Raw genomic sequence first — 115,343 nt, forward strand, 5'->3', positions numbered from 1 at the left:
TACACGTGTCCCGCACTACTCAGGGTACTGCTATATTATCTTCGATTACCTATACGAGACTATCACTCTCTTCGGTTCGTCTTTCCAAACGATTCTAGTTCTCTAAGACTCTAATGTCGCAGCCCTACAACCCCAATATTGCCGTAACAACATTGGTTTGGGCTAATCCGCGTTCGCTCGCCACTACTAACGGAATCACTTTTGTTTTCTCTTCCTATGGTTACTTAGATGTTTCAGTTCACCACGTTTGCTCACCCGAAGGTGTGACATGTCTTCAACATGCCGGGTTGCCCCATTCGGAAATCTACGGATCATAAAATATGTGCTTCTCCCCGTAGCTTATCGCAGCTTATCGCGTCCTTCTTCGCCTCTGAAAGCCTAGGCATCCTCCATACGCCCTTATTTAGCTTATTGTACTTTTTGCTGTAGTATAAATACTACAACGAGCTCTTTATAATTCTTGTTCTTATAAAAATATTTTGTTAGATTTAATCTAACTCTCTATCTTGATTCTTTACGATATCATTTTACCAATATGTCAATGAACTTGTGGACCTTAGTCCTTGTGGAGAATATCGGAGTCGAACCGATGACCTCTTGCGTGCAAGGCAAGCGCTCTAGCCAGCTGAGCTAATCCCCCTTTTCTTTTCAGTAGTCGGTATCAGTTAACAGTTATCAGTTAATTGATGACCTATACGTCAACTTGGGATACCCAACTTCTAAAATTTCCTTTCAACTATTTATCTTAAAATTGTAGTCTCGGGCAGACTCGAACTGCCGACCTCTACATTATCAGTGTAGCGCTCTAACCAGCTGAGCTACGAGACTTTTTTTAGCCTCTAGACTTTAGCTCTTAATTATTAGATATAACACTAACAACTATCGACTAAATACTATTGACTTCTTAAGATCTTAGTCTATTTTTTTAAAATTAACAGCAAAGAGTAAAATAAAACCTCTTATGTAACTCACCATCTTTCTCTAGAAAGGAGGTGTTCCAGCCGCACCTTCCGGTACGGCTACCTTGTTACGACTTAGCCCTAGTTACCAGTTTTACCCTAGGCAGCTCCTTGCGGTAACCGACTTCAGGCACCCCCAGCTTCCATGGCTTGACGGGCGGTGTGTACAAGGCCCGGGAACGTATTCACCGGATCATGGCTGATATCCGATTACTAGCGATTCCAGCTTCACGGAGTCGAGTTGCAGACTCCGATCCGAACTGTGATATGGTTTGTAGATTCGCTCCAACTCGCGTTGTGGCTGCTCATTGTCCATACCATTGTAGCACGTGTGTAGCCCAGGACGTAAGGGCCGTGATGATTTGACGTCATCCCCACCTTCCTCACGGTTTGCACCGGCAGTCTCGCTAGAGTCCTCAGCTTTACCTGCTAGCAACTAACGATAGGGGTTGCGCTCGTTATAGGACTTAACCTGACACCTCACGGCACGAGCTGACGACAACCATGCAGCACCTTGTAAAGTGTCCGAAGAAAAACCGATCTCTCAGCCTGTCACTCTACATTTAAGCCCTGGTAAGGTTCCTCGCGTATCATCGAATTAAACCACATGCTCCACCGCTTGTGCGGGCCCCCGTCAATTCCTTTGAGTTTCAATCTTGCGATCGTACTCCCCAGGTGGGACACTTATCACTTTCGCTTAGTCACTGAATATAAACCCAACAACTAGTGTCCATCGTTTACGGCGTGGACTACCAGGGTATCTAATCCTGTTCGCTCCCCACGCTTTCGTCCATGAGCGTCAGTATATACGTAGTAGACTGCCTTCGCAATCGGTATTCTAAGTAATATCTATGCATTTCACCGCTACACTACTTATTCTATCTACTTCCGTATAACTCAAGTCAACCAGTATCAAAGGCAGTTCCATAGTTAAGCTATGGGATTTCACCTCTGACTTAATTGACCGCCTGCGGACCCTTTAAACCCAATGATTCCGGATAACGCTTGCACCCTCCGTATTACCGCGGCTGCTGGCACGGAGTTAGCCGGTGCTTATTCTTACAGTACCGTCAGTTAGTTACACGTAACTAAGTTTCTTCCTGTATAAAAGCAGTTTACAACCCATAGGGCAGTCTTCCTGCACGCGGCATGGCTGGTTCAGAGTTGCCTCCATTGACCAATATTCCTCACTGCTGCCTCCCGTAGGAGTCTGGTCCGTGTCTCAGTACCAGTGTGGGGGATAATCCTCTCAGACCCCCTACCTATCGTTGCCATGGTAAGCCGTTACCTTACCATCTAGCTAATAGGACGCATAGTCATCTTGTACCGATAAATCTTTAATTAAAAAATGATGCCATTTCTCAACATTATGGAGTATTAATCTTCATTTCTAAAGGCTATCCTCCTGTACAAGGCAGATTCTATACGCGTTACGCACCCGTTCGCCGGTCGTCAGCAAAAAAGCAAGCTTTTCCCTGTTACCCCTCGACTTGCATGTGTTAAGCCTGCCGCTAGCGTTCATCCTGAGCCAGGATCAAACTCTTCATTGTATAATCTTTAATATTATAAATGTTAAGTTCCAAAAGAATTTTTAACTTCGTAGAAGTTATGGTTATTCTACTCTTTGTTTTACGCTGTCAATTTCAATATTTTCAATGAACTTGGTGAATCTCTAACGATAAGCGTTAACTCATCTTTTCAACTCAACCTTTTGTAGAAATACTAGACTCGAACTAGTGACCTTACCGTCTTCCAAAATTTCTGTGATCGTGTCGCTTTCTCAAAGCGGATGCAAAACTACAAACTCTTTTTAATCTGACAAAACTTTTTTTAAAGTTTTTTCGTTTGTTTCGCTACACTATTTTAATGAACTGTTTCCCTAAAAATCGGACTGCAAAGATACTCACTTTATTTCTTATTAAACAAGAAAAATTTAAACTATTTTTTAACCTTTTCTTTAAATATCTTAAACCCTATTTTAATGAACTCTTACTAACTTCTTAGCTTACCGCTTCTCCGTTTGCGGGTGCAAATATAGATACCTTTTTCTTTACAACAATGACTTTTTTTACCTTTTTTCTAAACCTTTTTTTAACTCTTTGTCTTATACTACTTTATACCTAAAAGTTTTTTCTAACCAATCAAAACAATACCTACCCTTTTACTCTAAATACACCTTTTAACTACTTCCCTTAACACTGAAGGGACTTTTACATACTATATATATGATAGCAAATCGCGTTAGGGATTAAAGCGAATAGGCTATTTAATTGTTTGTTTCGTTGAATGTACAGCATTTAAAGCGACATCCTTTTGCTTTTATTGAATTGCAATAACAATCCAAAAGCAAAAGATACAGCGGAAAGCCCGACTCTTCACAATGTTACATCATAGCGATAACTAAATTGTAAAGCGAAACGCACAACTAATAAAACCATATTATAAGAATTACACTTATTATACCTGTTCAATTAGCTAATCAATTATTTAATTATACATAAAAACCTTTAACACTATTTTACTATACATGTTATTACTTACTGTAATCTACTACTAATAATGAATAATGTAGTACAACAATTTTCTTTAAAATTGTATTCTTAAATTTTGATCCACTAGTTCTTTATCTAATAGTTTAATATCTGAGGTATAATAACTGTTAAACCCTAAATTATAATACAGATAAGCTCCTTTTTTTATTTTTCTGAGCTTGAACTTATTTCAGAATAGTAGATCTTAATAAAAAAAGCCTTCCAAAATTGGAAGGCTTTTTTATAATTTGTCTTTATATATTAAGATGGTTCTTCTCCATCTAGTAATGGTACATTTTGTGGCACAAAATCTTTTCCATGCACATATTCACCATTTTCATCTGTTTTACTGTAATCGTAAGCCCATCTGTGAACCTCAGGAATTGCTCCTGGCCAGTTTCCGTGAATGTGCTCAACTGGAGTAGTCCACTCAAGTGTATTTGCATTCCATGGGTTTTGCGATGCTTTTTGACCTCTATACATAGAGATAAAGAAGTTTGCAATAAAGATTAACTGAGCTGCTCCTCCAATGATTGCCATGATAGTCATGAACACGTTAATATCTGCTAAGTCATCAAACATTGGGAAGTTTGTGTTTGTATAGTAACGACGTGGTAAACCAGCTAATCCGATAAAGTGCATTGGGAAGAATACTCCGTAAGCACTAATAATTGTTAACCAGAAATGCCAGTATCCTAATGTTTTGTTCATCATTCTACCATACATTTTAGGGAACCAGTGGTAAACACCAGCAAACATTCCTAATAAAGCAGATACTCCCATTACTAAGTGGAAGTGAGCCACTACGAAATATGTGTCGTGTACATTAATATCTAAAGCTGAATCTCCTAATACTAATCCTGTTAAACCTCCTGTTACGAACGTAGAAACTAATCCGATTGAGAACATCATTGCTGGGTTTAACTGTAAGTTACCTTTCCATAAAGTAGTTACGTAGTTAAACGCTTTTACCGCCGAAGGAATTGCAATTAATACTGTTGTAAAAGTAAATACAGAACCTAAGAATGGGTTCATTCCTGATACGAACATGTGGTGACCCCATACAATCGTAGATAAGAATGCAATTGCCATAATAGATCCAACCATTGCACGATATCCGAAAATTGGCTTACGAGCATTTGTTGAAATTACTTCTGAACTAATTCCTAATGCAGGTAATAAAATAATATATACTTCTGGGTGACCTAAGAACCAAAATAAGTGTTCAAATAATACTGGTGACCCTCCTTGGTAATGTAATACTTCACCAGAAATAAAGATATCTGATAAGTAGAAAGAAGTACCAAAGCTTCTATCGAAGATTAATAATAATGCTGCCGATAATAATACTGGGAATGAAATTACACCAATAATTGCTGTGATGAAGAATGCCCACATAGTTAATGGCAATCTTGTCATTTTCATTCCTTTTGTACGTAAGTTTAATACAGTAACAATATAGTTTAACGACCCGATTAATGATGAAGCAATAAATATTGCCATAGACACTAACCATAATGTCATACCTGTACCTGAACCTGGAATTGCTTGTGGCAATGCAGATAATGGAGGATAAATTGTCCATCCTGCAGATGCTGGTCCTGCTTCTACAAATAATGAGATAATCATTATTACTGATGATAAGAAGAATAACCAGTATGATACCATGTTTAAGAATCCAGAAGCCATATCACGAGCTCCAATTTGTAACGGAATTAATAGGTTAGAGAATGTACCACTTAAACCTGCTGTTAATACAAAGAATACCATGATTGTACCGTGAATTGTAACTAACGCTAAGTACATATCTGGATTCATAATTCCATCTGTTTGATGGTTTCCTAAGAATGCTTCAACAATTGAAAACGATGTATCTGGCCATGCAATTTGTAAACGAAATAACATAGACATGAAACCTCCTATGATACCCATAAATATACCTGTAACAAGGAACTGTTTCGAGATCATTTTATGATCTTGACTAAAAATGTATTTAGTTACAAATGTTTCTTTGTGATGATGATCTGACATAATCTATATCTTTATATACTTTTTAAAAATATCTTATTTAATTGCTTGAGCTAATGTTTTTTGTTCTGATAACCACTTGTTGTATTCTTCTTCTTCAACAACAGTAATTTTCATTTGCATATTGTAGTGAGATGCTCCACAAATTTTGTTACATAATAATAAGTAATCAAACTCATATGGATCTTCCCCTTTAGCTCTTCTAATTTTGTTAATTCCTTCTGTTTTTGCAATTACCTCAGAATTTTGACGCATTTCTGCAGTGGTGTATTTTGGCGTAAATGCGAATTGAGTAACCATACCTGGAACACAGTTCATTTGAGCTCTAAAGTGAGGCATGTAAGCAGAGTGCAATACATCTTGTGAACGGAATTTGAATAATACTTTCTTTCCTTTTGGTAAGTATAATTCTGTTACTTGCTTATCATCTTGTGCACTTGGGTCAGACATATCAACCCCCATAGTGTTAATTCCTTTGATAAAGTTTACATTACCTAAACCTAATTGGTTGTCTTCACCTGCGTAACGTGCATCCCAACGGAATTGTTGAGAGTATACTTCAATTACGATAGGGTTTTCATCGTCACCAACATACATAATGTTATTCCAAGCCCATAAACCATATCCAATTAATAATACAATTGTTACTGCTGGAATTGTCGTCCAAATTAACTCTAATTTATGGCTATCTGCATAAAATAATGCTTTGTTGTTTTTATTTCCTCTATACTTATAAGTAAAGAAGAAAATTAAAAACTGCATTCCGAATTGAACGATTCCAATTAACCAAAAAGTAATGTTGAAAAGGTTATCATCATGCTCTCCTTCAAAAGAAGCAGCTTCTGGTAACATGATTACGTTCATGGCAATTAAGCAGTAAATCATCATTGCATAAAGGAATGCTAAGAAACCTAAAGCGTATTTACCTTGTTTTTCGTTGTCTTTATCTGTAGCAATTACAGAACGGAAATTCATTATACGAGTAATTTGCCAAAAACTTACTCCAATTGCAACTGCTATGAAAATATAAAATAAAGCGAGCATATTATCTAAACTATTTGTTTATTAATTCTTTTTATTAATGATGATTACTATCTTCTCCTCTGTGTTCGATATTATAGTAATGATATGTTTCACTCTCGTGTAAATACGGGTTACCTTTTGGTACTGGATTTGCTTTTGCAAATGCACTGAAAGTAGCGAAGATAAATAATCCTGTAAAGAATAATAATCCACTAATCTCACCTATTCCGAATCCCCATTGAGCACCAACTGTTCCTGGCATAACCATTACGAATAAATCGATATAATGACCAGCTAAAATTACTACACCTCCTAAGATTACAAACCAAGGCATGCTCTTAAAGTCACTGTTTATTAACAATAATACAGGGAAAATAAAGTTCATTCCAACCATTGCTAAAAATGGCACTTTATATTCGTTAAAACGTAATAAGAAATAAGTAGTTTCTTCTGGCATGTCTGCATACCATATTAACATGAACTGAGCGAACCATAAGTATGTCCAGAATACAGAGAAACCAAACATAAATTTAGCTAAATCATGAATATGACTATCATTTACTAATGGTAATACTCCTTTTGAACGTAAGTAAATAGTTACCATTGCAATTACTGTTAATGCAGATACTAAGAAAGTAGCTAATACATACCATCCAAATAATGTTGAGAACCAGTGTGGATCTATTGTCATAATCCAGTCCCAAGACATCATACTTTCAGTAATCATAAAGAAGAATAAGAAAATTACAGAAATATTATAGTTCTTCTTATGTAATTTTAAATCTCCATTGTCTTGTTTAATAGAGTTTCTTCTAATAATAAAAGTATAAGCATTCCATACTACTAGATAGAAAATACTTCTCATTAACCATCCTGGAGTATTTAGATACCATTTCTTACCATCTATGATTGAATCGTAGTTTGGACTTGTAGGGTCTACAACTCCTTCTCCCATCCAAGGGAATAAATGATTCATATGCATTACTGTAAGAATCAAGAATACTAACATAGCAAGACTTACATAATGTAGGTTTGTTGTGATAGCTTCCATAACTCTAAATAACACAACAGACCATCCAGACTGTGCCACTCTTTGAGAAGCATAAAATGCTAATACCAATAATGTGATTCCTAAAGAGAATAATAAAGCAACATATAAAGCAGACCAAGGTCTATTTTGCATTTGGTGTAAAGCATGTTCTGCATGAGCATCTCCGTGATCTTCACCATGAGCAGCTACTTCAGCATGTGCTTCAGTTGTTGTTTCATGCGCTTCTTCAGTTGCAGTTTCATCATGAGTATTATCAGCTAGATGTACAGCCGAACTATCTTGCGCTTGTGTATTTTCAGTAGCTTCTTCTGAGTGTTCTTGTTCACTATTGTGTGCTACTTCTTCAGTATGTGTAGCAGTACTATCTGCAACATGCTCTTCAGTTGTTGTATCTTCTTCGTGATTTTCAACTTTAGCTTCTTCTTTATGCTCTACATCAGCATGATCTGCTTTCGCTTCATGACCTCCATGATGTGCATCTTGTTTTGCTAAAATTTCTTTTGCTTCTTCTAATGTTTTAGGCGCTGAAAAGAAACTATAACCTGTTCCTAAAAGTCCTACAGCCATTAAAACAATAGCTAGCATTTTTAATTTTCCTGAAAACTGGTACATATCTTAACTATCTATTATAGACTTATTTTAATTCGCTTCTTAATTTTTCTACGTATTGTACAACTTGCCAACGCTCATTGTATCTTAACTGTGATGCATGAGATCCCATTAAGTTTTTACCATACATAATTACATGATAAATATTTCCTGGAGTTAACTCTCTGTCTGCGTAATTTGGGATACCGTTGAATTTATCTCTTTGAGATAATGCTCCGTTACCATCACCTTTTGTTCCGTGACAAGAAGCACAGTAAATTACGTATAATTCTTTACCTTTTTCTAAGTTAGCCTCAGTTGTTGGTAATGGATTTTTTAATTCAGCTTTTGCTTTTTCATATCCTTCATTAGTATCTGGAATATCATAAGCTACAACTCCGTTTCTACTTACAGTACCTGCTACTGGTAATTTATTTACCATTTTATCATTAATACCTTCTGCTCCATTTGCATCGTAAGGTACAGATACATACATGTCAGGCATGTATTGTACTTGTGGTTTGCGTTTATCGTTACAAGAACTTAAGCTTGTTGCTACTACAGCTAAAGCGATAATTATTTTTAAACTCTTCATATCTCTTTATTAGTGCGTTTCTACTACGTTAATTTCTACAGCTCCTGTTGTTTCTAACAATGACACTAATTCTTCTTCACTTCCTTCAACAGGAATCTCCATTAAAAAGTGATCATCTGTAGTCCTTGGATCAGGGTTTTCAGCTTCTTTAAATGGCCAAATCTTACTTCTCATATAAAAAGTAATTACCATTAAGTGTGCTGCAAAAAACACTGTTAATTCGAATAAAATCGGAACGAAAGCTGGCATATTTGCAGCCCATGAAAAGTTGGGCTTTCCTCCAATATCTTGAGGCCAATCAGCAATCATAGTATACCATGTTAACCAAACTGCTACTGATAAACCTGTAATACCATATAAAAAAGCAGTAATTGCTAAACGTGTTGGTGCTAAGCCCATTGCTTTGTCTAGCCCGTGAACTGGGAAAGGACAAAATACTTCTTCAATATGATGATTTTCTGCTTTTACTTTCTTAACTGCATCCATTAAGATATCATCATCATTATATAATGCGTGAATTACTTTATTAGTGCTCATTGTTCTCTTCTCTTGATTTTTTAAAATTCTCACCTGATGATTTCAAAATAGTCTTAATCTCTGCTGTAGGGATTACTGGGAAAGTTCTTGCATATAATAAGAATAATACAAAGAAGAATCCGATAGTTCCTATAAAGATACCTACATCTACAAACGTTGGTTCAAAACGCCACCATGTAGATGGTAACTGCCCTTTACTTAATACAATTGCAATGATATCAAAACGCTCAAACCACATACCGATATTAATTACTATCGAGATAATAAAAGACCAGATAAAACTTCTTCTAATTTTTTTGATCCATAATAATTGTGGAGTGAAGATATTACAAATTAATAATGACCAGAATGCCCATCCATAAGCACCTGCTTCAGCTCCAAATGATAAGTATGTGTAGTTTTCATAAGGAGAACCTGTATACCATGCAATGAAAAATTCTGTTGCATAAGCTACTGCTACGATACCTCCTGTTAAGATGATTACGATGTTCATATACTCAACATGTAAACGTGTAATATACGCCTCCATGTTCGTAACCTTACGCATGATACCTAATAACGTTTGTACCATTGCGAATCCTGAGAAAATTGCCCCTGCAACGAAATAAGGAGGGAAAATTGTTGAGTGCCATCCTGGGTTGATAGAAGTTGCGAAGTCCATCGATACAATTGTGTGTACAGAAAGTACTAATGGCGTTGCTAAACCTGCTAACACTAACGACACTTCTTCAAAACGTTGCCAGTCTTTTGCTCTACCTGACCATCCGAAAGATAATAATGCATAAATTTTCTTTTGGAAAGGTTTTACAGCTCTATCACGAATCGTTGCAAAATCTGGTAATAAACCAGTCCACCAGAAAACTAATGATACTGATAAATATGTAGAAATTGCGAATACATCCCATAATAACGGAGAGTTAAAGTTAACCCATAATGATCCAAATTGGTTAGGAATTGGTAACACCCAGTATCCGTTCCATGGACGTCCCATGTGAATAATTGGGAATAATCCTGCTTGGAATACCGCAAAAATTGTCATCGCTTCAGCTGAACGGTTAATTGCCATTCTCCATTTTTGACGGAATAATAATAATACGGCAGAAATAAGTGTACCGGCGTGACCAATACCTACCCACCATACAAAGTTGGTAATATCCCATGCCCAACCGATGTTTTTACTTAATCCCCAAACACCAATACCTGTTCCTACGGTGTAGAAGATACATCCAAATCCCCATAACATTGCTGCTAAAGAGATATAGAATGCTATATACCAATTTTTGTTTGCTTTTCCTTCAATAGGTCTAGCAATATCTTCAGTAATATCGTGGTAACTCTTGTTACCAAGTATTAAAGGTTCTCTATAAGATGATTCGTAATGAGACGACATAAATCTATATACTTATTAATTTTACTATTAAGCTTCGTTTGTATTTCTTACTTTCACTTGATACACTACGTTTGGTTTTGTACCAATATAATCTAACACGTGGAAAGCTCTTTTATCTTCTTTTAACGCTGTAACTGTATCTTCAGAGTTGTTTATATCTCCAAACACCATAGCTCCAGTAGAACAAGCAGATGAACATGCTGTTTCAAACTCATCTTTGTTAACAGCTCTACCTTCTTTCTTAGCTTTTAAGATAGTAGCTTGCGTCATTTGGATACACATAGAACATTTCTCCATAACTCCACGAGAACGAACTACTACGTCTGGGTTTAATACCATTTTTCCGTATTCGTTGTTCATGTTAAAGTCAAACTCGTTGTTTTCAGAGTAGTTAAACCAGTTGAAACGACGAACTCTATATGGACAGTTGTTTGCACAGTAACGAGTACCTACACAACGGTTATATGCCATTTGGTTTTGACCTTGACGACCGTGTGATGTTGCTGCTACAGGACATACTGTTTCACATGGTGCGTGGTTACAGTGCTGACACATCATAGGTTGGAAAGCAACCTGTGGGTTTTCAGCTGGATTTTCTAAAGCATCAAATAAATCTCCTTTGCTTAACTCTAATACTTTTTCAGTATAACGTCTTTCAATTTCTTGGTTAGCTATGTTTGGATTTTGAGCTTTAAACTCCTCCAATGTCATTTTAGCTTCATATTGCTTGTCTTCTACAGTAGAAGAATAGTAACGATCAATACGCAACCAAGCCATATCTCTACCAACTCTCATTTCATCTTTACCAACAACTGGAACATTGTTTTCTGCGTGACATGCTATAACACATGCTCCACAACCTGTACAAGACGTTAAATCGATAGATAAGTTAAAGTGGTGTCCTAAACTTCTGTCATGCTCATCCCATAAGTCAATTTTACTTCCTTCAACTTCTTGATGATCATAAGAAACCATAAATGGTTTATTCCAAGTATGCTTAGGATCTAATTTTTTATCGTTTACTTCTTTTAATGAAGCTTCTCTTAAGATATCGTGACGACCAGCTAAAGTACTTTGCACTTGCATACAAGCAAACTTGTGCCATCCTGAAGCTTTTTCAATAGAAACATTGTATTGAACATTGTTTCCGTTTTGGTAGAAAGGATATGCATTAATACCTACTTGCATTTCAGACTTTAATCCTTGAGTTCTACCGTAACCTAAAGCTAAACCAACTGATCCTTTTGCTTGACCTGGTTGTATAATTACTGGAATCTTGTTAATTGTAACTCCATTAACTGTTACATTAGCATAGTTACCATCAATAGCACCGTTATCTTTTACTGGATTTTCAAAACCTAATTCTTTAGCATCTGCCATAGAAACGGTTAAATAGTTATCCCAAGAAGCACGTGTAATTGGATCTGGTAATTCTTGTAACCATGGGTTATTTGCTTGTTTACCGTCTCCTAAAGCTGTTGATGAATATAAGTTTAATTCGAATCCTGAAGCGTTGTTAGCTTTTCTTACTAATTGTACTGCCGCTGTATTTACATCTGCTGTAGCTTCAAAAGCTATTTCTTCTTCAGTAATATTTTCTGCTTTAAAGAATCCATCATGTAATGCTTGATTCCATGAAGCTCCTCCTAATACATTAGTACTCCAGAACTCTTTTAAGGTATCATAGTAGTTTACTGTACTTCCTGACCATTTTAATAATACATCTTGTACTTGACGTGTATTAAATAATGGTTGTATAGTTGGCTGCATTAAACTATAAACACCTTGTTTAGCCATAACATCTCCCCAACTCTCTAAGTTGTGAGGTGCTGGCAATGTATATTGTGTAGCATTAGCTGTAGCATCATCTTGAGTAGATAAAGCAACAGATAGTTTTAAGTTTTTAATTCCTTCTGCTAAATCAGCTGCATTTGACAATGAGTATAAAGGATTTACATTATAAGTAATTAATCCTTTTACTTTACCTCCTTTAACATCTGCTACTAATTGAGTCACTTGAGTATCGTTTCCTTGGCGTTTTAGATTCACTGCCTTAGTATCGATTACTTCACTATTTAATGCTTTATTAATTGCTAAGGCAATTAATTGAGCATTTTTATCATTTAAACCTGTAACAACAACTCCTTTTGAACCTGCTTTTTTAAGGTCTTTAGCTAATTGCTTTACCTCTGCATCAAAAGCTGTTGTTTTTGAAGGAAGACTACTTCCTGTTACTTGGTTGTATAAGTTTATTAAAGCGAAAACTTGTTCAGATGGCTTAGCAACAATTCTTTTATCTGCATTAGCTCCTGCTAGAGACATGTTACTCTCTATTTGAACATGGTAAGACATTTTACCAGTTTCAACTCTACGACCTTCTGCATAAGATTTTTCGTATCCACCTTGCCAATCTCCTAAGAAATCTGCTCCAATAGACGCAATTACTTCTGCCTTGCTAAAATCGTAATCTGGTAATGCTCTTTTACCATACATAGCTTCAAAAGCATCTGCAGCTGCACTTTCAGAAATTGCATCATACACTACATGCTTAACATTTGGATAAGCTGTAATAAAATCTGCAATTACTTTTTCAGTAGAAGGACTCGCTAAAGTTCCTGTTAATAACACTACTGATTCATTAGCATCTTTTAATTCGTTTAATTTTGCTATAATTTCTTTATCTGCATCTGCCCAAGAAATTTGAGTTTCTCCTTTTCTAGGTTCTTTTAAACGTAATTTCTCATCGTATAATGATAAAACTGATGCTTGAGTACGTGCGCTAGTAACTCCTCCTGCCTCTTTATTTGGCATGATTTGAATTGGACGTCCTTCTCGTGTTTTTACTAATACGTTTGCGAAATCAAAACCATCTGCAATTGTAGTTGCGTACCAATCAGCAACACCTACTACGATATCATTAGGTTGCACTACATAAGGAATTGATTTTCTTACTGGACCTTCACAAGCTGCTAAAGAAGCTGCTGCTGTGGTAAATCCAACATATTTCAAGAAATCTCTACGTGAAGTTGATGATGTTTCTAAGGTTTCTTTGTCGCCTAAAAATTCATCTGTAGGAATATCTTGTACAAACTCATTATTACGTAGCGTTTCAACAATAGAACTACCTTTTAGTTCTTCAACACTTTGCCAGTATTTTTTGTTTGAAGCCATTTATATATGTGTTTTTCTACTTTCTAAATTGATTAATAGTGGCACTTACCACACTCTTTTCCTCCTAATTGCGCAATAGTTACTTGCTCAACACCGTACTTTTTAGCTAAATCTTCATGAATTTTAGCATAGTACTCATTACCTTTTAAGTCAACCTTAGTCGCCTTATGACAATCTATACACCAACCCATTGTTAATGGCGAGTATTGATATACTTCCTCCATTTCTTCTACAGGTCCGTGACATTTTTGACAAGCTACACCTCCAACTGTTACGTGTTGTGAGTGGTTAAAATATGCAAAATCTGGTAAGTTATGAACTCTAACCCATTTAACTGGCTTAGTATTTCCTGTGTACTCTAACTTATTTGCATCCCAACCTGCTGCTTCATAAATCTTAGCGATTTCTTTATCTAAATCTGCTTTTACTAATGTATGGTCGTCCATTACCACTTTAGTATCATCAGCAACTTCTGAAATATTCTTATGACAGTTCATACAAACATTCACTGAAGGAATTCCAGATGTTTTACTGTGCTTAGCAGACGAGTGACAATATTGACAATCGATCTTATTATCTCCTGCGTGAATCTTGTGTGAAAAAGCAATTGGTTGAATTGGCTGATACCCTTCATCAACACCTACTTTAAACAATGTACCAAACAAGAAATAAGCAGCTACTAAAGCTCCGAAAATCACAGTTAACACTTTTAAGAAAGTATTCTGTTTAATTCCTTGCCACAACTCAGCAGTTTGCCCCATTAAACCTGGAGTTTTTGGAGCTCCTTTTAATTCACTAATAGTTTTTAATAAACTACCAATAATTAAAAACGCTACAACAATTGCCGCAGCTAATATGTAAATCAACCACTTAGGCGCTTGATCTCCCTGAGGCTGACCAGCGACTTCAGCTCCTGCAACAGCAGCCTTTTTAACCTCACCTACAGTCGTATAATAAAGAATATCATCGATGTTTTGATCTGTTAACTGCGGAAAAGCAGTCATGTTAGAACCGTTATACTCTTCAAAAATAGCAATCGCATCTTTATCTCCAGATGCTCTAAGCTCAGCATTATTCTTAATCCATGCCTTTAACCATTCGTTAGTTCTTTTTTCTTCTATTCCAGCTAACGCAGGACCTACAAGTTTTTTATCTAACTTGTGACAAGAAGCACAAAGAGATTTAAATAATTTCTTTCCTTCTTTTTGACGCGCTTCGTCAATATCTTGTGAAAACGCGGAAGAACTTACTAAGAAAACTAAAAAGAAAGCTAAACTCCTTACTAGAGTTTTGGTTAATCTACTGTGATGATTCACACTTTTCATACTATAAAATATAAGTTTTGTATCTATTTTGGTACAATTTTTTCTGCTACACTATTAAAAAATAGTACACAGAAAGTTGCACAAAAGTACTACTTCTGTCTAAATTGTGAAATGTTAAGAGAATCCTAATCTATAATTTATAATAATTCTAAATAAACAACGTTAACAATGTATTAACTGACAAGTCATTACTTTTGTAAAAAGATTCAACAAAATGAAAAAATACAGCATCTTAATCACCTTTTTATTCATTATTGCAGGTAGCGTTTTTAATGTAAAAGCTCAAGATAAACTTACTGAAAACAAAGACATTATTTCGTTAATAGAAAAAAAACGAGCTTACAATAAACATAACGGGAGTGGATATAGAATCCAATTATATAACGGACTTGAAAGACGTGCAAGAAGCTTACGTAATAGATTTAAAATTGAATATCCTGATGTTTATACTAAACTAACTTACAAAGCTCCAGAATGGAAAATACAAGTAGGAAATTACAAAACACGTTTACATGCGGACAGAGCTTTAAATGAGATTCGTGAAAAGTTCTCTGGTGCAATTGTGGTTCCTATGTAATTAAACATATTTTACAGCATAAAAAAAAGAGTAATCGTTTGTTCGATTACTCTTTTTTATTTATTAAACCTACTAGTAATTAATAAGCTCTTTTATCACTTCCTTCATAGAAATTGATAAATGCTTGGTTTACTACTCTATGACCTCCATCTGTAGGGTAATCTCCAGTAAAATACCAATCTCCTAAATTATCTGGACACGCTTTATGTAATCCACTTACTGGCTGGAAGATAACCTCTACTTCTGCCTTAATTTCAGCTGTTTTTAGCATTTGCGCAATCTTTGCAGAAACTTCCTCATCTGTAAACGGTGCATAAATTTCTTTTACATAGTTTACTACATCTTTATCCTCACTACCTTCTTGCTGCTTACACTTTTGATACACTTCATCAACAATATGATACTGATTTGTTTCTTTCAACAATTCTAAAGCAGCTTTAAACGCAATAAAATCGTTAATCTTAGCCATATCAATACCATAACAATCAGGGTAACGGATTTGAGGCGCTGAAGAAACTACTACTATTTTCTTAGGATTTAATCTATCCAAAATCTTAATAATACTCTTCTTCAAAGTAGTACCTCTTACAATACTGTCATCTATGATAACTAAATTATCTGTTGGCTTAACTACTCCGTAAGTAACATCGTAAACGTGAGCAACTAAATCATCACGACTACTATCATCAGTAATAAATGTACGTAATTTCGCATCTTTAATAGCTATTTTTTCAAAACGCGGTCTTTTAGAAAGAATTTCAATTACTCTTTCTTTTGAAAGCTTTCCTTCACCTGCTAAAATTGCATCTGTCTTTTGTTGATTTAATACATCTTCAGCAGCTTCCATCATTCCGAAAAACGATGTTTCCGCAGTATTAGGGATATAAGAAAACACTGAGTTTTCTATATCACTATCAATAGATTTTAAAACTTCAGGAAACACATACTTCCCTAGGTTTTTACGCTCTTCATAAATTGACGCATCACTTCCTCTTGAGAAATAAATACGTTCAAAAGAACATGCCTTTTTTGGTTTCTCTTCTAAAACAGGAGACATTGTTGTTTGACCATTCTTTTTAATAATCAACGCATGACCTCTATCTATTTCCTTAATTGTATCAATCGGCACGTTAAATACCGTTTGAATTACTGGTCGCTCTGAAGCTACCACTACTACTTCGTCGTCTTCATAAAAGAATGCTGGACGAATTGCAGATGGATCACGCAATACAAAAGCATCTCCATGACCTAATAGTCCTGCCATTGCATAACCACCATCCCAGTTCTTAGCTGAACGCTGTAAAATACGTTGGATATCTAAGTTTTCCTCTATATAAGGTGAAGCATCTTTTTTATTAAACCCTTCTTCTTTAGCCTTTAAGTACAAATCAGAAACTTCTGATTCTAAAAAATGTCCAATTTTTTCCATCACAGTCACTGTATCAGTAAACTCTTTTGGATGCTGTCCTAAATCAATTAAATCATTTAATAATTGTTTAGAATTTGTCATATTAAAGTTTCCTGCAACAATCAAACTCTGATGTTTCCAGTTACTCTGACGCAAGAAAGGATGCACACTCTCTATAGAGTTTTTACCAAATGTACCATAACGAACGTGTCCTAAAAATAAGTTCCCGATGTACGGTACGTTTTCTTCTTGCCACTTTACATCATCAACCTTATCTGGATTCTCTTCAAAAACCCCATTAATTCTATGATTAATTTTACCAAAGATGTCTTGAATTGGCTGTGATTGATTGGAACGGATTCTACTTATATATCTAGTTCCAGGCTCTACATTAAATTTAATACTTGCTAATCCAGCACCGTCTTGTCCTCGGTTGTGCTGTTTTTCCATTAGCAGGTACATTTTATTCACACCATAAAACGCGGTACCATATTTTTCTTTATAGTACTGTAATGGCTTTTTTAAACGAACCATTGCAATTCCGCATTCGTGTTTAATAGCGTCACTCATTTAATTTCAAGTATTTAGTTGTGTTGTAGTTTTGTGTGTTGTATAAAAAAATCCGCACCAAAAAGCGCGGATTTATAGTTTATGATAGTGCTATATCAAATTGTGTTAATTCTTTAAACGCTTTTAAACGTGCTTGTACCTCCTCACCAGTTAACGCCTCCATACGTTGTGTTCCGAATTTCTCAACACAGAACGAAGCTAAGTTAGATCCGTAGATAATTGCACTCTTCATGTTTTCAAATGAAATATCTTCTGTTCTAGCTAAATATCCGCAAAAACCTCCTGCGAAAGTATCTCCAGCTCCAGTTGGATCAAACACCTCTGCTAATGGTAATGCTGGTGCAAAGAACATGTTTCCTTCATTAAATAACAAAGCTCCGTGTTCTCCTTTTTTAATTACTACGTATTTTGGTCCCATTTCATGAATTTTCTTTGCTGCATTTACCAAAGAATACTCTCCACTTAACTGACGTGCTTCTTCGTCGTTAATTGTAATAACATCTACACGTTTTAAAACTTCATGTAAATCGTTTAATGCTATATCCATCCAAAAGTTCATAGTATCTAATACTACTAACTTAGGTCTTTCATTCATTTGATCTAAAACCGATGCTTGGGTTAACGGATGTAAATTACCTAACATTACAATAGGTGCATCTTTAAACGATTCTGGAACTACTGGTTGAAAATGCTCTAATACATTTAGTTCTGTCACTAAAGTATCACGAGAATTCATATCGTTATGGTACTTTCCACTCCAAAAGAATGTTTTTCCCTCTTTTACGATCTCCACTCCATCTGTATTAATTCCTTTTTCGTTCATCATATCTAGATATGATTGCGGAAAATCTCCTCCTACTACAGAAACCACTCCTGTTTGCACTCCAAATTGTGAAGCTGCTAATCCAACAAACGTTCCTGATCCTCCTAAAATTTTATCAGTTTTTCCAAATGGTGTTTCAATAGCGTCAAATGCTACGGTTCCTACTGCTAATAATTTACTCATAACTCTACTTAATATTCCTTCTACTGAAGAAATGTATTTGTTTCATTAAGTCTCTATAAATTACTAAGACTTAAAATTTTACTAATTCTACTCATTAAGGCTTAAACTCTCATGTCAACTGCCTTTTTTGTCGTAATTTTGCGTCTTTAATTAAAAACGGTCTTTTTGACTTTGCAAAAATAGTTTTAAAAAATGACTATCAAAGAAATACAAGAAGAAATTATTGACGAGTTTTCAATGTTTGAAGACTGGATGGAGCGTTATGAGTACATTATTGAGCTAGGTAAATCGCTGCCGTTAATAGATGAAGCTTACAAGTTAGATGAAAACTTAATTAAAGGATGCCAATCGAAGGTATGGTTGCATTCTAAATTAAAAGGTGACACTATTGAGTTTACTGCTGATAGTGATGCCATATTAACAAAAGGAATTGTGGCTTTATTATTGAGGGTGTTTTCTGACCAAACACCTAAGGCTATTTTAGATGCCGATACTGATTTTATTGATGAGATTGGCTTAAAAGAACATTTAAGTCCAACTCGTGCCAATGGATTAGTATCAATGGTAAAACAAATAAAGATGTATGCGATTGCTCAACAAAGTAAATTAGCGAATTAAAAGAAGTTTAGAATTATGACTGAAGATAAATTAGAAGAATTAGGAGATAAAATCGTTCGTGTATTAAAAACAATTTTCGATCCAGAAATACCTGTTGATATATATGAGCTAGGATTGATTTACGATGTTTTTATATCAGAAGAGAATGATGCCAAAATATTAATGACATTAACTTCTCCTAACTGTCCTGTTGCTGAAACACTACCTGTTGAAGTAGAAGAAAAAGTAAAAACTTTAAAGGAGATTAACAACTGTGAAGTTGAAATTACTTTTGACCCTACTTGGACACAAGACATGATGAGTGAAGAAGCAAAATTAGAATTAGGAATGCTTTAAATTTTTAGCTCGTATTAAACTTATGGCAGAAGAAATTATAAATAGAGTTGCTAATAGCAAGCTTACTACAATAGATCTTGAAGATTTTTATCCTCAAGGTAAACGTGTAATGTTTGATATTAAAGATTGGTTATTTGAAGAATTAATTCTTCGTGAAAAAGACTTTAGAGAGTCTGTAAAAAATCATGATTGGACTCAATACCAGGATAGTTATGTTTCCTTGACTTGTTCTACTGATGCTATTATTCCTTCATGGGCTTATCTTTTACTAACTACTGAGCTTACTCCTTTTGCTAAAAAGGTTGTTGTTGGTGATTTAATAGTGCTAGAAACTGTAATATATCAAGAGATAATTCAACAGCTTAACATCTCTGATTACAAAGACAAACCTGTAATAATTAAAGGGTGTGCTAACAAGCCAATACCACCATCAGCATATACATTATTAATTGAAAAAATTAAACCTGTTGCTAAAACCATCATGTTTGGTGAAGCTTGTTCAACCGTTCCACTTTATAAGAGAAAAAATAATTAGACTCATATAATTCCTCAACTTAATTACCAATGAAAAAGCTGTTCTTAATCTTATTTTCTTGTTACTCTTTTTCTATAGTTTCTCAAGAAACTAAAAAAGATAGTATATCTACCCTAGGTTTAGCAAACTCACCATTAGACACCGACTTTGCTTCTTTTATATTTAACTACCGAGTATTTGCAGAACCTTTAGTTAAGAAAAATCCTCCAAAAAAATGGACTGTTGTAGGTAAGTACACTTTTCTTTTCAATCAATCATCTTTTTCCAATTGGGCAGCAGGTGGAAATAATACTGTTGCTGGAAATATGACACTTGGGTACGATTTTAACTACAAAAGAAAAAAATGGAACTGGGATAATAAAATTATTTCTGCTTATGGTTTAAGTTATGTAGATGGTCAAGGAGTAAGAAAAACCGAAGACCAGTTTGAATACAACTCTTTACTAGGGTTAAGAACTTCAAAACTCTGGTTTTTCTCATTTTTTAGTAACTTTAAAACCCAATACACTAGAGGTTATGATTATAAACAAGAACCTAAAGTAGCTGTTTCAGATTTCTTTTCCCCTGCATATTGGAGCTTTGGTCCTGGTATGCTATGGAAGCGAAACGATGACGCAAGAATAAACATTGCTCCTGCAACGGCTCGTTATACTTTTGTTTCTGATGAATTTTCAGGAAAATACGGTGTAGATGAAGGTAAAAATATAAACTTCAGTTTAGGTTTCAACCTTTCTGCATACTTCAAAAGTAAAATAATGGAAGATGTAACTATGGAGAGTATTGTAGCGGTATATTCAGATTATTTAAACAAACCACAAAATATTGATATTGACTATCAGCTAAACATCTTTGTTAAAATTAACAAAAACCTGTCTACAAATCTTGCTTTACATGCTATTATAGATGATGATGCTTCAAGTAAAATACAATTTAAGGAAGTATTTGGTCTTGGTTTGAATTATATTTTTCATAAGACGTGACTTTTGGCGTAAAGCTGTTGTCTAAACCTTCGGTTAAGCGTAAATTCGCGCCCTCTAAAATTAATTTAAAACTATTAAAATGAAAAAATTATTAGCTATTGCTGTTTTATTTGGAACATTAACAGTTAATGCTCAAGAAGAAAAAAAAGAAGAACCTAAAGAAGGATGGAAAAGAAGTGGTAATATCTCTTTTCTATTCAATCAATCTGCTTTTAATAATTGGTTAGCTGGTGGTACAAATAACATTTCTGGTACTATTGGGTTAAACTATGATTTTAATTACACTAAAGGTGATTGGGCTTGGGATAATAAACTAATTGTTTCTTATGGTTTAACAAAATTAAAAGGAGAGGAAGTACAAAAAACCGATGACCGTTTAGAGTTAAACTCTTTATTAGGAAAAAAAGCTAGCGGATATTGGTATTACTCTACTTTTTTCAACTTTAAGACTCAAATGTCTTCTACCTATGTTTCTGGTGAGCAGACATCCCATTTCTTTTCTCCAGCATATTTTCAGTTTGGACCTGGTATGCTTTGGAAAAAACATGATAATTTAAAAGTAAACATCGCTCCTGCAACTTCTAAATTAATTTATGTACACAAACACCTAACTGATTTAGGTCCTGCTTTTGGAGTAGATCAAAACGAAACTACCCGTTATGAACTAGGTGCTGCAGTTAACGCTTATTATAAATTAGATGTGATGAAAAACGTTTCTGTAGAAAATATTTTAAACCTATATAGTAACTACCTTGAAGATTTTCAAAATGTAGACATCGACTATACTATTAACGTAGTAATGAAGGTAAATAAATATTTATCTGCGAATCTTTCAATGCAAGCAATTTATGACGACAATGCCTTTGAAGGATTTCAAACTAGAGAAGTATTTGGTCTAGGAATAAATTACGGTTTCTAGAAGAATAAAACATAATAGTAAAACCTCAAGAACATATTCTTGAGGTTTTCTTTTTTACGTATTTTAGCCTAAAAATTTTAACGAATGACATTATTAATTGTTTACGCCACCTTATCTATATTTTTCTCTTTTTTATGCTCTATACTAGAAGCTGTATTATTGAGTGTTACCCCTACTTTTGTAAATGTTAAAAAGAAAGAAGAGAAAGCTTATGCGAGCGATCTTGAAGCTTTGAAAAAAGATGTGGACAAACCTCTTATTGCTATCTTAACTGTAAATACTATTGCTCATACTGTAGGAGCTATCTTAGTTGGTGCGCAAGCAAAGAAAATATTTAGTGATGATGGAAACGGTGTTTTTATCGTTTCTGCTATAATGACCATTTTAATTTTGGTTGCATCTGAAATTATCCCTAAAACTATTGGAGCAACTTACTGGAAATCTCTAGCTGGCTTTACAACCAAGGCTTTAAATATATTAATTTTCTTTTGTAAATACACTGGTATTATATGGACACTACAACTATTTACAAAGCTATTTGGTAAAGGAGCCCATGGAGAAAGTGTTTTAAGTAGAGAGGACTTTTCTGCTATGACCGATATTGCTGAGCAAGAAGGTGTTTTTCATGAAAGTGAAGGTAAAGTAATTAGAAACATGCTAAACTTTAAAGAAGTTCAAGCTAAACATATTATGACGCCTCGTACGGTACTTACTACTGCTGATGAAAACCAAAGTATTGAATCTTTTTTTAATGAAAATAGACCTTTACGCTTTTCTAGAATACCTGTATATGCTGGAAATCCAGATAATATAACTGGATATGTTTTAAAGGATCAATTATTACTTTCTTTAGTTGACAACAAAGGAAATGAACCTTTAAAAACAATTAAAAGAGAAATTATAATAGCCAGTAGAGAATTGTCTATCCCTAATTTATTTGAAAAATTAATTGAACAAAGAGAGCATCTAGCTTTAGTTGTAGATGAATACGGAGCTGTTAGTGGTTTAGTAACTCAAGAAGACGTTATAGAAACGCTTTTAGGCTATGAAATAATGGATGAGAGCGACAACGTAGCTAATCTACAAAGCTTAGCTAGAAAAAGCTGGGAACAGCGTGCTAAGCGATTAGGAATTATAAACGATTCTGAAAACGAATAATAACCTTAAGTTTATAAAACAAAAAAGAGGCGTGAATTAATTCACGCCTCTTTTTTGTTTTATAGTTTAAACTATTTCTAGTCATTAATTGTCCAAGAAACATAGTACATAGAACCAATTAATCCTGATCCTGGTGCTACCATATACTCATTACCTGTTAAGTTAGTTCCTCCTAATTTAAATCTTGATTTAATAGCAGGTACTCTATAGTTTATCTGTGCATCTAATACAGTTCTTGCATCTACTGTATCATCTAAGAAGCTTGATTGCCAATAGAACTCATCTTGCCATCTTAAGTTCACATTAAATCCAAAATTTTTAAACAAGTTTGGATTTCCAAACATTACTTTTACTTGATGTTCTGGAGTATTAAATCCTGCTTTAAAAGTAGGGTCATCACTTTGATCAAAAACTAATTTTGAATATGTATAGTTAGCTCCTAAGTTAAATGCCTTGAATACTTTTGTATTTAAACCTATACCTACACCATATGAGTCTACATTCGCTGATGTATTTGTATTAAGAACAAACGATGTATAGTCTCCGTTATCTATTGCCGCATCAGCTTGTGCATCTGGTGTCCCATCTGCTTCTAAACCTCCATAATTAGCTACAATAACATCTTTGAATGCTACAAAGTCATTATACTGGTTATAATAACCATTGATATCCAATTCTAATATATTTCTACTATTTAAGTCGATAATACTTCTATATCCAACTTCGTATGAAGTAACCTTTTCTGGTTTAATTGGATTCACGTCAAGTTTAACTCTGTTATCTGTTCCAACTAAAGCATTTCCAAAAGCTTGCCTACCTGTAATTTCGCTAGTAGAACCATCTTGATTAACTACTATAGTAGAGAAACGATCTAAGTTTTCTTGAGAAGTACCTAAAATATACTTACTTGGCCCTGAACGTAACCCGAAGTATTGCTCTAAAGTACTAGGGTTTCTAAATCCTGTTTGATAAGAAGCTCTTAAAATATGGTTTTTTGACTCCCCTAAAGAATAGTTTAATGCTACCCTTGGCGAGAAGTTTCCTTCAAAGTTTTTAGATTTATCATAACGTACAGATCCTGTAAACTTTAATCTATCTTCTAAAAACTTCTTTTGAATTTGAGAATAAACTCCTACCATATCAAACTCAATACTACCATTTTCATCAGTAAATAAAGTTCCGTTTGAGTTAATATCAAATTTGCGGTAAGAACCTCCTACTTGAATCTCACCCCAACGAATTATATCTTTAAAGTTATAATTAGCATCAAAATGATAAAAAGAAGTTTCATCTTTAATCCCTGCTCCTCCTTTATTTATTGGAGTATTGATTACCTCTTCTAAAGCTGTTTTAAATTCAGATGATCCTGGAACGTATCTATTTCTATTAGCAAACCTTCTTGCATCAGTATCGTTAAAAGGAGTAAATCCAGGAACTGTTAATGCTCCACTATATATACCAGCATATTCTTGATACCAATTTTGGGTTGGATTATACTTTTCATTTAATGCAATAGCTGCAAATCGTAAATCGTGACTCTTTCCAGAATCATTACCAGTATAATAACCTCTTAAGAAGAAATTTTTTCCTATAAGTTCTAGTTTATACTGCTCAATAAAGTATCCTTTTTGAGAGAATCTATTTGTTCCTTGGTATGTGTTATCTCCACGAGAAAAACGAGAATTTAATACAATTTCTAATGCGTCATTTGCCCATGGTCTGATATGTATAGACCCATCAAATTTTAAGTTATATCCATTATAGTTAGTCAAGTCTGTTTCATTATACCCTGTTCTACTAACATCTAAAGAAGGTAATGCTGGGTTTAAATCATTTAGGTTAAAACTAAAATCATCTCCATATACATTTACACCATCATAATCTGTGTTAGTAACTCTATCTCCATCAGTAGCAGTTCCTCCAATACCTGTCGTATTTCTTGTATCATCAGCATGCCATTCTTCAGCAGAGAAATAAGTAAAATTAGCTTTAGCAGCTACATAATCATTAAACTTATATGCCATACGAATTCCTGCATCATAAAAAGGATTGTTACCTGCCGCTTTTTGAGACATACTACCTGTTTTTATGTAGGTACTAATACCCGCATCATCAAAAGGATTTCTACTTCTCATTAACAAAATACCGTTAAAGGCATTTGCCCCATATAAGGCAGAAGAAGCTCCTGGTAGAATTTCAACATTTTTTACATCTAAATCTGAAAGTCCCATAATATTTCCTGCTGAGAAATTCAGTGCAGGGATTGATGTTTCTACTCCATCAACCAATTGTACAAATCGAGTGTTGTCGAAAGTAGAAAAACCACGAGAGTTTACAGATTTAAATCCATAATTTGCTTCACGCGATTCAATTCCTTTTAAATTCACTAATCCGTCATAAAATGAAACAGAAGTATTTCTTTTAACATCAACAATCCCCATTCTTTCAATAGTTACAGGAGATTCGATAACTCGTTCAGGTGATCTAGATGCTGAAATTACAACTTCATCTAACGCTACACTTTCTTTTAAAATTACGTTTACTTCTTGATCTTGTGAAGTAATATTTATTATTTCTGTCTTATATCCAAAAGCAGAAACTTGTATAGTTATAGGGTAGGTTGACTTAACTTGTAACGTGAATTTTCCTTCAAAATCAGAAGTTGCTCTTGCTTCTCCTGACAGAATTACTGCATTTGGAAAAGGCTCCAAGTATTCGTCGTAAATTTTTCCATTTACTGTAGTTTGTGCATAAATAGACATACTACACACTACCAAAACTAAGGATAGTAGTTTTTTAAACATAATGTTTATTTTAATTGATTTGTATTAAGTTATTATTGGTTTATTTACTCATCAAGAGCAAACATAATAGGGAATCCGTATTTTACAGAGGTTTCATCTCCTGACTTTTTAGCAGGAATAAACTGTGGTAATTGAGATACTACACGAATAGCTTCGTTGTTTAGTAACTCTCCATTTTTTGGTCCTAAGGTTTTAATATTTTTCACCTGACCGTTTTTATCAATAATAAAACGTACCCAAACTTCTCCTTGAATAGATTCTTTTACCGCTTGACTAGGGTATCTGAAGTGTTTTTGAATATGCTTTACCATTTCAACATTAAAACAGTCTAACCTTTCATTTTTCTTGGTCTTTTCACATGCAGAAAACAAAGGTATTCTATCAACTGTAGTAAATTTTTCAGCTTTACGAACTTCTTCTGCCGATAGTTTACTTGTTATATTTTCAAGGTTGTTTTTAAAAGTTAAAGACTGGTTTAACTCTGTTTGGGGGGTGGTACTTTCTATTGCCGCAGTTCCTGCACCAGATAACTCAGTAGCACTTGAAACAGCTTTCTTTTTTGATATTTCTCTCTTTTTTAAATACCTTCTATTAGCCGATACTTTTACAGAGATTTGTCTTGTACCATTGTTCTTTTTACTTTTTGGAGCGATGGTACATTTTGTTATACTATTTAAGTCAACTAAAGACTCTTCTGGGGTTTCACACACTTCACGTTGTGACACAACATTAGTTGTATAAAAACAAACTAACGTTATTATTAAAATAATTTTTCTCATACCTAAGGGGTTTAACATTTTTTCAATCAACTAATTATCTATTATCATTAATGAAAAATATGACGTGCAAAGGTATTCTTTTTTTTATATAAAATAAATTATTTTAACACTCTAATATTCAGAGTTATTTAAGCTAAAGTTCATAGGAAAGCTATATGCTACACTTGTATTTTTTCCTTGTTGTTTACCTGGTGTAAAGTTAGGGAGTAGTAATACAATTCTTTTTGCCTCATTTTTTAAAATCTCATGTACATTTTGTCCTTCTGTTTTAATATCTGTTACTTTACCTGTTTCATCAATTACAAAACTTACCAACACTTCTCCTTCTATCCCCTTATCTAAGGCTTTTTCAGGATAAACTAGTGTGTTGATTATATGATTTTGCATTTCATAATTAAAACAATCCACCTTATCCTTTAAAGGGTCATTACATGATAAAAACACAGGGATTTCATCTACTACATCAAAAGAAATAGCTTTCTTAGTTATTTTTCTTGTGATTGGAACTATGTTATTTAAACGACATGTAGCTAAATCATTTGTTGTTTTTATCAACTTAATTTTGTTAGCTTCTATACTATTAGCCAAACTAATAACTTTTTCAAAGTAAATACGTTTTCTTAAATGTCTTCTACTAGAAATTGTAGTTACAACAACAGGAGTCTTCTCTATATTCTTTTCTACTTTTTTTTCTACTAAACACTTGTCAACTACGTTTACATCTACTGAATGAAGATTTTCAGATGTACACTTCTCTTGTGCTATGGTAAATTGTAAACCACAACACAGTAACAAGAGGGATATTATATTTTTCATCATGATCTATTCAGATTAACACATGGTAACTCAAAAAGAGCGGACATTTCATCTAGTTTTAAATTTTATACTTAAAACTTTATGAATACTTGGCAAGTTAACTGGTTAAATAAGGTTAAACTATTGAAGTTGGATTTAAGCTTTCTTATTAACTAATTGATCTAATGAAAATCGTCTAGATTTTGTTTGTGAAGTTTTATTATTTTTCATTTCTAGGGGGATAAAATGGTTAAAAATATTAATTTACAATGCTTTATAAAATGTAGAAAAAACTACTTTAGCGATTATAAATATAATAAAAAAGAACTTAAAGTTACAATTCTTTAAGTTCTTTTTAAGTTATTGTTGTGTTTTATTAGTGTAAAAACTAATATTCTTGATACAAGAAATCATTATATGGGAAACGCTGAATGTGTATTTTTTTTACTTCTTCATACACTTTATCTTTAAAGTTTTCTAAGTTATCTTTGTTCAATGCTGAAATAAAAATACTTTCTGCTTCCAAATCATTCATCCACGTTCTTTTCCAATCTTCTAACGTATAATGTTCTTTTGTTTTTTCTGTTACTAAATCATCTTCATCAATAGTTTCGTGAGTATAAGCGTCTATTTTATTAAATACCATAACTGTAGGCTTATCCTTACTATCTATCTCATCTAAAATTTTATTTACAGAAGCTATATGATCTTCAAAGTTTGGGTGTGAAATATCTACGACATGTAATAATAAGTCTGCTTCACGAACTTCATCTAAAGTAGACTTAAAAGATTCTACCAGTTGTGTTGGTAATTTTCTAATGAACCCAACGGTATCTGTCATTAAAAAAGGAATATTTTTTATTACTACTTTTCTAACTGTAGTATCAAGCGTTGCAAATAGTTTATTTTCTGCAAACACCTCACTTTTACTAATAACGTTCATTAAGGTAGATTTACCAACATTAGTATACCCTACCAAAGCAACACGCACCATTTTTCCACGATTTTTTCGTTGTATGGACATTTGCTTGTCAATAGTTACCAACTTCTTTTTTAGTAACGATATTTTATCACGAATAATACGACGGTCAGTTTCTATTTCTGTTTCCCCAGGACCACGCATACCAATACCTCCTTTTTGCTTATCAAGGTGTGTCCACATTCTGGTTAATCGAGGTAATAAATATTGGTATTGTGCTAATTCAACTTGAGCTTTTGCTGAGCTTGTTTGTGCTCTACTTGCAAAAATATCGAGTATTAAGTTAGTCCTATCTAAAATTTTACAATCTAAAAAGCGTTCAACATTCCTAAGTTGCGCTGGCGATAGCTCATCATCAAAAATGGCTGTTCCTATATCATTGGAATCTATATATGCTTTTACATCTTCTAATTTACCTGTTCCAATAAAAGTTTTGGGGTGTGGTTTGTCTAATTTTTGAACAAACCTCTTAACAGCAAGTCCTCCTGCTGTATGTGTTAAAAATTCTAGTTCATCAAGATATTCTTCCGATTTCTTTTCATCTTGATGTTGGGTTATAATACCTATTAAAACCGCTTTTTCTGATATGGCTTCTCTTGTTTCTATCATACATTGCAAAAGTACAAATTTATCAACGCATGTATTTAACTTTCTTTTGGTATTAAAATCACTATATCAGCTTTTTTACCGTATTTTTTAACATAGGTAAAACTTCTTTTTCAAACCATGGGTTTTTGGTTAACCAAAATCGATTTCTTGGTGAGGGATGGGGTAATACAAAATACTTAGGCAAGTACTCTCCAAAAGCATTCACTGTTTCGGTAAGTGTTCGTTTTGCTTTCTCTTTTAAATAATAGTTTTGAGCATACATTCCTATTAAAATAATCAGCTTAACTTCTGATATTTCTTTTAATAAAGATTGATGCCATTGTGGAGCACACTCTTTTCTTGGAGGTAAGTCTCCTGTTTTTCCTTTTCCTGGATAACAGAACCCCATAGGAATTATTCCAAAGTTGTTTGTATCATAAAACTCCTCATCAGTAACATCCAACCATTTCCTAAGCTGTTTTCCACTAGCATCATTCCAAGGAATCCCAGATTCATGTACTTTGATTCCAGGTGCTTGACCTATAATAATGATTTTTGACTTTTTACTAGCAAGAACTACAGGGTTGGGGTCTATATACTTCTCACAAATCTTACAGTCTTTTATTTCTTTTAAAAGATTCTCCACACTGTAAATTTAATATTTATGTATAAAAAAACACTCGATTACATTATAAAACGAGTGTTTTTCGGTTCTAACTATTTAAACCTTAATTGTTAATTGCATAACTAGCACCATTACCTAAATCTGATAAGAATGCCATAATAGTTTTCATTAATTTTTTCCCTTTTTTGGTTAGTAGTTGTCTTTTCATTTTTTTAGATATTTTATTAATTTCCCTGAGGTAAAATTAACATACAACTATCTGAACTCTAATAGGGTTTATACCCTTTTCAATCTACTAAATCACTCTTTTTGAATCAGTGAAAAAGGATAATTAACATGAAAGTTAGTAAAGTAGGTTTTATAAAATTTTTACAAAATCATCAAAAGCAACATAATATGGTTTGTCTTTAAAGACAGGTAAATCTACACTTTCCGCATTTGCTATTCCTATGCCTGCGTACCAAACCTTAGCATTTTGTTTTTCTGCGTGCTTTTTAAATGTTTCCATCCACAATACATCATACTCTTGTGGTGATTGGATATTGTTCGTAGTTTTTACTAATACAAAAATTGTAGACTCTCCTTTTTTATATAATACGAACTGTGGGTGTCTTTTTAACTCACTATTTACTGCAATAAACTCATACCCCATTTCTTGTAGCTTTTTCCCTACAATATTCATTCCTAAATTATGAAGTTCTTGTTCTGTAAGTGCTTGCATTATTTTCTTTTCTTATTGCGTTTGTTATAGTTTTTGTCTCCTCTTGTTTTAGGTTTTTTATACTTCTTAGCAATTTCTCTTCGATATGAACCTCCCTGATTCGTTTTTTTGTTCTTTTCTTTCTTCTCGTGAAAAGCTGGACCAGGAATATATTCTTGGGAAGTTCTGTTCTTATTAATTTCTCGTTCTTCTTTCGGGCGCTCTTCTTCAGTTAATTCTTTTGAGATTTCTACCTGTTCTGGAATTTCTAACTTCGGAATCGTGTAATCCATCAACTCTTCTATTCGTTGTTTTGCTTCTTGTTCTTTTTCTGTAGCAAATAAAATAGTTTTCCCTTCATGCTCTGCACGTCCTGTACGACCTATTCTGTGCATGTAGTTTTCTGGAAAATGTGGTGTATTAAAATTGATTACATGTGTAATTTCTTCTAAATCTAATCCACGAGCAATTACATCGGTAGCGATTAAAATTCGCTTTTCTCCTTTATTGAATTGTTCTATGGAACGTAAACGATAGTTCTGCGTTTTGTTTGAGTGAATAACACAAGCTTGCGAAGGATATTCTTCAGCAACACAATCAAATAACCTATCTGCATTTCGCTTATTAGGCGCAAACACTAACACTTTACTAAACTCAGATTTATCAAATAATAAATAGTTTAATAAATTGACTTTTGTGTAAAAATTAGGAACATCATAACTCGTTTGCTGAATATTGTCTAGTGGTGTTCCACTAACTGCAATCGCTATTTTATGTGGAGCAATAAAAAAATCATCAATTAAAGCTTCCACATCCTCCGTCATGGTTGCTGAAAACATGATATTTTGACGTCTTTGAGGTAATAAATCAAAAATGTTTAACAACTGAAAGCGAAAGCCTAAATCGAGCATTACATCTACTTCATCAATTACTAATTTCTGAATAGACTTTAATTTCAATACGTTACTTAACGCTAAATCGTACAACCGTCCTGGAGTAGCAACAATAATATCTGCACCTTGAATTACTGCTTCTTTATGGCGATTTAAGTTGACTCCTCCATACACCCCAATAGTACGTAAGGTCATGTATTTTGCTAACTTTTCAATCTCTTCTACCACCTGCACTACTAATTCTCGTGTAGGCACCAATATCATCACTCTTGGATGTTGTTGTTTTGAAAACTTTAAATCACGTAATATTGGTAGTAAATACCCAAAGGTTTTACCTGTACCTGTTTGTGCTATTCCCACTACATCTTTTCCTGAACGAATTACAGGAAACGCTTGTTCTTGAATAGGTGTTGGATTTACAAAACCTAATTCTTCAATCGAATTTCTTAATGGGTTTGATAAGTCTAAATCTTGAAAAGTAGTCATTAACAATAATTTGCTGCAAAGGTACAACCAATATTTTTGTTTAATTAATTACAGTTATTATTTTTAGAAACATCTAACCTTTAAAAAGAGGCTCTTACTAATAAAGTAGCACCTATTCTTTTATGATCTTAAACACCTTTATTCCTTTTTGAGTGTAAGAACGAACAAAATAAATACCTGATGATAAATTCGCCAAATCAACCTCCTTACCTGAACTTTGCATTATTTTTTGACTAGCTAAATTGAATAATTCAACTTTTTCTACTTCAATGGAAAAATATATTTTCCCTGTTGTCGGATTAGGATATAAAATAAGCTCATTACTCTCATCATCACCTCCCGTGCTCAGAGATTTATCAACCGTTATAACAAATTCATGGAAACTATAATTATTATAATTGTCAAAAACTTCAATAGTAATGGTATGGTCTCCTGCTGTCAATATTTGTTCTGGTGAAGGATATTGTTCCACACTTAATATACTGGCACAATTATCTGTAACTGTAATTTGATTTCTAAAATCTTCCAATATATATCCATTATTCTCTGTATTGTTAACTCCAACAACCATATCATTTGGTAAAGTAGTTACATCAAACACAGGATATGAAGTATCTACCACTCTTATCGTTGTAGTACATGTAGCCACCAAATCGTTGTTATCAATAACAGTTAATGTGACAATAATCGGGTTTCCTACATCTGAACAGTTAAAAGAATTTCTATCAATACTCAAAGACTTGATTCCTGATAAATCGGTTGATCCATTATCTATATCCTTGGCTTCAATCACATAACTTCCTGTTTCATCTAAAGAAAAGATGGCTTCTGAAATACAGTTTGCCTTAGGTACAGTTGTATCTACTACATTTACTGTTCTAGTTACTTGTTCCGCTGAACTCCCTGAATCACCAGTAGCATTATAATAAATTGTGTAGGTTCCTACAGCATCTACAAATTCAGAAGCATTGATAATAATATCCGATCCATCATCTGTAGTGGCTCCCAATTCCGAATAGCCTGCTCCCAACTCTATCGTTTGTGGGTTGTCTCCTATTAAACTAATAACTGGTGCAGTTATATCTACCACATTCACCGTTCGGGTTACTTGTGCTGTATTCCCTGAAACATCCGTAGCATCATAATAAATTGTGTAGGTTCCTACAGCATCTAGAAATTCAGAAGCATTGATAATAATATCCGACCCATCATCTGTCGTAGCTCCTAATTCTGAATAGCCTGATCCTAATTCTATCGTTTGTGGATTGGCTCCATTTAGTGTAATTACTGGTGCTGTGGTATCTACCACATTTATTGTTCGGGTGACTTGGTCTGCTGAATTTCCAGAAGCGTCCATAGCATCATAATAAATCGTATAGGTTCCTACTGTATCTACAAATTCGGAAGTATTGATAACAACATCAGATCCATCATCTGTGATTGCCCCCAATTCTGAATAACCTGCTCCTAACTCTATTGTTTGTGGGTTCGCTCCACTTAATGTAATTACTGGTGCTGTGGTATCTACCACATTCACTGTTCGGGTTACTTGGTCTGCTGAATTACCTGAAGCATCCGTAGCATTGTAATAAACGGTGTAAGTTCCAACTGCATCTCTAAACTCAGAAGTATTGATAACAACATCCGATCCGTCATCTGTAGTCGCTCCCAATTCAGAATAACCTGATCCTAACTCTATTATTTGTGGATTCCCTCCATTAAGTGCAATCACTGGCGCTGTGGTATCTACTACTTGAACGATTCGAGTGACTTGGTCTGCTTTATTTCCATAAGCATCCGTAGCATCATAAAAAATTGGATAGGCCCCTACGGCATCTCTAAAATTAGAAGAATTGATAATAACATCCGATCCATCATCTGTGGTTGCCCCCAATTCTAAATAGCCTGTTCCTAATTCTATTATTTGTATGAATGTTCCGTTTAGTGTAATTACTGGCGCAGTGGTATCTACTACTTGAACGATTCGAGTGACTTGGTCTGCTTTATTTCCATAAGCATCCGTAGCATCGTAATAAATTGTATAGGTCCCTATTGCATTTCTAAACTCAGAAGTATTGATAACAACATCGGATCCGTCATTTGTGGTTGCTCCCAATTCTGAATAACCTGCTCCTAATTCTATTTTTTGTGGGTTTGCTCCTACCAATGTAATAACCGGTGCAGTATCTACTACATTTACTGTTCGGGTTACTTGTGCTGCTGTATTTCCTGAAGCATCCGTAGCATCATAATAAATAGTATAGGTTCCTATTTCATCTCTAAATTCAGAAGTATTGGTAACAATATCAGATCCGTCATCTGTAGTCGCTCCTAATTCTGAATAACCCGCTCCCAACTCTATCGTTTGTGGATTTGCTCCGTTCAGTGTAATAACAGGTGCTGTTGTATCTATCACATTCACTGTTCGGGTTACTTGGTCTGCTGCATTCCAAGAAGCATCCATAGCATCGTAATAAATGGTATAGGTTCCTACTGCATCTCTAAAGTTAGAAGTGTTGATAATAACATCCGATCCATCATCTGTCGTAGCTCCTAATTCTGAATAGCCTGCTCCTAATTCTATTGTTTGTGGATTCGCTCCTTTTAGTGTAATAACTGGAGCTTTACAGTCATCTCCAAAATTAGTATGTGCATCAATACTGGACCAACTTATAGCACTATAAAAAGGGTTATCAACTTCAATACAGCGTAGCAAGGGATTTGATGTTGATTGAAAAGCCGTAATTTTTTTATTGTTGTTATTTTTAATATTAAAATATTCCAACAAACTATTACCAAAAACCCTTAATTGAAGAAGGTTAGGAAGCCCGCTAACATCTAACTCTTTTAACTTACTATAACTAATCTCTAAAACAAGTAAACTCTCCGTTAACTGTGATGGCAATAATTCTGTAAGTGGATTGCTACCAATAGATAATCTCGTTAATTTTGTGTTGAGTGATACATCTATTTTTGAAATATTATTTAACTCACAGTAAATTTCACCTAACTCTAGATTTCTAGAAACATCAAGTTCAGTTAAGTTATTACCTATTAAAAACAATCTACCTAAGTTAGTAAAGCCTTTTATACCTGTTAAGTCAGATATATCTTTTCCATTCAAATTTAATTTATAAACAGTATTGATATTTTCCTTTAATACATAATTATCTAACACATCATCATAACCTAAATCTATCAATGCCTGCTCAAAGTTATCATCTGGAACATAAACAGAATCAAAACGGCAATAATCGCTAAATGAGGTATGTATATCTATAGTTGTCCAATTGGCAGTACTATAGTTAGGATTATCCACTTGAATACAATACAACTCTGGAGTATTTATGGTCTCGAAAGTTAGGATTTTAGTTTCATCAATGTCTTTTAAGGTTAGTTCTCCTAAATAAGGGTTATCTCTTAACCTTATATGTTTTAAATTAGTCATACCCGATAAATCTATTGCTGCCAGATAATTATCATTAAGGTTTAAGCTGAAAATACTCGTTGGCAAACTTGATGGTAATAATTCAGTTAATCCATTTCCTTCTGCTGCAAAATATATTAGCTTGGTATTGGCACTAATATCAAGTTTTGTAATATTGTTACTACCACATAATAAATCTGTTAGTTCTGTATTACTTGAAACATCTAGCTCTGATAGATTATTTACTCTACAATCTAAATCCTTTAAAGCTGTGAATCGCTCAATTCCAGTAAGGTCACTAATATTCTTATTGTAAAGATTTAAAATAGTTACAGAATCGATATTTGCTGTTAAAACATAATTATCTAATACATCATCATACCCTAAATCAATTAGTGCCTGTTCAAAATTATCATCTGGAACATAAGCATAGTCATTAAAACAATTTTGACTAAAATTAGTATGGGCATCTTTATTTGTCCAATTGGTTTCGCTATACGATACATCATCCACATCTATACAATACAACAAAGGTGTGTTAGTAGCTTGGAAAACTCTTAGCCCACTATTATTCCCGTTTTTTATTGAAAATTTTTCAAGGAACGGATTATCCTTCATTATAGTCAAAACTAAGTTTGGATAGCTACTCAAATCAATTTCTGTAAGGTTGTTTTCAGCAACATTAAATTCAGAAAGATTTACTGCTGAACTTGGCATTATCAGTTTTTCTAATTTATTACCCTCGAGAGCTAAACGAACTAGTTTTGTGTTTGTTGATAAATCTATAGAAGATAAAGTATTATACCCCGCGAATAAGTTCTCTAATTTTGTATTACTATAAAGATCTAACTCCGACAAGTTATTTCCTCTAATTCTTAAAAATGTTAATGCTGTAAAACTTTCTATACCAGTTAAGTCTGAGATACCTTTCTCTTCTATTTCTAATGATGTTACTGCACTTATGTTTGACTTTAAAACATAATCGTCCAACACATTATCGTAGCCTAAATCAATTAATGCTTGTTCAAAATTATCATCTGGAACGTATACATATTCCTCACAAAAAGTATTGAACATTGTATGTGCATCTTTATTGGTCCAATAAGTATCACTGAAACTAGGATCGTCTACCATAACACAATCCAGTAAAGGGTTAGTTCGAATATCGAAATTACCTGCATTGGTTATACTAGTATTATTACCGTTCCTTACATTTAAATACTCTAAATTTGGACAATTAGTTAACCATAAGGCTCCCAAATTTATCAAATTACTTAAATCTAATGACGACATTTTGTTACCTGCCAAATTAATATACTTTAAAGAGATTGGTAAAACGTTAGGAATAACCCTTGTTAGATTGTTGTTTTCGGCTATTAAACTTACCAGTTTATTATTATTCGTTAAATCTAGTCTTGAAATTAAGTTAGCTCCACAATGTAGTATAGTTAACTCTACATTGTTGGAGATGTCTAATTCGGTAAGTTTATTATTTCTAACATTAAGTAACTCTAAAGCTGTAAAGTCTTCTATACCTGTTAAATCTTGAATGTTTTTGTTTTTAACATCTAAACTTGTCACTGATGAAATATCTGAGGTTAGTACAATACCGTTAACAACACCATCAGAATCGATATTCAAATCAATTAAAGCTTGTTCAAAAGCTGAATCTGGTATGGAAGTAGTTTGAGCTGATACTACTAATGAAAAAAATAAAGCAATTAGTGAGAGTATTTTTTTTGCCATATTACGAGTTAGGTTAGAATGATTTTATCGAAAGCAAAAAAATAAAAATAATGCTAATCCCTAAAGAAAATCAAGGTAGCAAAAGGGTATCAAATACTTAAAATCAACAGTATAAAGAAAAACCTCTACTCTTTAGGCTTATAGTTTTCTATATAATTTATGATATCCTCATCAGAGTTAATCTGTAATTTTTTTCTGATTCGATATCGTGTAGATTTTACTGATGCTAAACTTATACTTTGCAAATCTTTAATTTCATTGGTAGATAAACCCAACTTCATTAAGTATAGTAACTTCTTTTCTTTTTCATTAAGAAATAAAAAATGTGTATTCAATTTTATTTTAAAACTAGGACTTACCTTATCAAGATATTCTGTTAAACTTAATGAGGTATTATAGTCTATATTTTTAGATTTTAAAGATGCTAAAAGAGATTTAATTGCTTTGGTTTTATTTTCTCCTGACTCAATACTTAAAATACTCTTTAATTCTTTTATAAAAAGGTCTTGATATTCTTGTTTAATTTGACTGTTTAAGTGCTCATTTTTAAGCTCAGCTTCTTTAAGTTGTAAAACTTGTTCCGCTGTTTTTCTTTGCAGCTGCTCATTTTCTAACTTTCTTGTTGAAAGTGCTAACTGGTTTTTTGCATTTTTTCTGATTAATAGAAATATTATTATTGCAGATGTAACAGACAATATTAATAATACTAAATACCATTGCTTTTTTACCTTTTCACTTTGAAGTTTTAATTCTGTTTGTAGTTTTTCTTTTTCAAATTTATAATTCAACTCTAAGGCTATAAGTCGTTTTGCCTTTTTTATATTATTTAACGAATCATTGTAAGCTTTGTACAATGTATAATCCTCCAGAGCGCGTTCAAAATTACCTGTGGTTTTATAAACAGAGCTACGACTGTAATACTGTTTGCGTAAAAGTTCTTTATGCTTTATTTTTTTAGAAATAGTAATAGCACTATCCAAACTTACAATTGCTTTATTATAATTTTTCATCCCATTATGGGAAGCTGCTAGGTTTAAATAAGCAGTACTTAACTCATTTAATAAACCTAATTCTCTAAAAGTTTTTATGTTTTCCTGAAAGACCTTAATTGCTTTGTCATATTGTTTAGAAGAATAATATAACAGTGCTAAATTTCCATTTACTTTTGCTATGTCTTGTTTAGATGTATATATTTCTTTGGCTTTACTATACCTAGCAAATGCTGAATCATATTGTTTTTCATAAAAATGAGTAACCCCAAGCATATTGTAAGATTTGGCCACATTATTAGGATTATCAACTATCCGCTCTTTTATTCTGATAGCTTCTTTAAAATATGCTTTAGCTTTACTATATTCTTTTTGTCTTCTATAGAACATTCCTAGGTTATGCACAGTCAATCCAAGCATAGTAGAATCTTTAATACTTTTACTAATCTTAAGAGCTTCTAAATACTTAGATAATGCTTTTTCTGGAAAACTTTGTTTAGCCTCGATAATAGCTAAATAATTAATTGCCTCTGCTTTTTTTCCTTCAAAATATAAGGTTCTATACTTGTTTCTTTCTAACGTTTCTACAACTTCATTAGCCAATATTTTAGCTGTATCTATATCTCGATTAAGTATATACTTGGTCAACTCTATTTTATAATGAATACGAGCAGAATCTGAAACTGACGTTTTAATTTGAGACATTAGTTCTTTAAAAACATTATCTCTTGATTGTGCTATGATTGAAGATGAAGTTGTTAATAGTACGATTACTATGTTATATACATAGCTAGAAAATTTCGGCATAATAATGTAGTAGTTGTTTTCGCAAAAATACATTTTGATCTTGATAATTACTCAAAAAGCATATTTTATACTCAAATCTACTCAAACAAAACATACATCAAATACTCAAAAACAACAACTTAACCCTATATTTTGTATATTTAAGGGAGTAAACCCTTTTTGATTATGGATATACCTAAACGATTAGAACAAGCACTAATAAAACTTTATAATGCTTTTCATAATAATGAATTGAATCCTGAATGTTGTTCAGCATGTGCGGTTGGAAATATATTAGACAATCGAGATAGTTGGAAACATCTAACAAATGGTCATGGTTCATTACAACTAAGCTATGTAGGTAGGGTTCATCAAAATTTGGGCAGAAAATTTAATGGTTACACCCCACTTGAATTACTACAGATTGAAAAGGTGTTTTTAGAAGCATGCGGTTTTACTGTTCCTTTGTGTCATTATAACCCAAAACCTCAAAACCCGACCGATAAAGAAAGATTATTTAATGGTTTATGCGCTGTAGTTTCACATTTATGTGAACTAGAAAGCATAGCTAACGTTATGGATTATGCTAGAGTTTTTGAATATGAGAGAGATAATCCTGTTTATAGGTTCGATGTAATTTATGAATAACATTATTTTGCTAAAAACGTTGTTTCGTATTCATGACATCTAAACCTTCTCTTTTTAAGTATAAAAAAACCGATACAAATTTGTATCGGTTTTATAATATATATGAAGTACTATGTTTCTATCCTCCAAAGTCATCAAAACGAATGTTTTCGTCATCTAGACCAAAATCTTCACCCATTTTTTGTACTGCTTTGTTCATTAATGGTGGTCCACAGAAATATAATTCTAAATCCTCAGGACTTTCATGTTTAGATAAATATTGGTCTATTACAACTTGGTGAATAAACCCAACAAAACCATCTCCGCTTTCATCATTAATATCTTTTTTAACCTTCCAGTTATCTTCTTCTAATGGCTCAGATAATGCCAAGTAGAATTTAAAGTTTGGAAAGTCTTTTTCTAACGCTCTAAAGTAGTGAATGTAGAATAACTCTGCTTTAGAACGACCTCCGTACCAGTATGTTACTTTTCTACCAGTCTTTAAAGTTCTAAATAAATGATAAATATGTGAACGCATTGGTGCCATACCAGCTCCACCACCTACATATAACATTTCAGCTTCAGAATCATTGATGAAAAATTCACCATAAGGTCCAGAAATAGTTACTTTATCTCCTGGCTTTTGATTAAAAATATACGAAGATGCCACCCCTGGATTTACATCCATCCATCCACCTTTAGCGCGGTCGAAAGGAGGTGTTGCTACACGAACATTTAACATGATTTCTCTTCCTTCTGCTGGATAAGAAGCCATAGAGTATGCTCTCTCTACAGTTTCTTCATTCTTCATTACTAATGGCCTTAGGTTAAATTTATCCCAATCAGCTTCAAATTTATCAGGTTCACCTGGATGATCTTGTGGATGTGCAGAAATATCCATATCAGCATATTTTACTTCACATGGTGGTATTTCAATTTGAATATACCCACCTGCTTTATAATCCATTTCTTCTGGAATCTCAACTACAAACTCCTTAATAAATGTTGCTACGTTATAGTTTCTTACAACAGTTGCTTCCCATTTCTTAATTCCGAAAATTTCTTCTGGAATAGAGATATCCATATCTTGCTTTACTTTTACCTGACATGCTAAACGGATACCGTTTTGTAATTCTTTACGTGTAAAGTGTGGTGTTTCTGTAGGTAAAGCTTCTCCTCCACCTGAATTTACATGACACTCACATTGTACACAAGAACCACCACCACCACAAGCTGATGGTAAGAAGATTTTTTCATTACCTAAAGTAGATAATAAAGTTCCTCCTGATGCTACTTCTATTGTTTTTTCACCATTGATTGTAATTTTTACAGGTCCAGATGGTGCTAATTTTTGTTTTACAAATAATAATAAGGCTACTAAAACTAAGATTACCGTTAAAAACGCTAATACTGTAATAGCAACTGTTCCTCCTGTGCTTACTTCTAAAAATACCATTATTCTGTAATTTCTTTAGTGTTATTAGCTAATTCTTCTGCCTTCTCTTCAGTCTTCTCTACTACCTTTTCTTCTACTTCTTTCTTTTCAACCTTAACTTCAGCAGTTTCTTCCTTTTTACCTGCATCATCACCTCCTGTTAACATTCCACCGAAACTCATAAATCCGATAGCCATTAAACCTGTAATAATGAATGTAATTCCTAACCCTCTTAATGCTGGTGGTACAGAAGAATATCTGATTTTTTCACGAATAGCAGCAATTGCTAAAATTGCTAAAAACCATCCAATACCTGAACCAATACCATAAGTAAATGATAAACCTAATGTTGGAATTTCACGAGATTGCATAAATAAAGATCCTCCTAAAATTGCACAGTTTACCGCAATTAATGGTAAGAAAATACCTAGAGAGTTATATAATGCTGGTGCAAATTTTTCAACAATAATTTCTACTAATTGTACCATGGTTGCAATCGTTGCAATAAACATGATAAATGATAAGAAACTTAAGTCATAATCTACATACTCTTCTCCTAACCATTTTAAAGCTCCAGGCTGTAATAAGTATTGATCTAACAACCAGTTTACTGGTACTGTTACTGCTAATACAAAAATTACTGCAGCTCCTAAACCTACGGCTGTTGATACTTTTTTAGATACAGCAAGGTATGAACACATTCCTAAGAAGGTAGCAAATACCATGTTATCTATAAATATCGATTTGAAAAATAATTCTATATGTTCCATTTTCTATATTTTTAATGAACACTAACCTAGGCTAGTCTTCTACTAATGCTTTATTTCTTGTACGTTGTACCCAAATAATAATACCTACAACAATTAATGCCATTGGTGACAATAACATAAATCCGTTGTTTTCATATCCTAAAGCATACAATCCTGTTTTCTCGATAGGATCCCCTAATACTTTAAATCCTAATAAAGTACCTGAACCGAATAACTCTCTAAAGAATCCTACAATAATTAAGATTACTGCATACCCTAAAGCATTTCCTATTCCATCTAAAAACGATCTCCATGGTCCGTTACCTAAAGCAAATGCTTCAAAACGTCCCATAATAATACAGTTGGTAATAATTAACCCAATAAATACCGATAAGGTTTTACTTAAATCGTACGCAAATGCTTTTAATACTTGGTCTACAATAATTACTAATGTAGCTACTACGATTAACTGTACAATAATTCTAATTTTTGATGGAATAATATTTCTCATTAACGAGATCACTACATTCCCTACTCCTAATACAAATAATACTGATATAGACATTACAATAGAAGCTTTTAACTCTGCTGTAATTGCTAATGCAGAACAAATACCTAATACCTGAATTGTAATTGGGTTATTATCTGCTAATGGATCAGTAATTAATGCTGCGTCTTTTTTTGATAAAAGTCCCATAATTATTTTAATGTTTTAAAGTAAGGTACGTATAATGCTAATTCTGATTTAAGCATTGCAGCTACCCCGTCACCAGTAATAGTTGCTCCTGCAATTGCATCTACCTCGTTATCATTTTTATCTTCATTCTTTGGATCGTTGTTAGACTTAGAAACTGCAATTCCTTTAAAAGAACCGTTGTTCATTAAATCTTCTCCAATAAAATCGTCCATAAAGTAACGTTGCTTAATGTTAGCTCCTAAACCTGGTGTTTCTCCTTTATGATCGAAGAATACTCCTTGAACTACCATATTTTTATCCATTGCAACATAACCCCAAATAGCATCCCAAAGACCTTTACCTCTAATTGGAGCGATATAGAAAGTTTTTCCTTCCTTTTCACCTACAAATAATGGTAATTTTCTTGTTTTACCTTCTTTAGCTGCTGTTTGTTGTTTTTTTACATCAATTAAATAAGCTTTAGCATCTTCAGAAACGTTATCTCCTTCAATTACTAATTGCTTTTTAATGTATTTAGCAAACTCTTCTGCTACTTTATCTTTTGAAACAAACTCTACACTTGTTTCATCATTTTCGTTAACTCCCATTGCATACAAAATGTTTTGCTGCTTCTCGATACGTTTATTAGCATCGATTGTTGGGCGAAGTGATGACGCTGTAAAAGCTAACAACGCACCTACTACTAACACCATTCCTATGGCGAAAAGTACCGTATATAAATTACTATCTGTCTTCTTACTCATAATTAGGCAGTTTTAGCTTTTAAACGTTTTAATCTTCTCTTAACATTACCTTGAACTACGTAATGATCAATTGTTGGAGCAAATACATTCATTAATAAAATTGCTAACATTACTCCTTCTGGGTATGCTGGATTGAATACACGAATCATAATTGAAACAAATCCAATTAAGAACCCATAAATCCATTTTCCTTTGTTAGTTTGCGATGCTGTTACTGGGTCAGTTGCCATATATACTGCACCAAATGCAAAACCTCCAATTAATAAATGCTTCCAAAAATCTAAGCTCATTAATCCGTAAAACTTGCTTGTTTCACCAATCCATCCCATATCAACTACTTGATTGAAGATGAATCCCATTACTAAAGCCCCAATAACTGCAGATAACATAATTCTCCAGCTTCCAATCTTTGTAAAGATTAAGAATAAAGCCCCTAATAAAATTAATAATGTTGATGTTTCTCCTACCGAACCTGGAATAAACCCAAAGAACATATCAGAAACTGAATAGTTTAATGGTTGTGACTGTGCTAAACTTCCTAAGATTGTCTCTCCTGAAATAGCATCAGCTGTTCCAGCAGCTTCTACAGCTCCTTCAACCCATACTTTATCTCCAGACATCCATGTTGGATATGCGAAGAATAAGAATGCACGAATCGTTAAGGCTGGGTTTAAGATATTCATCCCTGTTCCTCCAAATACTTCTTTACCAATTACAACTCCAAATGCTACCGCTACTGCTAACATCCATAATGGTAAATCTACAGGTACAATTAACGGAACTAACATTCCTGTTACCAAGTACCCTTCTTCTATCTCATGTCCTTTGATTATACAGAAAATAAATTCTATTGCTAAACCAACAACATATGATACAATTACTAATGGTAATATTTTAACTAAACCGATTAGTAAGTTATCCATATTCCAGAATTCTCCAGAAAAGAAACCAGTTGCGTTTGAAACGGCTTCTATTTGAAGATTATGCTGATATCCTGCATTAAACATACCGAATATTAAACATGGAATTAATGCCATGATTACTGTATTCATCGTACGTTTAAGATCATCTGCCGACTTAATGTGAGTTCCTCCATGAGTAGTCTCATTCGGCATATATAAGAACGTATGAAAACCATTAAATAGCGGAGCTATTTTAGTTCCTTCATACTTCTTTTTTAAATTATGTAAGTTTTGTTTTAAGCCCATATCTTATCCTAATTCTTCTCTCATTAAATCTAATCCTTCACGAATTATTTTTTGGTGAGGTTGTTTCGACACACAAATAAATTCTGTTAACGCAAAATCTTCTGGTGCAATTTCGTAAGCTCCTAATCCTTCCATTTCGTCAAGATCTTTATACATACAAGCTTTTAATAATTGCATCGGATAGATATCTAACGGGAAGATTTCTTCATAAGAACCTGTTACTACAAATGCTCTATGTTCTCCGTTAGTATTCGTATCTAAATCATATTTTTTCTTTGGATTTAACCAAGAAAAAGTTAATGCTCTAGAAGTAGATATTTTATTAAAAACTGGCTTATTCCACCCAAACAACTCATAGTCATCTCCTTCTGGGATAGCTGTAATTAAGTTATCGTAATATCCTAAGAAATCGTCTTCTTTAACTTCTAAACCACTTAAAACATTTCCACTAATTACACGAGCATTATTAGCGTCTAAATTTCCTTTAACAACATCTGCTATTTGCGCTCCTGCCTTTGCAGTTACGTACTGTGGTTTGTTAAATTTAGATCCTGCTAATGCAATCGTACGAGTAATATTAAACTTTCCAGTTAATAATAACTCTCCTATTACTACTAAGTCTTGAGGTGTAACTACCCACACAACTTCTCCTTTGTTAATAGGATCAATTTGTGCTATTTGTGTACTTACATTTCCTACTGGGTGTGGTCCTGAAACTTTATGTAGCTCAACTCCTTTCACGTCTTTAAACGGTGATAGTGTTGAGTTTTTAGCAACAGAAACATGTACTTTACCAGCTGTTAATTTTGTTAACGCTGTTAAAGCTGCTTGTAATTCTGCTTCTTTGCCTTTTAACGCATAATCATAATCAGCTGCTAAAGGTGCACTTGCGTAGGCTGATACAAAAATTGCTTTTGGTGCCTGATTAGGGTTTGCAACCACGTCGTACGGACGCTGTTTTACAAACGGCCAACAACCTGAAGCAAACAAGTGGTTTTTCACCTCTTCTCCAGACATTGCGTCTACATCTTTTTTACCAAAATCTTTGTATTCCTGCTGTGCATCAGCAGTGATTTTAATTGCTAAAACTTTTCTTCGTGCTCCACGAACGATTTCTGTAACTTTACCACTAACAGGGCTAGGGAATAAAATACGCTCATCACTTTTTGAATAAAAAAGTGCTTCACCTGCTTTTACTTCTGTACCTTCTTTTGCTAAAATTTTAGGAATAACGCCGTGAAAATCATCTGGCTTTACTGCAAACACACTACCTAATTGAAGTTCGGTAGTTACTTGTTCTGCCTCGCCAACTAGCTTGATGTCCAAGCCTTTCTTAATACGGATGTCTTTTGACATAGGAACTGATTAATTTGATTTTCTTAAAAAACACGCAAATTTAAAAATTTTGAATCCCTTTGCAGAACAAAAACATTTTTATCTTTACGAAACCTTATTATTTATATTTATTCTAAATAAAAATCTTGTCTTTGGCTTATATTTTGATACTTTTGTTACATCATGATAAAAAAAGAACTATCCTTAATTGCCTTTTTATTAGTTGTTTCGACCTTTGCTCAAAACATAAAAACTATACAATTACGACCTAAAAATAACCCTAATTTTTATGCTCCAATTACTCGTTTAGGAGATGTTTTAAAGTTGTCTTTTGACGATTTAGATACTGACAGTAAACAGTACCAATATAAAATTGAGCACATGACTCATGATTGGAAACCTAGCTCAATGACAAGTAATCAATATATTGAAGGTTTCGAACAAAATGAGATTATCAATTTTACCAATTCTTTTAACACACTCCAACCCTACACACACTACTCTGTAGAAATCCCAAATCAAAATACAATTATCACCAAAAGTGGTAATTATCTAATTTCTGTTATAGATGAAAACTACGAAGTTGTTTTTACCAGACGCTGTGTGTTTTACGAAGATATTACTACTGTTGGTGTTGCCGCTTTTAGAAGCAGAAATGCAGCAACAACCAACCAACAACAAACCATTCAATTTTCCGTTAATCACCCAGGTTTACAAATCAATACTCCGTCTCAAGAAATTAATGTTGCATTATTTCAAAATCACAATTGGAATACTGCTATAACCAATCTCCAGCCTATATTTATTAAACCTCAGCAATTATTATACAATCACACTATAAAAACTAATTTTTGGGGTGGAAACGAATTTTTAAACTTTGACACAAAATTTATACGAAACTCTAGTTTAAATGTTGCTAGAGTAGAACGTAAAAACCTATATCACAGCTATCTTTACACAGACGAACCACGCACTGATAAAATATACACTTACAACCCCGACATCAATGGACAGTTTGTGGTTAGAACCACAGAACGAGATGTTGTTGATGATAGAGATAATACCGAAGCTGATTATTCTTTAGTTCATTTTTCTTTAGAAGCTTTTGAACCTTACGAAAACAAAGATGTTTATGTTTATGGCGCATTTAACAATTACGAATTATCTGAAGAAAACAAAATGGTTTACGATTCCTCTCAGAGAATTTACAAAGCTACACTTCCTTTTAAGCAAGGCTTTTACAACTATGGTTATATTACTTTAGACAGTAATAAAAATATTAACCTACATGAAATTGACGGTTCTTTTTACCAAACCGAAAATGAGTACACTGTAATTGTTTACTACAAACCTTTTGGCGAAATTTATGACAGAGTAATTGGTGTTGGATATGGCTTTTTTAACCAAAACAGGTAAGGTATGTATAGAAACATTGACTAAAAACTGAAAAAGAACTATCTTTATCATATGTTTCAGCAAGTAACAAAAGGCATTAAGATTTCTGTAAAAACATCTTTTAGAGGCTCTGTTTACAGAGGGCATCGACAGTACTATGCTTTTAGTTATTATATTTCTATAGAAAATAAATCGAAAGACACCGTTAAACTACTAGAACGTTTTTGGGTTATTTTTGACGCTCTTAACAACACTGAATATGTAGAAGGAGAAGGTGTTGTTGGAGAAACACCAACTTTAAAACCTAACGATATTTATAATTACAGATCTAATTGTTTTTTACTTTCTACCACAGGTGCTATGGGAGGCAACTACAAAATGATTAACGTAGAAACACTTGAAGAATTTTTAGTAATTATTCCAACTTTTCAACTAACCACTACTGCTATTTTAAACTAATGATTAAAAAAAATAAAGTTCCAGTTGTAAGAGATGCCAACTGTTTAAACTGCGGACACCCTTTTACTAATAATGAAAAATTCTGCCCTGAATGCGGGCAAAAAAATAGAGGCAAAAAAATTACCCTAAGCGTTTTTCTTCGTGAGCTTTTTGCTGGCTTCTTCTCTTTAGATACTAAGTTTTGGCGAACACTTATCCCCCTATTAATAAATCCAGGTAAAGTTTCAAAAGACTATATCGAAGGTAAAAGAGTAAGATACACCAATCCGTTTCGGTTTTATTTAGCTACTTCTATTATCTTTTTTTTAATTATAAGTTTAACCGATAGTTATAAGAAATTTGAAGAATTAAGAATTGGTAAATCATCAAACAACAGCTCTCAAATTAAATTAAACAACAACAATAACGAACCTATCGAGGTTGACTTAGATTCTATTCAAGATGTGGTTTTCAAACAACTTGAAGAGCAAGATTCTATTGAAGCAAAAAAGACTAACGCCAAACTTGATTCCACATCAGTTTCGTATAATTCTGAACAAAAACCAACCAAGACTGACTTTAATGATTCCTTTGAAATAGTAAAGTTTATGAAATTTCAAAAGGCACATCCTAAAGTCCCTATTGACCCTGCTTTGGATAGCCTGAAGTTGGAGAAAAATTTTAGCAATCGCTTTTGGTATTCACGTGCAAAAGTTTTTAACTCAATATTTTTAGATAAAGATGAGGCAAAGAAATTTTTCCGTCAATTACTATCGTATGCCTCTATTGCGCTATTTATACTGCTACCAATGTTCACCTTGTTTTTAAAGTTTATTTACCTTAGAAGAAGGTATACATACGTAGAGCATCTTGTTTTTGTATTCCATGTACAAACCGTTCTCTTTCTTCTGTTTTCTATTTTTTACATTATAGACTTTTTTAAACATTCTAGCAGCTTCCTGCCTGTTTTCTTACTGCTCTTCATGATTTATTTATTTATAGCCATGAAAAGATTTTACAATCAAGGGTATTTTAAGACATTTATAAAGTATACACTAGCTAATACCATGTTTTTTATACTAGCTATGCTAGGATCTATTGCTATATCGTTTGCTGCCTTTGCTTTGTATTAATTCAATAGTTGTAAAAAGAAGTTTTTTGAAGTGTCTTTTAACTCTACAGCTGCTTTTAACTGATTGTTATTAGTTACCAATAGCTGTATTGTATTTACTTTATCTAGGTATTTGCTTCTAAAAGAATAAATACCTCTGTCTTTTTGTTGATAGTCAGCAATATTAAACAGGAAATAAAACTTATTATTTCCATCAGTTTCTTTGATCAATTTTTGCCCCTTTACGGAAGCAAATTTTAAGCCATCTTCTTTACAAAAACTATAAGTAGTAAACAAAGGCATTAATGTTAATAAATCTTCATTCTCAACCCTCTTTATCACCTCTTTTTCTTTTAGATAACTGCACAAATCTTCTCCTTGTAACTCTAAAGTCACCTCAGGGGTTATTGTATTCTGAATTTCCTTCTTTTCAACCTTATTAAAATCATCATCATACTCATAAGTTACAATAGTATCTGATTTTTCTATAAAAGAAGTAAGGTTTCCTTCTACCACTCCATCCCATTTACCCGTAATAGAATCTAACGACAATGTTGTAAACTCTTTAAACTTTTTCTTTAGAACCTCATCTAATTCATTAGCCACTATTTCGGTATTTAGCTTTCCTGACACACTTATTATCGAACCAGCTACTGATGCTGCTCTAAATGGTTTAAACAAGTCATTTTCCTTACTCAACTCACCTTGAATTCTTAAACTACCTCCATCTACAACGAACTCAAAAAAGCCTCCTTCTAAAGTACTTACAGCCACAGGCACTTCGCTACTCTTTATTTTTTCAAAAATTAAATCGTTTTTAGAAAAATAACTTTTATGATTTAATGCTAATAATAACTCGGGTGATATTTGTGCCTTTTTATGTTTTTTAAATAACAATTGCAATGAGTTATCTTTCACTACGCAACTTAAGATCCCTTTGCTATAAACTGTAGTCTTACTAACATTTTGCACTATAAACTTCTCTTCTTTTAAAGCGTCTATAAAATTTTGCTTTACGGATATTGGACTACTGATAAAAAAGTCTTTAAACTCTCGTGTATTGGTATATAAAAACAAACTATTAGGCACTTCTACCTCATCCAACAACGTTGTTTTCTTTTCCTCTTTTGTAGTTGAAGATTTTTTAAAGTCTAACTGAGAAAATGGGTGTTTTAAAAAACTAAGAAGTATGTTATACTCTATTTCTCGAAGGTTGAGATAAACTACCGTTTCAGCTGAAGTTGGTACTTTTTTTCCATAAATTACGGTTGGATTATATCTAAAAAACCCAACCGTAACTATAATACAGCATACTATTATAAGTATATATGCTATTCTTTTTATCATTTAGCTTACTTCGCTACTGCATTGATAAATTCTAACAATAATTTTAAGGTATTTTCTTCTGTTCCTTGTGTAGAGATTTTCAATTCAGAAGAAATGGTATTTCCTTTCATTCTAGACACTCTAAATACTCCATCGTTTAAATTATCAGTTGAAAAACGCATTGCTTCTTTTTCAGATTTACTCATCCACTCATTAGGAATCTTATTTAAAACAGCATTTACATCAACATAAAACACTGTTGAGTTATCTCTAACTAATTTACTGTGTTTTTTAGTATTAAAATTATTATTTCCTCTAGCAATACTTAACGCATTAGTTTCTGAGGTTGTTAAGTACAATACGTCATTTTTAACTACAGAATATAGGTTAAATGGTATATCAGACTTTTTAGTTTTAAACTTTACTACGTTATTTTCAATTTCAACAGCTTTATGCTTTTCTCCTAATTTGAAAAACTTATTCAATAAATCTTCTTCTTCTGAACCAATCATTAACGTAAAATCAGGAACAAACTCTTCTTTAGTTTTCGTTACTTCTTTACGCTTATAATCTTCATCATACTTGTAAGTAGTATACTCTACTTCTTCTTTAGAAAAATCATTCAACACTAAAAGAGCATCACCTGTAATTAATCTTCCAACAGCTTCTTCATCTATAACTAAAGAAAATAAATCTCCTACAATTTCCATTTCTTCTTGAAACTTAGGCAAAATACCTCCGTACATCTTATTCAATAATTCAGGATATTGCTTTAATGTTTCTTCAGTATCTATAGAAATACTCCAAAATGCTAATGCTTTATCGTGATCAAAGCTATTTACTAGATTACGACTCATTCTTTTATTATAAATCTTTTTAAAAGATTTCTTCATATCTGGGCTAACCGACATATCTAATAAAATTCTTGCATCGCTTTTATCAAAAAATAAATTAGCAGTTACTTCTTCAACACCATAAATATTTTGATTTCCTACATCTGCATACAAAGGATACAAAGAGCTACCAAAAGACTTGAATAAATCTGTCATTAACATACCATAATTACGAACCCAAAGTGTTGCTGATGCATTTTTCTTTTTACTCTTTTGAAACTTTTTATTAGAAGCAATAGAACTAATAACATTCTTATTGAATAAGTCTAGCACATACTTTTTTGTCCAGCCTTTACCTATTCTTTTTCTAAATGAATAAGTAAACTCTTTCTCTTCTCTTAGTTTATCTAAACGCTCTTTGTGAGTTGAGAAATAACCTCTAGAAACATCTCCATTCACTAGTAAAAGATAATCATCATTCCAAATTCTAATATCGCTACGTCCTTCAATAATATTGTAGCCTTCCATTCTTCTTATCTTCTTCTTATTTCGTTTACTTAACATTGACTCAAACAACTCTCTATCTTTCAATTCCACATAAAAGTTATGGTATGAAATACTGTCTGTTTTAGTAAAGAAATAATAAGCGTTTGATTTAATATCTATACCTGCATTAGCTACTGAAGACACTTTATCCCTCTCCTCTATTTCTTTTGAGTCTTCTTTCTTTTCACCTTCTTCTGACTCAACCACAGATTCTACTCTATTAATATTTTTACCTCTGTTTAAATCTTTTAAAATTTCTTTTCCAATAGCACTTTCGTCAATATCTGATACTTTTATCAACTTAAATAAGTTTTCCGCATTTGCAGAAACTAACACATCTACATTGTTAGGTATTTTAGACTCTAATTTCTGAGCCTGAACAGCTGCTATAAATATGTTTAATAACAGTAGTGTAGCAATAATTTTTTTCATCCTAAATTTAATTCTCTAATTGTATTTTATTTTTGATTGTTTGCTTGTTTGCTATAATGTCTTGTGCTTGTAAATGCAGCATAATAGCTTTTTTGCTTTTTGATATTCTTGCTTGATTATTTTCAGTTGATTTTATAGGTGTTTCAAACCTATAAACACTTGTATAAGTTGCAGTTTCAAACACTTTACGATCTTGATTTTTTGTTTTTCTGAACTCTTTTCCTAAATCAAAATGATGACTACGTGTAAATGTTTTACTCTTTTCATTAAAGGTAAAATGTTTATTCTTTTTAATAGCTTCTATATGTTTCTTTGAGCTAAAATTAGCTATTACCTCATTTAAAGCTTCCACATTATCAAAATCACACGAAACTGTAACAATAAACTCATTAAAATCTAACGTGTTTTTCACGTTATGAACTCCTTTTGTTCCTTTAATTTTAGAAACTATTTCTTGTACTTTTTTTCTTATGGTTACTTTTGAAGGTACTTTATAACCATTTATACTATCGAGCAACATTATAGAGGCTAACTTTGTTTTACTTTTACTTAGGTTAATGGTTAACACAGCACTTCCAGAACCATCTTTATTAAAAGTTACCTCTTCAACAAACTCAAAACAACTTGTAAATAAAAAAATAGAAATTACAGAAAATAGTAGTAATACTCTTTTATTCATAAAAACTTTTTTGCAAAGATATTAAATAGCTTTTATTACAAGCGAATGATTTCTGCCTCTATTTTGTTAATATTTGAATGTAAGTCGTAGTAACTCATTGTAAGTTGCTTTTCATTTTTTATAACTGAAGTTACACTAACGGTCTCTACATTATGACGTTTCATTTTTAATGAAATTTCTTTACTACCTCTTGTTTCATCTTGATGAAAATTAACAATGTCCGATTGATGAAACTCTTTGTTATTTGACAACCAATCTGCAAACCACTCTTTTCTTAGCTGCTTCATTTCATCAGTATATAGTGTAGATGACGACCAAATTTTAGGTTCATTACTTAACTCTTGAAAATGTTTTTTATCCCCATCCCAAACCAATTCATACGCTTGTAAACTCTTACTCCAATCAACCAAAACAATTGTAAAAGGTTCAATTCCTTCAAAATCAAAGTGATTTATGATTTCAACAGGATCTTCAACTTTTAATAATTGTTTTACAATAACTCCTCTACTCATTCGGTAAGATTCAGCTCTTTTATGTTTTGTAAAACCTCCATTTAACAAGCAAATCAATCTACTTTTTTCACTTAAACCAATCCACGTACCACCTGCAAGTTCATCTTTAGGATAAGTTAACTTTACCCCATCTTCTAAATACGTTTTTGGTACAATAGTTTTTCGTTTCGGGTCTTCATCTCTATTTGAAGTTAATATAAAATCATTATTCCCTAAAGGTAAATAAGTTACCGTACACATGTTGTTTTCCTTTTATATAATTCCAGCCTTATGTCCATTTAAATATTCCTAAAATAACCGTAACTTTGTCATTTAAGAAAGTTCATTATTGGACTTTTTCAATAACAAAGAAAGAAATTTAATTCAACAAACAACATACAAATGGGAAAAGGATTTTTTCACGTACCAACTGCCATTAACGAACCGGTAAAAGGATATGCTCCTGGATCTCCAGAGCGCGAAGCCGTTTCTAAACAATACAAAGAATATTTTAACGGATCTGTTGATGTACCAATGTACATCGGTAACGAAGAAGTTAGAACAGGGAATACTCGTAATATGACTCCTCCACACGATCACCAACACGTGGTAGGTCAATATCATATTGGAGATAGATCTCATGCTGAAAAAGCTATTGCTAATGCTTTAGAAGCTCGTACTGAGTGGGCACAAATGCCTTGGGAACAAAGAGCTGCTATCTTTTTACGTGCTGCTGAGTTAATTGCTGGTCCATACCGTGCGAAGATTAATGCTGCAACAATGATTGCGCAATCTAAAACTGTTCACCAAGCTGAGATTGATGCTGCTTGTGAGTTAATTGACTTTTTACGTTTTAACGTAGAGTATATGTCTGAAATCTACAACGAGCAACCAAACTCTGACGACGGAATTTGGAACCGTGTTGAGTACCGTCCGTTAGAAGGATTTGTATATGCAATTACTCCATTTAACTTTACTGCAATTGCTGCAAACTTACCTGCATCAGCTGCAATGATGGGGAACGTTGTAGTATGGAAACCATCTGATAGCCAAATTTTCTCTGCTAAAGTAATTGTAGATGTATTTAAAGAAGCTGGTGTACCAGACGGTGTTATCAATGTAATTTATGGTGATCCTGTTGAAATTACTGATGTAGTTTTATCATCACCTGATTTTGCTGGAATCCACTTTACAGGTTCTACTTATGTATTTAAGGAGTTATGGAAAAAGATTGGTGAAAACATTCACACCTACAAAACATACCCAAGAATTGTAGGAGAAACTGGTGGTAAAGATTTTATCATTGCACACCCTTCTGCAAATCCAAAACAAGTAGCTACAGGTATTTCTCGTGGTGCTTTTGAATTCCAAGGTCAAAAATGTTCTGCAGCTTCAAGAGTATATTTACCAAAATCGTTAGCTGAAGAAACGTTGAACTATGTAAAAGAAGATATCGCTTCTTTTAAAATGGGTTCTCCAGAAGACATGAGCAACTTTATTACTGCGGTAATTCACGAAGGTTCTTTTGATAAATTAGCAAAATATATTGACCAAGCTAAAGCTGATGCTGATGCTGAGATTTTTGCTGGTGGTAACTACGATAAGTCAAAAGGATACTTTATTGAGCCAACTGTTATCTTAACTACTAACCCTAAATACACTACTATGGAAACTGAATTATTCGGTCCTGTAGTAACTATTTATGTATACGAAGATGCAGATTGGGCTGATACGTTAAAATTAGTTGACGAAACTTCTGAATACGCTTTAACTGGTGCTGTATTCTCTACAGATCGTTATGCGGTTGCTGAAGCTACTAAAGCTTTAGAAAACTGTGCTGGTAACTTCTATGTAAACGATAAGCCAACAGGAGCTGTTGTAGGACAACAACCATTTGGTGGAGCTAGAGCTTCAGGAACAAACGATAAAGCAGGATCTGCTCAAAACTTATTACGTTGGGTATCTCCTCGTTTAATCAAAGAAACTTTTGTTTCTCCTGTAGATTACCGTTACCCTTTCTTAGGATAAGAAAAGAAATTCCGAACAAGGAATCTTTATATAAATTAAAAGCAACCTCAAATGAGGTTGCTTTTTTTATTATCCTTCAAGAAGAAAAGTTTTTACTCGGCTTTTTTAGCCCACAACTCTCCTTCTCCTTGATATCCATCTTGAAGCCACATTTTATCAAAGGCATGGCTAAGTGTTTTTCCTGTTTCTTTTCCTAAACAATCAAAAGATACATTTCCTTTTCCATGATCTTTCATTATCCATTCTTCTCCTTCTCCTTGCACACCATCTTGCAACCATAATTTACCAAATGCATGACTAAGATACTTTCCTTTCTCAGCTCCTTTACATTCCAAGGCTACACGATTATTTTTCAATTTTTTAAGTTCGAAAACTTCTCCTTTTCCTTGAACTCCATTTTGAAGCCATACTTGATCGTTGGCATGACTAAGGTATTTACCTACTTCTGCTCCAAGAGCTTCTAATGCTATACTTGACATAATATAAAAATTTGGTTAGTTAATTTCCTACTCTATTTATAATAGGTTTTTCGGATTCCACCTTTAAAAATTCATAGTACTACTAAACCTTTTTCATTTTATATCTCTATAATCATTTATTTAGACCTTTTGCTTTAATAGCACTTCTTTTCGACAATGCTAAGTTCAAAAATAAAGAAACTCAATTTTCAAAAAACACCACAAAACACTGATAATCAGTCATGAATACGTTTTAAAACAGTATAAATGAAGTAGTTACTTTCTTTTTTGTTTTCAAACAGAATTCAACTAATTTCGTTTAACACATATTAGTGTTTAGAAACAATGAATTACAAAGAAATACTTGAAACTGTATATCAAAAAATAGCTCCTATTGAGAATGTAGGTGAGTTAGCTACGTATATTCCTGAATTAGCTACGATTGATTCTGAAAAATTTGGCGTACATATTTCAACAGTTGCTAATACTAATTTTGGTTTAGGAAACTTTCAAGAAAAGTTTTCAATTCAAAGTATTGCTAAAGTATTATCACTTTGTTTGGCGTATAAGCATCTTGGTGAATCTATATGGGACAGATTAGGTGTAGAACCTTCTGGTAATAGTTTTAACTCATTGATACAACTGGAAACGGATAATGGTATTCCTAGGAACCCGTTTATCAATGCAGGTGCTATTGTTATTGCCGATATTTTAATTAGCAGTTTGGTAAACCCGAAGGAAGATTTATTGAATTTCATTAAAAGTCTTTCTATCAATAAAGACATTGACTACTCAGCAAAAATTGCAGCTTCTGAAAAATCGGTAGGCTACAGAAACGTTGCCTTATGTAATTTTATTAAGTCTTACGGAAACATTTACAACGACCCTGAAGTAGTGCTAGATTTCTATTTCGATTTATGCTCGTTGGAACTGACTTGCGAACAACTTTCTGAATTATTTTTCTTCTTAGCCAATAACGGAAAAACAAGACAAAGTGAGCAAATATTAACCAAAAGTCAATCAAAAAGGATTAATGCGTTGATGCAAACCTGTGGGTTTTATGACGAGTCTGGTGAGTTTGCTTTTAAAGTTGGACTCGCAGGAAAAAGTGGTGTTGGTGGCGGAATTATTGCCATACATCCTAACCAGTATGCCATTGCAGTATGGAGCCCTAAATTGAACAAAAAAGGAAATTCCTACAGAGGAATGCGTTTTTTAGAAGAATTTACTACCCTTTCTGAACAATCTATTTTTTAGGTTTGATTTTTTATCTGTTTTAAGTTAAAATAACTGGCTTTGAACTTGGGTTATCTATAAGGGTTATTTTAGTAAAAATATGCAATAATGAAATTTTCAAAAGAGATTACTCTATATTTAAAAAAAGTAATAATGTATGATTGGGAAACGTTTAACAATCTAGATTACCTTGAGCAAGTAAGAGAATATAAAGAGCTTATTGAACATTTTAGAACAATTATCAAAAAAAACAAAGATTTAGACACAAGCAACATTAATAATATTATTGATTCTTACCAAAAGGTCTTTTCATCTCTTAAAATTGAAGGAAAAAGCATACATTTTTTCCCTCCAAAATCTCTCAACAACGGAGGTATATTTATCATTTCAAAACTTAAACACATCATTGAAGAAGTTAATTATGAGCGGAATAAAAAATCTTCAAGTTTGCAATGTGAATGTCAATTAGCTCTTAAATTCAATAAAACTCCTAACATAAAAAATTTAGATAAAATTGGTTGGGTTAACGACCCTTATCATTATTCCGAAGTTTTTAAATGTAAAAATTGTGGTATCAATTGGGTAACTTACATTAATGATGATAGCCTAGGGTATGTTACTTGGGAAAAGCTCATGTCTAAAGATATCAAATCAATAAAATACTTATAAAAACCATTGATAAGAAGCCTACAAAATTTAAAAGATTATAGGCTTTTTACTTCTATTAACTCAACTCAATTTTCATATTCAAGTACAACCATTTTGTAGGAACGTCTAATGATTGTCCGTTTACTAACTTATCATAATCAATACCCCAATCCAATAAATTTACTTGACCTTGTAATACCAGTTCGCTAGACATGCTTTCGTATGAATTTCTAATTCCTGTTGCGAAAAACTTCACTTCTCTTTCAACTCCTTTAATAGACATTACACCGTTAATTTGATACCAATCTACTCCCATCACGTACACATTGGTCGTTTTAAACCTTATTTTCTCATTATTATCGCTAATAAATACTCCTTTGGTTTTAACTCTTTTGGTTAAATCAGCCACATCACCTCTACATGCTTTAAATGAGTTTGGATCAACCTCAAAAGAAATACGCATGTTTTCTAACGGGTTTCCAGCATCCATTCGTACAGGAATAGCTACTTTTAAATCGTCTACAATTCCTCCAAATGGCGTACTACAATGTCCGTGTGTTACAAACATATTGATGGTCTTATTTTCTTTGGTTTCTGTTGCTACCGTTTTTTCTTTTGTTGTAGTTGTTGAAGTACTTTTAGCAAATCCGCTTACCAAAACTATAGTTAGCAATGCCCCAACTAACAAAATTCTATTTTTAATGGTTTTCATAATATTCGTATTTAAAGTTTTCATCAAAACTATCGCAAGCTTCCGTTAAAAGTGTAAATCAATTGTCAAAAAAGTGTAAAAAAGCTTTAACCAGTGTACTTTTATTTAAATTTACCTCCAAAAACTACTAAAGCCTATTTTTCTAACACTTTAAAATGTCTCAAAAAACTCAACTTAAAGAAGTCGCCAAACTATTTTTTAAACTAGGTTGTATTGCTTTTGGTGGACCTGCTGCGCATATTGCCATGATGGAAGATGAAGTTGTTAAAAAAAGAAAATGGATGACTCAGCAACATTTTCTAGATTTAATGGGAGCTACTAATTTAATACCAGGACCAAACTCTACTGAAATGACCATGCATTGCGGACATGAAAGAGCTGGTTGGAAAGGGTTAATTGTAGCTGGCTTTTGTTTTATTTTTCCTGCCGTAGTAATTACATCAATAGTAGCGTGGTTATACCAAGAATATGGTCAGCTTCCTAAAGTTGAGCCTTTTATTTACGGAATAAAACCCGCAGTAATAACCATTATTGTTATGGCAGCTTATCGACTAGGTAAAAAAGCTGTAAAAAATACATCCTTAGCTATTTTAGGGTTAATCACTTTAGTTGCTTGCCTTTTAGGCGTTAACGAAATAGCAGCTTTATTTGGCTGTGGCATACTAGGTGCGCTACTCTATTTTTTCAACCAAAACCGTAATAATTTAACCAGCATACTTCCATTTTTTTTATTTCAGGCAAGTGAAACGCTTCAAGCCAACAATCTAAAAATTTTATTTACCTTTTTAAAAGTTGGAGCAATTTTATATGGAAGCGGTTATGTATTATTTGCTTTTTTAGATGCAGAATTGGTCGCTAACGGATGGCTTTCAAGACAAGTACTAATAGATGCAGTTGCTGTAGGACAAATAACTCCAGGCCCTGTTTTATCTACCGCTACTTTTATTGGTTGGCAAATGAATGGAATAACTGGCGCACTTGCAGCAACTGTAGGGATATTTTTACCATCCTTCTTTTTTGTTTTAGTTTTAAATCCGTTGATTCCTAAAATGAGGAAATCGAAGCTTATTGGTGCTATTCTAGATGCTGTAAATGTAGCTGCCGTGGCTCTGATAATTGCTGTATGTATTGAAATGGCAAAAGATACCATAACTGATTGGCGTACTATTGTTATTGCTATTATAAGCCTAGTAGCTGTTTTTTATTTAAAAAAATTAAACAGTGCTTTTATCGTTTTAGGAGGCGCTATGTTAGGATATATTTTAACTTATTGGTAAACCTTATAATATCATTCCTTTTAGCCTACCTTTGCAAAAAAATATTTGATGCAGTTTTCAGACCTACAACTTAGCAAGTCTATCTTAAAAGCACTTACCGAAGAAAGACACCACAAACCAACTTTAGTACAACAAGAAGTAATTCCGTTAGTACTTAATAAAAAAGATGTGATTGTAGCTGCTCAAACAGGTACAGGTAAAACAGCTGCTTTTGCGTTGCCTATTATTCAAGAGCTTTCTGAAGAAGCTGATGTTGAAAAAAGAGCTAAAAAGATAAAAGCATTAGTAGTAAGCCCTACTCGTGAATTAGCGATTCAAATTCAAGAAAACTTTAAAAGCTACAGCAAATACACTAATTTAAGAACTACGGTTATTTATGGTGGTGTTGCCACACAGCCACAAAAAGATGTTTTAGAAAAAGGTGTCGATATTTTAATTGCTACCCCTGGTCGTTTTATCGACTTACATAAACAAGGTAGTATTGATGTTCGTCAACTAAAAACATTGGTGTTAGATGAAGCTGATTTAATGCTAGACATGGGCTTTATTGAAGATGTTCAAAAAATTGAAGAATTGTGTCCGCGTAAAAAGCAAACCTTACTGTTTTCTGCAACGATGCCTGATAAGGTAAACGATTTAGCAAAATCAATGCTACGCAATCCTGAAAAAGTAGATATTTCACCTGCGGAAACTACTTCTAAAAACATTGGTCAGTTACTATACTACACCCCTAAAAAACACAAAGTCGATTTGTGTTTGCACTTATTACGCAACACCATAAAAGGTCGTATTATTATATTTCGTCGTACCAAATTTGGAGTTGATAAGTTAGAGAAAACACTTCAAAAAAACGGATACAAAGCAACCAGCGTACATGGTGATAAGTCGCAAAACTTACGAAACCAAGCTATAGAAGATTTCAAAAATAACAAAGCCAATATTTTAATTGCTACGGATGTTGCTGCTCGTGGAATTGACGTTAGCAAAGTAGATGCTGTAATTAATGTTGACTTACCTAACATTCCAGAAACGTACGTACACAGAATTGGTAGAACAGGTAGAGCTGGTAAATCTGGAATTGCCTTTTCTTTATGTAGTGCCGATGAAACTTCTTACATCAAAGCTATTCAAGAATTTATGGATAGAACTATAAAAATTGTAGAAGACCATCCATTCCCTTTAGCAAAACCAAAGAAGAAAAAACAACCCAACACTGTTAGTAAACACAAAAAAGGAAGAAAATCAGAAGCTTCTAAAAAGAAGAAAAAACGCTGGTATTAAACTTTTTATAAAAAATAACACTAAAAATAATTGGTATTTTATTTATTAATCGTAATATTGCAATATAATAATGAATCAATGGGATTAACCAAATCAGAAATATTTACTGAAGAGCAAAATCAATTAGCTACGATTGCAAAAGTGTTAGGGCACCCAGCTCGTATTGCTATTATACAACACTTATTCAAATTGAATTCTTGTGTTTGTGGTGATTTGGTAAATGAAATCGGTTTGGCGCAACCTACTATTTCGCAGCATTTAAAAGAATTAAAAAAAGTTGGTATCATTAAAGGAACTATTGAAGGAACTAGCGTTTGCTATTGCATCAATCCATCAACATGGAAAGAAATTAAAACCTTACTTTCTTCTTTTTTAAACCTTGATATGAATAACCAGAGTTGTTGCTAAAAAAATTTGAATCTATTAATCGTAATATTACAATAAATATTAAAGACCATGAAACTATCAGAAATCAAACAACATTTAAGCACATTAAAAACTATTGCTTTTGAATTACCTGACGGTAGCTTAGTTCCAAATCATTTTCACGTAACAGAAGTAGGGAAAATCACCAAAAATTTTATCGATTGTGGTGGTGTAGTTAGAAATGAAGAAGTTGTAAACTTCCAATTATGGAATGCTAATGATTATGATCATCGTTTACACCCGGAAAAATTAATCCATATTATTGAATTATCAGAAAAAGTATTAAACATTCCTGATTTAGAAATTGAAGTGGAATATCAAGGAAGTACTATTGGTAAATACGGATTGGATTTTGACGGAACCAACTTTTTATTAACTACAAAACAAACAGATTGTTTAGCGAAAGATAACTGCGGAATTCCACAAGAAAAACCAAGAGTAAAATTATCTGATTTACAAAAACAAACTGCATGTGAACCTAACTCAGGATGTTGTTAATATGAAAGCAAGAACCTCAACTCTGTTTTCTGAACTACAGAAAACTATTTCTAGTTTACCAACTGTTTCGGAAGAACGAAAAGAAGTTTTACAACCGCTTGTAAATTACATTCAGGAAAAACTGGAGAATAAGGAGATGATAAGCCTAAATTTTATTTGCACACACAACTCCAGAAGAAGTCATTTATCGCAAGTATGGGCACAAACCATGGCGTATCACTATCAAATACCAAATGTAAACACTTATTCTGGTGGTACAGAAGCTACCGCTATGAATTCAACAGTGGTAAAAACATTAGTTGATAACGGATTTAAAATTCAACAATTATCTGATGAAACAAATCATATTTACGCGGTAAAGTATGCTGATAATATACCTCCTATTATAGGTTTTTCTAAAAAGTATGACGATGACTTTAATCCAACCTCAGCTTTTGGTGCCATAATGACTTGTTCACAAGCTGATGAAGGATGTCCTTTTATTGCTGGTGCAGATAAAAGAGTACCTGTTACTTATGAAGACCCTAAACTATATGACGGAACATCTTTAGAAAAAGAAAAATACTTAGAGCGCAGTTTAGAAATTGCTGCTGAAATGCACTATGTTTTTTCTACTGTAAAAGCTTAACCTTTATATTTCATAGGTAAATGCACCACTTTTTTAGTTTCGAAGAAATCTTCTTCAAAAAAGTCTGGTAAATCATAAATGGTGGCTTTAGGGAAGTTCGCAAGTTCTTCCGTAAGGTCACCACCTTTTAAATATAAAATCCCATTTTTAAGTGCATGATTTTGCTTCTTGTGTACTTTATTTTTCACCCAACGATGAAATGTTTCCATTTGTGCCACAGCTCTACTTACAATAAAATCATACGTATCATCCACTTCTTCAACACGCCCGTGAGTCGTTTTTACATTCTGTAAACCTAAGCCTTCAGCAACTTCATTTACTACTTTAATTTTTTTTCCGATAGAATCAACCAAGTGAAATTGAGTTTCAGGAAATAAAATAGCTAACGGAATTCCTGGAAAACCACCACCAGTACCTACATCCATTACTTTGGCTCCAGCTTTAAACTCCATAACTTTTGCAATTCCTAGCGAATGTAAAACATGACGTAAATACAACTCATCAATATCTTTACGAGAAACGACATTAATTTTTAAATTCCAGTCTTGGTATAATTCTTGCAACTTAGAGAATTGTTCTAACTGCGTTTCTGATAAATTGTCAAAGTATTTTTTAATAAGTTCCATGAAGTGATTTTTTCCGTTGCAAAAATAAAAAACTAATTGGTATTGTTAATTTTTATGTAAAAGATATTAATCTAGTTAAAAAGTTAACCTTTAGCAATAACCATGAACCAAAAACGTTTATTTTTGCGACACAAACAAACAACAAATGAAGACAGTAAACTTCTCAAGAATAGATAAAGCTAAGTTTTTTAGAACTCTAAATAAAAGAGTTAACACTTACTTTAAAGAAAACAATATTAAACGCACAGGTAACTGGAAACTATATTCAAAAGCTATTATTATGCTAGCTATGTTTATTGTTCCTTTTATACTAATTTTAACTGTTGATATGTCTCAATGGATAAAATTAGCACTTACTATTGTAATGGGTATTGGAATGGCTGGAGTAGGAATGAATGTGATGCACGATGCTAACCACGAATCTTTTTCTAGTAAAAAATGGGTAAATAAACTTTTTGGAAGTAGTATTTACATTTTAGCAGGTAACGTGTATAACTGGAAAGTGCAGCACAATGTATTACACCATACGTACACAAACATTCAAGACCATGATGAAGATATGGAAGCTGGTAGAATTATCCGTTTTTCAAAACACACACAATGGTTATGGATTCATAAGTTCCAAAAATATTACTCAATCTTTTTATACGGATTGTTAACTATTAACTGGGCTATTACTACCGACTTTAAACAAATGCACAGTTATTTAAAGCGTAAGTTATCGTACGGTGAATTTCCAAACCCAGCTAAAGAGTGGACCAAATTAGTAGTTTCTAAAGTTATTTATTATGTACTTTGGATTGTATTACCAATCGCAGTTATGAATGTTGCTTGGTGGAAGGTATTAATCGGGTTTTTCGTAATGCATTATACTGCAGGAATTATTTTAAGTGTAGTTTTCCAATTAGCACACATTGTTCCTAAAACAGAAACTCCTTTACCAGATGAAGATGGTAATATGAAAAACACTTGGGCTATTCACCAATTATATACTACAGCAAATTTTGCTCCTAGAAATTGGTTTATCAACTTTTACACAGGTGGATTGAATCACCAAGTAGAACACCATATTTTTCCTAATATTTCTCATATTCACTATAATAAGTTAGCTCAAATTGTAAAAGAGACTGCTAAGGAATTTAACCTTCCTTATAATGAATACAAAACTACACGTAAAGCAGTTATTGAGCATTTTAAACACTTAGCTGAATTAGGGAAAAAACCGCAATTAGCATAAATCAACATACAACATAACAACACAATGTCAAACGCATTATCAAACAGAATTCAAAGTTTACCAGTATCGCAAACTTTAGCAATGGCTGCTAAAGCGAGAGAGTTAAAAGCTGAAGGTAGAGACATCATTAGTTTAAGTTTAGGAGAACCAGACTTTAATACTCCTGATTTTATTAAAGATGCTGCTATTGAAGCTATCAACCAAGATTACAACTCATACACTCCAGTTGACGGGTACGTAGAGTTGAAAGAAGCTATTTGCGAAAAGTTTAAACGTGATAATAACTTAACATATGCTCCTAATCAAGTGGTAGTTTCTACAGGAGCAAAACAATCTATTGCTAACGTAGCTCAGGTATTATTAAATCCTGGTGATGAAGTATTATTACCAGCTCCATATTGGGTAAGTTATTCTGCAATTGCAACTTTGTGTGAGGCTAAATTTACCGAAATTCCTTCTTCTATTGAAAATGATTTCAAAATCACTCCAGAACAATTAGAAGCTGCTATTTCACCAAAAACAAAAATGATTTTCTTTAACTCGCCAAACAACCCAAGTGGAACAATTTATAGCGAGGAAGAATATAGAGCTTTAGCTAAAGTATTAGAAAAGCATCCAGATATTTATATCTTATCTGACGAAATATATGAGCACATTAACTACGGAACGAAGCCATTTAGTTTTGCTGCAATTGAAAGCATGTACGACCGTACTATTACTGTTAACGGTTTAGCAAAAGCTTTTGCCATGACAGGATGGAGAATTGGTTACATTGGTGCTCCTGAGTGGATTGCTAAGGCTTGTACTAAAATGCAAGGGCAAATTACTTCAGGAACTAACTGTATTGCACAACGTGCTGCTATTACGGCCGTAAAAGCATCTCCAGAGAAAGTACAATACATGGTAGATGAGTTTAAAAACCGTAGAGATTTAGTTTTACAGTTATTAGGAGAAATTGACGGATTTAAATTAAACGTACCTGAAGGTGCTTTTTATGTATTCCCTGACATTTCTGATTTCTTCGGAAAAACAATCCAAGGAAAAGAAATAAAGAATGCTAATGATTTCTCTATGCTATTATTAGAGAAAGCAAATGTAGCTACAGTAACTGGTGAAGCTTTTGGTGCACCAAACTGTGTTCGTTTATCATATGCTGCTTCTGAGTTACAATTACGTGAAGCTATCAAAAGAATTAAAGAAGTTTTAAGTTAATTAACTTAAACAATTAAGCATAAAAAAATCCGTAAGATGTTTCTTACGGATTTTTTATGTTCTAGAATGGAACTTTTAATTTCCTTACTTTTTTCTTTTTAAGTTTCTTTAAGTACAATGTTTTCTTATTATAATCAATAAAGGCTTTTCCTGCTTCTAAAATATCTGCTCCTATAATTCCGTCTACCTCATCAGCATCGTGTTGTTTTAAAGCTGTATTTACATGCGTTAAGTCAAACAGAACCAAATCACATGAATCATTTTTCCACTTCCCTATTTTTAGTGAATTATTTTCTGACTTTTGCGTCTCCATATCTGTTGCTCCTGCACCCGCCGCCTTTACCTCACTTTCTTCAGAAATAAGCTTGAAACGCTCTATTAACTCTAGCCCAACACAAGAATTAGAAGCGCCTGTATCTAAAATAAACCTTCCCATAACACCATTTATCTCCGCATCTAACTCTAAATGATTCGTCACCATTTTTTTAAGTTTTATTTTGATGTATTTCTTTTTTCGTAATACTTTTTTCAAACTTGCCATTTCTTGTACTTTTGTCATCACAAAGATACAATAATACAATGTTACCTTGAATCTTAGCGAAAGGTCTTTCTTTAAAAAAATTATGATAACAGATACCCATACACACCTATATTCTAACCAATTTGATGAAGACAGAAACGAAATGATGCAACGTGCCAAAGAAGCTGGTATTTCTCGTTTCTTTATTCCTGCGATTGATAGTTCTTATACTGAACGTATGTTCGATTTAGAAAAAAACTACCCGAACGATGTGTTTTTAATGATGGGGTTACACCCTACTTCGGTAAAAGAGAACTACCAAGAAGAATTAGCACATGTAAGAGAATGGCTAGACAAACGTGATTTTTATGCGATTGGTGAAATTGGTATCGACTTATATTGGGATAAAACTTTTTTACCACAACAACAAGAAGCTTTTCGTACTCAAATTCAATGGGCAAAAGAAAAAAAATTACCTATTGTTATTCACTGTCGTGATGCTTTTGATGAAATTTTTGAGGTATTAGAAACTGAAAAAGGAGATGATTTATTCGGAATTTTCCACTGCTTTACAGGAACCTTAGAACAAGCTGAAAAGGCAATTTCATACAATATGAAATTAGGAATTGGAGGTGTTGCCACTTTTAAAAACGGAAAAATTGATAAGTTTCTAAATCAAATAGATATCAAACATATCGTCTTGGAAACAGATTCTCCATACCTAGCTCCAACTCCATACCGAGGTAAGCGTAATGAAAGTAGCTACATAACTAATGTTGTGGATAAGTTAGTAGATATTTATGGATTGACTTTTCAAGAAATTTCGGAAATTACAACACAGAACTCTAAAGACGTTTTTGGTGTTTAACTTACAAACCACATATTATAAAACTCCTATCGGGATTGCCAAAATTAATGGCGATGAAAACGGAATCCAATCGATTTCGGTATTGGATGAAGATACTTCGGCTACAATTAGCATTCCGAAAGAGACTCCGTCTTGTTTACAAAATTGTGTCGCTCAACTGGATGAGTATTTTGCTGGAAAAAGAACAGTGTTTGATTTACAATTGAATCCACAAGGAACAACCTTTCAACAATCGGTTTGGAATAAGCTATTAAACATTCCTTTTGGAAGAACCAGAACTTATTTAGAACAAACCAAACAATTAGGTGATGTAAAAGCAATTCGTGCGGTAGCTTCAGCGAATGGTAAAAATCCTATTTGGATAGTTATTCCTTGCCACAGAGTTGTAGGTTCTGATGGTTCTTTAACAGGATATGCAGGTGGTGTTTGGCGTAAAAAGTGGTTATTAGAACACGAAAGTGGGGCAAAACAACAAACATTATTCTAATTTTTAGAAAATCAAACCATGAAGTAATGCTTAATTTAAATTACGTTTTTCAATAAAAAACTTCTTCAATAAATAACCACATTCTTCTTCTAAAACCCCTGATATTACCTTTGTTTTTGGATGTAATTTTGTTTTCAACACACTAAAACCAAGTTTTGGTTCACTTGCTCCATACACTATTTTACCTATTTGTGTCCAGTAACTCGCTCCCGCACACATTTGGCAAGGTTCTAGTGTAACATACAAGGTGCAGTCTTTTAAATATTTTCCACCTAAAAAATCTGCTGCTGCAGTAAAAGCTTGCATTTCGGCATGCGCTGTAACGTCGTTTAACAACTCAGTTAAATTATGCGCTCTAGCAATAATTTGATTATTAAAAACGATTACTGCACCTACTGGAACTTCTCCTTTATCAAAAGCAAGCTCAGCCTCTTGTAAGGCTTTTTTCATAAAGTAAGTATCATCAAACGGATTCATATACGTGGATTCATGTAAGTTCTTAAACAAATGTAGCCAAAATTTGTTTGTGCTAACTCTCAGTAAAATACTTATTTTTACCAAAATTTACGATTTGATTTCAATCAACACTTCTGAAAATAAAAAAGTCTATTTTGCTTCCGATCAACATTTAGGAGCTCCAACTTCTGAGGCTAGTTTTCCTCGTGAACAAAAGTTTGTTGCATGGTTAAACGAAGTTAAAAAAGATGCTGAAGCAATTTTTATTCTAGGTGATTTATTTGATTTTTGGTTTGAGTATAAGACTGTGGTTCCTAAAGGCTTTGTTCGCGTTTTAGGTAAACTCGCAGAAATAAAAGACAGTGGTATTCCTATTTACTTTTTTGTTGGGAATCACGATTTATGGATGCATGATTATTTTGAAAAAGAATTAAACATTCCTGTGTATCATTCTCCTCAAGAATTTAAAATCAACGATAAATTGTTTTTAATTGGTCATGGAGATGGACTAGGACCAGGAGACAAAGGGTATAAACGCATGAAAAAAGTATTTACGTTTCCTTTATTTCAATGGATGTTTCGTTGGTTACATCCAGATTTAGGTGTTCGATTAGGTCAATATATGTCCGTAAAAAACAAACTGATTTCTGGTGATGAAGACGCTAAATTTTTAGGCGAAAATAATGAGTGGTTAGTACAGTATTGTAAGCGTAAATTAGAAACCAAACACTACAATTATTTTGTTTTTGGACATAGACACCTTCCATTAGAAATTCAACTTAAAGAAAATAGTGTTTACCTTAACACTGGTGATTGGATACAGTATTACACCTATGCTGTTTTTGAAAATAATAAATTAGTTTTAAAAGAATATAATTCATAAAAAAAGCACCTCAAAAAGGTGCTTTTTTTATGGCTTACTCCAATGTTAATCTAATACAAAACGTAATCTAGCAAATAAATGTCTACCATTAGTTCCGAACTGTACAGAACGTCTTGAGTAGATAAAACGTCCACTAGATCTAAAAGCAGGATCGTTCTCATCTGGATAAACATCAAATAAATTATTTGCTCCTAATGTTAAACTTAGGCTCTTATTAAACTTGTATCCAAAAGAAAGGTCCGTAACAATTTTCCCTCCAAAGGTAGTATCTATAGAAGAATCGTTACTGTTAGTTGCTTCTTCAACTTCTCCAAAATAGCTATTTCTTAAAAAGACACTCCATTTATCGTTAACCGTTAAATTGTGTGATAAATTTCCTTTTGTTGTAGGAACCGCAGACTCTAAATAAATTCTACTTGTTGGGTCAAAATAAGTATCAGATAATCCTGCGTTTTCTATAGCAGTTGGAATATTCACACCTTCTACATTCGTTTTTGAAAATGTAAATGCTAAGGTATTAGTTAGCCTCATCCTATCAGAAAGGTCTGCTTTGTGATCTACAACAATATCTACTCCTTTTGTTTGAGTATCTACAGCATTTGCAAAAAATGCTGCTTGTGTAGCATTTGCTTGTTGGAACAATCTTTCCAGCTCAGCATCTCCATTATCATCAAAACTCCCTGTTAATATTACTCTATCATCAATATCTATTATATATCCATCAACCGTAAATTTTAAATTTGCACTTGGCACTTTTGCTGTAAATCCTGCAGAAAATCCAAAAGAAGTTTCTTCTTTTAGTTTACCTATTCCTAAAATCCTTGCAACTCTCGAAGTGTTTGAAAACACCCCAACTTCATTTGGTATACCATCTACAAACAACGTACTGGTTGAACTATAAGATATTTGATGCAATGATGGTGCCCTAAACCCTGTTTGTAAACTAGCTCTTAAATTAAAGTTTTTAGAAGCTTTTACCCTAGATGCTACTTTTACATTTAAAGTACCTCCAAAATCTGAGAAATTCTCATAACGTACAGCTCCACTTAATAAAAAAGATTCTGTAATATCTGCTTCAACATCTACATAACCTGCTATAGAGTTTCTGAATGAATTTACTTCATTTTCTGGTTTAAACCCAGGAAACACTTGAATACCTCCCGGTCTTGAGTTACCAAAAAAATCTTCAGGAACCATTGAACTAGGATCTGTTGGATCGTGTACATTACCCAATGTATTATATTGTGCATACGATGCTTCCTCCCCTGCTACAATACCATAATTTTCTAAACGGTATTCAGCACCAAAAGCAATATTTAAACCAGACATTACATCTTCGTAAAACTTACTAAGATCAATATTTGTTGTGTTTTCGCTTGAATAAAACCCTCCTGAATTCGCTTCAAAAGGCGTTGAATTACCTAAAGATGCATTGCTTGAATTGCTTATCAAGTAGTTAAATTCATTTCTACCGAATGTATTTGAAAAATCTACATTCCAATCACCTAACTTTCCTTTTATTCCAACCGCGTATGATTTGTCTTGAATATTAGAGTTTATCTCTGGTAAGAATCCGTTCATATATGCTGGTGTGTATGCTCTAGATTGATTTGGCAATCTATAGAAACCCGCTGCATTACCATTCTTATAACTTAAACCAGCATTCCCATAAATAAAGGTTTCATTTCCTAACGGAATTTCCATGTTTGCAAAAAATTGTGCTCCTCTTACCCTAGATTGCCCTACTCTCATGTTAAAATCACTCCTTTTCAAGCCACGGGCTAACAACTCTGCTTCAGTAACATCAGCTCCTAAAATTGTTCGCAATTCTTCTTTTGTTTCGGTACCATTCAATGTAATACCTGCATCGCCTGCATAATTAAAAATATCATCTAAATCATCATCTAATAGATTTGAAATATTATACCCATCTACTGCTGCAACTCTTTCAATAGAGTTATATGCATTAAATATTGAGCCTTCCCATTCTTGCATTCTATTAGTCCATCCTCTAAAATCAAAATTTCCAGTAAAATTTATAAATCCACCATCTTTACCAATTGGTAATCCATAATTTAGCCCTAAATTTAATTTTTCTCCATCTATATCTCTCTCTGGACTACTTTCACTTGTAAAATTAGCACCTGTTGTTAAATTAACTTCTAACTTATTCGTAGATTTCTTTAAGACGATATTTATTATTCCTGCAATAGCATCAGAACCATATTGAGCCGCTGCGCCATCTCTAAGAATTTCAATTCTTTCAATAGCAATTGATGGAATTGTTGTCATATCTGTACCCACTGAACCTCTACCAAAAGTACCATTTACGTTTACTAAAGCAGTTTTATGACGTCTTTTCCCATTAATTAACACTAATACTTGATCTGGACCTAATCCTCTTAATGCTGCAGGCGCAATATGATCCGTACCATCAGAAATTGATTGAGGATTAGAATTAAAAGACGGTGCTGCATAATTTAGAATTTCGGTCACTGTAACTTGTGGTGCCGACTCTGTTAGCTTGGAAACATCTAACACATCAATAGCTACAGGAGAATCTATCGCGACCCTCCCTTTATTACGAGAACCTACAATTACCACCTCTTCTAAGGCTTCACTCGATTCTTCAATTACAATTGTAAGATAAGAACTGTCAGTAATTTTTACTTCTTTCGTTCTAAATCCTACTGAAGAAACTATGACTGTAACAGGTAACTGACTTACTTTTAAAAAATATTCTCCATTATCATCAGTAGTTATACCATTAGTAGTTCCTTTCTCTATTACATTTACAAAAGGCAAAGGTGCCCCATTAGTATCTGTTATTTTCCCTTTTATCGTCTGACCAATCATTGATGTAAACGACATCAATAAAGCACAAACAAATAATTTAATTTTTTGCTTCATAACTGTATTTATTTTTTATAATTTATACTAAAAAAGTTAATTTACTATAAACATACTAATATTTAAACCTCACAACAAAAATATTCGTAATTAAATAACTCCCAGTATATTAACACTAAAACTAGTATTCATTAAAACCAACAAAACAACCTATCTACTTCAATAGAAATTTAAACTTCTTAAAAGTATCCTATCCTACATGACCCTTTATCTCCTTTTCTTTTAAAAACATTTTTTACCTGCAACCATCTTAAGCATATTCTTTCAATCTGTTTATCACGGAAGCTTTATTATAATTACATATGAACTTATACATAATTTTTGGTGATTAAATTGGAGTTTTTACTTACTGATTTTTATTTAAAGTCTTATCCGAATCAAGAAATAAGCAATAAAAAAAGCACCTCAAAAAGGTGCTTTTTTTCATTATCAAATAATTAACTTAGAACTTAAAAGTTAATCCTGCTTTAAAAGTCATACCATTGAATCCAAATTGATTTACTTCCCAGGGATATTTAAAACGTCCTCCTAAATCAGTCACTACATCTCCCTTAGTATCAATTTCATCTGGATACACGTCAAATAAATTATTTACCTGAGCATTAAACGAAATCATATCAGAAAACTCATAACCCAATGACAAATCAGTTACTACTTTCCCACTAAATGTTTGATCTTTATTAGGGTCTGTAGCATGTTGCCAAGTTACTTCTCCAAAATATGTATTGTTTAAGTATGCGGTTAATTTTTTATACTTATAATCTGCACCAAACAAAAGTTTAGTATTAGGTCTTGCGCTAATAATTCTAGATTGTTCTTTTCTATTAAATATGGCATTCTTATAATTTGCCAATTTAGTAGGAGTTTTTACTTCTCCTTCTAACTTTGTTCTGTTGATATTTAACGCTAAATTCAACCCAAGTTTTCCCGCTGCAAAATCTATATTTTTGTGACGCATTGTATAGTCAAACCCTTCTGTTTTTGTATCTGCTGCATTAATAAAGAACTTAATACTTGTAACACTATTATCATCTAAAATTTGTTGAACAGTAGCATTTGGGTTTCCATTATCATCGGTCCCTCCAATTTCTCCTGAAAACACAACTCTATCTTCTACTTTAACATTGTAATAGTCTAATGAAATAGTAAAATCATTAGAAGCCTTAACAGTTAATCCTGCTGAAATATTTTTTGATGTTTCTGCAAACAATGAAGCTACCCCTAAATCTTTAATCACTGGACTCACATTATTGAATGTTCCTTGATTAGAAATTGTACCACCAGAAACTAACGTTTGTACATTACTTAAATATACTTGATGTAATGAAGGCGCTCTGAACCCAGTACTGTATGAAGCTCTTAATACACCTGCTTCTCCAATCTTATATCTAGAACTCACTTTCCATGAAAAATTATCTCCAAAATCAGAGTAATTCTCATAACGTAATGCTCCACCTATTAAAAAATCTTCTGAAACATCCCAATCTAGTGTACCATAACCACCTACATTTGTTCTTGTTTCGTCTAGAGCATTACTTGGTTGTAAACCAGGGAAAGATTGTGCTCCCCCATCAATATATGAAGCTTCTTCTCCTGCAGTTACTTCAAAACGCTCTTGTCTTGCTTCAACACCTAGTCCAATACTTACATCACCAAAAGAGCGGCTTACATCGAAATTTCCAACAATATTACTGAACGCATATGCTCCTGCATCAAAAGAAGTAGGGCTATTTGCTCCTAAACTTACATTAATTGTATTTCCTATCGTATAATCTACAGAATTACGCCCAAAACTTGCACTTAAATCTGCATCAAAGCCTCCTAATTTAAAATTACTCCCTGCTGTAAATAAAATATCTTGAATATCGGTTTCAAAAGTTGGTTGAAAACCATCATATGTCTCTCCGTCTGGAGTTAACAATCCAAAATCATCAGTAATCCAATATGGTGGTCTGTATAATGCAAAACTCTTACCTTGTCGCATGTTAAACCCACCAAAAGCGTATAGCTTGGTATTATCATTTAAAGGATACTCAGCATTTACAAATAAATCACCTTTCTTCATTTCTGGCTGCCCTATAATCATTCCTAAGTCTGGATTATCTCTTGTCCATTGATTATCTACACCAAATAAATCATCTTTTCCTGGCTCTCCTGCTCTATCTGTTTTTTCTTGATAGCTCAACCCTAACGTAGCATTGACAAACCCTCCTTCACCAAAAGTAAATGTATGATTAACATCACCATCAATATTAAAACCATCTCCTTCTTTAGTAACTCCTGAGTTTATATTTACCTGAGTAAAGTCAATATTCTTCTTCAGTATTATATTAACAACACCAGCTACTGCATCTGAACCATATTGAGCAGAAGCCCCATCACGTAAAATCTCCACTCTTTCAATAGCAGCAGTTGGAATACTTTTCATATCCACACCTACCTCACCTTTTCCTGGTGTATCATTTACATATACCAAAGCACTTTGATTTTTACGCTTTCCATTTACTAAAACCAATGTTCTACTAGGCCCCAAACCTCTTAAATCCGCAGGATCAAAATGGGCTGTTGCATCTGATATAGTTTGATTACTTGAATTATAAGAAGGAACTGTGTACGTCAACATTTGATCAATATTAGTTTGACCTGTTGCTTGTAGCTCCCTAACACTTACATTATCAATAGGAACAGCAGAATCTAAAATTGTCCTTGGTTTAGAACGGTTACCTGTCAATACAACCTCATCTAAAACATTATCCTCTCTTAAAACAACTGTGACATACGAGGTCTTGTATACTGTTTTTTCTAAAGTAGAGAACCCTACCGAAGAAAACACCAAAGTAACTGGTATCTTTTTCACATTAAGTGTAAACTCCCCATTATCATCTGTACTCACACCATTAACGGTTTCTTTCTCCAATACATTTACAAAAGGAAGCGGCGCTCCTTTCTCATCTATTACTTTACCTTTTATTGTCTGGCCAATCACTGATACAAAAGACATCAACAAAATGAAGACAATTACTTTGCTTTTTTTATCCATAAGTAATTAAGTTTAGTTAAAATTAAAACGTTAAAATATGTTAATTTACAACAAGAATAATAAATTTAAATATAAAAAATAAACAAATTGACAAAAAAACAATTTTTTAACTTTTAAAATCACAAACACATACAATGTTTTTAGCTTTAACCATACTTTAACAGCTGTTATTTTCTTATTATTGTAGCTTTGTTTCATAAAAATTCTAATTTATTTCAATTACTATGGATATAGATGTAAGAGCCATCAATGAAAAGATAGAAAGAGAAAGTGCTTTTGTAGACTTATTAACTACAGAAATGAATAAAGTAATTGTAGGTCAAAAACACATGATTGAGCGATTACTAATTGGACTTTTAGGAAATGGACATATCTTATTAGAAGGTGTACCTGGACTGGCAAAAACCTTAGCCATTAATACACTTTCAAAAGCTGTTGACGGAAGCTTTAGTCGTATTCAGTTTACTCCAGATTTATTACCTGCTGATGTTGTAGGTACTATGATATACAATGTAAAGGAAAATGATTTTTCTATTAAAAAAGGACCAATTTTTGCCAACTTTGTATTAGCTGATGAGATTAACCGTGCTCCTGCTAAAGTACAATCTGCATTATTAGAGGCCATGCAAGAACGTCAAATTACCATTGGTGACGAAACTTTTAAGCTAGATGAACCTTTCTTGGTAATGGCAACTCAAAACCCAGTTGAACAAGAAGGAACGTATCCTCTTCCTGAAGCACAGGTAGACCGTTTTATGTTAAAAACGGTGATTGACTATCCAAAGTTACAAGACGAGCAACTAATTATGCGTCAAAACTTAAACGGAAGTTTTCAAAAAATAAACCCTGTAATTTCCATCGAACAAATTATTAAAGCTCGCAACGTAGTTAACGAGGTTTATATGGATGAAAAAATTGAAAAGTATATTTTAGATATTGTTTTCGCTACTCGTTATCCTGAAAAATACAATTTAGAAAAATTACAGCCACTTATTAGTTTTGGGTCTTCTCCTCGTGGTAGTATTGCCTTAGCAAAAGCAGCAAAATGTTATGCTTTTATTAAACGAAGAGGCTATGTAATTCCTGAAGATGTTAGAGCAATCGTAAACGATGTATTACGTCACAGAATTGGTATTACGTATGAAGCAGAAGCTGAAAACATTACATCTATAGATATTATTAATTCTATTATTAACGAAGTACAAGTACCTTAATCAATTATCAATGAGCAATTATCAGCCTAAAACACTTTACTGATTATTGATAACTGTTAACTGACAATTGAAAACATGGATACAAAAGAGTTACTAAAAAAAGTTCGAAAAATAGAAATAAAGACACGTAGGTTGTCTAATCATATTTTTGGAGGAGAATACCACTCAACCTTTAAAGGCAGGGGTATGACTTTTTCTGAAGTACGTCAATATCAATACGGAGACGATATTAGAGCAATTGACTGGAACGTCACTGCTCGCTATAACGAACCCTATGTAAAAGTTTTTGAAGAAGAGCGTGAGCTTACCATGATGTTGGTTGTCGATATTTCTGGCTCTGAATTTTTTGGTACTTCTGAACAATTTAAAAAAGATACCATAACAGAAATTGCCGCAACACTAGCCTTTTCTGCTATTCAAAACAATGATAAAGTTGGTTTAATTCTGTTTTCTGATCAAGTTGAACTATACATCCCTCCTAAAAAAGGAAAAAGTCACGTATTACGAATAATTAGAGAGCTTATTGAATTTCAACCAAAAAGTAGACAAACCAATATTAGCGAAGCTCTCAAATTTTTATCCAACATTATGAAAAAGAAAGCTATTGTTTTTATGCTTTCTGATTTTATGGATGAAGGTTATGAACATACCTTAAAAATTGTTGGTAATAAACACGATGTTACTGGTATTCGTGTATATGATAAACATGATGAGGAAATTCCTAACTTAGGAATGGTTCCTATGTTAGATGCTGAAACTGGCAAAACTCAATTAGTTAATACCAGCTCTAAATCTGTTAGAACACATTACAAAGCTAATGCTTTACGCTTAACTAATTATTTTGAATCTGCTTTTACTAAGAGTGGTGCTGGTACAATTAATACAAGAGTTGACGAAAGTTATGTACGAAAACTGTTAGGTTATTTTAAACGAAAAGGATAAGAACAAACAATGAAACACAAACTACTTTACATATGCTTGTTTTTAACTTCTTTTACCTTTGCACAACAACCTCTGGTAAAAGCAGAAACTGATACTACAAACATCAGAATTGGTGAACAGTTTCAATATAAAATATCTGTTGATGAAACTGAAAATGTTATCATTCCTAAATTAGAAAATCTAAAAGGGTTAGAGGTTATAGATACTCTCAAAATCGATACTATTGAAAACAAACTCATCCGAAAATATATTTTAACAGGGTTTGATAGCGGTGCCTTTTACATTCCTCAACAACAAATATTTATTAGAAACCAGGCTTATTTAACCGATAGCTTATTAGTTAATGTAGCTACGGTTCCTATCGACACTACTAAAGTTAAAAAATTCCCGATTAAAGGAATTAAAGGAGAACCGTATCAATTTGACGATTTCAAACAATATATTTGGTGGGTCGTAATAGCCATTGTTACTATAGCACTGCTACTCTATTTCTTTGTTTTTAAGAAGAAAAAAGAACAAGAAGAAATTATCGTTGTTCCTTTATTGGCTCCTTATGAAGAAGCTATACAAAAACTAGAAGAACTAGATAAAAAACTATTATGGCAAAATAATCAGGTTAAAAAATATTATAGTGAATTAACAGATATTGTTAGAGGTTATATTGAAAGAGAGCTACATGTTCCTGCCTTAGAAAGTACGACAGATGAATTAATTGATGTTTTAAGAGATTTTAACGATACCAAATCAATAGAAACCTCTAGGGAAATTATTGACAAATTAAAGGGACTGTTACAAGAGTCTGACTTAGTAAAATTCGCAAAGTCTAAGCCATTATCTCACGAAATAGAGGAAGACCGAAAAGATGCTAAGCTTATTATAGATAATTTAAAACCTAAAAAACAAGAAGAAGATAATGAAGTGGAATAATTTCGAGTTTCATAGTCCCGAGTTTTTATGGTTGCTAATATTAATTCCTTTATTAGCTTTTTGGAGTTTTTATACCCAAAAAAAAGATAGTGCTCACCTAAGAATGCCAAATATCAAAGGTTTTAAAGTACAAGGTTCTATTTTACCCAAACTAAAGCCTTTACTACAACTCTTAAGACTACTGGCATTAACCTGCTTAATAGTTGCTTTAGCACGTCCTAGAAATGTAGCCGTTAGTAAAAAAACGAAAACAAATAGAGGTATTGATATCGTAATGGCTGTTGATGTTTCTGCCAGTATGTTGGCAAAAGACCTTAAACCAAACCGATTAGAAGCCTTAAAAAGAGTTGCAACAGATTTTATAAATCGACGTCCAAATGATCGTATTGGTATTGTAGTATATGCAGGTGAAAGCTTCACGCAAACTCCGATTACTAGTGATAAATCTATTGTAAAAAGAACCATTTCAGAAATTAAATGGGGACAATTAGAAGGCGGTACAGCTATTGGAATGGGCTTAGGTTCTGCTGTTAACAGATTAAAAGATAGTAAAGCCAAAAGTAAAGTTATTATTTTATTGACAGATGGTGTAAATAACGCTGGTTTTGTTGATCCTAAAACAGCTACTGAGTTGGCAAAAGGAAATGGAATTAAGGTTTACACTATTGGAATAGGAACTAACGGAATGGCTCCTTTTCCATGGGCTAAAGACCCAAGAACTGGTAAAATTTCTTTTAAAAATCAACCTGTTGAAATTGATGAAAACTTACTAAAGCATATTGCCAATGAAACTAGTGGGAAATATTTTAGAGCAACAAATAATACTAAGTTAAAAGAAATTTACGACGAAATTGATAAGCTAGAAAAAACTAAAATAGAAGAATTTAAATATTATAATTATTCAGAAAAATATCGCTTTTTAGTATTCCTAGCAGGAATCTTTTTACTCTTAGAGTTCACTTTAAAAAACACGTTATTTAAAAGTTTTATTTAAGCAAGATGTACAAACTAGAAGAACCAATATATTTTTATCTTTTTGCAATTATTCCTGTAATAATTGTGGTTTTCCTATTAGTTTTATGGTGGAAAAAACGAACTCAAAAAAAGTTTGCTAATCCGTTGCTTTTATCTAAAATAGCACCAAACACATCAACCTTTAAATCAGTGCTAAAACTTGTTTTCTTTTTGGTAGGGTTATCATTTTTAATTTTATCATTAGTTAACCCTAAAATGGGAACAAAACTAAAAACTGTAAAAAGAGAAGGTGTTGATGTGGTGTTTGCTTTAGACGTTTCTAAAAGTATGTTAGCGGAAGACATTGCCCCTAATAGGTTAGAAAAAGCAAAACAAATTATATCTAAAACTATCGATAAATTAGGAAGTGACAGAGTTGGTATTATTATCTATGCAGGTAATGCTTACCCCCTACTTCCTATTACCACCGACCACGCTGCTGCAAAAATGTTTTTGCAAAACGCAAATCCAGACATGGTTTCGAGTCAGGGTACAGCTATTAATGAAGCTTTAAACCTAGCGAACACTTATTATGACAACGACGAACAAACAAATCGTTTTTTAATAATTATTTCAGATGGTGAAGATCATCAAGAAGAAACCAAACAAGTTGCTCAAAATATCGCCAATGAAGGTGTTAAAGTATACACTGTAGGTGTAGGAACCGAAAAAGGAGGTCCAATTCCTATCAAATTAAATGGCGCACTTATTGGTTATAAAAAAGATAGAATGGGAGAAACAGTAATTACTCAAAGAAAACCTGATGTTTTACAAGGAATTGCTGATGCTTCTGACGGACAATATTTTGATGGTAATAAAACTGAAAATCCAGTAGAAGCCATTGAGAAGATTATTGGAAATGCACAAAAAAATGAATTTGAAACAAAACAGTTTTCTGATTACAAAGATCAATTTCAATGGTTTATAGGCATTGGACTGTTGTTTTTAATTTTAGATATGTTTTTATTTGATAAGAAAACCAAATGGTTGAAGAAAGTAGATTTATTTAACGAAGAATCTTAAAGTGTAGCATGAAAAGTTTACAAAATTTAATGTTCATTATAGTTCTTGCAGTTTCTGCAATAGCAAATGCACAACAAGACACACTTAAACTACAACGTGAAGCACGTGCTTTGTTACGAGAAGGAAACAAACTATACAATAAGCAAAAGTTTAGCGATGCTGCTATTGCTTACCGAAAAGCTTTAGGTAAAAACAGTAAGTACGAAAAAGCAAGCTATAATTTTGGTAATACTTTATACCAAGAAAAGAAGTACAAAGAAGCAGTAGAACAATTTAAAGTAACTACTGAGACCTCAAAAGACAAAATAGCTCAGGCTGAAGCTTATCATAACATAGGTAATGCTATGATGGAGCAAAAGCAATATGAACAAGCTGTCGAAGCTTTTAAAAATTCTCTACGTAGAAATCCAAACGATGATGAAACACGTTATAATTTAGCCGTTGCTCAAAAAGAGGCTAAAAAACAACAACAAAATCAGAAGGATAATAAGGATAAAGATAAAGACAAGAAGAACGACAAGAATAAAGATCAACAAAAACAAAACGACAAAGACAAAAAGAACGACAAAAATAAAGATCAGAAAGGCGACGATAAGGACAAAAAAGATGATAAACAAGATCAGAAAAATGACGATCAAAAAAATCAACAAAAACCTAATCAAGACCAAAAAGACAAACAAAACCAAAAACCTAAACCTCAACAGGGTAAAATGACTCCTGAACAAATGAAACAATTGTTAGAGAGTTTAAACAATGAGGAAAACAAGACGCAGAAAAAAATGAATGCGAAAAAATCAAAAGGAAGAAAGGTAAAACAAGAAAAAGACTGGTAATTTTACAGTTTTTAAAATCTTATTTATTTTTAGACATTTTTGAAAATTAACATGAACTTGAAAGTATACATATCGTTATTAGTTAGTTTTATAACATTTACCATTAATGCACAAGACGCTGCGTTAACGGCTACAGTTAGTAAAAATAAATTAGGTGTAAACCAACGATTACGTATTGAATTTTCAATCAACAAACAAGGAGCAGATAACTTTAAAGCACCTAATTTTACTAATTTTAAAATAGTTGGTGGCCCTAGTCAATCTGTAAGTCAATCTTGGATTAATGGTAAGGTTTCTTTCAATCAATCATACACCTACATACTACAACCCAAAAGAAAAGGAGAATTTAATATTCCTTCAGCCAGTATTGAAATTGATGGAGAAACAATAAAATCTAACCCTATAAAAGTTATTGTTCTAGATGCAGTGGAGGTTCCAAAAAACCCAAATGACCCTAATTACATTGCAGAACAGAATATTCATTTAGTTGCTGAAATTTCCAAATCTAAACCTTATGTTGGCGAAGGAATCTACGTAGAATATCGTTTATATTTTAGCGACAACGTTGGTATTTACGATAATGCCATAACTGAAGCTCCACAATACAATGGTTTCTGGAACCAAGAAATTAAACGTAACGGAATGCCTGTTAAAACAGGTACCTATAACGGTGAAACTTATCGTTATGCTGTTTTACATAAAGCTTTATTAATTCCAACAACATCCGGTAAATTAACAATAGATCCTATGAAAATGGATATTGTTGTGGCAGTCCCTACTGGAAGAGCTGATTTTTTCGGAAACGTAATTACGCGTCAAGTTCGTAAAGAATTTTCTTCTGCCAAGAAAATAGTTAACGCTCAAGCCTTACCTCTCAAAAACAAACCAGAAGATTTTACTGGTGCAGTTGGTGAATTTTCATTTGATGTTTCTTTAAGCAAAAACACCCTAAAAGCAAATGAATCATCGCAAATTAAGGTTTCTGTAAATGGAAAAGGAAATTTAAAACTTTTTGAACTTCCAAAAGTTGAAACTCCTAAAGAACTAGAAGTTTATCAACCTGAAAGAAAAGAAAATGTTCGTATTACTGGAACTGGATTGTCTGGTTCAGTTACTGATAACTATACTGTTGTTCCTCAATTTAAAGGAAAATATAGAATTCCTAAAACTAGCTTTTCTTACTTCAACCCGAAAGAAAAAGTATACCAAACCATCACTACAGATGATTTATATGTTGATGTTTTAGAAGGAAAGGAAGTTCCGACAAATTCCGATGCTAATACAGTTGTTAAACAAGATGTAAAAGTTACAGGTAGTGATTTTAGATACATTCAGACAACTACCAATTTACAACCTATAAAAACTGACGATTTCTTTAAATCTACCTTATTTTATATTCTTTTATTACTACCAATTTTAACTATTCCTGTTGGAATTTTTATTCAAAAAAAGAAGGAAGAACGTGATAGTGATGTATTAGGTAATAAGTTGCGAAAAGCAGATAAACTTGCCAAAAAATACTTATCAGAAGCACAAAAACAATTAGGCAATAAAGAAGCTTTTTATGAAGCTTTAGAAAGAGCTTTACATAATTACCTGAAAGCTAAACTAGGTGTAGAAACTTCTGATATAAGTCGTGAAAAAATTACTGATTTACTAGCTAATAAAAATGTTAGTAAAGAAACTATTAACAGCTTTATTGAAGTATTTAACAATTGTGATTTTGCTAGATACACTCCAATTACTAATGTACAAATGAAAGAGGAGTATGAAAAAGCAAAACAAGTAATAACGCAATTAGACAGACAGTTATAATGGGAAAGTTAGTTATATATTTATTCTTATTTGTGTCAACAATTACGTTAGCACAAAACGCTAATAATTTATTTTTAAGTGCTAATTCTCTATATAAAGAAGGAAAGTACGAAGAAGCTATTAAGCTATATGAGCAAATAGAAGATGAAAATCTAGCATCATCTGAAGTTTATTACAACTTGGCAAACTGTTACTATAAGCTTAATAAAATAGCTCCTACTATTTATAATTACGAAAAAGCATTACAGTTAGACCCTTTAAATGAAGATGCAAAAAACAACTTAGTTATAGCAAAACGTTTAACTCTTGATAGAATTGAAGCTTTACCAAAATCAGTATTTCAAAAATTCAATGAAAACTATTTGCAAAAGTTTACTTATAATACCTGGGCTGTAATTACTATTGTGCTTTCTTTTATTGCTTCTATTTTATTTCTACTGTTTTATTTTGCCTACACCCCAAGTAAAAAAAGGACTTACTTTACAACTAGCATTATATCATTTTTACTCTTAATAACCTCTTTAGTTATTACATACACACAATACAATCAGACTAAAAACAACATTGAAGCCATTATTTACACTGAAGAAGTTCCTGTTAATAATGAACCTACTGATAACTCTAATGAAATTTTTACATTACACGAAGGTACTAAGGTTAATGTGTTAGATTCTGTAGATAATTGGAAAAAAATAAAACTAGCTGATGGAAAAATTGGATGGGTAAAAACTAAAATTTTAAAAGAACTATAACATTTTAGCTATAAAAAATTAATTACATTTGCCACTAAATAAATAAAAAAATTATCTTGAAATCTAAAATCGCCATCTTTTTTATCGTTTTGTTTGCGGGCATTATTGTTACGCCTTCGGTGATTACGTTGGTTGACAAAGATCAAGATATTACTATTTTCTTAAATCTAAGTGAAGAAGAAGAAAACACTAAACATGTTAAGGTAGCTGAACTAAAAGCTCATCCTAACGAAGATTACACTTCTTTTTTATATAAGAAAATCCAAAAAAAGAAAAACGTTCGTTTTCAATCTAAAAACTACGTTTCACAATACCCTAAAATTCTTACCCCTCCTCCAGAGTTTCTTACTGCATAATAATCTAAGTAAGTTACCTCTTACGAGGTCTTAACCAGAAAATCTGAGAAAATATTTCAATGTATAGCAAGAGTACTATTGCTTTATTGAAGCATTTTTAAGTTTCTCTTAGTAATAAAAATCAATCATTTTAAATTAAAAATACGCTCTAAATTTTATTTAGAGTATTAATAAACGCATATATTATGTTTAAAACTATTAAAAGCGACTTACCCGCAAGTATTGTCGTATTCTTTGTTGCCTTACCTTTATGTTTAGGTATTGCTTTAGCTAGTGGAGCTCCTCTTTTTTCAGGTGTAATTGCAGGAATTGTAGGAGGTATTGTTGTTGGAGCCATTAGTGGTTCTAAAATTGGAGTTAGTGGGCCTGCAGCTGGTTTAGCTGCTATTGTATTAACTGCTATTAGTGCTTTAGGAGGTTATGAAAACTTTTTAGTAGCTGTTGTATTAGGAGGTATTATTCAAATACTTTTTGGTGTTCTTAAAGCTGGAGTTATTGGTTATTACTTTCCATCATCAGTAATTAAAGGAATGCTTACTGGTATTGGTATTATTATTATTTTAAAGCAAATCCCTCATTTCTTCGGGTATGATGCAGAGCCAGAAGGAGCTGATAGCTTTATAGAGCCTTCAGGAGAAAACACTTTTTCAGCTCTTTTAAGTATTACTGATAATATTACCATGGGGTCAATGGTTATCGGTTTTATTGGATTAGCTATTTTAATTCTTTGGGATAAAGTTTTAAGTAAAAAAGGTAGAATATTCCAATTAATTCAAGGACCTTTAGTAGCTGTAGTAATGGGAATTATCTTTTTTACCTTAACGCAAGGAAATGAAACATTAGCAATACAAGCATCTCATTTAGTAAGTGTGCCTATTCCAGAAAGTTTTGATTCTTTCTTAGGTCAATTTACCTTCCCAAATTTTAGCGCTATTACAAACTATGAAGTTTGGGTAACTGCATTTACAATTGCATTAGTAGCTAGTTTAGAAACCTTGCTTTGTGTTGAAGCAACAGATAAATTAGATCCAGACAAGAATGTAACTCCAACAAACAGAGAATTATTAGCTCAAGGAACAGGAAATATCTTATCTGGTTTAATTGGAGGTTTACCTATTACTCAAGTAATTGTAAGAAGTTCTGCTAACATTCAATCAGGAGGTAAATCTAAAATGTCTGCAATTATTCACGGGATACTTTTATTACTGTCTGTTATTTTAATTCCTACCTTATTAAACAAAATACCATTGTCTGTATTAGCAGCAATATTATTAGTTGTTGGTTATAAACTAGCTAAACCTAGTTTATTTAAACAAATGTTTGCCTTAGGGTGGAAACAATTTGTACCTTTTATTGTAACTGTATTAGGTATTGTTTTTACCGATTTACTTACAGGAATTTCATTAGGGTTAGCTGTTGGAGTTTTTGTTATCTTAATAAAGAGTTATCAAAACTCTCACTTCTTGCATATTGAAGATAAAAGTAACGGAATACACAAAATAAAAATGACACTTGCTGAAGAAGTAACATTCTTTAACAAAGGAGCTATTTTAAAAGAATTAGATAGCTTACCTGAAGATACTCATTTAGAATTAGATGTTAGAAAAACTAGATATTTAGATAATGATATTGTTGAAATTTTAGAAGATTTTGCGTTCAAAGCAAAAGAAAGAAACATCAATATTAAACTTATTTCAGAACGCGGTATTGTAGAAAACCCTGAAAGCTTTATTAAGTTCTTTAAACTTAGACCAAAAGCAGCGTAAACTTTTAAACGACTTACTAAGAATGATTTCAGTCAAGTACTCTTAGTATTCATAAAAACGATATAAATAATTTTATAAAAAATATATAATGAAAGCACATACTAAAGAAACACAAGCTACAATGACTCCTGAAAAGTCATTACAATACTTAAAAGAAGGAAACTTAAGATTTCAAAATAACTTAAAAGCTAATCGTAACTTATTAGAGCAAGTTAACGATACTAGAGAGGGACAATTTCCTTTTGCTACTATTTTAAGTTGTATTGACTCTAGAGTTTCTGCCGAATTAGTTTTCGACCAAGGTTTGGGAGATATTTTTAGTGCAAGAATTGCTGGTAACTTTGTAAATGAAGACATTTTAGGAAGTATGGAGTTTGCTTGTAAATTAGCAGGCACAAAATTAATCGTTGTATTAGGACACACAAGTTGTGGAGCAGTTAAAGGAGCTTGTGACAATGCTCAGTTAGGTAACTTAACTAATATGTTAGGTAAGATTAAGCCTGCTGTAGAAGCTGTAACTGAACCTAAAGATGAAAGCTTAAGAAACTCTTCTAATTTAGAGTTTGTAAATAAAGTTGCAGAGAAAAATGTACAATTAACTATTGATAGAATTTTAAACGAAAGTGAAGTACTAGCTGATATGCATAAAAATGGTGAAATTATGATTGTTGGAGCTATGTATGATATCAAAGACGGCTCTGTTACCTTTTATGAATAAAAAACATACATTATAATTTATTATAAAGAGAACCTAAACTTAGTTTTAGGTTCTCTTTTTTATTAACTTCGGTAATTATATTGCTTAACTAAAAAAGCAAGCATAAAGGACTCTTCCAACAAACAATTTTTATACTAATGAATCTATCTAAAATTTTTGAAAACAATAAAGAGTGGGTAAAAAATAAGCTATCTACCAACAAAGATTACTTTAAAAAATTAAATGAAGGACAAAGCCCTGATTTGTTATACATAGGTTGTTCTGATAGTAGAGTTTCCGCAGAAGATTTGATGGGTTCAAGCCCTGGTGAAGTTTTTGTACATAGAAACATTGCTAATATGGTACCTGCAATTGACTTAAATTCCGCTTCAGTAATTGAATATGCTGTTGAACATTTAAAAGTAAACCATATTGTTGTTTGTGGTCACTATTCTTGTGGTGGAGTTAAAGCCGCAATGCAATCTGCTGATTTAGGCTTATTAAATCCATGGCTACGTTACATTAGAGATGTATACCGATTACACAAAGATGAGTTGAATAAAATAGAAGATGAAGATGCTCGTTACGATCGTTTGGTAGATTTAAACGTACAAGAACAATGTGTTAACCTGATTAAAACTGCCGCAGTTCAAAAAGCTTACAGAGATAGAGGTTTAAAAGTACACGGTTGGGTTTTTGATATCAAAACAGGAAACCTCATCGATTTGAATATCGATTTTGAACACATCTTAGAAGATATTATGGAAATTTATCATTTAGACTAAAAATAAAAATCGGATAAAATATTATCCGATTTTTTATATTGTTATTTCTAGCTCTTGACTATTATCATTCTCTTCTCCTTCCTCATATTTTATGATTGACGGAAAAATTGTTGGAGCAATCTTTTTTACAGGTTTAAATAAAATAGATTCTTCTAAACTTTCCTCTTTTACAAAAGGGATTGTATCATTCATTTTTCCGAAGAAAATAAAAATTACACTTAAAATTAATCCAATTTTTAAAGCTCCGAAAACACCTCCTAAAATTTTGTTCAAAATTCCTAAAGCTGCAAAATCAGCTATTTTTGTTAAAATTTTTCCTAATAGTGCTATGGCTACAATTATTACCACAAAAGTTCCAGCAAAAGCCGCCAAAGAAATATACTTTTCATCCCAAGTAACACTGTCTTTTAACCAATCTCCAATAAAGTATGAAAAATGGATAGCCCCATAAACTCCAGCAACCAAAGCAACTAGTGAAGCAACCTCTACAAACAACCCTTTCATTAAACCTCTTACAAAGCCAAAAAGTAGTAATGCTGCAATAATAATATCAAAAGTATTCATAAATATAAAAGCCTTCTACTATAAAATCTATGCTCAAATATACATAACTCATTTGTATCTTTGCTTTTTCAAAAAACACAAATGACAAAAGAAATTAATTTAAAAGAAAAATGGGATTTTGTAATAACTCAGTTATCACAACAATTTGCTGATGGTGACGATCTTAATATCGATGGAGTTATCTACCTAATTGGCGTTCAAGAATTAGGACAGGGGCATCGTAAGTTTAAAAAAGATGAAAAGGTAAACCTTATGCATATTGCTATTTGTAAGTTATTGGAACCTTACGGATACTATGAATTCGATTTTTTTGATAATGATGGATGGCCTCATTATAAAACCCTAACTGAATTACCTAACTTAAAACCAGGTGAACAATCAGTTTTAATGAAAGAAGCAATCATTAATTATTTTGAACTAATTAACTTTTTTAATTAAGTAACACTTAGTTTTCGAATCATTTTTGATAGTAACTTAGGAAAAAATCGCTTAGTATATACGCCTATCTTTTCCTTTACCCCTGCTATATAAACTTCTTCTTTTTTGTTTTTTATAGCTTTTAACATCATTCTAGCAAACCTATCTGGATCTATACCATTTGCTGTCGCCATGTCCATCGTATTTTGTGGAGTGCCGTTTCCTGTTAATGCATTTTTCGACACATTTGTAGTTACAAACCCTGGACAAACTAAAGTAACAGCAATATTATCTTTATAATGTTCTGCTCTCAAACTATCAAAAAAACCATGTAAAGCATGTTTGGTAGCTGCATATGTAGAACGTAATGGAGTTCCTATTTTCCCTACAATACTTGTAGTTACAACAAAATGCCCTGATTTTTCTTCAATAAAATAAGGTAATAAAGCTTTTGTCAGTGCCACAGTTCCTAAATAATTAACATCCATCAAACGCTTATCAACTTTTATTGAAGTATCTTTCACTAATGATCGTTGACTTATTCCTCCGTTGTTCACTAAAACATCCACTCTTCCAAAAAATGAAATTGCTTCGGCTACCTTCTCCTCAAGGTTTTCATAATCTTCTAAATCTAAGGGTAAAATCATTACTTTTTCAGGAAATTTACAAATCTTCTTCACTTCTCTTAAAAAGCTTTCATTTCTTGAAGATATAATTAACTTTGCTCCATAATTAGATAACTCAACGACTAGAGATTTACCGATTCCTGAAGACGCACCAGTTACCCAAAATATTTGTTCTTTAAAGTTCATGTTTTCAAATAATTAAAAAAACGTTTCTAAAATACACAAGAAAAAATAAAAGTGGTACACTTCTTGGATAGAAGTTCGTAAATGACTAGTTTTAAAACCTTATTAATAACCCTTTAAAATATTATGATGAAAAAATTACTGGCTCTATTAATATTCACCACATCACTTGTAAATGCACAGTACACTGTTAAAGGTACTATGACCCCTCCTGACAAAGGAGACTGGGTTATTTTATATAAAATTGAGGGAGCAAAACAAAAGTTTCTTGCTAATACCACAATTAAATTTGATACTGTTGCAATAAGTGGTGAAAAACAAGTTTTAGGAAAATTTAGTTTCGAATTACCTAACACAGCAACACCTGGAGCCTACAGAGCTACATACAGAAACTCTGGTGCTGGGTTTGTTGATTTTTTCTTCAATAAAGAAAATGTTGAATTCGTTTTCAACCCAAAATACCCAGATCAATCTGTTCTTTTTACCAGTTCTAGAGAAAACAAGCTATATAGTGAATACTTACAGGCATACAATGCAGTACAAAAAAAGATAGATTCATTACAAGCTTCTTATATAGAAACAGGGTCTAGAGATGCAAAAAAAGCATATAAGAAAGAGCTTAAAGAACTGGAAGATGTACAGGGAACTTATGAAAATAAGTCTGAAGGAATGTTAGTGAATAGTTTTATAAAAGCGTCTCGCCGATATAACTCATACAATCCTCACGATAACTTACAAGACTATTTATCTGCTACTAGTGAAAACTTTTTTGAGTATATTGACTTTAAAAGTGATGAATTATACAATTCTTCTTTTTTAATTGATAGAATTAATGACTATGTTTTCTACTTAAACTATTCTGAAGATAAAAAAGTTCAACAAAAACTAATCAAAGAATCTATTACTAGGGTTATGAAGAAAATTTCTTCTGACAAATTAGAAAAAGCTGTAATAGATTATTTAATTAGCGCACTTACTGATAAACGTAACGGACCAGTTGTAGATTGGATGTTTGCTGAATATTATGACAAACTTCCAACTAAAGATCAAGACGCTGATTTTAAAAAGGAAAAATTAGATATCTTACTTGCAACAGTAGGTAGAGTAGCACCAGATTTCTCTTGGAAAGAAGGAGACCAAGAATACAAGTTATCTACATTAAATGATGGTAATAAGTATTTATTAGTATTCTGGAGTACTGGTTGTCCGCACTGTGTAAAAGAAATTCCTGAGCTTTATAAATTTATGCAAAACCATAAAGAAGTATCTGTAGTTTCTTTTGGTATTGAAAATGAAGAAAATGAATGGGATGAATTTGTTAAAAACTTACCAGGATGGCACAATGCTATAGGAACACATCCTGAATATAAATTTGATAACGAAACAGTAAAAAAATATAACTTACTTGGTACTCCATCTTATTTCGTATTAGATAAGGACAAGAACATTATTGCCATGCCTGATCATGAGGAAGATGTAGAAAAGTACTTTAATGGTGATAACGAATAGTTAATTACTAGTATAAATAGCATAAAAAAAGCTCAACAAATTTGTTGAGCTTTTTCTTTTTAAAAATATAAAAATGCATCTTCAATATGCTCTATTACAAACTCATTCCGTTGTTTAATAATAGCAATAATATCAAACCGTATTTCAACATCTAAATCATGCTTTATAACGTAATCATCTATAGCAGTAACCAATAGTTTTATTTTCTTTGGGTTCACAAAATCTTGCGGATTTCCAAAATAAACTGTCGATCTCGTTTTAACTTCAACAACAGCTAACACATCTCTATTTTGAGCAATAATATCAACCTCAGCTTTTTGAAATCGGTAATTTTTTTCAACAATAGTATATCCATTTTTAACAAGATAATCTATTGCTAATTGCTCTCCTTTCTTACCAAGTTCATTGTGTTGTGTCATTTAAAAACTTATATTTGAGTAACCTTAAATCTTTTTATCATGAAAAAAAACATGGGAAACACCGATAAAGCTATTAGAACTTTAATTGCTCTAATAATAGCTGCGCTATCTTACTTTGAATTTATTACAGGAATTTTTGGTAATATCTTACTTGTACTAGCAATTATACTTTTAGTTACTAGCTTGATAAATTTTTGTCCACTATACAAGTTGTTAGGAATAAACACATGTAAAACAAAAAATAGTTAATTAAACTCTACCAAACACTGCTTATTCTTACTTATCGATAATTTAACTTCTCTACCCATTATCAATGCTCTATTATCTGGTTCGTGACCTGCAGGAAAATTAAATAGCACAGGAATATCTTTAGGAACAACCTCTAAAATTAATTGTTCTATAGAGCTTCCCCATGGTGTTGTGTTTCTCTTAATTTTAGTCATATCACCAACAACAACAGCCTTTACTTTTGTAAAGTACCCTGCACGCTTTAAGCTTTGCAACATCCTATCTATCGAATATTTATACTCACCTATTTCCTCTATAAACAAAATTTTCCCATCTGTAGACAGTTGACTTTCTGAACCTAGCATAGAAGCCAAAATAGCAATATTACCACCTATTAACTCTCCTGAAACCTCACCTACTCTATTCTTTTGTGAAGCAGGAACTTCATAGCGTAATTTTTCTCCAAATAATGCTTTCTTAAAAGTAGCGATTGTTTCTACAAGATCTTTTGGCTCTTCTTCCATGCTTGTACCCATCATCGCGTGTAAAGTTTCAATTCCTAGGTTATGAATATGATTATGAAACGCTGTAATATCAGAATATCCAATAATCCATTTTGGATGTTTTTTAAACTTAGTAAAATCCAATTTATCTAAAATTCTTACAGAACCATACCCTCCTCGCGCACTCCAAATTGCCTTAATACTAGGATTGTCTAAAGCGTCTTGAAAATCTTGACAACGCTCTTCATCTGTACCTGCAAAATGATCATTCTGATTAAACATATGTTTACCATATACCACCTTCAACCCCCAACTTTCAACTAACTTTTTAGCCTTATCAATTATTTGTTTACGGTTCTTTAAAATTCCCGCAGGAGCTACAATTGCTATAGTATCTCCTTTTTGCAAGTATGGTGGTGTAGTTAGTTCCATAGTTTTGTTTTGCGCATAACCTGATATAATTATCAGTAAAAAAAATAAGGTGAAAACTCTTTTTTCCATAAACAAGTTACTTTTCTTGATCTTAAAAGTTTAAAATCCATCAAATGTACCTAATTTATAACAGTATAAAAAATTGCTTTTTCGTACTTTTGCGCTTTAATTTTAGTAGAAAAACATGAGTACACCAAAAAGATATACAATTACAGCAGCATTACCTTATACAAATGGACCAATTCACATTGGACATTTGGCAGGAGTGTATGTTCCTGGAGATATTTATGCGCGTTATCTGCGTCAAAAAGGAAAAGACGTAGCCTATATTTGTGGTTCTGATGAACACGGAGTCGCGATACCAATGCGTGCTAAAAAAGAAGGTGTTACTCCACAAGATATTATTGATAAGTACAACGGAATAATCAAAAAATCATTTGAAGATTTCGGTATTTCTTTTGATAATTATTCTCGTACTTCAGCTGAAGTTCATCACAAAACTGCCTCAGATTTCTTCACAAAGTTGTACAACGATGGTGAATTTATTGAAGAAGTTACTCAACAATTATATGATGAGGAAGCAAATCAATTTTTAGCAGACCGTTTCGTTATTGGTACATGCCCAAAATGCGGAAACGAAGAAAGCTATGGTGATCAGTGTGAAAAATGTGGTACCAGTCATAATGCCACCGATTTAATCAATCCTAAATCAGCAATTACAGGAAATGTTCCTACCTTAAAAGAAACTAAACACTGGTTTTTACCATTAGATAAACACGAAGCTTTTTTACGTGAATGGATACTAGAAAGTCATAAAAATGATTGGAAACCAAATGTATTAGGACAATGTAAATCTTGGATCGATGACGGCTTACGTCCTCGTGCGGTAACCCGTGATTTAGATTGGGGGATTCCTGTGCCAGTTGAAGGTGCTGACGGAAAAGTATTATATGTTTGGTTTGATGCTCCTATCGGATATATTTCATCAACCAAAGAATGGGCAGAAAGAGAAGGTAAAAACTGGGAAGATTATTGGAAAAAAGACGATACAAAATTAGTACACTTTATCGGTAAAGATAATATTGTGTTCCACTGTATTATTTTCCCTGCTATGTTAAAAGCACATGGTGATTTTATTCTACCAGAAAATGTGCCAGCTAACGAGTTTTTAAACTTAGAAGGGAATAAACTATCAACTTCTAAAAATTGGGCAGTTTGGTTACATGAGTACTTAGAAGAATTTCCTGACCAACAAGATGTGTTACGTTATACCTTAACAGCTAACGCACCTGAAAATAAAGATAACGATTTTACTTGGAAAGATTTTCAAGCTAAAAACAACAACGAGTTAGTTGCTATTTTCGGAAACTTTATTAACCGTGTGGTAGTATTAACAAACAAATACTACAACGGGCAGGTACCACCTGCGGGGGAACTCTCAGAAATTGACAAAGACACTTTAGAGCAATTACAACAATTCCCAGATATTATTGCAAAATCTATAGAACGTTATCGTTTTAGAGAAGCTTCTCAAGAAATGATGAATTTAGCCCGCTTAGGTAACAAATATTTAGCTGATGAAGAACCTTGGAAGGTTATTAAGGTTGATGAAGAGCGTACCAAAACCATTATGAATATTGCCTTACAAATCGCAGCAGGTTTAGCGGTAGTATCAGAACCTTTTTTACCGTTTACCTCAGCTAAATTAAAGTCGATTTTAAATATTGACAACAATCTTTCTTGGAATGATATTGCTGAAAAAGATATCTTATTACCAGCAGATCATCAAATTAATAAAGCTGAATTATTGTTTTCTAAAATTGAAGATGCTGCAATTCAAACACAGTTAGATAAATTAGAAGCTACAAAAAAAGCAAACGAAGCAGCTAATAAAGTAGTAGAGCCTCAAAAAGAAACTATCCAATTTGATGATTTCACCAAAATGGATATTCGAGTAGGAACTATTGTTGCGGCTGAAAAAGTAGCTAAAACAAAAAAGCTACTGAAACTTACCGTAGATGTTGGTATTGACACACGTACCATTGTTTCTGGTATTGCTGAAAGCTTTAAACCGGAAGATATTGTTGGGCAGCAAGTATCTGTGCTATGTAATTTAGCACCAAGAAAATTACGCGGAGTAGAGAGTCAAGGAATGATTTTAATGACTGATACTCCTGATGGTAAATTAGCTTTTGTTCAGCCTTCTGAAAAGGTGAATAATGGGGAGTTTATAGCTTAAACAAAAAACTGTATTTACTATATTTGAAACCTCGCAAAATTTGCGAGGTTTTTTATATTATAAATTAGCATGAAAAAGATTTTTACAACTACCTTTCTATTACTATTAGCCTTTAGCACAATGCTTTTTGGTCAACAAAAACTGGCTGAATTTAATAATTCACTGAAAGATAATAACTCTAACATAAAAGACATTTATACTCTGGTAAATCACCAAAATAATTTCTTTTCAATTTTCTTTGCTGACGCCAAAAATGTATACTCTTATAATTTTGATAATACTTTCTCTATTAAAAGTAAACTATTGTTTGAAAACAAAAAGAGAAAATACAAAGACATTATCGGGTATAATTTTCTAGAAAATGGAGATTATAAACTATATCTTAAAAATAAAGAAAATGATTTTTTAGAAATTTATTTTTCTTTAAATGAAAATGCTTCAATAGCTAAAGAATTTAAACTTCTTAAAGATTATGAAACCTATCTACAATCTGTTAGTATAAATAATAAATTTTACCTTATATCTGGATCAAAAGAAGTTAATGGTTTATACTTCTATACTTTTGATAAAGATAAACCACGAAGAAATAAGGTTAATTTGGATAAGCTAGACTTAGTATCATCTTCTGGTGAAAAAAAAGAGTTAATGCCTATTTTAATGAAATCATTACCTCTACTTAAGTTTGATGAGAACACTCCTAATTCTATAGAAACTTCTTCAAAGAAACAAAAAATGTATGTTCAAGATGAATCAGTTATTTTTACCCTAAATAACAACTCAGATTTTACACAAATTGTCAAAATAGATTTAAAGAGTTTTATTGCCTCTTCTTTTAAATTAAAGACTCCTCAAGAAGATATAAAAAGACGTAAAAAGAAATCCAACTCATATTTACTTAATAATAAAATCTTTTCCCTTACCTTTTCTAAAGAAAAACTCAACATTAATATTATAGATTTAACAAACAGAAAAATTATAAAAAAATTTTCAGTGTCAAAAACAGATACAATCAAATTTAAAAACTCATCTATTGAAACACGTACTGATACCTACAAAAAACACAATGAATTAAAAAAAACGAAGAAGTTCTTTAACACTATGAATTATGCCAATCCTGCTATTAATGCTTTTTTAAATAATAATAAATATTATCTAACCATTGGAGGTTCATTAGGTCCAGCTACCAGAAGTTCTGGAGGAGGTTCTTTTGGCACTACCAGTTTAACTTTGCCAAATGGTTACTCTGTTTCTTATTCTAACAATATTGGCAGTAGTTTTTATTATTACATAAATTCAGATGAATTTAACTTTATAAAATTTTCTAGCATTTTAGGTGAAAATTTTTCTCATTTAAAAAACGAAAAAAACACGAATGCTTTTGAAAAAATTAATAATTATTTAGGTTCAAAAAAATCTAGATCCCCTTTTTCAAATTTCTCCTTGGATCCCTTTAAAGGTCATGAATTCAATCCTTACGATGGAATATTTAAATACAAAGATTTTTATATTTATATAAATTATGATAGAAAAGAAAAATCTTTCAAACTATTAAAATTCATAAATTAAAAAATCAAATCGATTTAACGTCAATTACTATATTTGAAACCTCGCTATTCATACGAGTTTTTATTCTAAAATAATTTTCAATGAAACTTATCTCCTATATAACCTCTCGTACACAAATCTCACAACAATCAATTCAAAATACTATTGAGTTATTAAATGAAGATTGTACAATTCCTTTTATAGCACGTTACCGAAAAGAGAAAACTGGAAATTTAGATGAAGTTGAAATCGGTCAAATTGTACAACTAAAGGAACAGTTTGAAACATTAGAAAAACGAAAATCCGCAATTTTAAAAGCCATTGAAGAACAAGATGCTTTAACTGATGAGTTAAAAGCAAAAATTGAAAAGACAGATGATTTAACTACCCTAGAAGATATTTACCTGCCTTATAAGAAGAAACGAAAAACCAAAGCAGAAACTGCTCGTAAAAACGGTTTAGAACCTTTAGCGAAGATGATTATGAGTCAACGTGTAAACGATTTAGACTACACAGCTTCAAAATATGTAAATAATGAAATTGAATCTGAAGAAAAAGCTTTAGAAGGCGCTCGCCATATTATTGCGGAATGGATTAATGAACGAACTGATATTCGAAATAACATTCGTTATCAATTAGAACGTTTTGCTACCATAGCAACCAAAGTTGTAAAAACTAAAAAAGAAGACGAAACTGCTCAAAAATTTAAAGATTATTTTGATTGGGAAGAAAATCTAAGTCGAATTCCTTCTCACCGATTGTTAGCTATTTTACGTGCAGAAAAAGAAGGTTTTATTCGCATAAAAGTTAGTATTGATGACGAACGAGCGCTTCAAAAAATGGAAGACAGAATTATTCGTTCACATAATGAATGTGCAGAACAAATTGAACTAGCTATTGCCGATGCATACAAACGTTTGCTGTTCCCTGCACTATCAAACGAAGCTTTAACAATTGCTAAAGAAAAAGCAGACGAAAGCGCCATTAAAGTATTTGCTAAAAACTTACAGCAATTACTGTTAGATTCCCCATTGGGTGAAAAACGAATTTTAGCTATCGACCCAGGATTTAGAACTGGTTGTAAAGTGGTTTGTTTAAACGAACAAGGAGACTTATTACATAACGAAACTATTTTTCCGCATGCACCTCAGCACCAATCAAAAGAAGCAATGAACAAGCTTTGTTCTTTGGCAGATGCTTATAAAATAGAAGCTATTGCTATAGGTAACGGAACTGCTTCAAGAGAAACTGAACGATTAGTAAAACGCGTATATTTTAAAAATCCAGTAGAAATATTTGTAGTAAGCGAGGCGGGTGCCTCTATTTATTCAGCTTCTAAAATTGCACGAGATGAGTTTCCTAATTACGATGTAACTGTTCGCGGTGCAGTTTCTATTGGGCGTCGATTAGCAGATCCTTTAGCTGAACTGGTAAAGATAGAAGCAAAATCGATTGGAGTTGGGCAATATCAACATGATGTAGATCAAACACAATTAAAAAAATCATTAGACACTGTAGTAGAACATTGTGTAAACAAAGTAGGAGTTAATATTAATACTGCTAGTACTTCTTTATTAAGCTATGTTTCTGGTATCGGTCCTAAATTGGCTGAAAATATTGTAAGTTACAGAAATGAAAATGGTGCTTTTACCAATAGAACTGCCATTAAAAAAGTCCCTCGTTTAGGAGGAAAAGCCTTTGAGCAATCTGCTGGATTCTTACGAATTAAAAACAGCGATAATCCACTAGATGATTCTGCTGTACATCCAGAGCGCTACGCTTTAGTAAAACAAATAGCCAAAGATGTTGGCAAAAAAGTAGATGACTTGATTGGTAATTCTTCTGTTTTAAAACAAATTAAACTCCAACAATATGTGACTGAATCTTACGGATTGCCAACGCTACAAGACATTATAAAAGAGTTGGAAAAACCTGGCTTAGATCCTCGTGAAAAAGCCAAAGCTTTTAGCTTTAATGAACATATTAAAACGATAGATGATGTACGAATAGGCATGGTACTACCCGGAATTGTAAATAACATTACTAACTTTGGTTGCTTTGTTGATATAGGTATTAAAGAAAGTGGTTTGGTACATATCTCTAACCTTTCTGATTCTTTTGTTAAAGATGTTAACGAACATGTAAGTTTACATCAACACGTTCAAGTTAAGGTTTTAGAGGTAGATATTTCGAGAAAACGTATTCAATTAAGTATGAGTTTTTAACACAAAAAAAACGAGCTAATTAAATTAGCTCGTTTTTTTATAATCTATAATTTCTTAGTTATTAATTATCCAAGATATATAATATAACTGACCTATTTTTCCTGATCCAGGAGCTACATAATATTCTTTTCCAAATAAGTTTGTCCCTCCAACTTTAATTCTAGATTTAATTGACGGAATTCTATAATTTAATTGTGCATCAATTACAGTTCTTTCAGCAACATCTCCTTTTACAAAATTTGATACCCATCTATACTTGTCTTGCCATCTTGCACTTACTCCAAAACCAAAATTATTAAAAAGGTTTTCGTTACCAAACTGTGCTTTAACTGTATGCTTTGGCGTATTAAAGTTAGGCTCAAATAAACCATAATCTTTATCTTCATATTTAAAGTCTATAAAGTTATAGTTAACACCGAAATCAAAATTACTAAATAGTTTTGTATGCATTCCTAAACCAAAACCATATGATTCTACCTGTGATTTAGCATTCGTCATGATGTTAAACTCTCTCCCTAGAGCTCCATACTCTGAAAACATCGTCTGAGCTGCTGTTTCATCAAGAATAACAACACCATCTACAATATACCCATATTTATTTTGAGGTTCTTCTAATTCCGCTTCGGTTGCTTTTCTATTCCCATAAGGGTATATTTTTCCTGCATTCAGTACGAATATATCTTGTGAAAAAACAAAATTGTCATGTCTACTATAAAAAGCATTCACATCTACATCTACATTTGTTTCATTATTTAAACGAAACATGCTTCTGTACCCTAATTCAATTGTTTTTACAACTTCAGGTACCAATTCTTTATAATCTGACTTTAAAAAAGTAGGATCTTCATTAAAAACACTTTTAGTTAATAGTGCATTATTAATAAGTTCCTTTCCTTCCACCGTTCTAGTATCGTAAACATATTGGTTTTGCTGATCATCCCATCTTTTATAGTAACTATCTGGATAAGAAATACGGCTTAGGTTATCTCCAATTGCTCCAACATTAGTTTTTAATTCTGCATCAAAAAACATGTATTGTTCTTGTATACTTGGGTTACGGAAACCAGTTTGGTAAGATGCTCTTAAAACATGATTTTTCTCTTCACCTAACGCATAATTTACAGCTAGTCTAGGAGAGAAATTCCCTTCAAAATTATCAGATTCATCATAACGAATAGACCCTGTTAATTTTAATCTTTCTTCAAAAAATTTCTTTTGAATTTGTGTGTAAACTCCATACTCCTCTATACTAACTTTTTCCTCTTTATCATTAAATAAAGTCCCTTTAGAGTTAGGGTTATACTCACGGTAAGAAGCTCCTACTTGTAAATCAGCCCAGTCGTTTAATAGTCTTTTAAAATTGTAGTTACCATCTAAATGAGTGTAAGAACTTTTTTCATAAACCTTACTTCCTCCATCTGAAATTAGGGTTCCTGTTGTTTTATTAAACTCTTTGTTAAACTCATTAGTACCAGGCATTAATCTATTTCTGTCTGCGTAAGCTCTTGCTTCTTCTACTGACTTTTCTTGATTGTATATTTGGTCATAAATTACATCTGCATAATCATATACAGAAATAACAGCATCATTTAAAGCATTTCCTGTTCTTGCTAAATCATAAGAGTTCCCTGAATCATTCCCTGTGTAGTAACCTCTTACATAAAAATCATTGCCTTTTACTTCTAATTTATGTTGCCCTATGAAATAATTACGTTGAGCTAACCTACTTGTTCCTTGAAAAAGATTATCACGTAATGATAATCTAGACGTTAGTTGAATTTCTAACGATTCATCTTTAAAAGGTCTGAAATATAAAGATCCTGAAAATCTAGCATTTTTAGATTTAAAATTATTTCTAACAAGTTCTGCTTCAGTATAACCTGTTCTTCTTAAATAAGTCCCAAATGGAATAGGCTTGCTTTCAGTACTATAAGAATATAAATCATAATATATTTCATCTCCATAAGTATTTACTCCATTATAGTTAACAGTAGAGTTTAATGTCCCTTCTATTAGTTCATTGGTATCAATTTCTTTATTTCTTAAATCATTTGCATGCCATTCTTCAGCTTCATAGTATGAAAAGTTAACTTTAGCAGCAAAAACATCATTAAACTTGTATCCCATTCTTACCGCAACGTCATAAAAAGGATTATTTCCTCCAGCCTCTTGGCTTGTATAACCACTTTTAAACATAGTCGTTATTCCTGTATGATCAAAAGGGTTTTTAGTATTCATAAGCATAATACCATTATAAGCATTGGCTCCATATAACGCAGAAGATGCTCCTGGTAAAATTTCAACACTTTGGATATCTAACTCAGAAACTCCCGAAAAATTTCCTGTACTATAACTCAATGCTTGAGCTGCTGTATCCATTCCGTCAATCATTTGAACAAAACGTGTGTTAGCAAAATCAGCAAAACCTCTTGTGTTTATTGATTTGAATCCATAACTACCTTCTCTAGAGTTAATTCCTTTTAAATTTGTTAATCCGTCATAAAAAGAATTAGACGTGTTCTTTCTTATATCAGCAAGACCTAATCTTTCTACCGTTACTGGTGATTCAATAATTCTTTCTGGAACCCTTGAGGCAGAAATAATTACTTGATCTAATAAAAGATTTTCTTTTAAAACTACGTTTACCTTTTTTTCAAAAGATATAACCGATACTTCTTCTGTCTTAAAGCCAAAAGCAGAAATGATTAACGTTTGAGGTAATGTATTACTTGATAAAACGATTGTGAAGTTCCCTTCTTCATCCGAAACCGCAAAATTTTCACCACTTGTAATTTTTGCATTGTAAAATGGTTCTAAATATTCATCGTATACAGAACCTGATATTTTTACCTGCGCATAACTTGTTATAGCAGCTAAGGTAAAAACAATCATTACTAATTGTTTTTGTAACATTTTAAATTTAATTGATTTTTATTCTTCTAATGAAAAGTTTATTGGAAAACCGTACTTTACAGGTACGCGCTTTCCCTTATTTTTACCTGGTTCAAAGCGTGGTAGCTTAGATACTACTCTTCTTGCTTCTTCGTTAAGGATTTCTCCTCCATCAGGACCAAGGGTTTTAATATTTGTTACATAACCATCTCTATCGATTATAAATCGAATCCATACCTCTCCTTCAATGTGGTTTCTCACTGCTTCTCCTGGATAACGGAAATGTTTATTAATATGCTTAACCATTTCTAAGTTAAAACAGTCAAGTCTTTCTTTTTTCTTTGAATTTTTACACTTATCAAAAGAGGGTACTTTCTCGACGTAATAAAGCTTTTGTGCTTTTGATAATTCTTCTTTTGATAATTTTTCAGTAATTCTCGTTAAGTTATCTTTATAACCTGTTGCCTCCTTAACTTCATTTACTTTCTCTATTTTCACTTCTTCAGAAGCTGAAACATCACTAACATTCAGAGTATTAACTGAGCTTAGAGCCTGAGCTGCTTTTTTCTTAACAACTCTTTTTTTAAGATACCTTTTACTTGCTGAAATTTTAACTTTAATTTGTCGATCTGCTTTTTTCTTTGAGTTTTTTACAGGTTCAATAGTACATTTTGTTATACTATTAACATCCAACACAGACTCATCAGGAGATTCACATACTTCTTGTTGGGCATAAAAATTAAAAAATGACAACAAAAAGACCAATAAAAAATACTTTCTCATATAAATAATTACATAAATTAAAAAACTGTAGTATAGTATTCTAAGAATTTGGCCGGGGGTAGTTAGCTGGCAAAAGTAATTACTTTTTTTCTTTATACAAAAAAAGAATCTTAAAAAAATAAGATTCTTTTTTAAATTCTTTTTCTTAGCTAAATTCCCACTTATTTGTTTCCTAACATTAGTAATTCGTTACAAACTACTTCTGTTATATAACGTTTATTACCTTCTTTATCATCAAAAGAGCGGGAAGTCAACTTACCTTCTATCATAACTTCTTTTCCTTTTTCTAAGTATTTTTCAACAATTTCTGCTGTTTTATTCCAAGCAACCACATTATGCCATTGTGTATCGGTTACTTTTTCGCCTTGAGCATTTTTATACGTTTCATTAGTTGCAATAGCAAACTTTGCAAGTTTTTTCCCACTTTCTAAAGTGATGATTTCTGGGGTGTTTCCTAAATTACCAATTAACTGTACTCTGTTTTTTAGTGCGTTCATAATATTTATTTTTATTGTTAAACAGTTAAGACTTTGTCATTCAACCGAATTGACACTGCAAAGATGAAACAGCAGGCAAATTAAAACTGGTTAGTAATCATTTGTTTTCGTTTGTAAATGAATGTAATCGTTTAATAATTTTTAATATCTTTGAGTTTAAACACTTACAACATGAAGTTTTATTTAGAAACCGAACGTCTAATTTTAAGAGAATTCCAACAAAGTGATTTGGAAGGTATGTTCGAATTAGATTCTAACCCAGAAGTCCATAAATATTTAGGAAACAATCCTATTACAACACACAAACAAGCTGAAGATAGTATAGCTTTTATACAAGAACAGTATAAAGAAAGAGGTATTGGTAGGTTTGCTTGTATAGAAAAAGCTTCTGGTGATTTTATTGGATGGTCTGGGTTAAAACTTAATCAAGGAGAAAAAGAAACGTTGAACGGCTTTACTAATTTTATTGATATTGGTTATCGTTTAATTCCACGCTTTTGGGGTAAAGGTTATGCTTCAGAATCTGCTTTTGCTTGTTTAGACTTTGGTTTTAAAAAAATGAATTATGACATTATTTACGGCGCTGCTGATGTAGATAATATTGGTTCTAACAAAATTCTACAAAAAATAGGACTACACTTTGTTAATGAATTTGATTATAAGGGAGTAGATGTAAACTGGTACGAACTTAAAAAATCAGATTATGAGCGATAAAAAATGTTTGGAGTGTGGTGATAAAGTTATTGGTAGAGTTGATAAAAAATTCTGTTCTGATTACTGTAGAAATGCATATAATAACAAGGTTAATAAGGGGAGTAAAAATTTAATTAGAAATACGAACAACCGCTTGCGAAAGAACTATAAAATTCTCTCAGAATTAAATATTTCTGGTAAAACTAAAGTAACTCGTCGTAAGTTATTTGATAGAGGTTTTGACTTCAAGTTTATTACATCGCTCTATACCACAAAAGCAGGTAGCACCTATCTTTATGTTTATGACCAAGGATATTTAGAGTTAGATAATGAAATTTACTTATTGGTAAAACAAGATTAATTACTTCCACGTATTTCCTTTTAATTTCATGGCTGCAATAAGCACATCTTTTTGACTGATTTGTCCTGCTAACTTACCATTTTGAACTATAGGAAAACGTCTTCTACGTGATTTTAAAAATTTATTGGCTGCATCTAAAATATTCATATTACCATCAATCGTTTCAACTTCTCTAACCATAGCCTTTCCAACCGTGTTACTCTTACCAATTGTTGAGTTATAATATCTACTCTCTGATATTTGTTTTATACAATCACCTTCGGAAATAATTCCTATCAATTCATTTTTTTCATTAACAACAGGTCCTCCTGATATTTTATGTTTGATAAGTATATCTATCGCATCTTCAATAGGCTGCTCTTCTCTAAATGTAATTAATTTTTTGGTCATATAATCAGATACCAACATTGGTACATTCTCTTCTTGAGGTGTATTCGTCCTCTTTCCTTGAAAACTTTTAATTGCCATAATCTTAAATTTTACTCTTAAATATACTGATTTTTAATCGATTACAATTAACCCCTCTTAAAAAATAAATTACTTACTTTTATAAGTACTAAAATCCAACTATGAAATCATCAAGAAATTACCTTGCAGTTCTCATCATTATTTTAACTGTTTACTGGAGCTTTAACGATATACTTCCAAGTGTAACCTCTTCAAAAAAAGAAATTAGTGCTACAGAATTTTCAATTGATAATGCACTATATCATTTAAAAAATATCTCTCAAAAACCACATCATACTGGATCTGAAGAACACAAAAAAGTACAAGAATATCTGGTTCAAGAGTTAAAAAAACTGAATTTAGAACCTGAAATTCAATATCAAACTGCTATTAATAAAAAATGGAGAGCTGCAACTACTACAGAAAATATTATTGCTAAAATTAAGGGAACTGAAAGCGGCAAAGCTTTATTGCTTTTAACCCACTATGATTCCAATCCTCATTCATCACTAGGAGCAAGTGACGCAGGTTCTGGTGTCGTAACTATTTTAGAAGGCATAAGAGCTTACTTGGCAGCAAATAAGACGCCTAAAAACGATATTATTGTACTTTTTTCAGATGCTGAAGAATTAGGACTTTTAGGCGCACAAGCTTTTGTTGAAAATCATCCTTGGGCAAAAAATGTTGGTTTAGTACTGAACTTTGAAGCTCGCGGTAGTGGTGGTTCTAGTTATATGCTGATAGAGACTAACGGGAAAAACAAAACGTTGTTAACTGAGTTTTTAAATGCAAACCCAAATTATCCAGCTGCCAACTCTTTAATGTATGGTGTATATAAAAAGCTTCCTAACGATACCGATTTAACTGTTTTTAGAGAAAAAGGGAATATTAACGGATTTAATTTTGCCTTTATTGATGATCATTTTGATTATCACACCGAACAAGATTCCTACGAAAGGTTGAATAGAGAAACATTATTGCATCAAGCAGATTATTTTACAACTACATTAAACTATTTTGCAGATGCTGACTTAACTAACTTAAACAGTGATATTGATTACATTTACGTTAATTTTCCTTTTACCAAGTTGCTAACATATCCGTTTTCTTGGGTGCTACCAATGCTAATCATTGCCTTTTTGTTATTTATAGCGCTGGTTGCAATAGGTATATATAAGAAGAAGATGACAGTAATAGGTGTATTAAAAGGTTTTATTCCTTACATACTGTCTTTAGTATTATGTATAGGTATTTCATACGGACTGTGGCAGTTGTTATTGATCATTCATCCACAATATACCGATATGCTGCATGGTTTTACCTATAATGGATATCAATACATTATTGCTTTTGTCCTTTTAAATCTTTGGATTCTTTTTAAAGTATATAATAAACTAAAAGAAGCTAAAGCCATCGATTTACTAGTCGCTCCTATAACTTTTGGGTTGGTTATAAATGTTATAATTTACATGAATTTACCAGGAGCTGGTTTCTTTATTATTCCTGTTTTTGCTTCTTTATTGATTTTAGCAATCTTACTGTTCATGAATATTAACAAAGCATCTAGGGCTGCCTTGTTTGCAATTATATCTATTCCTAGTATATATATGATAGCTCCTATGATTCAGTTATTTCCTGTAGCGCTAGGTTTAAAAACAGTATTTATTTCTGCCATACTTTTAGTGTTTCTTTTCGGGTTAATGCTTCCTGTTTTTTATCAAGAAAAAACTAAAAACGGATGGCAAGCATTAACTGGTTTTCTTGCGTTATTATTCTTTGGATATGCAACGTTTAATAGCGGTTTTTCAATTGAAAAGAAAAAACCTAATAGCTTAGTTTTTATTCAAAATTCTGATACTAACACCTCGTATTGGGCAAGTCATAATAAAACATTAGATGGGTATACGAAACAGTATTTTAATGATGAATCTAAACAAGGTGGGGCTGATTTAATGGCTGGAAAGAGTAAATACAATACTTCTTTTAATTATTACCAAAAAGCTGAAAATAAAGATATTCGTATTTCTAACATCAAGATTCATCAAGATACCATAATTAATAACCAGCGAAATGTCTCATTAACGATTACTCCAACTCGTAACATTGATAAATACGAATTGTATACAAACACTCAAATAGAATTAACTAATTTTACTGTTAACGGAACTTTGTACGATAAGGGAGAGGCTTTTGTTGCTGATAAAGGAACGCTATTGATTTATCAAATGGCGAATACTGATAAAGATTTGACCATTTCTTTTACAATTGATAAAAACACCCAACCTGATATTGTGATTAATGAGATATCAAACGATTTATTATCGCATCCTAAGTTTACCATACGGCCTAGAAGTGAAATAATGATGCCAATGCCTTTTGTGGTTAATGATGCTATTATTTGTGCTCGAAAGCTTGAATTATAAACCAAAAAAAAGCTCAACTTTAAAAGTTGAGCTTTTTTTATATTCTATTATCTCTATTTAGTCAATATGAGAAACACGTAACGTGTTTACCATTCCTTTTGCTTTTACAGGCATTGAAGAAAGGTTAATTATAAAATCTCCTGTTTTTACATAGCCTTTTTCTTTAGCTATCTCGTTAATATCTTCAATAGTATCATCAGTACTTAATTCTCTATCGTAAAAATAAGCTCTAACACCCCATAAAAGATTTAACTTTCCTAAGATTCTTTTCTCAGATGAAAACGCTAACACATGTGATTTTGGTCTCCAAGCTGAAATTTGAAAAGCTGTATACCCACTATTCGTTAAGGTTGATATTGCTGCTGCATTGATATCATCCGCCATCAATGCTGCATGATGACATACCGATTTAGTTATAAATCTTTTGGTACGAATATGAGGCGGTTCTTGCGGAACTTCAATTAAGTCTGAAAACTCTACACTACCAATAATTTCTGTCATTTTTTGGATAACTCTAACAGGATGTTTTCCTACTGAAGTTTCACCAGAAAGCATTACAGCATCTGCTCCGTCCATAATAGAGTTTGCTACATCATTTACCTCTGCTCTAGTTGGCACAGAATTTTCAATCATAGTTTCCATCATTTGCGTAGCAATAATTACAGGAATTCTTGCCTGTTTCGCTCTACGAACCAACATCTTTTGAATTAAAGGTACATCTTGCATAGGTACTTCTACCCCTAAATCTCCACGAGCTACCATTAATCCATCACAATACGGGATTAAAGCATCAATATTTTCAACAGCTTCAGGTTTTTCTATTTTTGCAATTACTGGAACTCTATAACGAGATTTTTGTTTAATTATGTCACGTAAAATACGTAAGTCTTCAGGCGTTCTTACAAACGAAAGAGCAATCCAATCTACTTCTTGTTCTAGAGCAAAAACTACATCTTTTTTATCTTTTTCTGTTAAGGCTGGTAATGAAATTTTGGTGTTTGGCAGGTTAACTCCTTTTTTCGATTTTAAAGCTCCACCAACAACTACTTTGGTAACAACTTCAGTTTCTTTATCAGTTTCTGTTACTTCAAATAGTAATTTACCATCATCAACTAAAATCTTCTCTCCTACCTTTACGTCTTTAGGAAAACGCTGGTAGGTCATGTATGCTTTTTCTTGTGTTCCTTCACACTTTTCTGTAGTAAAAGTAAAAGTATCTCCCGCTTTTAATTCTACTCCCTCCTGCATTACACCAACTCTAAGCTTAGGACCTTGTAAATCGGCTAAAATGGCTACATTATAGCCTCTTTCTTCATTTATTTCACGTATTTGACGTACACGTTCTTTTACTACTTCATAGTCAGCATGTGAAAAATTAATTCTAAAAACATTTACACCAGCCGCAGCCATATCAGCTAAAATCTCTTTTGTGTTTGTTGCTGGACCTAATGTTGCTACAATTTTTGTTTTCTTGTTGTGTGGCATATAATTAAAAAATTAAAAAATCTTTCGATTTTAATGAGTTTACCTCTATTTGGTAAGAGGTTATTATTTGAGGGATTTGTTTTATTACTTCAATAATTTTTACAATTGAATCATAATCAAAATCTCCTTCTAGTTTTAAAAAAAAATCAACTTTTTTCTTTTCTGGTATCAAACGTGTAATTGAGTCACTTTGATTAAAAAGACTTATTGATTCTGCTTCAAGGGTTGACTTATATACATTTGCTATTAAAAACCAATCTTGGCATAATTTAGCATTAGTATATTCATATACTGTATAAGATGATTGACTACCTTTTTTAATAAAGTCTAAATCGTAACCTGCTCTATTAAACTTAATATGTAAATGTTGGTTTAATAGATATGCTAATTTATACTCGTTTAAAGTAGTATGAATTCCAATTAATACATAATCATCATTGGAAAATTCATTTATATTCACCTCATAAATTGGCATATAAACAATTATTTGTTTTTGCTAAATTAATGAATGTATAGAAAATACTATGTAAAATTTACGAAAACGTTTTTCGTTTATACGTTAAGATTTTAGCATTTGATTTTGCATAGCAAAATATACTCTTTTTGCAGCAATTTCTTCTGCCTTTTTCTTAGAAGTTGCTCTACCTTTAGCTATGATATTACCATCAATACTAACACGTACACTAAAGTGTTTCTTACTTTGGTTTCCTGAGTCTTCGTATGACTCGAATTTATACTTTTTCTTCTGCTTTTGGCACCACTCTATAACAAAACCTTTGTAACTAGATATTTTACCTTCTAATCGTTCAATATCTACATAAGGCATTATTACTTGTTCATAAATAAATTGATGACAGTAATTGTAACCTCTATCTAAATAAATTGCACCTACAAGAGCTTCAAAAATATTTCCATGAATGTTATTACTAACATGTTCTTTAGAAATGTTACTTTTTACAAACCTTATTAACTCTAAGTCTCTCCCTAAAGTGTTTAAATGCTCTCTACTAACAATTTTAGATCGCATTTGAGTTAAATAACCTTCGTCACCTTCAGGTACTTTTTTAAATAAGTAAGAAGCTATTACTGTACCTAAAATGGCATCTCCTAAAAACTCTAAACGTTCGTAGTTAATGGGACGTCCATTACTATCTACTAATTTTAAAGATCTGTGCGTAAATGCTTTTTTATAATACGATAACTTAATTGGTTTAAAATTAAGCAGTTCTTTTAATTCGTAGTAGAAGTTTTCATCCGCTTTGTTTTGGGGTTTAACAATTCTACGAAGAAAGTTCATAAAAGATTAATCTAGTTTTTTAAAGGCAACACAAGCATTATGACCACCAAAACCAAATGTATTGCTCATTGCAACTTTAATCTCTCTTTTTTGAGCCTTGTTTAACGTTAAGTTTAACTCTGGGTTGATGTTTTCATCAACGTTAGTGTGATTAATTGTTGGGGGAACAACACCGTGCTCCATTGCTAATAACGAAGCAATTGCTTCAATAGCACCAGCAGCACCTAACAAATGTCCTGTCATAGACTTTGTTGAGTTGATATTAATGTTTTTAGCATGATCTCCAAAAACCTCAGAGATTGCTTTTAATTCTGCAACATCTCCTAAAGGGGTTGAAGTACCGTGAGTGTTGATATGGTCTACGTCTTCTGGTTTTATTCCAGCGTTTTCAAGACAGTTTTTCATTACTGCAATTACACCAATTCCATCTGGGTGAGGTGCTGTCATATGGTAAGCATCTGAAGATAATCCTCCACCAATAACTTCTGCATAAATTTTAGCTCCTCGAGCTTTAGCATGTTCGTATTCTTCTAAGACTATTGCACCAGCTCCTTCTCCTAAAACGAATCCATCACGCTCAGCATCAAAAGGTCTTGAAGCTGTTTCTGGACTTTCATTTCTTGTAGATAAAGCATGCATAGCATTAAAACCACCCATACCTGCAATTGTAACAGCGGCTTCACTACCACCAGTTACAACTACATCACAATGACCTAGTCGAATATAGTTTAAAGCATCAATCATAGCATTAGCTGATGATGCACAAGCAGATACCGTAGTATAGTTTGGCCCCATAAATCCATTTTTAATAGAAATATTTCCAGGAGCAATATCTGCAATCATTTTTGGGATAAAGAATGGATTGAAACGAGGAGAACCATCTCCTTCAGCATAGTTTAACATCTCATTTTGAAATGTTTCTAGCCCTCCAATACCTGCTCCCCAAATAACGCCAACTCTTAATTTATCAACGTCATCAAGGTTTAACTTCGCATCAGCAATTGCTTCATCTGAAGCAACCATTGCGTACTGCGTAAATCTATCCATTTTACGCGCCTCTTTTCTATTTATAAAATCGGTCGCGTTGAAATCTTTAAGCTCACATGCGAAACGAGTTTTGAACTTGGCAGCATCAAAATACGTTATAGGTGCTGCTCCGCTAACTCCGTTAACCAAGCTATTCCAATACTCTTCTTTATTGTTTCCTATCGGCGTTAATGCGCCAAGTCCAGTTACTACAACTCGTTTTAATTGCATATAATCTTATTTTTTTGCGTCTTCAATATAGCTAATCGCTTGACCTACAGTACCAATATTTTCTGCTTGATCATCTGGAATTTGAATATCAAATTCTTTTTCGAATTCCATGATTAACTCAACTGTATCTAAAGAATCTGCTCCTAAATCATTTGTGAAGCTTGCTTCGTTAGTTACTTCGTTATCGTCTACTCCTAATTTGTCTACGATAATTGCTTTTACTCTTGATGCAATGTCTGACATAATTTGTTTGTTTTAAAATTTAAAATCGAGGCAAAAATACAAATCTTAGTTATTAATTCTAACTTTTGCTCAAAAATGTGATGTCTAAAATAAAAAAAATACCTGAATATTTTGCTACAAACACCACCATTGTTAATAATTATTCTTTTTTTTGTAGTAACAAAACAACTAAATTTTAACATGAAACGCATCGTAATTTTTGCTTCTGGTTCAGGTTCTAATGCCGAAAACATCATAAAACACTTCAATTCTACTAAAACTGCGATTGTTACTCATGTGCTTTCTAACAACCAACATGCCAAAGTTTTTGACCGTTGTGAAAGACTAAATATTGACGCATCTTTATTTGATAGAGAAAGCTTTAGTAAAGATGATACTGTATTAAATTTTTTACTCGCTGAAGCTGATATTATTGTATTAGCGGGTTTTTTATGGCGTATTCCCTCTAAAATTGTGGATGCTTTCCCAAATAAGATAATAAATATACATCCTGCTTTATTACCAAAGTATGGAGGAAAGGGGATGTACGGCATGAATGTACACAATGCTGTAAAAGAAAATAGTGAAACTGAAACTGGTATTACTATTCATTACGTGAATGAAAATTACGATGAAGGTGCTATTATTTTCCAAGCTAAAACCTCAATTTCTTCTGATGACACTCCAGAAACTATAGCCCAAAAAGTTCACGAGTTAGAGTATAAACATTTCCCAAAGGTTATAGAAGAGGTTATTTTACAGAATGAGTAAGAAGAAAAAATATTATGTAGTTTGGAAAGGAAAAAAAACAGGTGTTTTTTCATCATGGGATGCTTGTAAAAAGCAGATTGATGGTTTTACTGGTGCGCAATACAAAGCTTTTGCTGATAAAAAAGAAGCTGAGTTGGCTTTAAAAAAGAGCTATAACGACTACAAAGGAAAAGATACTAAAAAAACTACACTTTCTCCAGAAGAAAAAGCTACATACGGTTCTCCTATTCTAGAAAGTATCTCTGTTGATGCTGCTTGTGCTGGAAACCCTGGCTTGATGGAATACAGAGGTGTATTAACCCATAATAAAAAAGAAATATTTAAAATGGGACCATTTAAAAATGGTACTAATAATATTGGTGAGTTCTTAGCTCTTGTTCATGGAATTGCGCTATTAAAGAGTAAAAAAATGAACTCTTATCCTATTTATTCTGACTCTAAGATTGCTATGAGTTGGGTTAAAAAGAAGCAGTGCAGAACCAATATTACATTTGACAATTCTAATAAAGAAGTCTTAGACTTGATTAAACGTGCTGAAAAATGGCTACAACAAAACTCTTTTACAAACCCTTTATTAAAGTGGGAAACCAAAGCATGGGGAGAAATTCCTGCTGATTTTGGGAGGAAATAAAAAACCGAGTATATAAAATACTCGGTCTAATTCTCTTATTCTGCAAAATATTAACTTATTTCACTGCCATTTTGGTTTCTTCTTTCCAAGTTTGTACACTTGCTATGGCATTATCTTTAAAATCAATTTCTTTCAATCCGTCTTCTTTCCACATAAACCATTTACCTACTTTTTTTCCTGCTTCATAGTGACCTATAGCCACTTTATTTCCTTTTTTATCAAAAGAAGTCCAAGTACCTGTTAACTTTTTATTTTTGAAAAAACCTTGTTCTTTAATAGTACCATTCTCATAATAATAAGTGGCTTTTACTAAATCGCCCTCTACTTCATATTTTGGCTCTACATCTTGAGCTTGTAAAAACGATACTGATAATACGCAAGCTGCTATTATTAATTTTTTCATAATCTAAATCTTTTAAAGTTAATACCTGTTAACACAAATATACAAAAAATTTACATATTTGAAACGTTTACATAACATTAAATTAACATTGGCGGTTTTTAAGATCTAATTGTCAATTTAAAAGCTTTTTAAAAACCTTATATTTACATGTATTAATCTTTAAAAAAAATTATTATGGCAGTAATGAAAGTTATTGAAATTTTAGCTAATTCTGAGAAAAGCTGGGAAGATGCTACTAGGAAAGCAATTAAAGAAGCTTCAGAATCAGTAAAAGGTATTAAATCTGCCTTTGTACAATCTCAAAGTGTAGTTGTGAATGATGATGAAATAACTGAATTTAGGGTAAACCTAAAAATAACCTTCGAAGTAAAATAACCTCAATACAAATTAACTACTCACTATGTGCGGTTTTGATAGTTATCTAAACCGCATATTTTATCTTTTAAATTATTTATGAACACAATACAATACGTACTTTTAGCCTTGGTAGCTTTTATTCATTTATATATTCTTATACTAGAAATGCTTTTATGGACCAAACCTAAAGGAATAAAAACCTTCGGTTTAAAATCAAAAGATTTCGCAGAAGAAACAAAAGTATTGGCTGCTAATCAAGGTTTATACAACGGTTTTCTTGCAGCTGGTCTAATTTGGTCTATTTTATCACAAAAAATTGATGTAGGTATATTTTTTATGACCTGTGTTTTTATTGCTGGACTCTATGGTTCTTATTCTACAAAAAAACCTCGTATTTTTGTCATACAATCTATACCTGCTTTATTAGGAATAATTAGCCTAATGCTATAAAATCAACCACTACTAACTAAAATCATTTATTAACAACTAAAATTTACCATAAGAAATGGAAAAGTATTTAGAAAAATTTCAGGACCTCATAGTTACAAATGCCCCTAAAGCTATTGTTGCTATTATTATTTACATTGTAGGTTCTTACATTATCAACTTAATTCTTAGAGCAGCTAAAAAAGTAATGTCTAAAAGAGATGTAGACATTACATTACAAAAATTCTTAGCCAACCTTTTAAACTGGTCTTTAAAGATTCTTTTAATTATTACTGTGATAGCAAAACTAGGTGTTGAAACCACTTCTTTTGCTGCTATTTTAGCCTCAGCAGGTTTAGCTATTGGTTTAGCTTTACAAGGTTCTTTGGGTAATTTTGCTGGCGGTGTTTTAATTATGCTTTTTAAACCATTTAAAGTAGGTGATTTAATTGAAGCTCAAGGAGAAATTGGTGTTGTAAAGGAAATTGAAATTTTTACTACCAAGCTTACGGGGTTATCTAACAAAGAAATAATTATTCCAAACGGTTCTTTATCAAATGGAAATATTGTTAATTATTCTTCAGAAGGAACTCGCAGAGTAGATTTAACTTTTGGTGTTTCTTACGATGCAGATATTAAACAAACTAAAGAAATATTAATGAATGTTATTACATCTCACCCTAAAGTATTAAAAGATCCTGCACCTACAGTAAATGTATCTGAATTAGCTGATAGTTCTGTAAATTTTGCTGTAAGACCATGGTCTAAAACAGAAGACTATTGGGCTGTTTACTTTGATATAACAGAAAACACTAAAATCGCCTTAGATAAAGCTGGAATAGAAATTCCTTACCCTCACTCTGTGGAAATCCACAAAGAGAGTTAACGTTTTTTTTCAGGCGTAACCACAAAATCTTTTAAATAAAAAGGTTCAAAATAAGCGACATCTTCGATGTCGTTTTTTTTGTACTTATCAAAACTTAACTGAACCATTTCTTTTGCTGAAGGGAATTCTCCATCTACAAAAACGGCATTCTCATGTGTAATTATCCCTTTGCACTTTTCTGCTCCATCACCTAAGAAGTATACCTTACCTTTTGACAGATACTCTTGGAAAGAGTTTTCATCTATAATCTCAGCTTTTATGTCTCTTATCTGTTCGTATTTAGAATTATACACAGATGCATATACTTCCATACGACGTGCGTCTAACATTGGAACAATAATCCCTTCCTCTATTGAAACTTTCTGAGCCAATGACTGTAATGTTTCAATAGATATTAAAGGCTTATCAAAAGCAAAACACAATCCTTTTGCTGCTGACACTCCAATACGTAGTCCTGTATAAGAACCAGGACCTTTACTTACTGCCACAGCATCGATATCATTAAAAGAAAGTTTTGCTTCTTGCATTACCTGCTGAATAAATGGATGCAGCTTTTCAGCATGTGAATAGTTTCCATCATTTAACTCTTGTATTGCTAAAAGCTCTCCTTTAGCTGCTACACTAACCGAACAGTTTTTTGTTGCAGTTTCTATATGTAAGATTGTTGCCAAATCTGAAATTTATTTTTAGCAAAGATACATTTTATAGAAAGTTATTTGAAAAATTAGCAAAATCTCCCTCATATTTTTAGCTAATAAAATTACTTCTCTTAAAAAAGAGCCGTACCGAAAACTATATAAAATATCTTACAACAACGGTTGAGCTTTAAAATATATTAGAAAAACGAATTGAAAAATTTGTTTTTACGATCAAATTAACATTAATTTACTATGAATCAATTTTTTAAACCCTTCAAAAACAAACAAAAATGAAAACAATTAACATACTAAACTTATTAGCTGCTGTTTTATTTTTAGCAAGCTCATGTAATGTTGAAAATGATTTAGAAGCTAACACTACACCAGATTCTAACCTTTTAAAACAAGAGGTTGCTTTTCCTGATACTAAAGGATTTGTAAAAACGGGATTTTTAAATGGGCAAGAAATCTCTTATGAAGTAATTAATGGTTACAATGTATATCAAGGAGATATTCTTTTAACAGACAGTCAAATTAACAACTTTTCAGATACTTATTCGGCAAAAACAGTTGCTTTGAATGATAAAAGATGGCCTAACAATACTGTTTACTATACTATTAATAGAAACCTACCTAATACTAGCAGAGTGTATGATGCTGTTGCACACTGGGAAGCTTACACAAATGTGACCTTCATTGAATTTACTCCTAAAAAAGGAAAAAAAAGTAATAACCCTCCAAATTATATCGAGTTTGTATCAGGTAGTGGATGCTCTTCATATGTTGGCATGATAGGAGGTAAACAAACCATTACCTTAGGGTCAGGATGTAGTACAGGTAACACCATACATGAAATTGCTCATGCGGTGGGTATTTTTCACGAACACAGCCGAACAGACCGTGACGATCATGTGATTGTAAATTATGGAAACATTACCGCTGGTAGAGAACATAATTTTGAAAGAGCAGTAGATAGAGGATATAACGCTTCTGACTATACAAGTGTGTTAGATTTTGGCTCGGTAATGATGTATCCTAGTTATGCGTTCTCTTCAAATGGACTTCCTACAATAACAAAGTTAGATGGCTCTACTTTTTCTGTTCAAAGAAATGGTTTATCGACTTCCGATATAGAAGGAATTAATCTAATGTACCCACCATCAAACTAATTATTTCTCTTTTAAAAAAATAGAGTTAGTCTAAAAACTTTTATATGCTACTTAGAAGTTTTTAGGCTACCTTTTGATTTACTTTCTTCCCTAGAAAAGAAAAACCTCATTAGTAAAATTCTAACAAGGCTCTTCCAACAATAAATATATCTTTTTTAATTAATCAACGATTGACTCTCCGTAGTAAAATTTCAATACTTTCGTTTTAAATACATAGTCATATTTTGCTCTAATCATTGCTCCTTCAGCATTTACTAATCGGTTACGTACTTGATCAAAATCAAATTGAGTCATTGATCCATAGTCGTAACTA

103 protein-coding genes, 2 tRNA genes and 2 rRNA genes (2 of these 107 running past the window's edge) are annotated in these 115,343 nt (G+C 32.4%); 51 read left to right on the top strand and 56 right to left on the bottom strand.

The annotated features are described in order from the left end of the window. The 12 genes from ACKTTR_RS14110 to ACKTTR_RS14165 all read right to left on the bottom strand — a co-directional run. Positions 1 to 414: ribosomal RNA gene (locus tag ACKTTR_RS14110) — 23S ribosomal RNA — on the bottom strand; it reaches 2,458 nt to the left of the window's first position. Positions 415 to 566: 152 nt separating this feature from the next. Further along, a tRNA-Ala gene (locus ACKTTR_RS14115) sits at positions 567 to 640 on the bottom strand. Positions 641 to 754: 114 nt separating this feature from the next. Then, a tRNA-Ile gene (locus ACKTTR_RS14120) sits at positions 755 to 828 on the bottom strand. 157 nt (positions 829 to 985) lie between these two features. Then, positions 986 to 2,509 (bottom strand): 16S ribosomal RNA (locus ACKTTR_RS14125). The 16S and 23S rRNA genes sit together here with 2 tRNA genes alongside, the layout of an rRNA operon. Positions 2,510 to 3,751: 1,242 nt before the next feature. After that, positions 3,752 to 5,521, bottom strand: a complete 1,770-nt coding sequence (locus tag ACKTTR_RS14130) for a cytochrome c oxidase subunit I (RefSeq protein ID WP_408028447.1) — start codon at positions 5,519 to 5,521, stop codon at positions 3,752 to 3,754. Between the two features lie 33 nt (positions 5,522 to 5,554). Beyond that, a complete protein-coding gene (locus tag ACKTTR_RS14135; protein ID WP_274638584.1) occupies positions 5,555 to 6,562 on the bottom strand; it encodes a cytochrome c oxidase subunit II in 1,008 nt (335 codons plus the stop codon). A gap of 34 nt (positions 6,563 to 6,596) precedes the next feature. Then, a complete protein-coding gene (locus tag ACKTTR_RS14140) occupies positions 6,597 to 8,204 on the bottom strand; it encodes an ATP synthase subunit B family protein (RefSeq protein WP_408028448.1) in 1,608 nt (535 codons plus the stop codon). 22 nt (positions 8,205 to 8,226) lie between these two features. Next, the gene (locus tag ACKTTR_RS14145) at positions 8,227 to 8,775 is read right to left on the bottom strand and encodes a c-type cytochrome (RefSeq protein WP_408028449.1); all 549 of its coding nucleotides are present in this window, start codon (positions 8,773 to 8,775) and stop codon (positions 8,227 to 8,229) included. Between the two features lie 9 nt (positions 8,776 to 8,784). Then, a complete protein-coding gene (locus tag ACKTTR_RS14150; RefSeq protein WP_125066608.1) occupies positions 8,785 to 9,312 on the bottom strand; it encodes a DUF3341 domain-containing protein in 528 nt (175 codons plus the stop codon). Further along, positions 9,302 to 10,702 (bottom strand): NrfD/PsrC family molybdoenzyme membrane anchor subunit, encoded by a 1,401-nt coding sequence (gene nrfD / locus ACKTTR_RS14155; protein ID WP_330487997.1) that lies wholly within the window; start codon positions 10,700 to 10,702, stop codon positions 9,302 to 9,304. The genes ACKTTR_RS14150 and nrfD overlap by 11 nt, the downstream gene beginning before the upstream one ends. Before the next feature lie 27 nt (positions 10,703 to 10,729). Next, complete coding sequence (locus tag ACKTTR_RS14160) at positions 10,730 to 13,873, bottom strand: TAT-variant-translocated molybdopterin oxidoreductase (RefSeq protein WP_408028450.1); 3,144 nt, start codon at positions 13,871 to 13,873, stop codon at positions 10,730 to 10,732. Between the two features lie 32 nt (positions 13,874 to 13,905). Then, positions 13,906 to 15,198: a c-type cytochrome gene (locus ACKTTR_RS14165; protein ID WP_408028451.1), complete on the bottom strand. Its 1,293-nt coding sequence runs from the start codon at positions 15,196 to 15,198 to the stop codon at positions 13,906 to 13,908. A gap of 214 nt (positions 15,199 to 15,412) precedes the next feature. Here ACKTTR_RS14165 and ACKTTR_RS14170 point away from each other — a divergent pair, with 214 nt between their 5' ends. Continuing rightward, a complete protein-coding gene (locus tag ACKTTR_RS14170) occupies positions 15,413 to 15,775 on the top strand; it encodes an SPOR domain-containing protein (RefSeq protein ID WP_125066605.1) in 363 nt (120 codons plus the stop codon). A gap of 79 nt (positions 15,776 to 15,854) precedes the next feature. Here the strand turns inward: ACKTTR_RS14170 and ACKTTR_RS14175 are convergent, their stop codons facing one another. Then, positions 15,855 to 17,753, bottom strand: a complete 1,899-nt coding sequence (locus tag ACKTTR_RS14175) for an amidophosphoribosyltransferase (protein WP_408028452.1) — start codon at positions 17,751 to 17,753, stop codon at positions 15,855 to 15,857. 79 nt (positions 17,754 to 17,832) lie between these two features. Continuing rightward, on the bottom strand, positions 17,833 to 18,759 hold the full coding sequence (locus ACKTTR_RS14180; RefSeq protein ID WP_408028453.1) for a PfkB family carbohydrate kinase: 927 nt from the start codon (positions 18,757 to 18,759) through the stop codon (positions 17,833 to 17,835). Positions 18,760 to 18,951: 192 nt separating this feature from the next. Between ACKTTR_RS14180 and ACKTTR_RS14185 the strand changes: the two genes are divergently transcribed. The 6 genes from ACKTTR_RS14185 to ACKTTR_RS14210 all read left to right on the top strand — a co-directional run bounded on the left by ACKTTR_RS14185 (position 18,952) and on the right by ACKTTR_RS14210 (position 23,305). Next, a complete protein-coding gene (locus tag ACKTTR_RS14185; protein ID WP_408028454.1) occupies positions 18,952 to 19,377 on the top strand; it encodes a SufE family protein in 426 nt (141 codons plus the stop codon). Positions 19,378 to 19,392: 15 nt separating this feature from the next. Beyond that, positions 19,393 to 19,713, top strand: a complete 321-nt coding sequence (locus ACKTTR_RS14190; protein ID WP_115899355.1) for a DUF59 domain-containing protein — start codon at positions 19,393 to 19,395, stop codon at positions 19,711 to 19,713. A 22-nt stretch (positions 19,714 to 19,735) separates the two neighbouring features. Continuing rightward, positions 19,736 to 20,248: a DUF2480 family protein gene (locus ACKTTR_RS14195; RefSeq protein WP_408028455.1), complete on the top strand. Its 513-nt coding sequence runs from the start codon at positions 19,736 to 19,738 to the stop codon at positions 20,246 to 20,248. A 29-nt stretch (positions 20,249 to 20,277) separates the two neighbouring features. Next, on the top strand, positions 20,278 to 21,228 hold the full coding sequence (locus ACKTTR_RS14200) for a DUF3078 domain-containing protein (RefSeq protein ID WP_408028456.1): 951 nt from the start codon (positions 20,278 to 20,280) through the stop codon (positions 21,226 to 21,228). Between the two features lie 79 nt (positions 21,229 to 21,307). Further along, the gene (locus tag ACKTTR_RS14205; protein WP_408028457.1) at positions 21,308 to 22,147 is read left to right on the top strand and encodes a DUF3078 domain-containing protein; all 840 of its coding nucleotides are present in this window, start codon (positions 21,308 to 21,310) and stop codon (positions 22,145 to 22,147) included. An 84-nt stretch (positions 22,148 to 22,231) separates the two neighbouring features. Next, positions 22,232 to 23,305: a CNNM domain-containing protein gene (locus ACKTTR_RS14210; RefSeq protein WP_408028458.1), complete on the top strand. Its 1,074-nt coding sequence runs from the start codon at positions 22,232 to 22,234 to the stop codon at positions 23,303 to 23,305. A 77-nt stretch (positions 23,306 to 23,382) separates the two neighbouring features. Here the strand turns inward: ACKTTR_RS14210 and ACKTTR_RS14215 are convergent, their stop codons facing one another. The 9 genes from ACKTTR_RS14215 to ACKTTR_RS14255 all read right to left on the bottom strand — a co-directional run bounded on the left by ACKTTR_RS14215 (position 23,383) and on the right by ACKTTR_RS14255 (position 38,923). Then, a complete protein-coding gene (locus ACKTTR_RS14215; RefSeq protein WP_408028459.1) occupies positions 23,383 to 26,109 on the bottom strand; it encodes a TonB-dependent receptor in 2,727 nt (908 codons plus the stop codon). 44 nt (positions 26,110 to 26,153) lie between these two features. Continuing rightward, on the bottom strand, positions 26,154 to 26,888 hold the full coding sequence (locus ACKTTR_RS14220; RefSeq protein ID WP_408028460.1) for an energy transducer TonB: 735 nt from the start codon (positions 26,886 to 26,888) through the stop codon (positions 26,154 to 26,156). 111 nt (positions 26,889 to 26,999) lie between these two features. Beyond that, positions 27,000 to 27,707, bottom strand: a complete 708-nt coding sequence (locus ACKTTR_RS14225) for an energy transducer TonB (RefSeq protein ID WP_408028461.1) — start codon at positions 27,705 to 27,707, stop codon at positions 27,000 to 27,002. A gap of 364 nt (positions 27,708 to 28,071) precedes the next feature. Continuing rightward, positions 28,072 to 29,271, bottom strand: coding sequence for a GTPase HflX (hflX, locus tag ACKTTR_RS14230; RefSeq protein WP_408028462.1), 1,200 nt, complete (start codon positions 29,269 to 29,271; stop codon positions 28,072 to 28,074). A 61-nt stretch (positions 29,272 to 29,332) separates the two neighbouring features. Next, positions 29,333 to 29,896 carry a uracil-DNA glycosylase family protein gene (locus tag ACKTTR_RS14235; protein ID WP_408028463.1) on the bottom strand — a complete coding sequence of 188 codons (564 nt, stop codon included), beginning with the start codon at positions 29,894 to 29,896 and terminating at the stop codon, positions 29,333 to 29,335. A gap of 337 nt (positions 29,897 to 30,233) precedes the next feature. Further along, on the bottom strand, positions 30,234 to 30,596 hold the full coding sequence (locus ACKTTR_RS14240) for a Na(+)-translocating NADH-quinone reductase subunit F (protein ID WP_408028464.1): 363 nt from the start codon (positions 30,594 to 30,596) through the stop codon (positions 30,234 to 30,236). Further along, positions 30,596 to 31,954 carry a DEAD/DEAH box helicase gene (locus ACKTTR_RS14245; protein ID WP_408028465.1) on the bottom strand — a complete coding sequence of 453 codons (1,359 nt, stop codon included), beginning with the start codon at positions 31,952 to 31,954 and terminating at the stop codon, positions 30,596 to 30,598. The genes ACKTTR_RS14240 and ACKTTR_RS14245 overlap by 1 nt, the downstream gene beginning before the upstream one ends. A 112-nt stretch (positions 31,955 to 32,066) precedes the next feature. Next, positions 32,067 to 37,127: an immunoglobulin-like domain-containing protein gene (locus ACKTTR_RS14250; protein ID WP_408028466.1), complete on the bottom strand. Its 5,061-nt coding sequence runs from the start codon at positions 37,125 to 37,127 to the stop codon at positions 32,067 to 32,069. A gap of 125 nt (positions 37,128 to 37,252) precedes the next feature. Beyond that, positions 37,253 to 38,923: a tetratricopeptide repeat protein gene (locus ACKTTR_RS14255; RefSeq protein WP_408028467.1), complete on the bottom strand. Its 1,671-nt coding sequence runs from the start codon at positions 38,921 to 38,923 to the stop codon at positions 37,253 to 37,255. Between the two features lie 165 nt (positions 38,924 to 39,088). Here ACKTTR_RS14255 and ACKTTR_RS14260 point away from each other — a divergent pair, with 165 nt between their 5' ends. Continuing rightward, on the top strand, positions 39,089 to 39,550 hold the full coding sequence (locus ACKTTR_RS14260) for a Na(+)-translocating NADH-quinone reductase subunit F (RefSeq protein WP_408028468.1): 462 nt from the start codon (positions 39,089 to 39,091) through the stop codon (positions 39,548 to 39,550). Between the two features lie 118 nt (positions 39,551 to 39,668). Here ACKTTR_RS14260 and nqrF read toward each other — a convergent pair whose 3' ends face one another. From nqrF to ACKTTR_RS14290, 6 genes are read right to left on the bottom strand one after another with little or no spacing between them, the layout of a single operon-like run. Beyond that, a complete protein-coding gene (gene nqrF, locus ACKTTR_RS14265; protein WP_408028469.1) occupies positions 39,669 to 40,985 on the bottom strand; it encodes an NADH:ubiquinone reductase (Na(+)-transporting) subunit F in 1,317 nt (438 codons plus the stop codon). Continuing rightward, positions 40,985 to 41,734 (bottom strand): NADH:ubiquinone reductase (Na(+)-transporting) subunit E, encoded by a 750-nt coding sequence (gene nqrE / locus ACKTTR_RS14270; protein ID WP_330487977.1) that lies wholly within the window; start codon positions 41,732 to 41,734, stop codon positions 40,985 to 40,987. Before nqrE ends, nqrF begins: the two co-directional genes overlap by 1 nt. Positions 41,735 to 41,765: 31 nt before the next feature. Further along, positions 41,766 to 42,410, bottom strand: a complete 645-nt coding sequence (locus tag ACKTTR_RS14275; protein ID WP_099215191.1) for an NADH:ubiquinone reductase (Na(+)-transporting) subunit D — start codon at positions 42,408 to 42,410, stop codon at positions 41,766 to 41,768. 2 nt (positions 42,411 to 42,412) lie between these two features. Beyond that, a complete protein-coding gene (locus ACKTTR_RS14280) occupies positions 42,413 to 43,153 on the bottom strand; it encodes a Na(+)-translocating NADH-quinone reductase subunit C (RefSeq protein WP_408028470.1) in 741 nt (246 codons plus the stop codon). A 2-nt stretch (positions 43,154 to 43,155) separates the two neighbouring features. Then, complete coding sequence (locus ACKTTR_RS14285) at positions 43,156 to 44,361, bottom strand: NADH:ubiquinone reductase (Na(+)-transporting) subunit B (protein WP_408028471.1); 1,206 nt, start codon at positions 44,359 to 44,361, stop codon at positions 43,156 to 43,158. A gap of 3 nt (positions 44,362 to 44,364) precedes the next feature. Next, positions 44,365 to 45,717: a Na(+)-translocating NADH-quinone reductase subunit A gene (locus ACKTTR_RS14290; RefSeq protein ID WP_408028472.1), complete on the bottom strand. Its 1,353-nt coding sequence runs from the start codon at positions 45,715 to 45,717 to the stop codon at positions 44,365 to 44,367. Between the two features lie 162 nt (positions 45,718 to 45,879). On the opposite strand from ACKTTR_RS14290, the gene ACKTTR_RS14295 reads away from it, so the two are divergent. The 3 genes from ACKTTR_RS14295 to ACKTTR_RS14305 are packed head-to-tail and all read left to right on the top strand — an operon-like array spanning position 45,880 to position 48,662. Continuing rightward, positions 45,880 to 47,112, top strand: a complete 1,233-nt coding sequence (locus tag ACKTTR_RS14295; protein WP_408028473.1) for a type IX secretion system plug protein — start codon at positions 45,880 to 45,882, stop codon at positions 47,110 to 47,112. Positions 47,113 to 47,163: 51 nt separating this feature from the next. Continuing rightward, positions 47,164 to 47,550: a Co2+/Mg2+ efflux protein ApaG gene (gene apaG / locus ACKTTR_RS14300; protein WP_408028474.1), complete on the top strand. Its 387-nt coding sequence runs from the start codon at positions 47,164 to 47,166 to the stop codon at positions 47,548 to 47,550. Continuing rightward, entirely contained in the window at positions 47,550 to 48,662 is a 1,113-nt protein-coding gene (locus ACKTTR_RS14305; RefSeq protein ID WP_408028475.1) for a DUF3667 domain-containing protein, read from the top strand. Before apaG ends, ACKTTR_RS14305 begins: the two co-directional genes overlap by 1 nt. Here the strand turns inward: ACKTTR_RS14305 and ACKTTR_RS14310 are convergent. The 4 genes from ACKTTR_RS14310 to ACKTTR_RS14325 are packed head-to-tail and all read right to left on the bottom strand — an operon-like array spanning position 48,659 to position 53,208. Next, complete coding sequence (locus ACKTTR_RS14310; protein WP_408028476.1) at positions 48,659 to 49,987, bottom strand: hypothetical protein; 1,329 nt, start codon at positions 49,985 to 49,987, stop codon at positions 48,659 to 48,661. The genes ACKTTR_RS14305 and ACKTTR_RS14310 overlap by 4 nt on opposite strands. Before the next feature lie 5 nt (positions 49,988 to 49,992). After that, complete coding sequence (locus tag ACKTTR_RS14315; protein WP_408028477.1) at positions 49,993 to 51,777, bottom strand: hypothetical protein; 1,785 nt, start codon at positions 51,775 to 51,777, stop codon at positions 49,993 to 49,995. A 7-nt stretch (positions 51,778 to 51,784) separates the two neighbouring features. Continuing rightward, positions 51,785 to 52,456 (bottom strand): hypothetical protein, encoded by a 672-nt coding sequence (locus ACKTTR_RS14320; RefSeq protein ID WP_408028478.1) that lies wholly within the window; start codon positions 52,454 to 52,456, stop codon positions 51,785 to 51,787. A 35-nt stretch (positions 52,457 to 52,491) separates the two neighbouring features. Then, on the bottom strand, positions 52,492 to 53,208 hold the full coding sequence (locus ACKTTR_RS14325; protein WP_408028479.1) for an NRDE family protein: 717 nt from the start codon (positions 53,206 to 53,208) through the stop codon (positions 52,492 to 52,494). 141 nt (positions 53,209 to 53,349) lie between these two features. On the opposite strand from ACKTTR_RS14325, the gene pruA reads away from it, so the two are divergent. Further along, positions 53,350 to 54,975 (top strand): L-glutamate gamma-semialdehyde dehydrogenase, encoded by a 1,626-nt coding sequence (gene pruA / locus ACKTTR_RS14330; protein WP_408028480.1) that lies wholly within the window; start codon positions 53,350 to 53,352, stop codon positions 54,973 to 54,975. Positions 54,976 to 55,067: 92 nt separating this feature from the next. Here pruA and ACKTTR_RS14335 read toward each other — a convergent pair whose 3' ends face one another. Further along, positions 55,068 to 55,454 carry a hypothetical protein gene (locus tag ACKTTR_RS14335; RefSeq protein ID WP_408028481.1) on the bottom strand — a complete coding sequence of 129 codons (387 nt, stop codon included), beginning with the start codon at positions 55,452 to 55,454 and terminating at the stop codon, positions 55,068 to 55,070. Between the two features lie 324 nt (positions 55,455 to 55,778). Here ACKTTR_RS14335 and ACKTTR_RS14340 point away from each other — a divergent pair, with 324 nt between their 5' ends. Both ACKTTR_RS14340 and ACKTTR_RS14345 read left to right on the top strand, forming a co-directional pair. Next, positions 55,779 to 56,690 carry a glutaminase gene (locus ACKTTR_RS14340; protein WP_408028482.1) on the top strand — a complete coding sequence of 304 codons (912 nt, stop codon included), beginning with the start codon at positions 55,779 to 55,781 and terminating at the stop codon, positions 56,688 to 56,690. Positions 56,691 to 56,777: 87 nt separating this feature from the next. Further along, positions 56,778 to 57,338, top strand: coding sequence for a hypothetical protein (locus ACKTTR_RS14345; protein WP_408028483.1), 561 nt, complete (start codon positions 56,778 to 56,780; stop codon positions 57,336 to 57,338). Between the two features lie 55 nt (positions 57,339 to 57,393). Here the strand turns inward: ACKTTR_RS14345 and ACKTTR_RS14350 are convergent, their stop codons facing one another. Further along, positions 57,394 to 58,029: a YceI family protein gene (locus ACKTTR_RS14350; RefSeq protein WP_408028484.1), complete on the bottom strand. Its 636-nt coding sequence runs from the start codon at positions 58,027 to 58,029 to the stop codon at positions 57,394 to 57,396. A gap of 155 nt (positions 58,030 to 58,184) precedes the next feature. Between ACKTTR_RS14350 and chrA the strand changes: the two genes are divergently transcribed. The 5 genes from chrA to ACKTTR_RS14375 all read left to right on the top strand — a co-directional run bounded on the left by chrA (position 58,185) and on the right by ACKTTR_RS14375 (position 62,139). Continuing rightward, complete coding sequence (chrA, locus tag ACKTTR_RS14355; protein WP_408028485.1) at positions 58,185 to 59,306, top strand: chromate efflux transporter; 1,122 nt, start codon at positions 58,185 to 58,187, stop codon at positions 59,304 to 59,306. 48 nt (positions 59,307 to 59,354) lie between these two features. After that, positions 59,355 to 60,587, top strand: a complete 1,233-nt coding sequence (locus ACKTTR_RS14360) for a DEAD/DEAH box helicase (protein ID WP_408028486.1) — start codon at positions 59,355 to 59,357, stop codon at positions 60,585 to 60,587. A 78-nt stretch (positions 60,588 to 60,665) separates the two neighbouring features. Continuing rightward, the gene (locus tag ACKTTR_RS14365) at positions 60,666 to 60,995 is read left to right on the top strand and encodes an ArsR/SmtB family transcription factor (protein ID WP_133534951.1); all 330 of its coding nucleotides are present in this window, start codon (positions 60,666 to 60,668) and stop codon (positions 60,993 to 60,995) included. 48 nt (positions 60,996 to 61,043) lie between these two features. After that, positions 61,044 to 61,511, top strand: coding sequence for a DUF6428 family protein (locus tag ACKTTR_RS14370; RefSeq protein WP_408028487.1), 468 nt, complete (start codon positions 61,044 to 61,046; stop codon positions 61,509 to 61,511). Position 61,512: 1 nt separating this feature from the next. Beyond that, positions 61,513 to 62,139, top strand: coding sequence for an arsenate-mycothiol transferase ArsC (locus tag ACKTTR_RS14375; protein ID WP_408028488.1), 627 nt, complete (start codon positions 61,513 to 61,515; stop codon positions 62,137 to 62,139). Here ACKTTR_RS14375 and rsmG read toward each other — a convergent pair. Beyond that, positions 62,136 to 62,765, bottom strand: a complete 630-nt coding sequence (gene rsmG / locus ACKTTR_RS14380) for a 16S rRNA (guanine(527)-N(7))-methyltransferase RsmG (RefSeq protein WP_408028489.1) — start codon at positions 62,763 to 62,765, stop codon at positions 62,136 to 62,138. The genes ACKTTR_RS14375 and rsmG overlap by 4 nt on opposite strands. A 145-nt stretch (positions 62,766 to 62,910) precedes the next feature. On the opposite strand from rsmG, the gene ACKTTR_RS14385 reads away from it, so the two are divergent. Next, positions 62,911 to 64,002, top strand: a complete 1,092-nt coding sequence (locus ACKTTR_RS14385) for a fatty acid desaturase family protein (protein WP_408028490.1) — start codon at positions 62,911 to 62,913, stop codon at positions 64,000 to 64,002. A 24-nt stretch (positions 64,003 to 64,026) separates the two neighbouring features. Continuing rightward, a complete protein-coding gene (locus tag ACKTTR_RS14390; RefSeq protein WP_408028491.1) occupies positions 64,027 to 65,214 on the top strand; it encodes a pyridoxal phosphate-dependent aminotransferase in 1,188 nt (395 codons plus the stop codon). 61 nt (positions 65,215 to 65,275) lie between these two features. On the opposite strand, the gene ACKTTR_RS14395 is transcribed toward ACKTTR_RS14390, so the two are convergent. Continuing rightward, positions 65,276 to 65,755, bottom strand: coding sequence for a retropepsin-like aspartic protease (locus tag ACKTTR_RS14395; protein ID WP_408028492.1), 480 nt, complete (start codon positions 65,753 to 65,755; stop codon positions 65,276 to 65,278). Between the two features lie 82 nt (positions 65,756 to 65,837). Between ACKTTR_RS14395 and ACKTTR_RS14400 the strand changes: the two genes are divergently transcribed. Together ACKTTR_RS14400 and ACKTTR_RS14405 are read left to right on the top strand one after the other, a co-directional pair. Continuing rightward, on the top strand, positions 65,838 to 66,602 hold the full coding sequence (locus ACKTTR_RS14400; protein WP_408028493.1) for a TatD family hydrolase: 765 nt from the start codon (positions 65,838 to 65,840) through the stop codon (positions 66,600 to 66,602). Next, positions 66,595 to 67,089 carry a methylated-DNA--[protein]-cysteine S-methyltransferase gene (locus ACKTTR_RS14405; RefSeq protein WP_408028494.1) on the top strand — a complete coding sequence of 165 codons (495 nt, stop codon included), beginning with the start codon at positions 66,595 to 66,597 and terminating at the stop codon, positions 67,087 to 67,089. Before ACKTTR_RS14400 ends, ACKTTR_RS14405 begins: the two co-directional genes overlap by 8 nt. 30 nt (positions 67,090 to 67,119) lie before the next feature. Here ACKTTR_RS14405 and ACKTTR_RS14410 read toward each other — a convergent pair whose 3' ends face one another. Further along, complete coding sequence (locus ACKTTR_RS14410; protein ID WP_408028495.1) at positions 67,120 to 67,566, bottom strand: nucleoside deaminase; 447 nt, start codon at positions 67,564 to 67,566, stop codon at positions 67,120 to 67,122. Positions 67,567 to 67,660: 94 nt separating this feature from the next. Between ACKTTR_RS14410 and ACKTTR_RS14415 the strand changes: the two genes are divergently transcribed. Further along, positions 67,661 to 68,428 carry a UDP-2,3-diacylglucosamine diphosphatase gene (locus tag ACKTTR_RS14415; RefSeq protein WP_408028496.1) on the top strand — a complete coding sequence of 256 codons (768 nt, stop codon included), beginning with the start codon at positions 67,661 to 67,663 and terminating at the stop codon, positions 68,426 to 68,428. Between the two features lie 45 nt (positions 68,429 to 68,473). Here ACKTTR_RS14415 and ACKTTR_RS14420 read toward each other — a convergent pair whose 3' ends face one another. Next, positions 68,474 to 71,338, bottom strand: a complete 2,865-nt coding sequence (locus tag ACKTTR_RS14420) for a TonB-dependent receptor (RefSeq protein ID WP_408028497.1) — start codon at positions 71,336 to 71,338, stop codon at positions 68,474 to 68,476. A 442-nt stretch (positions 71,339 to 71,780) separates the two neighbouring features. Then, entirely contained in the window at positions 71,781 to 74,378 is a 2,598-nt protein-coding gene (locus ACKTTR_RS14425) for a TonB-dependent receptor (protein ID WP_408028498.1), read from the bottom strand. A gap of 224 nt (positions 74,379 to 74,602) precedes the next feature. Between ACKTTR_RS14425 and ACKTTR_RS14430 the strand changes: the two genes are divergently transcribed. The 12 genes from ACKTTR_RS14430 (at position 74,603) to ACKTTR_RS14485 (ending at position 86,502) form a co-directional block, all read left to right on the top strand. After that, positions 74,603 to 75,592, top strand: coding sequence for an AAA family ATPase (locus ACKTTR_RS14430; RefSeq protein WP_408028499.1), 990 nt, complete (start codon positions 74,603 to 74,605; stop codon positions 75,590 to 75,592). 75 nt (positions 75,593 to 75,667) lie between these two features. After that, the gene (locus ACKTTR_RS14435; RefSeq protein WP_408028500.1) at positions 75,668 to 76,534 is read left to right on the top strand and encodes a DUF58 domain-containing protein; all 867 of its coding nucleotides are present in this window, start codon (positions 75,668 to 75,670) and stop codon (positions 76,532 to 76,534) included. A 9-nt stretch (positions 76,535 to 76,543) separates the two neighbouring features. Next, positions 76,544 to 77,461, top strand: coding sequence for a hypothetical protein (locus ACKTTR_RS14440; protein ID WP_408028501.1), 918 nt, complete (start codon positions 76,544 to 76,546; stop codon positions 77,459 to 77,461). Further along, complete coding sequence (locus ACKTTR_RS14445) at positions 77,448 to 78,455, top strand: vWA domain-containing protein (protein WP_408028502.1); 1,008 nt, start codon at positions 77,448 to 77,450, stop codon at positions 78,453 to 78,455. Before ACKTTR_RS14440 ends, ACKTTR_RS14445 begins: the two co-directional genes overlap by 14 nt. A gap of 5 nt (positions 78,456 to 78,460) precedes the next feature. Beyond that, positions 78,461 to 79,498 carry a VWA domain-containing protein gene (locus ACKTTR_RS14450; RefSeq protein ID WP_408028503.1) on the top strand — a complete coding sequence of 346 codons (1,038 nt, stop codon included), beginning with the start codon at positions 78,461 to 78,463 and terminating at the stop codon, positions 79,496 to 79,498. An 8-nt stretch (positions 79,499 to 79,506) separates the two neighbouring features. Then, on the top strand, positions 79,507 to 80,331 hold the full coding sequence (locus tag ACKTTR_RS14455; protein ID WP_408028504.1) for a tetratricopeptide repeat protein: 825 nt from the start codon (positions 79,507 to 79,509) through the stop codon (positions 80,329 to 80,331). Positions 80,332 to 80,382: 51 nt separating this feature from the next. Further along, positions 80,383 to 82,146 (top strand): BatD family protein, encoded by a 1,764-nt coding sequence (locus tag ACKTTR_RS14460; protein ID WP_408028505.1) that lies wholly within the window; start codon positions 80,383 to 80,385, stop codon positions 82,144 to 82,146. Then, complete coding sequence (locus tag ACKTTR_RS14465; protein WP_408028506.1) at positions 82,146 to 82,898, top strand: tetratricopeptide repeat protein; 753 nt, start codon at positions 82,146 to 82,148, stop codon at positions 82,896 to 82,898. The genes ACKTTR_RS14460 and ACKTTR_RS14465 overlap by 1 nt, the downstream gene beginning before the upstream one ends. A 56-nt stretch (positions 82,899 to 82,954) precedes the next feature. Further along, positions 82,955 to 83,254 (top strand): hypothetical protein, encoded by a 300-nt coding sequence (locus tag ACKTTR_RS14470; RefSeq protein ID WP_408028507.1) that lies wholly within the window; start codon positions 82,955 to 82,957, stop codon positions 83,252 to 83,254. Positions 83,255 to 83,439: 185 nt separating this feature from the next. After that, entirely contained in the window at positions 83,440 to 85,020 is a 1,581-nt protein-coding gene (locus ACKTTR_RS14475; RefSeq protein ID WP_408028508.1) for a SulP family inorganic anion transporter, read from the top strand. An 88-nt stretch (positions 85,021 to 85,108) separates the two neighbouring features. Then, positions 85,109 to 85,738 carry a carbonic anhydrase family protein gene (locus ACKTTR_RS14480; protein WP_408028509.1) on the top strand — a complete coding sequence of 210 codons (630 nt, stop codon included), beginning with the start codon at positions 85,109 to 85,111 and terminating at the stop codon, positions 85,736 to 85,738. Positions 85,739 to 85,875: 137 nt separating this feature from the next. Then, a complete protein-coding gene (locus tag ACKTTR_RS14485) occupies positions 85,876 to 86,502 on the top strand; it encodes a carbonic anhydrase (RefSeq protein WP_274638646.1) in 627 nt (208 codons plus the stop codon). 33 nt (positions 86,503 to 86,535) lie between these two features. On the opposite strand, the gene ACKTTR_RS14490 is transcribed toward ACKTTR_RS14485, so the two are convergent. Further along, a complete protein-coding gene (locus ACKTTR_RS14490) occupies positions 86,536 to 87,066 on the bottom strand; it encodes a CvpA family protein (protein ID WP_408028510.1) in 531 nt (176 codons plus the stop codon). An 81-nt stretch (positions 87,067 to 87,147) separates the two neighbouring features. On the opposite strand from ACKTTR_RS14490, the gene ACKTTR_RS14495 reads away from it, so the two are divergent. Continuing rightward, positions 87,148 to 87,504, top strand: a complete 357-nt coding sequence (locus ACKTTR_RS14495) for a hypothetical protein (RefSeq protein ID WP_408028511.1) — start codon at positions 87,148 to 87,150, stop codon at positions 87,502 to 87,504. Here ACKTTR_RS14495 and ACKTTR_RS14500 read toward each other — a convergent pair. Beyond that, on the bottom strand, positions 87,501 to 88,295 hold the full coding sequence (locus ACKTTR_RS14500) for an SDR family oxidoreductase (RefSeq protein ID WP_408028512.1): 795 nt from the start codon (positions 88,293 to 88,295) through the stop codon (positions 87,501 to 87,503). The genes ACKTTR_RS14495 and ACKTTR_RS14500 overlap by 4 nt on opposite strands. Before the next feature lie 126 nt (positions 88,296 to 88,421). On the opposite strand from ACKTTR_RS14500, the gene ACKTTR_RS14505 reads away from it, so the two are divergent. Then, complete coding sequence (locus ACKTTR_RS14505) at positions 88,422 to 89,801, top strand: redoxin family protein (protein ID WP_408028513.1); 1,380 nt, start codon at positions 88,422 to 88,424, stop codon at positions 89,799 to 89,801. 59 nt (positions 89,802 to 89,860) lie between these two features. On the opposite strand, the gene ACKTTR_RS14510 is transcribed toward ACKTTR_RS14505, so the two are convergent. Beyond that, positions 89,861 to 90,220, bottom strand: coding sequence for a YraN family protein (locus ACKTTR_RS14510; RefSeq protein WP_408028514.1), 360 nt, complete (start codon positions 90,218 to 90,220; stop codon positions 89,861 to 89,863). 51 nt (positions 90,221 to 90,271) lie between these two features. Between ACKTTR_RS14510 and ACKTTR_RS14515 the strand changes: the two genes are divergently transcribed. After that, the gene (locus ACKTTR_RS14515) at positions 90,272 to 90,469 is read left to right on the top strand and encodes a YgaP family membrane protein (protein WP_408028738.1); all 198 of its coding nucleotides are present in this window, start codon (positions 90,272 to 90,274) and stop codon (positions 90,467 to 90,469) included. Here ACKTTR_RS14515 and ACKTTR_RS14520 read toward each other — a convergent pair. Further along, positions 90,466 to 91,383 carry a S66 peptidase family protein gene (locus ACKTTR_RS14520; protein ID WP_408028515.1) on the bottom strand — a complete coding sequence of 306 codons (918 nt, stop codon included), beginning with the start codon at positions 91,381 to 91,383 and terminating at the stop codon, positions 90,466 to 90,468. The genes ACKTTR_RS14515 and ACKTTR_RS14520 overlap by 4 nt on opposite strands. A gap of 184 nt (positions 91,384 to 91,567) precedes the next feature. Between ACKTTR_RS14520 and metG the strand changes: the two genes are divergently transcribed. The 3 genes from metG to ACKTTR_RS14535 all read left to right on the top strand — a co-directional run bounded on the left by metG (position 91,568) and on the right by ACKTTR_RS14535 (position 97,392). Next, on the top strand, positions 91,568 to 93,622 hold the full coding sequence (metG, locus tag ACKTTR_RS14525) for a methionine--tRNA ligase (RefSeq protein ID WP_408028516.1): 2,055 nt from the start codon (positions 91,568 to 91,570) through the stop codon (positions 93,620 to 93,622). 69 nt (positions 93,623 to 93,691) lie between these two features. Next, positions 93,692 to 95,188, top strand: coding sequence for a hypothetical protein (locus tag ACKTTR_RS14530; protein WP_408028517.1), 1,497 nt, complete (start codon positions 93,692 to 93,694; stop codon positions 95,186 to 95,188). A gap of 80 nt (positions 95,189 to 95,268) precedes the next feature. Then, complete coding sequence (locus tag ACKTTR_RS14535) at positions 95,269 to 97,392, top strand: Tex family protein (RefSeq protein ID WP_408028518.1); 2,124 nt, start codon at positions 95,269 to 95,271, stop codon at positions 97,390 to 97,392. Between the two features lie 54 nt (positions 97,393 to 97,446). Here the strand turns inward: ACKTTR_RS14535 and ACKTTR_RS14540 are convergent, their stop codons facing one another. The 3 genes from ACKTTR_RS14540 to ACKTTR_RS14550 all read right to left on the bottom strand — a co-directional run bounded on the left by ACKTTR_RS14540 (position 97,447) and on the right by ACKTTR_RS14550 (position 101,564). After that, positions 97,447 to 100,305: a TonB-dependent receptor gene (locus ACKTTR_RS14540; RefSeq protein ID WP_408028519.1), complete on the bottom strand. Its 2,859-nt coding sequence runs from the start codon at positions 100,303 to 100,305 to the stop codon at positions 97,447 to 97,449. Between the two features lie 18 nt (positions 100,306 to 100,323). Next, complete coding sequence (locus ACKTTR_RS14545) at positions 100,324 to 101,067, bottom strand: energy transducer TonB (protein ID WP_408028520.1); 744 nt, start codon at positions 101,065 to 101,067, stop codon at positions 100,324 to 100,326. Positions 101,068 to 101,228: 161 nt separating this feature from the next. After that, positions 101,229 to 101,564, bottom strand: coding sequence for a single-stranded DNA-binding protein (locus tag ACKTTR_RS14550; protein WP_408028521.1), 336 nt, complete (start codon positions 101,562 to 101,564; stop codon positions 101,229 to 101,231). Between the two features lie 171 nt (positions 101,565 to 101,735). Here ACKTTR_RS14550 and ACKTTR_RS14555 point away from each other — a divergent pair, with 171 nt between their 5' ends. After that, complete coding sequence (locus ACKTTR_RS14555) at positions 101,736 to 102,278, top strand: GNAT family N-acetyltransferase (RefSeq protein ID WP_408028522.1); 543 nt, start codon at positions 101,736 to 101,738, stop codon at positions 102,276 to 102,278. Next, entirely contained in the window at positions 102,268 to 102,618 is a 351-nt protein-coding gene (locus ACKTTR_RS14560; protein ID WP_408028523.1) for a hypothetical protein, read from the top strand. Before ACKTTR_RS14555 ends, ACKTTR_RS14560 begins: the two co-directional genes overlap by 11 nt. Here the strand turns inward: ACKTTR_RS14560 and ACKTTR_RS14565 are convergent, their stop codons facing one another. Then, entirely contained in the window at positions 102,619 to 103,086 is a 468-nt protein-coding gene (locus ACKTTR_RS14565; protein ID WP_408028524.1) for a CBS domain-containing protein, read from the bottom strand. Positions 103,087 to 103,187: 101 nt separating this feature from the next. Between ACKTTR_RS14565 and ACKTTR_RS14570 the strand changes: the two genes are divergently transcribed. Then, complete coding sequence (locus ACKTTR_RS14570) at positions 103,188 to 105,488, top strand: M20/M25/M40 family metallo-hydrolase (protein ID WP_408028525.1); 2,301 nt, start codon at positions 103,188 to 103,190, stop codon at positions 105,486 to 105,488. 57 nt (positions 105,489 to 105,545) lie between these two features. On the opposite strand, the gene pyk is transcribed toward ACKTTR_RS14570, so the two are convergent. From pyk to ACKTTR_RS14595, 5 genes are all read right to left on the bottom strand, one after another. Then, on the bottom strand, positions 105,546 to 106,973 hold the full coding sequence (gene pyk, locus ACKTTR_RS14575) for a pyruvate kinase (protein ID WP_408028526.1): 1,428 nt from the start codon (positions 106,971 to 106,973) through the stop codon (positions 105,546 to 105,548). A 4-nt stretch (positions 106,974 to 106,977) separates the two neighbouring features. Further along, positions 106,978 to 107,448 carry an IPExxxVDY family protein gene (locus tag ACKTTR_RS14580; RefSeq protein ID WP_408028527.1) on the bottom strand — a complete coding sequence of 157 codons (471 nt, stop codon included), beginning with the start codon at positions 107,446 to 107,448 and terminating at the stop codon, positions 106,978 to 106,980. A gap of 84 nt (positions 107,449 to 107,532) precedes the next feature. Continuing rightward, positions 107,533 to 108,270 carry a ribonuclease III gene (rnc, locus tag ACKTTR_RS14585; RefSeq protein WP_408028528.1) on the bottom strand — a complete coding sequence of 246 codons (738 nt, stop codon included), beginning with the start codon at positions 108,268 to 108,270 and terminating at the stop codon, positions 107,533 to 107,535. Positions 108,271 to 108,276: 6 nt separating this feature from the next. Further along, on the bottom strand, positions 108,277 to 109,527 hold the full coding sequence (gene fabF, locus ACKTTR_RS14590; protein ID WP_408028529.1) for a beta-ketoacyl-ACP synthase II: 1,251 nt from the start codon (positions 109,525 to 109,527) through the stop codon (positions 108,277 to 108,279). Between the two features lie 6 nt (positions 109,528 to 109,533). Then, complete coding sequence (locus ACKTTR_RS14595) at positions 109,534 to 109,770, bottom strand: acyl carrier protein (protein ID WP_028891431.1); 237 nt, start codon at positions 109,768 to 109,770, stop codon at positions 109,534 to 109,536. Between the two features lie 180 nt (positions 109,771 to 109,950). Here ACKTTR_RS14595 and purN point away from each other — a divergent pair, with 180 nt between their 5' ends. Both purN and ACKTTR_RS14605 read left to right on the top strand, forming a co-directional pair. Next, on the top strand, positions 109,951 to 110,520 hold the full coding sequence (gene purN, locus ACKTTR_RS14600) for a phosphoribosylglycinamide formyltransferase (RefSeq protein ID WP_408028530.1): 570 nt from the start codon (positions 109,951 to 109,953) through the stop codon (positions 110,518 to 110,520). Beyond that, the gene (locus tag ACKTTR_RS14605; RefSeq protein WP_408028531.1) at positions 110,513 to 111,151 is read left to right on the top strand and encodes a ribonuclease H1 domain-containing protein; all 639 of its coding nucleotides are present in this window, start codon (positions 110,513 to 110,515) and stop codon (positions 111,149 to 111,151) included. Before purN ends, ACKTTR_RS14605 begins: the two co-directional genes overlap by 8 nt. A 55-nt stretch (positions 111,152 to 111,206) precedes the next feature. Here ACKTTR_RS14605 and ACKTTR_RS14610 read toward each other — a convergent pair whose 3' ends face one another. Then, a complete protein-coding gene (locus ACKTTR_RS14610) occupies positions 111,207 to 111,554 on the bottom strand; it encodes a toxin-antitoxin system YwqK family antitoxin (RefSeq protein WP_408028532.1) in 348 nt (115 codons plus the stop codon). 174 nt (positions 111,555 to 111,728) lie between these two features. Here ACKTTR_RS14610 and ACKTTR_RS14615 point away from each other — a divergent pair, with 174 nt between their 5' ends. From ACKTTR_RS14615 to ACKTTR_RS14625, 3 genes are all read left to right on the top strand, one after another. After that, on the top strand, positions 111,729 to 111,929 hold the full coding sequence (locus tag ACKTTR_RS14615; protein ID WP_408028533.1) for a dodecin family protein: 201 nt from the start codon (positions 111,729 to 111,731) through the stop codon (positions 111,927 to 111,929). 78 nt (positions 111,930 to 112,007) lie between these two features. Continuing rightward, entirely contained in the window at positions 112,008 to 112,361 is a 354-nt protein-coding gene (locus ACKTTR_RS14620) for a DUF1304 domain-containing protein (protein ID WP_408028534.1), read from the top strand. 55 nt (positions 112,362 to 112,416) lie between these two features. Continuing rightward, entirely contained in the window at positions 112,417 to 113,223 is an 807-nt protein-coding gene (locus ACKTTR_RS14625; RefSeq protein WP_408028535.1) for a mechanosensitive ion channel family protein, read from the top strand. Here the strand turns inward: ACKTTR_RS14625 and tsaB are convergent. Beyond that, entirely contained in the window at positions 113,220 to 113,894 is a 675-nt protein-coding gene (gene tsaB, locus ACKTTR_RS14630; protein WP_408028536.1) for a tRNA (adenosine(37)-N6)-threonylcarbamoyltransferase complex dimerization subunit type 1 TsaB, read from the bottom strand. The two genes, ACKTTR_RS14625 and tsaB, sit on opposite strands and share 4 nt — an antisense overlap. Before the next feature lie 257 nt (positions 113,895 to 114,151). Here tsaB and ACKTTR_RS14635 point away from each other — a divergent pair, with 257 nt between their 5' ends. After that, the gene (locus tag ACKTTR_RS14635) at positions 114,152 to 115,030 is read left to right on the top strand and encodes a M12 family metallopeptidase (protein WP_408028537.1); all 879 of its coding nucleotides are present in this window, start codon (positions 114,152 to 114,154) and stop codon (positions 115,028 to 115,030) included. Between the two features lie 159 nt (positions 115,031 to 115,189). Here ACKTTR_RS14635 and ACKTTR_RS14640 read toward each other — a convergent pair whose 3' ends face one another. After that, positions 115,190 to 115,343, bottom strand: the 3' end of a protein-coding gene (locus tag ACKTTR_RS14640; protein WP_408028538.1) for a TolC family protein. The gene runs 1,178 nt beyond the window's last position; 154 of the gene's 1,332 nt are visible here — the last part of the coding sequence; the start codon falls outside the window, past its right edge — the gene reads right to left on this strand; it ends in the stop codon at positions 115,190 to 115,192.

The sequence above is a fragment of the Tenacibaculum litoreum genome (genome assembly GCF_964513915.1).
GTDB lineage: Bacteria > Bacteroidota > Bacteroidia > Flavobacteriales > Flavobacteriaceae > Polaribacter > Polaribacter litoreum.

Bases quoted from the DNA above. Each gene is read 5' to 3' on its own strand.
- ACKTTR_RS14225 (WP_408028461.1), bottom strand. From the start codon at position 27,707: ATGATGAAAAATATAATATCCCTCTTGTTACTGTGTTGTGGTTTACAA.
- ACKTTR_RS14365 (WP_133534951.1), top strand. From the start codon at position 60,666: ATGGGATTAACCAAATCAGAAATATTTACTGAAGAGCAAAATCAATTA.
- ACKTTR_RS14560 (WP_408028523.1), top strand. From the start codon at position 102,268: ATGAGCGATAAAAAATGTTTGGAGTGTGGTGATAAAGTTATTGGTAGA.
- ACKTTR_RS14190 (WP_115899355.1), top strand. From the start codon at position 19,393: ATGACTGAAGATAAATTAGAAGAATTAGGAGATAAAATCGTTCGTGTA.
- ACKTTR_RS14340 (WP_408028482.1), top strand. From the start codon at position 55,779: ATGAATTACAAAGAAATACTTGAAACTGTATATCAAAAAATAGCTCCT.
- ACKTTR_RS14505 (WP_408028513.1), top strand. From the start codon at position 88,422: ATGAAAAAATTACTGGCTCTATTAATATTCACCACATCACTTGTAAAT.
- ACKTTR_RS14440 (WP_408028501.1), top strand. From the start codon at position 76,544: ATGAAACACAAACTACTTTACATATGCTTGTTTTTAACTTCTTTTACC.
- ACKTTR_RS14620 (WP_408028534.1), top strand. From the start codon at position 112,008: ATGAACACAATACAATACGTACTTTTAGCCTTGGTAGCTTTTATTCAT.
- ACKTTR_RS14510 (WP_408028514.1), bottom strand. From the start codon at position 90,220: ATGACACAACACAATGAACTTGGTAAGAAAGGAGAGCAATTAGCAATA.
- ACKTTR_RS14580 (WP_408028527.1), bottom strand. From the start codon at position 107,448: ATGCCAATTTATGAGGTGAATATAAATGAATTTTCCAATGATGATTAT.
- ACKTTR_RS14450 (WP_408028503.1), top strand. From the start codon at position 78,461: ATGTACAAACTAGAAGAACCAATATATTTTTATCTTTTTGCAATTATT.
- fabF (WP_408028529.1), bottom strand. From the start codon at position 109,527: ATGCAATTAAAACGAGTTGTAGTAACTGGACTTGGCGCATTAACGCCG.
- ACKTTR_RS14430 (WP_408028499.1), top strand. From the start codon at position 74,603: ATGGATATAGATGTAAGAGCCATCAATGAAAAGATAGAAAGAGAAAGT.
- nqrF (WP_408028469.1), bottom strand. From the start codon at position 40,985: ATGGTATTTTTAGAAGTAAGCACAGGAGGAACAGTTGCTATTACAGTA.
- ACKTTR_RS14530 (WP_408028517.1), top strand. From the start codon at position 93,692: ATGAAAAAGATTTTTACAACTACCTTTCTATTACTATTAGCCTTTAGC.
- ACKTTR_RS14285 (WP_408028471.1), bottom strand. From the start codon at position 44,361: ATGGGCTTAAAACAAAACTTACATAATTTAAAAAAGAAGTATGAAGGA.
- ACKTTR_RS14445 (WP_408028502.1), top strand. From the start codon at position 77,448: ATGAAGTGGAATAATTTCGAGTTTCATAGTCCCGAGTTTTTATGGTTG.
- ACKTTR_RS14500 (WP_408028512.1), bottom strand. From the start codon at position 88,295: ATGAACTTTAAAGAACAAATATTTTGGGTAACTGGTGCGTCTTCAGGA.
- ACKTTR_RS14455 (WP_408028504.1), top strand. From the start codon at position 79,507: ATGAAAAGTTTACAAAATTTAATGTTCATTATAGTTCTTGCAGTTTCT.
- ACKTTR_RS14170 (WP_125066605.1), top strand. From the start codon at position 15,413: ATGAAAAAATACAGCATCTTAATCACCTTTTTATTCATTATTGCAGGT.
- ACKTTR_RS14215 (WP_408028459.1), bottom strand. From the start codon at position 26,109: ATGTTTAAAAAACTACTATCCTTAGTTTTGGTAGTGTGTAGTATGTCT.
- ACKTTR_RS14395 (WP_408028492.1), bottom strand. From the start codon at position 65,755: ATGGCAAGTTTGAAAAAAGTATTACGAAAAAAGAAATACATCAAAATA.
- ACKTTR_RS14495 (WP_408028511.1), top strand. From the start codon at position 87,148: ATGACAAAAGAAATTAATTTAAAAGAAAAATGGGATTTTGTAATAACT.
- ACKTTR_RS14375 (WP_408028488.1), top strand. From the start codon at position 61,513: ATGAAAGCAAGAACCTCAACTCTGTTTTCTGAACTACAGAAAACTATT.
- ACKTTR_RS14555 (WP_408028522.1), top strand. From the start codon at position 101,736: ATGAAGTTTTATTTAGAAACCGAACGTCTAATTTTAAGAGAATTCCAA.
- ACKTTR_RS14200 (WP_408028456.1), top strand. From the start codon at position 20,278: ATGAAAAAGCTGTTCTTAATCTTATTTTCTTGTTACTCTTTTTCTATA.
- ACKTTR_RS14370 (WP_408028487.1), top strand. From the start codon at position 61,044: ATGAAACTATCAGAAATCAAACAACATTTAAGCACATTAAAAACTATT.
- nrfD (WP_330487997.1), bottom strand. From the start codon at position 10,702: ATGTCGTCTCATTACGAATCATCTTATAGAGAACCTTTAATACTTGGT.
- ACKTTR_RS14220 (WP_408028460.1), bottom strand. From the start codon at position 26,888: ATGAGAAAAATTATTTTAATAATAACGTTAGTTTGTTTTTATACAACT.
- metG (WP_408028516.1), top strand. From the start codon at position 91,568: ATGAGTACACCAAAAAGATATACAATTACAGCAGCATTACCTTATACA.
- purN (WP_408028530.1), top strand. From the start codon at position 109,951: ATGAAACGCATCGTAATTTTTGCTTCTGGTTCAGGTTCTAATGCCGAA.
- ACKTTR_RS14540 (WP_408028519.1), bottom strand. From the start codon at position 100,305: ATGTTACAAAAACAATTAGTAATGATTGTTTTTACCTTAGCTGCTATA.
- ACKTTR_RS14245 (WP_408028465.1), bottom strand. From the start codon at position 31,954: ATGACTACTTTTCAAGATTTAGACTTATCAAACCCATTAAGAAATTCG.
- ACKTTR_RS14165 (WP_408028451.1), bottom strand. From the start codon at position 15,198: ATGAAAAGTGTGAATCATCACAGTAGATTAACCAAAACTCTAGTAAGG.
- ACKTTR_RS14595 (WP_028891431.1), bottom strand. From the start codon at position 109,770: ATGTCAGACATTGCATCAAGAGTAAAAGCAATTATCGTAGACAAATTA.
- ACKTTR_RS14350 (WP_408028484.1), bottom strand. From the start codon at position 58,029: ATGAAAACCATTAAAAATAGAATTTTGTTAGTTGGGGCATTGCTAACT.
- hflX (WP_408028462.1), bottom strand. From the start codon at position 29,271: ATGATAGAAACAAGAGAAGCCATATCAGAAAAAGCGGTTTTAATAGGT.
- ACKTTR_RS14480 (WP_408028509.1), top strand. From the start codon at position 85,109: ATGAAAGCACATACTAAAGAAACACAAGCTACAATGACTCCTGAAAAG.
- ACKTTR_RS14570 (WP_408028525.1), top strand. From the start codon at position 103,188: ATGAAATCATCAAGAAATTACCTTGCAGTTCTCATCATTATTTTAACT.
- ACKTTR_RS14305 (WP_408028475.1), top strand. From the start codon at position 47,550: ATGATTAAAAAAAATAAAGTTCCAGTTGTAAGAGATGCCAACTGTTTA.
- ACKTTR_RS14520 (WP_408028515.1), bottom strand. From the start codon at position 91,383: ATGGAACTAACTACACCACCATACTTGCAAAAAGGAGATACTATAGCA.
- ACKTTR_RS14385 (WP_408028490.1), top strand. From the start codon at position 62,911: ATGAAGACAGTAAACTTCTCAAGAATAGATAAAGCTAAGTTTTTTAGA.
- rnc (WP_408028528.1), bottom strand. From the start codon at position 108,270: ATGAACTTTCTTCGTAGAATTGTTAAACCCCAAAACAAAGCGGATGAA.
- ACKTTR_RS14255 (WP_408028467.1), bottom strand. From the start codon at position 38,923: ATGCCGAAATTTTCTAGCTATGTATATAACATAGTAATCGTACTATTA.
- ACKTTR_RS14280 (WP_408028470.1), bottom strand. From the start codon at position 43,153: ATGAGTAAGAAGACAGATAGTAATTTATATACGGTACTTTTCGCCATA.
- ACKTTR_RS14435 (WP_408028500.1), top strand. From the start codon at position 75,668: ATGGATACAAAAGAGTTACTAAAAAAAGTTCGAAAAATAGAAATAAAG.
- ACKTTR_RS14400 (WP_408028493.1), top strand. From the start codon at position 65,838: ATGATAACAGATACCCATACACACCTATATTCTAACCAATTTGATGAA.
- ACKTTR_RS14485 (WP_274638646.1), top strand. From the start codon at position 85,876: ATGAATCTATCTAAAATTTTTGAAAACAATAAAGAGTGGGTAAAAAAT.
- ACKTTR_RS14275 (WP_099215191.1), bottom strand. From the start codon at position 42,410: ATGGGACTTTTATCAAAAAAAGACGCAGCATTAATTACTGATCCATTA.
- ACKTTR_RS14205 (WP_408028457.1), top strand. From the start codon at position 21,308: ATGAAAAAATTATTAGCTATTGCTGTTTTATTTGGAACATTAACAGTT.
- ACKTTR_RS14295 (WP_408028473.1), top strand. From the start codon at position 45,880: ATGATAAAAAAAGAACTATCCTTAATTGCCTTTTTATTAGTTGTTTCG.
- ACKTTR_RS14335 (WP_408028481.1), bottom strand. From the start codon at position 55,454: ATGTCAAGTATAGCATTAGAAGCTCTTGGAGCAGAAGTAGGTAAATAC.
- ACKTTR_RS14130 (WP_408028447.1), bottom strand. From the start codon at position 5,521: ATGTCAGATCATCATCACAAAGAAACATTTGTAACTAAATACATTTTT.
- ACKTTR_RS14320 (WP_408028478.1), bottom strand. From the start codon at position 52,456: ATGAATAAAAGAGTATTACTACTATTTTCTGTAATTTCTATTTTTTTA.
- ACKTTR_RS14260 (WP_408028468.1), top strand. From the start codon at position 39,089: ATGGATATACCTAAACGATTAGAACAAGCACTAATAAAACTTTATAAT.
- ACKTTR_RS14325 (WP_408028479.1), bottom strand. From the start codon at position 53,208: ATGTGTACGGTAACTTATTTACCTTTAGGGAATAATGATTTTATATTA.
- ACKTTR_RS14410 (WP_408028495.1), bottom strand. From the start codon at position 67,566: ATGAATCCGTTTGATGATACTTACTTTATGAAAAAAGCCTTACAAGAG.
- ACKTTR_RS14615 (WP_408028533.1), top strand. From the start codon at position 111,729: ATGGCAGTAATGAAAGTTATTGAAATTTTAGCTAATTCTGAGAAAAGC.
- rsmG (WP_408028489.1), bottom strand. From the start codon at position 62,765: ATGGAACTTATTAAAAAATACTTTGACAATTTATCAGAAACGCAGTTA.
- ACKTTR_RS14545 (WP_408028520.1), bottom strand. From the start codon at position 101,067: ATGAGAAAGTATTTTTTATTGGTCTTTTTGTTGTCATTTTTTAATTTT.
- pruA (WP_408028480.1), top strand. From the start codon at position 53,350: ATGGGAAAAGGATTTTTTCACGTACCAACTGCCATTAACGAACCGGTA.
- ACKTTR_RS14315 (WP_408028477.1), bottom strand. From the start codon at position 51,777: ATGAAAAAAATTATTGCTACACTACTGTTATTAAACATATTTATAGCA.
- ACKTTR_RS14290 (WP_408028472.1), bottom strand. From the start codon at position 45,717: ATGTCAAAAGACATCCGTATTAAGAAAGGCTTGGACATCAAGCTAGTT.
- ACKTTR_RS14345 (WP_408028483.1), top strand. From the start codon at position 56,778: ATGAAATTTTCAAAAGAGATTACTCTATATTTAAAAAAAGTAATAATG.
- ACKTTR_RS14550 (WP_408028521.1), bottom strand. From the start codon at position 101,564: ATGAACGCACTAAAAAACAGAGTACAGTTAATTGGTAATTTAGGAAAC.
- chrA (WP_408028485.1), top strand. From the start codon at position 58,185: ATGTCTCAAAAAACTCAACTTAAAGAAGTCGCCAAACTATTTTTTAAA.
- ACKTTR_RS14460 (WP_408028505.1), top strand. From the start codon at position 80,383: ATGAACTTGAAAGTATACATATCGTTATTAGTTAGTTTTATAACATTT.
- ACKTTR_RS14565 (WP_408028524.1), bottom strand. From the start codon at position 103,086: ATGGCAATTAAAAGTTTTCAAGGAAAGAGGACGAATACACCTCAAGAA.
- ACKTTR_RS14515 (WP_408028738.1), top strand. From the start codon at position 90,272: ATGGGAAACACCGATAAAGCTATTAGAACTTTAATTGCTCTAATAATA.
- ACKTTR_RS14180 (WP_408028453.1), bottom strand. From the start codon at position 18,759: ATGAGTAAATTATTAGCAGTAGGAACCGTAGCATTTGACGCTATTGAA.
- ACKTTR_RS14185 (WP_408028454.1), top strand. From the start codon at position 18,952: ATGACTATCAAAGAAATACAAGAAGAAATTATTGACGAGTTTTCAATG.
- ACKTTR_RS14420 (WP_408028497.1), bottom strand. From the start codon at position 71,338: ATGAAGCAAAAAATTAAATTATTTGTTTGTGCTTTATTGATGTCGTTT.
- ACKTTR_RS14425 (WP_408028498.1), bottom strand. From the start codon at position 74,378: ATGGATAAAAAAAGCAAAGTAATTGTCTTCATTTTGTTGATGTCTTTT.
- ACKTTR_RS14160 (WP_408028450.1), bottom strand. From the start codon at position 13,873: ATGGCTTCAAACAAAAAATACTGGCAAAGTGTTGAAGAACTAAAAGGT.
- ACKTTR_RS14195 (WP_408028455.1), top strand. From the start codon at position 19,736: ATGGCAGAAGAAATTATAAATAGAGTTGCTAATAGCAAGCTTACTACA.
- ACKTTR_RS14490 (WP_408028510.1), bottom strand. From the start codon at position 87,066: ATGAATACTTTTGATATTATTATTGCAGCATTACTACTTTTTGGCTTT.
- ACKTTR_RS14175 (WP_408028452.1), bottom strand. From the start codon at position 17,753: ATGAGTGACGCTATTAAACACGAATGCGGAATTGCAATGGTTCGTTTA.
- pyk (WP_408028526.1), bottom strand. From the start codon at position 106,973: ATGCCACACAACAAGAAAACAAAAATTGTAGCAACATTAGGTCCAGCA.
- ACKTTR_RS14635 (WP_408028537.1), top strand. From the start codon at position 114,152: ATGAAAACAATTAACATACTAAACTTATTAGCTGCTGTTTTATTTTTA.
- ACKTTR_RS14605 (WP_408028531.1), top strand. From the start codon at position 110,513: ATGAGTAAGAAGAAAAAATATTATGTAGTTTGGAAAGGAAAAAAAACA.
- ACKTTR_RS14150 (WP_125066608.1), bottom strand. From the start codon at position 9,312: ATGAGCACTAATAAAGTAATTCACGCATTATATAATGATGATGATATC.
- ACKTTR_RS14240 (WP_408028464.1), bottom strand. From the start codon at position 30,596: ATGCAAGCACTTACAGAACAAGAACTTCATAATTTAGGAATGAATATT.
- ACKTTR_RS14135 (WP_274638584.1), bottom strand. From the start codon at position 6,562: ATGCTCGCTTTATTTTATATTTTCATAGCAGTTGCAATTGGAGTAAGT.
- ACKTTR_RS14475 (WP_408028508.1), top strand. From the start codon at position 83,440: ATGTTTAAAACTATTAAAAGCGACTTACCCGCAAGTATTGTCGTATTC.
- ACKTTR_RS14140 (WP_408028448.1), bottom strand. From the start codon at position 8,204: ATGTACCAGTTTTCAGGAAAATTAAAAATGCTAGCTATTGTTTTAATG.
- apaG (WP_408028474.1), top strand. From the start codon at position 47,164: ATGTTTCAGCAAGTAACAAAAGGCATTAAGATTTCTGTAAAAACATCT.
- ACKTTR_RS14610 (WP_408028532.1), bottom strand. From the start codon at position 111,554: ATGAAAAAATTAATAATAGCAGCTTGCGTATTATCAGTATCGTTTTTA.
- ACKTTR_RS14250 (WP_408028466.1), bottom strand. From the start codon at position 37,127: ATGGCAAAAAAAATACTCTCACTAATTGCTTTATTTTTTTCATTAGTA.
- nqrE (WP_330487977.1), bottom strand. From the start codon at position 41,734: ATGGAACATATAGAATTATTTTTCAAATCGATATTTATAGATAACATG.
- ACKTTR_RS14310 (WP_408028476.1), bottom strand. From the start codon at position 49,987: ATGATAAAAAGAATAGCATATATACTTATAATAGTATGCTGTATTATA.
- ACKTTR_RS14210 (WP_408028458.1), top strand. From the start codon at position 22,232: ATGACATTATTAATTGTTTACGCCACCTTATCTATATTTTTCTCTTTT.
- ACKTTR_RS14465 (WP_408028506.1), top strand. From the start codon at position 82,146: ATGGGAAAGTTAGTTATATATTTATTCTTATTTGTGTCAACAATTACG.
- ACKTTR_RS14145 (WP_408028449.1), bottom strand. From the start codon at position 8,775: ATGAAGAGTTTAAAAATAATTATCGCTTTAGCTGTAGTAGCAACAAGC.
- ACKTTR_RS14625 (WP_408028535.1), top strand. From the start codon at position 112,417: ATGGAAAAGTATTTAGAAAAATTTCAGGACCTCATAGTTACAAATGCC.
- ACKTTR_RS14535 (WP_408028518.1), top strand. From the start codon at position 95,269: ATGAAACTTATCTCCTATATAACCTCTCGTACACAAATCTCACAACAA.
- ACKTTR_RS14390 (WP_408028491.1), top strand. From the start codon at position 64,027: ATGTCAAACGCATTATCAAACAGAATTCAAAGTTTACCAGTATCGCAA.
- ACKTTR_RS14360 (WP_408028486.1), top strand. From the start codon at position 59,355: ATGCAGTTTTCAGACCTACAACTTAGCAAGTCTATCTTAAAAGCACTT.